The organism is Streptomyces yongxingensis (assembly GCF_055597465.1).
In genome coordinates this window covers 10043362-10158704 of sequence record NZ_CM145717.1, presented here as the reverse complement: position 1 = coordinate 10158704, position 115343 = coordinate 10043362, and the positions used below count along the sequence as shown (strand labels likewise).

Sequence of the window (115343 nt, the reverse complement as noted above, 5' to 3'; positions counted from 1 at the left end):
AGCGGAATGGCGCGGCGCTGCTCGGGCGTGCTCGGGGACACCGAGCCCGTGGTCCGGCTGCGCGGCCGGTGCCCGCTGTGCGCCTCGGTCTCGCTGCGGGCCTTTCCGCTGCGCCGGGCGGTGCTGTGCATCAACCCCGGCTGCCGTTGCCCGCACACCGGGTGCGGCTGCCATGCGGACCGGGCGCATCGGCACTCCTGGCCGGAGGGCGAGTGGGCGGAGCTGGCGGCCGGCGGCGCGCTCGCCCTGGAGGAGATCACCGCCGCCCTGGACGGAGGTTCCCCCGTCGTGGCGGTGAGCCGATGAGGAGCACGCAGGCACCCGAGTATCCGTTGCTGACCGCCGCCGTGGCCGCCGTGGAGGTGGGCGTCACCCCGGCCACCATCCGCAAGTGGGTGCAGCTGAAGCATCTGCGGCCCGCGGGGCGGCAGGGCAAGGCGTTCCTCTATCGGCTGGAGGATGTGTTCGCGGCCGAGCGGGCCACACGACGACGCACGTGACCTGCGGGGCCCATGGTCATCTCGACATAAGTGACGACAAGTGGTTGTCAATGGGCATCCGGTGCATCACACTTGGTGCCAGCGGCGGAGCTGTGCCCCCCTGAAGGGGCCACGGCCCCGCCGCTTTTCGCTGTGCGCAGCCTGACCACAGCAAGGAGTGCGCGCATGACCGAACCCTTGGTGATCTTTCCCGACGTCGAACGCCTCGTCGTCGAGCATCTGAAGAACCGCCCCGAGCTGGCCGGGGTGCTCGTGGACAACCGGACCCCGCCGGGCTTCCACGGGACCCAGAAGGCCGTGCTGGTCTCCCGGGCCGGCGGCGTCTGGGTGGAGGACATCCATCTGGACCAGCCGCTGGTCGACCTCGAGGTGTACGGCCCGGACAAGCCCACGGCCCACACCGTCGCCACGGCCGCCCGTACGGCGCTGTTCACGGTGCGCGGCACCACGTTCGGCACCGCCTGTGTCACCGATGTCTCCGAGGTGGACGGCCCCCGGTGGCTGCCCGACTACCTTCACGCCGCGGCCAGCCGCTACCTGTCCACGGTCCGGCTCTCCATCCGCCCGGCGTAGGCCACGTCACCGCCGACCGCTCGCCCTCATCACCACGCCACAAGGAGCAATCGCATGCCCGGAATGAACCCCAATGAGATCCGTGTCGCGGGGACCGGCCGCATCCTGACCGCCCCGCTCGGCACCACCGTCCCGCCCGATGTCTCCACGGCGTGGGACGCGGGCTGGAAGGACCTCGGTTACACCACCACCGACGGCATCAAGTTCAACAAGAAGGACAAGATCGACCCGGTCGACACCTGGCAGTCGGTCAGCCCGGCCCGCTTCGTCTACTCCGACCGCGACCTCACCGTGAAGTTCCAGCTGCTCCAGCTCAACGAGGACACCCTGCCGTTCTTCTTCGGCGGCGACGCGGTTGCGGAGACGGAGGCCGGTTCGAAGGTGTACCGCTACGAACTCGCCGCCGAGCCGAAGAAGGACGAGCGGATGCTGGGCGTGGAGTTCGCGGACGGCGATGTCATCAAGTACCGGTTCGTCCTCCGCCGTGGCCAGGTCACCGAGACCGAGGAGCTCCAGCTCACCCGCACGGCCGCGGTCCGGCTCGGGGTCACCTTCACGGCGCTGGCCGTGGACAACGCCACCCCGCTGGCCACCTGGCTGATGAACGACCCGGCGTTCGCCCGATCCTGATCCCTCCCGCCACATCGATCACGAAGGAGTCGCCGCCATGGCCGCGTTCAATGTCAACGCCGCCCGCGCCCAGCGCCTGGAAGCGCTGGGCCTGACCTGGGACTTCGAGGTGGATGGGGAGACGTTCTCCCTGCCCACCGAGATCCCCCGCAGCTCGGCGCACGCACTGGCCGAGCTGAAGGACAACGACCTGGACGGGCTGCTCGCCCTCCTCATGGGCGAGGAGAGCTACCGGCGGCTGTGCGAGCACGAGGTGAGCGTGCAGGACATCGCCGCGATCCTCGAGGCGTACGGCCAGGACACCGGGCTCGGCGTGGGGGAAGGCTGAGCCTCGGCGCGCTCGTGGAGGAGCACGCCGAGGCGCTGGAGGCCGATCTGCTGCGGTACTACGGCGTCGACCTGCTCGACTGGCACCGCGAGGCGCTGTCCTCGCGGCGCCTGGCGGTCCTGGTGCGCCACCTTCCGCCGGACTCGGCGTTCGTACGGGCGCGGGAGGGCGAGGCCGCGGAGTGGGGGCTGACGGACCACCTGCTGGCGGCGGTCGTGGACCACTTGGCGATCGCCAACTGGATGTTCGCGTCGGCCAACCGCGACGAGTACGCGGACCCGCCGGAGGCGCCGGTACCGGTGCCGAGGCCGGGTACGGGGTCGGGGACCGGGGGCGCCGACCCGGCCGACGGCCCGCCCGCCGACCAAGCCACCGCCCCGGCCACCGCCGGCCACGCGCCGACGGCGGCGGAGTTGGCGCGGTTCTTCGGGTGACCCCGCGCAGGAGGGTACGTGAGCGATTTCCAAGACCGCACCGAGACGGCCATTACCCAACTGAAGCGCCGCATGGCGGCCACCAACGCCACGCTCGCGCAGATGCAGAAGGAGCAGGACAATTTCATACAGACCTACAAGCCGAAGATCGAGCCGGGTCTCGGCAAGTCCGATCTGGCCGGCGTCCTGGGGGCCGTGGCCGCGGCGAGCATCGGGTTCTCCCTGCTGAAGGTCGATGAGACCGGGGTGTTCGTGGCCGGCCGCCAGGTCGTGACGTGGCGCCATATGCGTACACCCGACGAGCGGTTGCAGGTCGCCGAGCGGAAGCTGGAACAGCGCACCGACCGTCTGCAAGGCGCCGTGAACCGCTTCCAGGAGCAGTTGGAGCGTGTCGAACAACGCCGCCGAGATCTGGAGGAGACCCGGCAGCGCCGCGCCCAGCCCGGCGGCGACAGCCGCGCGCTGTACGGCGAGCAACGCTTCCGCGAAGAGGCGCTGAGCCGGGAGTTGCGCACGCTGGAGAGGGCGGAGCGCCGCGCCCAGCAGGCCCGGGGGAGGGTCGAAGGCAGCCGGCAGCGAGTCGTGTCGGCAGCGCATCGCATCGCTCAGGCCGAGCAGGAGGCGAGAAACGCGCGCCGGGAGACCGTCAGCCATATGAACGCCCTGGACCAGGGGATGCGGACGCTGGAAACGCGGACAGCGAGCCTTCGGCGTGAGCTCGGCTCCTGAAGCCGCCGCTGTCGCTACATCGAGGAGGATGCCATGTCGCTCGTGGCCGCGCTGCGGTCGTCCGTCGGCGCCCTGCGGAACTTCACGACCTCGGCCCGCCAGGCCGACACCACCGTCGCCAGATTGCGTGGCTCCGTCACCGGAGCATCCGGCGCGGTGGGCCGCGTCAAGGGCGACATCGACAAGTCGGCCAACTCCATGCGCACCCTGCAGCGAGAGGCCAACGCCGCCGAACGCAGCGTGGCCAAGAGCGGCCGCTCCATGACCACCGCTGGCCGCAGCGCGGCGACCGGGGGCGGGCTGATGGGGCGGATGAGGACGGGGCTGCAGGGGGTGACCACGGCCCAGAAGGGGCTGAACACGGCCATGAAGTCGAACGTCTTCGGGGCCATCATGGCGCTGCTGATGCCGCTGATCATGAAGCTCGTCGACATGGCGATGCAGTCCAAGACGGTCCAGCGCATCGTCCAGGCCGCCTTCAAAATCATCGGCCAGGTCATCGGCACCACCATGCGCGTGGCGAAACAGGTGGTGCAGACGACCTGGAACGGCATCAAGACGGCGTTCACGGTCGTGCTGAAGGTCATCTGGACCGTGGTGAAGACCTACTTCACCATCTACAAGACCATCATCACCACGGTCATCCACGCCATCATGGCCGTGGTCCGGCCCCTGCTGTCCTTCTTCTCGGAGCGGATCCCGGGCGCCTTCCGCTCCGCCCGCAACGGCATCCAGCGCGCCTTCAACGGGCTGGCGGGCATCGTCCGGGGTGCCTTCAGCGCCGTGCTCGGGGCCGTGCGCGGGCCGCTCAACGGGGTGATCGGGCTGGTCAACCGGGCCATCGGCGCGCTGAACCGGGTCAAGGTCTCGGTGCCCTCATGGGTGCCCGGGATCGGCGGCCAGTCGTTCGGGGTGAACATCCCCACCATCCCCACGCTCGCCCAGGGCGGCATCGTGCTGCCCCGTCCCGGCGGCACGCTCGCGCTGCTCGCCGAGGGCGGCCAGGCCGAGGCGGTGCTGCCACTGAACCGGCTGAGCACCCTGCTCGCCCGCACCGGGCCCACGCCGGCCCTGGCGGGATCCGGCAGGCCGGGCGGCGGATTCGTCATCGAGCACTACCACGAAGCCCCGGGCGCCAGCGCCCGGCAGACCGCCGAGGATCTGATGTTCTTGATGAAGGCGAGGGGGTGACATGGCGGACGAGACCACCGCCACCGAGCCGGGGCCGCTGATCACAACCGACGGGCAGGTGCAGTGGGCCGGGCTGCTGATGGGCCCCGGCACCGACTACTGGATCGCCGCCGAAGGGCTCACCGGCTGGGAGGAGTTGCCCGCGCTGGACACCTCCGACGCGGACCGCCCGGTGGGCCACGGCGGCTGGCCCGGCTCGCAGTGGGCGCAGGCCCGTACGGTCACCGCGCAGGTGTGGTTCGCGCCCGACCCGGACGCCGGGCCGGAGGCCGTGCGGGAGGCGTTGCGCGCGCTGCGCGCCGCCACCGCCGTACGCGACGAGGAGGAGTGGCTGGCCGTACGCCTGCACGGCGAGACGCTGGCCGTACGGGCCCGGGTCACCCAGCGCGTGGTCCCCACCGACCGGCAGTTCGCGGCGAGCCGCCTGGCGAAGATGACGCTCCAGTGGAAGGCGAGCGACCCACGCCGTTACGAGGCGGTGGGGCGGCGGGAGACCGTCGGTCTCCCCCGGCCGGAGCCCGGCCTGACCTGGCCGCTCGGCTGGCCCCTGGTCTGGGGCGCCCCCGAGTCCACCGGCGATCTGAACGTGGAGAACACCGGCAGCGCCCCCGCCCACCCCGTGATCACCTTCACCGGTCCGTGTGCCACGCCACGGCTGGCCAACCGCACCACCGGCGACTGGCTGGAGTACGCCATCACCCTGGCCTCCGACGACCGGCTCGTCGTCGACACCGCCGAAGGAACCGTGGTGTTCAACGACACCGCCTCCCGCCGTCACACCGCCACACCGGGCAGCGCCCCCGAGGAGTCGTTCACGCTACCGCCCGGCACCTCGCAGCTGTCGTTCCGGGCCGAGTCCGCGGCCGGTGGGACGGCGGACGTCACCGTCGCCTGGCGCGGCGCCGACTGGTGACCGGCTGGACCGCCAACCGGCCCGAATTGACCCTCTTCCCGCATCCAGGAGCCGTTTCATGACCGTTCGTTCCGCCTGGCACCTGCCCAATGGACAGACCCGTGAGGACACCCGGCTGGCCGTCGGCCTCGGCATGGCGTCCGCCGGACCGCTGCTGACCCGGGCGGGGTGTGTGTTCGGCGGGTTGCGCCTCACCGGCACCGCCGCCACCAGCATGCAGGCCAAACTCTCCCCCGGCCAGGTGTGGGTCCCCGGCACCTCCACCGGGGCGCAGGGCGGCTACCCGGTGACCGTCGACGCCGACACCCTGCTGACCTTCGCCGACGGCCACGCCAGTCTGCCGCGTGTGGACGCGGTCGTGGTACGGGTCTACGACACCGACTACGACGGCTCGGGCAAGTACGGGGCGGCGCTGGAAGTGCTCCAGGGAACGGCGGCGAGCTCGCCCACCGCCCCGGCCGTGCCCAAGAACGCCGAACTCCTCTACGAGGTCGCCGTCCCCGCCGGGACCTCCGCCGCCAAGGGCATCACCTGGGCCTCCGCCATCACCGACCGGCGCCGCTACACCGCGGCGCTCGGCGGTATCGTCCCCGCCGCGGGCGGGGCGCCGCACAACGGGGCGTACACCGGGCAGTACCGCGACGCGGACGGCCGGCTGGAGCGCTGGGACGGCGCCCAGTGGGCGAAGCTCATTCCCGACGCCGTGCTCCGGCACACCGCGGACTGGGGCGCCACCACCTCCGCCACCTACCAGGAGATGCTCACCGACACCGTCGCCACGCTCACCGCCACCTTCACCGCCCCGGCTTCCCGGTGGGTGTCCCTCACCTTCGGCGCCTTCACGGCCGCCGACGGAGGTGCCATCGCCTACATCTCGTTCCGGCTCAGGACGCAGAGCGGCACCGAGGTGCTCGCTCCGTCCGACGACCGCGCGGCGATCCTCGACGGTGCCGGACGGGCCTCCATCTCCACCTGTTTCCCGGTGGGGAACCTCACCCCCGGAGCCGTCTACACGGCGACCGCCGCCTACCGCTCCTCGATCGCGGGGACGCGGGTGCACTTCGACAACCGCTTCGTCCGCGTGGACCCGGTGGCGTGAGGCGCCGTGGACGCCCGCTACCGCGCCGTCTTCACCGATCTGCGCACCGACCAGGCCATCGACGTACTGCCCCTGCGGGAGGTGGAGTACGACGACTACCTCGGCAAGCCCGGTTCCCTCACCGCGACCATTCCGGTGCCCGACGCCCGGATGGCCCGGCGGGTCCGGGAGCTGGTGGAGGGGCGCACCGCCGTCTATCTGGAGCGGGGTGACGAGGTCTGCTGGGGCGGCATCGTCTGGACGCTCACCCCGGCCACGGACGACCGGGGCCTCACCACGGTCGGGCTTCAGGCGGCCACCTTCGACTCCTACGCGGGCCGCCGCTACATCCGCGCGAATCTGAGCTTCACCGCGCTCGACCATCTGGAGATCGTCCGCCGGCTGTGGGACTACATGCAGGGGTCCGAGGGCGGCCACATCGGCGTGGAGTACGAGCCGACGGCCCCCACCGCGACCCGCACGGTGGCCTACAGCGACGGTGACGAGACCCTGGTGGAGGAGGCGATCGGGCAACTCGCGGCGATGGAGCCGGGTTTCGAGCACCGGATCGCGGTGTACCGGGACCCGGTGACCGGGCGGCGGGTGAAGCTGCTCCAGCTGGGCTCTCCGACGATCCGGGTGGGCAGCCAGCCGGTGATGCTGGACCTGCCGGGCGATGTGCTGTCGTACTCCTTCCCCCGCGACGCCACGCGCGGCGGGACGACCGCGCGGGCCAGGGGCGGCACCCCGGAGGGCGGGGCGGGCGGCCCGGTGATGTCCGGGGAACAGGTGGCCGAGGATCTCCTCGCGGCCGGGTTCCCCCGCCTGGACACCTCGTCCGACCACAGCAATGTCACCGACAAGGCGACGCTCGACGCGTTCGCCCGGTCCGAACTCGCCGCTCTGCGTGGCACGGTGGTCATCCCCTCGGTGCGGATCCGCCTCGGCTCGGGCACCACGCCCGCGCTGCTCGGCACGACCGTGCGGCTGCGCATCAAGGACGTGTGGTTCTCCGAGGGGCTGGACGCCCGCTACCGCGTCGTCGGCATCAAGGTCACCACCCCGGAGCGGGGACGTCCGGAGACCGCCGATCTGTATCTGGAGGAGGCAGACTGATGGCGAACCTGCCCGAGGACATCGTGGACCGGATCAGGGCCCTGGAACGTCAGGTGCACCGGCTCACCACCTACGTCAACAGCAAACCCGGCGGGACGCCGGCGGCCCTGGCGGCCACCGAACCGTCACCGCCGCAGGCTCAGGAGAGCTCCGGGGAGGAGCCGCCGCGGCCCGACGGCACGACGACGGGCCCCTGACGTCCGGACCCGGCGGGGCGGCTCAACCGCCGCCCGGGTCGGTCATCGCGACCAGCACGATCGGAGTGATGGCCGGGGCCGCCAGCAGAAACGCCAGGTCGCCGTGCGGCACCCTCCCCCGGGCCCCGGAGCGGGACCCGGGGGCCGCCCTAGGGGGCTTCTGATGGATCTCCGCGGGGGGAGGAGCGGCGTCCGGTGCGTGCTCTCGGCGTGCCGGCCGGAAGCCCTCGTACTGGGCGTACTTGGGCTTTCGGCCGGTGCGGCGAGAGCGCGTGCCGGGCGTCGCGACGCCGCGGAGATCCATCAGAAGCCCCCTAACGGGTGCCGGAACGGGCGGCGGCATCGCACCGGGCCACCACCCGATAGGCATTGGACATCTTGCCGAGCCCCGCCAGCGGTTTGAGCAGCAGGCGGTCGAGGGTGGTCGCGACCACGAGGGCGGGCACGCCCGCCAGCAGGATCGCGCAGCGCAGCAGCCATCGGAGCCGGCCGGGCGGCTTGGCGAGGGAGGGGGCGTCATCGGGTGGGGCGATCGCGTTGAGCGCCAGCCAGACGGCGCCGAGCAGGTCGACGGTGTCCGACGGCCCTCGGTGCTGTTCGTCGGTCACGGTGAAGCCCAGCGCGGTGAGCTCCTCGCGGAGGTTGGCCACCGGAACGAAGTGCAGATGCTGGGGCTGGAGCCAGGGGAGCCAGAACCGGCCGAGGAGCCGGCCGAACCAGCACTCCGGGTCGGGCACCTCGATCAGCAGGTGGCCGCCGGGCCGCAGGGCGCGGCGGGCGGCGCGGAGTTCGGCGCGGGGGTCCGTGCTGTGCTCCAGGTAGTGGAACATGCTCACCACGTCGTAGCTCCCGGCCAGCCGCTCCTCGGCCAGCTCGGGGAAGCTGCCGCGGATGGCCCGGTCGATGCGGCCCGTACGCTCGGCCAGTTCGACGCCGGCGGTGAAGTCCAGTCCGTCGAAGCGGGTACCGGGGAAGACGGTACGGGCCACCTCGGGGAAGTGGCCGTGCCCGGTGCCGACATCGAGCCAGGTCTTCGGGGGCTCGGCGGAGGGCTCCTGGAACATCGCGCGCCGCCGGTACACCTTGTCCCGGCCGGAGAAGACGTTGCCGAGCTCGATCTCCCCCATCCCGTCGTAGAAGTCGCGGTAGTAGAACTCCAGGCCGTCGTCGTTCAACCGTGGGTTCTGGAAGACATGGCGGCAGTCCCGGCATCGGTCGAGCCGGAAGTGGCCGGGTTTGCTCTGGTACCGGTCCTTGGTGCGCAGCCGCCGCACCAGCCGCGTGGAGCCGCACCACGGGCAGTCGGTGCGGCGGGGTTCGAAGAACCGCTCGGTGCCCCGCGCCAGATCCGCCTGGTAGCGGGGGCGCAGCGCGGCGACGGTCTCGGCGCGGGACGGCTTCTCCGGTGCGCGGGGTACGGCACTCTCTCGGCTCATCGTTCCCCTTCCGGGTTCACGGTGGCGTGGGTGGCGGCGCTCGCGGTGGCGTGGGTGGCGCCCGCTGTGGCGGGGGTGGCGGCGCCCGCTGTGGCAGGGGTGGTGGCACCCGCTGTGGCCAGCCGCTCCAGGTGAGCGGCGGCCGCGGTGGCACCGCCCGCCGCGCGGAAGGACGCGCCCACACGCTCGGCCGCGGCGCGGTAGCGCGGTTCGTCCAGCACGGCGTCGAGCGCCTCGCCGATGGCCGCCGCCCGCGCCCTGCCGAAGCGCACCCGGACGCCCGCGCCCGCGTCCACCACTTGGGCGGCCACCACCGGCTGGTCGTCCCGGATGGGCGCCACGACGAGTGGTACGCCGTGCCAGAGGGTTTCGCAGACGGTGTTGTGGCCCGCGTGGCACACGACCGCGTTCACCCGTCGCAGTAGGGGGAGTTGCGGGACGTAGCGGCGCACCAGGACGTCGTTGTCGCCCGGGGTGGCGGGCATGCTCTGGATGTCCCGGGCGGCCCGCGCGAGTACATCGTCGGGGTCGACGATGACCGTCTGGAAACGACCGGCACGGGCCCGTACGGCCTGCGAACACTCGGTGAGGAAGCGTGACCCGGCGTCGGTGTTCGCGGTGCCGAGCGTGACCAGGACCGCGGGACGCGCGGGATCCAACCACTCCCAGGGGAAGTCCGTCGTGGCCGGTCGCTCGGCGATCGACGGCCCCACGTAGTGGATGCGGTCGCCCGCCCGGGCCGGTCGTCCGGCCAACTCCTCGGTGGTGAACGCCAGGACGAGATCCGGTGAGAACCGGGGGTCGGCCGTGCCGTCCGGGTCGCCGATCCGGCCCCGCACCTCGTGCAGCAGCCCATCCAGCCATGCGTCGATCTTGGGCATCCCGTCCAGCGCGCCGGTGAACTCCGCCGAGGTGGTGGCGGATGTGGCCCAGCACGCCCCCAGCCGTTCGGCCACCAGTGCGCCCGCCACGGTCTGCTGGTCGGCGATCACCACATCGGGACGGAACTCCTCGATGGCCTTGGCCACGCCCGGAGCCATGGCCTCGGCGAGCGGCACCAGGAACCGCTCCCACAGGAACTTCAGCGCCGCGGGACCGCGTACGTCCGGTGGGCGGCCCGCCCCGCCCTCGCCCAGCACCGGCCCGGCGCAGCGGTAGACCGTCCTCCCCCGCCCGGTCAGCCGCTCGACGACCTCGGGCATCCCGGCCCAGGCCACCTGGTGTCCCCGTGCGGTCAGTTCGGCCGCGACGCCGAGGGTGGGGTTGACGTGGCCGACGAGCGGCGGCACGACGAAGAGAAAGCGGCGGGGTGTGCGGGGTGAGGCTTCCGGATCTCTGCTCGGTTCGCTCATCAGGCATCCGCCTCCAGGGCCGCCTCCGCCGCCGCGGCGCCGGTGGCCGCTTGGCGCCCGTGTTCACGTTCGTGTTCACGCTCGTGGATCCAGGACAGCAGCAGTTCGCGGATGCGCGTGGGCGCTTCGGCGAGGACCGAGTGGCCCTGCCCCGGCAGGACGACGGTCCGGGTGCCGGGCAGCACCGACTCCAACCACCGCTCCTGCCCGGCGAGTTCGGAATCGGCGCCGTAGACGGCCAGTACCGGGCAGGCCACCGCGCGGACCTGCTCCTCGCTCACCACCCGGCTCGCCGGTACGTCCTCGGCGATGGTGGTCGTACGGACCAGGCGGGCGGCCGACTTGGCCAGCCGTGCGGTGTGGGCGCCCCGGTGGGCGCTCACCCAGGCCAGCGACTCGGCCTCATGGACGACCAGTTCCTCCTCGACACGCCGGAGGATCCCGCTGATCTCGGTCAGCCAGCTCTCGGTGGCGGGCTTCGCCTCGATCACCGCGATACCGGCCACCCGCTCCGGATGGCGCATGGCGTAGGCGAACGCCACCGTTCCGCCGAAGCAGTTGCCCACGAGGTGGACCGGGCCGGTGATGTCCAGCCGGTCGAGCAGCCGCGCCAGATCGGTGACGAAGGTGTCCAGCCGGTAGCCGGAGCCGGGCCGCTCGCTGCGGCCGTGTCCCCGCTGGTCGTACATGACCACCTCCAGTCCGGCGGCGGCGAGGTCCGGGGCCACCGTGAAGTACCAGCTGGCGAGGGAGTCGGTGAGCAGACCGTGGATGAGCACGGCGGTGGCGGTGGGCGGACGGCCGTCGGGCGGGGACAGCCGCTGGACATGCAGTCGGACGCCGTCCGTCCCGGTATGTGGGCCGTCGTGGTCGGTGGCGTGGTCGGTGTCGATCATCGCCATGGGTCAGCGCTCCCGGGCGCCCCGAGGCACCGGACGACATACTCGACGAGCTGTCCCACGGTGAGGTCGATGATCTCGTCGAGCTCGAGGTCGGCCACGAACTCGGCGAAGTTGACCTGTCTGCCGTACCGGGCCTCCAGGCTGCCGGCCAGTGTCACCAGGTCGATGCTCTCCAGCTCGAGATCCTCGGTGAAGCGGGTCTCCATGGTGACCTCGATATCGTCGAGGCCGTATTCGTCGAGCATCGTCCGGAGCATCCCGGATATCTCCGCGAGCACGGCCGGGGCGTCGGCTGGTGCGCTGACCGGTGGGCTGACCGGTGCCTCGGCCGGTGCGTCGGCGGTGGGTGACGGGGCGGTCTGATTGGCGGTGGTCACTGATCGCTCTCCTCGTCCTGTTCCTGGTGGTCCGGGCCGGTCGTCCAGGCCACGGCGTAGTCCCGGTCCGGCAGTCCGGGCGGGTTGGCGATGGTGATGGTGTGGACCTCGTAGCGGCGCGGGCGCTGCTCGGGGGCGGTGGCCACCACCTCGACGATGAGACGGGCCGATGGCGCGTCGGGGTGGCCCGCACCGGGCGGCCGTACCTCGGCGATGGTCAGGTCCCGTGGCCGGTCCCCGAGTCCGGTTCCCTCCGCCGTGGCGACCGCCTCCTTCACGGCCCGGAAGGCGGTGGCCCAGCGGGCGCGTGAGCCACCGCTCGCGGCCGTCACGGCGGCGAGGAGTTCGCGCTCCGCCCGGCCGAAGGCCGCCGCGAGGGCGTTGTCGTCGTGGTCGGCGACCTCTTCGAGGGCGATACCGGGGCCTGCGGCGCCGTTCGCGCGGCGCGGCGCCACCAGGGCGACCCCGGTCTCGGCCCGGTGTGCCAGCGAGAGCGCCAGTTCGGGCAGGGCCCGGCCGTGCACTCCGATGGCGTACGGGCGCCCCTGGGCGTCCTCGCGGATCCCGATCTCGGCGGGGAAGACCGGCCCTTCGCCGTGGTCCCAGAGCCACCGGCGTACGGCGTCCTTGGCCGCGATCCTGCCCAGCAGCCACTGTCTGCGGCCACGTGGCGGCTGGTGTTCATAGGCGGTGCGCTCGTCGCTGCCCAGGTGGTTACGCATGATCAGGTCGCGGGAGGCCAGGTCGGGCCAGCGCTCATGGAGCAGTACCCAGCCGCCCGGCTGGGGCCGGGACAGTGTGTTGCGCTGCGGAAAACGCTCCACGGGCCGGGTCTCCGGGTGGTTGTCGAACCGGCGGTCCTGCCAGCCGGACAGCTCCGCCCACACCTCGCCGCCGATCAGCAGCTGTGCGTCGGCCTCGAGCGCGGCATCGGTCAGCGCGGTGATCCTGATCAGGCACTCCACCGGGGTGCCGGGGGGCGGATGCGGGCCGAAGAAGCGCATCAGACGCATGCCGACCGGGAAGACCACGGTCCGTTCGGTCCGGGTCGCCATGATCCAGTAGCCGAGGAGCTGTCCGACGTTGTCCAGCAGCGCCCCGGGCGCGGGGGGTGTGGTGATCGTGCCGCGCATATGCGATGCGCCGATCGCGGTGAGTTCGGTGAGCCCTTGGAAGGCCGGGCCGTGGAACATCCAGCGCTCGGCGTAGATGAGTTGTGCCGTGTGGTCGGGTGCGCGCTCGGCGCCGGGCTCGACACTCCAGGGCGTGGGGCGGGTATCGGGGTGGCGAGCGGCCACTTCCACGGTGGCGCGGGCGCCGCGGCCGAAGGTGACGGTGTAGTGGGCCGCCCCCGAGGTGGGGGTCGCGGTGACCTGGACGGTGGTGGGTGGTGACGCCGTCACCCACTGGTCGAAGCGGGCGCCGTGCACGGCGACGGCCACAGTGCCTGTCGCCAATCGCTCCGCCGTGTCCATGAGGTACTGGACGATCGTCGTGGCCGGGACCACGGGCCAGCGGTCCGACTCGTCGGGCCAGCCGGGGCGCTGGGGGAAGAAGCAGTGGTCGCGGAGGTAGGGCATGGTCTCGGTGGAGACCCGCAGATCGTGGGTGCGCGGGGTCGGTGGGCGGCTCGCCGCGATCACCGCTGTCGCGGTGGCGGCGGTCTCGCTGAGCAGGGCGTCCAGTTCGGCAGCCCACGGGGTGGACGGCGGGTGCGGTGTCGCACCGTGATACGCACTCGCCGTTGCCGGGTGCGGGTGGGGTGGTGCCCACCCGTTCCGCCCCGGGGGCACCTCCCGGCGGTAGCCGGGGGAGGAACGATTGCCGACCATGTCGCGCAGCTCGGTCAGGCGCGGCTCGCTGAGCGAGATCAGGGAGCCGCTCAGGTCCAGCCGCGCCGCGGGAAGCCCTGGTTTCGCCCGCGAGACATCGCTCCGCAGCGCCGGATCCACCTCCGCCCCCTCCGCCCACAGCGCCGTGGCCACGCGCCGAAGTTGGGACACCCCGTCCCGGTGGGGCGAGTTGGCGGCCACCACCAGGTGGTCACGCCCCTGCAGCGTGTCACCGATGAGCGACCCCAACTGCCCCGTACCGACCTGGACGAACGCACGGAACCCCGCCTCGTACAGGGCCTCGGTCAGCAGCCGGAAGCGCACCGGCTCCAGCAGGTGCCGGATGAAAAGCTCGCGCACCTCCGGCTCGGTCGCCGGATACGGTGCGGCGGTCGTCCCGGACCAGACGGGCGTCCTGGGCGGCAGGAGCAGCTCGAAGCGTTCCGTCACGGCTCGAATGGGGTCGAGGTAGGGCGCCAGCATCGGGGTGTGGAAGCCGGACTGGAAGGGCAGGACCTGTGCGATCACACCCTCGGTGCGCATCGCCCGGACGAACTCCTCGACATCGCCACGCGGCCCGCACACCATCGACTGGCTGGGCGCGTTGTCGTGCGAGAGCACGATCCGGCCGCCCGCCCGCTCGGTGAGCGCGTCGGACACCCGCCGCGCACCCGCGCCGAGGACGGCGAAGGCCAGACCGGGCACTCGCAGCGCGTCCGGGTCGAAGGCGTCGAGGAAGGCGTCGACCTCCTCGCCCGCATAGAGGCCGCCCACGACCAGCGCGGTCCACTCCCCCACGCTGTGTCCGGCCACCGCGTCCGGTACGACCCCCATCCGCCGCAGCGCCGCGTCCAGCAGCCGCCCGACGCCGAAGACGCCGACGCCATGGCGGCCGATGTCGCCCACGCGCGCCGCCGCGCCGAAGCGGTCCCCGGCGGGGCGGGAGAGTCCGAAGTACTCCGCGACACCGTCGACACGGGGGACGAACTCGGCTTCGAGACCGGGGAAGACGAAGGCGAGCTTCCCCCTCGGCCCCGCGCCCGCGCCGAGCAGCGGCGCGGACGTGAACCAGATGTCATTGCGGCCCCGCCACGGGCGGCCCTTGGCCACCATGCGCCGGGCGAGCGCGAGCCGTTTGGCGGTGGGGTCGACGATGCCCAGCCGTGTACGGGCGTCCCGCCCCGTCACCGTCGTCCGTACGGTCGTGTCGTCCGCCGCCAGCAGTTCGGCCAACCGCTCGGGGGTGTCCGCCGCCAGCGCCAGCACCCGCTCCGGTTCGACGACGAGGGTCGTGGCGCGCCGCGTCCCCGGCACCGGCGGCGGCTGCTCGAGCACCACATGGGCGTTGATCCCGCCGAATCCGAAGGCGTTGACGGCGGCGCGCCGCACGGGAGCGTCCCAGGGCTCGGCCGCGTCGAGCACCGAGAAGCGGGTGGCCGCCAGCGCCGGATGGGGGTCGTCGCAGTGCAGGGTGGGCAGCAGCCGGCCGTGGTGGACCGCGAGGGCGGCCTTCACCAGTCCCGCGACACCGGCGGCGGGCATGGTGTGGCCGATCATCGACTTCACCGAGCCGATGACGGCCGTCTCACCCAACGTGTCGCGGGAACCGAACACCTCGGCCAGCGTGGCGAGTTCGGCCGTGTCCCCGGCGGGCGTCGCGGTGCCGTGCGCCTCCAGCAGCCCGAGGGCACCCGGCTCGCGCGGATCGAGGCCCGCGGCCCGCCACGCCTGCCGTACGGCACGGGCCTGGCCGCCCGGGTCCGGGTTGACCAGACCGGTGGCACGGCCGTCGGAGGCCACGCCGGTGCCGCGGATCACCGCGTAGACGCGGTCGCCGTCGTGGAGTGCGTCGGCGAGCCGTTTGAGGACGACCACACCGGTGCCCTCGCCGATCAGCAGCCCGTCGGCCGCGCGGTGGAAGGGCCGGATTCGCTGGCTCGGCGACAGCGCGCGCAGCTGGGAGAAGACGCTCCACAGGGTGATGTCATGGCAGTGGTGCACCCCGCCCGCGAGCATCACATCGCACCGGCCCGAGGCCAGCTCCCCCACCGCCTGGTCGACGGCGACGAGCGAGGAGGCGCAGGCGGCGTCCACGGTGTACGCGGGGCCGCGCAGATCGAGCCGGTTGGCGATGCGCGAGGCCGCGAGATTGGGCACCAGGCCGATGGCCGCCTCGGGCCGGTCCGGGCCGAGGCGTTCGGTGAACGCCTCCCGTACCCGGTCGAGTTGGTCGGTCCCGAGGTCGGGCAGCAGCTCGCCGAGGGTCCGTACGAGCTGGTGAGCGGTGCGCACCCGCTGGTCGAGCCGGACCAGCCCCGGGGTGAGATAGCCACCCCGGCCCAGCACCACGCCCACCCGCTGCCGGTCGGTCAGCCGGTCCTCACCGCCCGCGTCGGCGATGGCCGCCGCCGCGACGCCCAGGGCGATCAGTTGGTCGGGTTCGGTGCCGGACACCGAGTTCGGCATGATCCCGAACCGGGCGGCCTCCACCCGGGCGAACTCGTCGACGAATCCGCCCCGCCTGCAATACACCCGGTCGGGCGCCCCCGGCGTGTCGCCACCGCCGTCCGGGGCGTAGAAACCGGGGTCCCACCGCCCGTCCGGGACGTCGCTGATCGCGTCCACGCCGCCGACCAGGTTGCGCCAGTACGTGTCCAGGTCGGGCGAGCCGGGGAGCAGCACGGACATCCCGACGATGGCCACCGGCGGCTGCCGGTGCGACCGCTCGTCCGTCACGCTCACCAGCCCGAGGCGGTGTAGACGACGGACCCCGTGGACTCCTCGCCCCAGGCCAGCTCGCGCAGCAGCGCCAACGTGCCCTCATCGGGGTCGATGAGCGAGATGCCGCGCCGGGCGTATTCGCGGCCGAGCTCCGGTGTGACCATCCCGCCGTGGGCTCCGGCCGGTGCCCAGGGGCCCCAGTGCACGGTCAGCGCCCGGCGGCCGGTGCGGTCCCGCCACCGCGCGCCGAGGGTCTCCAGCGCGTCGTTGGCCGCCGCGTAGTCCACCTGGCCGCGGTTGCCGAGCACGGCCGCGATGCTGCCGAACAACACGGCGAACGCCGGGGGTTCGGGCAGTTCGGCCAGCGCGTCCAGCAGCGTCCGGGCGCCCTCCACCTTGGTGCCGTACACCCGCTGGAAGGACTCGGCGGACTTCTCCGCGATCAGCCGGTCCTCGATCACACCGGCCCCGTAGACCACACCGTCCAGCCGTCCGTGGTCGGCGTGGATCTGCTTCACCGCCTGGAGCACCGCTTCGGCGTCGCGGACGTCCACCGAGCGGTAGCGGACACGGGCGCCGAGTTCGGACAACTCCTCGGCGGTGGTGGCCACTTCGCGCCGCGCCAGGATCCTGGCGGCCTCCCGCTGGATCTCGGCGGGCCCCAGCCCGCCCCGGGCCGCGAGCGCCGCGCGCAGGGCGGTCTCGTCGCGGGCCCCGGCGGTGGCCGGGTCCTCGGGACCGACGGGCTCCGGCGTACGGCCGAGCAGCTCGATCCGGCAGCGGGCGGCGGACGCGAGGGTGGCGGCGAACCGCGCGGTGATGCCCCGCGCCCCACCGACCAGGACCACCACCGCGTCCCGGTCCAGCCCGAGCGCGGCGGCCTCCGCCGCGCCGTCCCCGGCGGGCCCGGCACCCGAACCGGCGAGCGCGCCCAGCGGGGTCTCCACGAGGTCCAGCCGGTGGCGCCGCCCTTCCGCGGTACGCAGAACGACGGGTGTACGGTCCGGAGCGAGCAGCTCGTCGAGCAGCCCGTCGGCCACGGTCTCAGCGGACACCGCCACGTGGGCGGCCCTGGCCGCGTCAGCGGACCCGGCCGCCTCGGCAGACCCGGCCACGTCAACGGCCCCGGCCGCCTCGGCAGACCCGGCCACGTCAGCGGCCCCGGCCGCCTCGGCAAGTCCGATCGCCTCGGCGGGGAACTCCACCAGCCGGGCGACCGTGTCCGGGTACTCCCTGGCCACCGTACGGAACACCCCGCGCAGCCCGGCCGTGCGCGCGGCGAGCGGGTCGGTGCGGCGGAGCGCCAGCAGCCACTGCGGGGCGCGCCGCAGGGCGGACTGGAGCACCGTGAACGCCTCGGGCAACACCGGCGCGCCGGCGGCGGCCAGCGGTTCGAGCAGCAGCACACCGTCCACCCTGCCGTCGTCCTCGGTGAGCTGATGACCGGCGGCGAGGACGACGGCCTCGGCACCGCGCTCCCCGAGACGGGCGGCCACCGCCTCGGCCACCCCGTCAGCGTCCCCGCCGAGCAGGGCGAAGCGCCGACCGCTCAGGGCGGGCAACGCGGCGGCGCCCTCGTCCGGTGCGCCGAGGGGCACAGGCACCAGCCGCATCCGCTTGGGCGCCACGCCGGGCACTGCCACGGGCACGGGCTCCGCCACCCGCACGGCCACCGGCTCCGGTTCATCGGGCGGCCCGGCGGTCGCGAGGCTCGCGGACGCGGGCGCGAGACGAGCGGTGAGCCAGTCGGTCACGGCGGCCGTGGTACGGGCCTTGGCCAGCTCCTCCAGCTCCTCATCGCCCAGGGCGGCGGTGTCCGCGCCCGCGACACCGAGTCGCCGTGCCAACTCGCCCGCGATCTCCGCACGTTTGATGGAGTCGATGCTGAGATCGGCCTCGAGATCGAGGTCCGGTTCGATCATGTCGACCGGATAGCCGGTGTGTTCGCTGATGATTTCGGAGACCGCGCGCAGCACATCGGACCCGGTGGCGGGTGCGGACGCGGAGGGAGCCACGTCGGCGAACGGGGACGGTGCCTCCGAGGCGGCGGCCACCGGGGCGAGCTCGGCGGACAGGGGTGTGGCCGGTGCGAGCGGGGACGGTGGCGCCGCGCGCCGTTCGCCCGGCGCCGCGCCGAAGTAGGTAAGGAGCACATCGCGCTGGGCGGCGACCATCTCCCGGCTGGTCCTCAGGAACTCCGAGATCAGGGCGGCCCTGTCGCCGTATTCGCCGCCCTGTGTCCGATCCGTCCGGCTCACCGTAGCCTCCATGACACGTCGGGCCGGTGCCAGCGCACCGGGCAGGAGCTCACCGTCCGCGGTGCGGACGAGGTGTCCGTCAACCGTCCAGCCGGGCCGCTTCGGTGGCGGGGCGGATCCCGCCGCCACCGCGTCCCGGCCGTGGAACAGCCAGGCCGTACGCACCGGAACGCCCGCGACGGCCAGCCGGGCGAGGGCGACGAGAAACCCCCGCGGCCCGGCCGCGCCGGACCGCCGTCCCTCGCACGCGAGGGCGAGGTGGGGGCGGCCGTCGAGGATCTCCCCCACCAGCCGGGTGAGCACCGTCCCCGGACCGGCCTCCACGAAGATCCGTGCGCCGGCCTCGTACATGGCCTCGATCTGCGCCATGAAGCGGACCGGCGCGCCGATCTGAGCCACGAGTTCGGCGCGGATGGCATCCGGGTCCGCGCCGTGCGGGGCGGCGGTGCGGTTCGCCCAGACGGGGAATTCCGCCTCGCGCACCGGATGGCGGGCCAGCGCCTCGGCGAACCGCGCACCGGCCCCGGCCACCAGCGGACTGTGGAAGGCGCAGGCCACCGGGATCCGTTTGGCCGAGTGCCCGGCCTCCCGCAGCAGCCGCACCGCCTCCTCGACGTCCCGCTGGGGCCCGGAGATCACGGTCTGCCGTGGCGCGTTGTGGTTGGCGGCCACCACGCGCCCGTCGAGCCCGGCCGCGCGCAGCACCGGCTCGACCTCGTCGGGGGCCGCGGTCACAGCCGCCATCGTGCCGGGCTCCTCCCCGTCGGCCTCGGCGGCACCGAGGATGGCGGCTGCCCGCTCGGCGCTCAGCCGCGGCAGTGTACGGGGGTCGAGCGCGCCCGCGGCGCACAGCGCGACCAGCTCGCCGTAGCTGTGTCCGGCCGCCATGTCGGGCCGTACCCCGGCCGAGGTCAGCAGGGTGTACGCGGCGAGCCCGACGATGCCCAGTGCGGGCTGGGCCACCCGGGTGTCGGTGATCGCGGTGCGCTGGGCCGACTCCCCGGCTTCGTCGAAGGTTGCGGGGGGATAGAGCGCGTCGGCGTAGTCGCGTCCGTGGCGCAGATGGCGCTGGAGCTCTGGGAAGGTGACGAAGGCGTCGGCGAACATCCCGGGCCGCTGGCTGCCCTGCCCGGGGAAGAGAATCGCGACCTTGCCGCCCCCCGGCTCGCCCCCGGTCTCCCCTCTCTCCCCGGCCTCCCCTCTCTTCTCGGGCTCGTCCGGGGCCATGTGCAGCCCGTCCGTTCCGCGCGGCCCCGGGCCCGGTGGATCGCCCGCGAGCACCTGACGTAATCGTGCGGCCAGGTCGTCCAGGTCCGAGGCCACGACGGCCACCCGGACCGGTTCCCGGCCGGCGTCGGCCCGCCGGGAGGCGGTCAGCGCCAGGTCGCGCAGCCGCCACGGCCGACCCGCCGCGTCATTGGCCATGAGCTGGTCGAGTGTCTCCTGGACCACCCGCAGCGCCGCCGCCCGGTCGGCCCCGCGGAAGAGGAACAGCTCGGCGGGCCAGGCGTCCAGCCCCTGCGCGGGTGGCGCTCCCCGGCCGTGTGCGGCGAGCACCACATGGAAGTTGGTCCCGCCGAAGCCGAACGCGCTGACCCCGGCCACTCTTTCGGCGGGCGCGGCGGCCCATGGCCGGGGCCGGGTGTGGAAGGCGAAGGGGCTGCGGTCCGCGTCCCATGCCTCGTTGGGCCGGGTCAGATGCAGGGTCGGCGGTGTGATGCCCGTGTGCAGCGCCATCGCCGCCTTCACCAGCCCGGCGAGGCCCGCGGCGCATTTGGTGTGGCCGATCTGGGATTTCACCGAGCCCAGCGCACATGCTCCGGGTGCGGCCCCGGCCTCGGTGAACACCTCGCCCAGGACGGTGAGTTCGGTGCGGTCGCCGACGACCGTACCGGTGCCGTGCGCCTCGATCAGGCCGACGTCGGCGGGCGAGACGCGGGCATTGGCGTAGGCGCGCTCCAGTGCGGCCCGCTGGCCCTCGGGGCGCGGGGCGGTCAGCCCGAGCGAGCGGCCGTCGCTGGAGGAGCCGACGCCCTTGATGACGGCGTAGACGCGGTCGCCGTCCCGTTCGGCGTCGGCCAGCCGTTTGAGGACGACACACGCGACACCCTCGCCGAGCGCGATCCCGTCGGCCGAACTGTCGAAGGTCCGGGAGCGGCCCGTCGGGGAGAGGGCGTGCACCGAGGAGAAGAGCACATAGTCGTTGATGCCGTTGTGCAGATCGGCTCCGCCGCACAGCACGAGGTCGCTGGTGCCCGCGGTCAGCTCCTTGCAGGCCACGTCCACGGCGGCCAGCGATGACGCGCAGGCCGCGTCCACGGTGTAGTTGGCGCCGCCGAGGTCGAGCCGGTTGGCGATCCGCCCGGAGATGACGTTGGCGAGCATGCCGGGGAAGGAGTCCTCGGTGAGCCGGGGCAGTTGGTCCGCCACGGCTCGCGGCACCTCGTGGACGTAGGACGGCAGGACGGCGCGCAGCGTCTGGGCGTTGGACAGGTCGCTGCCCGCCTCGGCACCGAACACCACGGAGGTGCGGGAGCGGTCGAAGGCCCGGCCGCCATCACACCGGTCGCCGTATCCGGCGTCGTCCAGGGCCCGGCGGGCGGCCTCCAGGGCCAGCAGCTGTACCGGTTCGATGCTGCCGAGCGAGGCCGGGGGGATGCCGTAGCGCAGCGGGTCGAAGGGGATGGGTGGCAGAAAGCCACCCCATCGGGAGGCGGAGGCGCCGTCCTTGTCCCCCGTGTAGTGGACGGCGGGGTCCCAGCGGTCGGCGGGCACCTCGGTGACGGCGTCCACACCGCCCACCACATTGGCCCAGAACGAGGCGAGGTCCGGTGCCTGCGGAAACATGCATGCCATGCCGACGACGGCCACGTCCAGCGGCGCGGGTGCCTCGGCCGCCGCCGGGGCCGTGGCCACGCCCAGGCGCTCGCCCACCGCCTCCGCGCGTGCGGTGAGGAAGTCGGCGGCGGCGGGGCCCACCGCATGGTGCAGTGCGGCGATCGTGGTGGTGGCCGAGCGCATCACGGCCACCTGCCCGGCCATGAACATCCCGTCGCTGAGCTGGCCTTCCTCGTCCACCGGGGCCAACGCGCCGTCGGCTCCTCGGTCCACGCCCTTGCCGGCGATCCTCAGCCGTCCCACATTGAGCCGCTCCAGCCGCTCCCAGACCTCCCGGTCGGGCAGGCCCTCGTTCCGCAGCCGCGCCTTCACGGTGTCGAAGCTCTCGGTGAAGGGGCTGGGAACGCAGCGTGTGGCGTGGCCGGGTGCGGTCTCCAGCAGCACGGTGTGCTGGGCGGCCACCACCTGGCGCTGGAAGAGCGGCTGTACGGCGCCGTGTGCCACCGCCTCCTCGGTGAACAGATACGCGGTCCCCATCAGCGATCCGACGGCGACGCCGCGCCGGGTGAGCGGGGCGGCGAGCGCGGCCACCATCGCGGCGGAGCGTTCGTCGTGCACTCCCCCGGCGAAGAAGATCTCGATCCCCGCGCCATCGGTGCCGTCGGTCCCGTCGGCGCCATCGGTGCCCGCCGTGTGACGCGGGTCGTGTGCGGCCTCGTCGAGGAAGTCCTCGATGACGGCGATCTGGGCCTCCCACAGCGGGAAGCTGTTGCGCGGCCCCACATGGCCGCCGCATTCGGAGCCCTCGAAGACGAACCGCCGCGCCCCGGCCCGGAGGAACTGGCGCAGCAGCCCCGGCGAGGGCACATGCAGGAAGGTGGCGATGCCGTCCCGCTCCAGCGCCTTGGCCTGGGACGGCCGGCCGCCCGCGATGATCGCGTGGCTGGGGCGCGCCTCCCGTACGGCCTCGAGCTGGGCGTTCCTGATCTCCTCGGGTGCGAAGCCGAGCACACCTACGCCCCAGGGGCGTCCGTCCAGTGCGGCCGCGGCCTCCTCCAGCATGGTGCGCGCCTGCTCGCGTCCGGCCAGGGCGAGCGCGATGAACGGCAGCGCTCCCCCGGCGGCGACGGCGGAGGCGAACGCGCCCTGGTCGCTGACCCGGGTCATCGGGCCCTGTGCGAGGGGCAGCCGGGTGCCGAGACGGATGCTCAGCGGGGCGCCGGGGCGCAGCGCCGAGACGGCGGAGCCGTTCCGTACGGCCTCGTGTGCGGCCTCCCGGACGGCGTCCGTGATGCCGCGGACCGTGCGGCCCACGTCCCGCCACCGCTCGGCGAACCGCGCGGCCAGAAAGCCGTCCTGACCTACCGTCAGGTCCGGCCCGGCATGCGGGGCGCGCCCCCGGCGCCGCAGGATCCGGTGTCCGTCGAGGACGGTGGTCTCGGAGCCGTCCATGGAGCGGATGGCGGCGGCGCGGTCCTCCGGGAGCCCGGATTCGGCGAGCAGGGACAGCTGGGTGTCGAGCACGACCCCGGCCGCGCCGCCGAGTACGGACGCCGCGGCGGTGCGCGGGCCGATGCCGCCACAGGCCCACACCGGTAAGGACACCCGAGGGTCGGCGAGGAGCCGCTGGAGCAGGACGAAGGTGCCCAGCGACCCGATCCGGCCGCCGCTCTCGCTCCCCCGGGCGATCAGCCCGTGCGCACCGGCGCGGATGGCATCGAGGGCCTCGTCCAGGTCGGTGACCTCGGCCAGTACGCGGCAGCGGTCGGCAACGGCCTCCACCGGCCAGGGCGAGTCCACGCCGAGCACCACCGTATGCGGACCGGGCGCGCCACCGGGTGAGCCGCCCGTGGGAGTGCCGGTGGCCAGGGCGTCCGGCAGGTCCGCGGGGGTGAGGCGGCAGCCCGCCGCGACCCGCACGCCGTACCGGCCGTCGGCCACCCACTCACCGATGTCCTCGCACGCCTGGAGGGCTTCGCGGCCCGTTGTTCCCAGGTCGAGGACGCCGAGACCGCCCGCGCGGCTGACCGCCGCGGCGAGTCTCGCGTCCGGTTCCCCGAACGGAGTGATGCCGATGACAAGGTCGCCTGCGTCCGTGGCGGCTGACATGTTTTCTCCAACATCGCTAGCGCGGCAGGAAATGGAGACAATTCGGGCAACGCATGTCGAACGTATGGCATGGCAATCTCGCGAAACGGCGCCGACTGAAATTAGCCACGTCATTACTGAAGAGTCAACAAGCAGTCGTTCACGCCCTCGCCGCGACGGGCTGAATCTCGCCAGACGCGAGTACATCGGCCGCGCCGCCACCTTCTCTCCCCCTGTTAAAAGTTCATATATCTCGTGTGAACGAGATCGTTCGAAGGTAGGCCGGGGCGCATGAGTCAACCTTGAATGCGCCTTAACGTGCGCGGACACCGGCTCCTCATTTCGCTGTCGCGAATTTCGTATGCGGAACGGAGCGGCGGGGCGCCCGGCCTGGGGGTCAAGCGGGTGCGCCCCGCCCTCGGGGAGAGCGCCGAGGAGCTCGGTCTCAGCCTGTTTCCGGAGGAGCTCGGTCTCAGCCCGTTTCCGGAGGAGCTCGGTCTCAGCCCGTTTCCGTCACTTCCCCGGCCGCGGACGTCGTCTCGAGCACCTCCCGGACCTCGTCGGCGGCGATGTCCCGCAACTCCTCGCCGACCAGCAGCCACCGGGTGATGCCGATCGACTCCAGGAACGGCAGATCGTGGCTGGCGACCACGAGCGCGCCCTGGTAGGAGTCCAGCGCACTCGTCAGCTGTCGCACACTGGCCAGGTCGAGGTTGTTGGTCGGCTCGTCGAGCAGCAGCAGTTGCGGGGCCGGTGCGGCGAGCATGGTGGCCGCGAGGGCGGCCCGGAAGCGTTCGCCACCGGAGAGGGTGCCCGCAGGCTGCTCCGCACGCGCGCCCTTGAAGAGGAACCGCGCGAGCTGGGCCCGGATGTGGTTGTCGGTGACACCGGGCGCCCGGCCCGCCACGTTCGCCGCCACACTCAGCTCATCGTCCAGCACATCCAGCCGCTGGGGGAGGAACCGCAGCGGTACGTACGTCCTGGCCTCACCGGACAGCGGGGCGAGTTCACCGGTGAGGGTGCGCAGCAGTGTGGTCTTACCGGCTCCGTTGCGCCCGACCAGCGCGATGCGTTCGGGCCCGTGCACATGAAGGGTGGCATCGCGCAACGCGCCGTACTCGGGGCGCAGTTCGCTCAGGCTGAGCACGGTGCGGCCCGCGGGCACGGCGGTGTGCGGCAGGCTCACCCTGATCTCGGCGTCGTCCCGGACCGCGTCCGCGGCCTCCTCACGCCGTTCGCGCGCCTCGTGGAGGCGGTCTTCGTGCAGATCGCGGAGCTTGCCGGCCGACTCCTGCGCGGCCCGCTTGCGGGCACCGGCGACGATCCTCGGGGCCCGCCGCTCGATGTCCATCTTCTTGCTGTGCCGCTGACGGCGTGCCAGTTTGATATGGGTCTCCTCCAGTTCGCGCTTTTGCCGCCGCACATCCGCCTCCGCGGCCCGCAGCATGCGCGCTGCCGCCTCCTGCTGGGTGGCCAGCGCCTCCTGGTAGGCGGACCAGCCGCCGCCGTACCAGGTCACGGACCCGGCCCGCAGTTCGGCGATGCGGTCCACCCGCTCCAGCAGCTCACGGTCGTGGCTGACCACGATCAGCACACCGGAGCGCCAGGAGTCCACGGCGTCGTAGAGCCGGCGCCGCGCGAACAGGTCGAGGTTGTTGGTGGGTTCGTCGAGGAGCAGGACATCGGGGCGCTCCAGGAGCAGGGCGGCCAGGCGCAGCAACACGGTCTCCCCGCCGGACAGATGGCCGACGGTGCGGTCCAGTTCGACATCGCCGAGCCCGAGTGAGCCCAGTGTCGCCAGGGCCCGCTCCTCGACGTCCCAGTCGTCGCCGATGGTCTCGAAGTGGGCCTCGTCGACATCCCCGGCCTCGATGGCGCGCAGGGCGGCGCGCCGCTCGGCGATGCCCAGGGCCTGGTCCACGCGGAGGGCGGTGTCGAGGGTGATGTTCTGCGGAAGGTAGGCGAGGCTGCCGCCGACGGTGACCGACCCCTGGGTGGGGCGCAACCGGCCGGCGACCAGCCGCAGCAACGTGGACTTGCCACTGCCGTTGGTGCCCACGAGGCCGGTGCGGCCCCGTCCGATGCCGAGCGAGAGCCCGTCGAAGACGGGCGTGCCGTCCGGCCACTGGAAGGACACGGCCGAGCAGGTCACGGAGGCGCTGGGGGCGGGGGATGCTGCCATGGTGTTCTCGCATTCGTAAGCGCTGTGAACAAGGGGCTACGTATGCGAGCACCACGCGGCGACCAAGCCGGGGAAATCGGGTGCGGGCCCTCCGAAGGGTGAGGGACGGCGTATGCACCGAGGTCGCATCCACGCGGGTCACGGGCGGCAAGAAGGCCGGCTACGGCGTGACGGGCTACGGCTTGTGCCGTACCGCGCGATGATCGCGAACCTCAGATACGCAACGTCCACCTCTATCGGAGACAACAGGACGGGGGAAGTGTACCCCAGCAGTGGTGTGTGATGTCGTGGACGCGGCCGGGCGGGGCCGTGCTGCCACCTTCCTGCCAACCTTTCCCACTCCCCCGCCGCCGCGTACGACCGCCGTTACGATCACCCGCGTGACCTGGCGGCGCATCCGTACCGAGGCGCGCCGCCCGTTCCGGATCGCATTGGATCATCGGATCAAGGGGCGTGAGAAGTGAACAGCCGGTTAAGCATCGCGGCCGTGTCGGCCGTCTCCCTGGTGGCGCTCCTGGGCGGTACGACGGTGGCGACGGCGCAGGAGTCCGACCCGGCGCCGAAGTCCTGTGACGGTGTCCGGCTGACCGGCGAGCTCCCCGCTCCGGCGCCCGGTCAGGCCGTTTCGGGGCAGATCACCATTGGCGCCGACTGCAAGCCGGAGCGGGTCTCCGTCCAGCACGGCCCGGCGTCGGCCCGCTCGGCCCGCGCCGCGACCGCCGCGACCGCCGCGGCCCCCAGCGCCACGGCCACCACCACCGCCGCCGGCCATCAGCTGCGTGGCTGGAACGAGATGTACGACTGCTGCAACATCCGGATGACGGGCCTGTACACCGCCTCCTCATGGGACACGGCGAACGGCCGCATCACCACGGGCGGCACCACGGCCACCCAGGAGGTGAACCGCGAGCCGTGGGACGCCGGGTGGTCGCTCACCTCGCAGACCGCGAAGGACGACTGCGTCACGGACTGCGCCGAGGTCAACTCCGAGGCGCACGCCGACTTCGCGTACCAGGGTGTCTTCGACCCGACCGGCGACTGGTACAACAACACCCACCACTCGTACGTCCAGTTGAAGGCGGACGGGACGGCGAGCTGCCGCTTCGATGTGGAGCTGCGGCACACCTTCGTGGGGTGGAACTGGCGGTACGGCTGCGAGTGACCGCACGGCGGTGGATGGCACACGGCGTGACCGCCGCCGTGTGCGCTCCGGGTGGCCGGATCCCGGGCGAACACCGCCCGGGACCCGTCAGGCGCGGGGCGGGGTCACGATGCCGCAGCGCACCCGAGCAGTATCCGGGCCAGCTCACGCGGCTGGGAGAACATCGGCCAGTGGCCGGTGTCCATCTCGACCAGCCGCCATTGCTCGCTCTTCAGCAGTTCGGCCACATCGCCCATCGGCTCATCGCCGTCGAGCAGACACTTGATGTACGTGGCCGGAAGCCCGCTGAGCGGGCGCGCCAGCACGGCGGGCTCGGAGAGTGTGGCGCCCGGATGCGGCGTGGCACCGGCCACGATCCGCGCGATCTGCTCGTCGGTGAGCCCCTGGCCCTCGCAGTCGGCCTCGGTCAGGGGTGCCCAGAAGCCGTCGTTCGCGGCCATCGACGCCTCCACCATGGCCCGGCCGCTGGGCAAGGCCGACAGGAACGACTCACCGTCCACCGGAACGTTGGAGTCCACGAACACCACATGGGCCAGCCGGTCGCCGATGCGCTCGGCCGCCTGACCGACCGGGATGCCCGAATAGCTGTGCCCCACCAGGACCACATCGCGCAGCTCGAGACGCTCGATCTCGCCGACGATGTCCTGGACGTGGGTCTGCTGCCCGGCCTGCACACCCTGCTTATCGGCGAGCCCGGACAGCGTGAGGGCATGAGCGCCGTGTCCGGCCGCCCGTAGCTCCGGCACCACCTCGCCCCATGCCCACGACCCCAGCCACGCGCCCGCCACCAGTACGAATTCCGTCATGGCGGCAAGGTAGCGCGTGGGTCTGACAACGGGCTCAAAGGACGTCGAGGGGCACGGGCCCCGTGGGCACCAGGGCATGAGGTCGTACACCACACCGCGCCGGGGGGCGGGCCGAATGTGCCGACCCGCCCCTGAATGACTCCCTGAAGAGAACCGGGAAATTCCGGCGCCGAGGACTTACGCGGTTTCAGGCCGCCGCGCGGTGGCGATCAGATAGCCCAGCTCGGGCATTTCCATGTTCTCGCCCTCGGCGGGCTTCAACTTGTTGAAGACCTCCGGGTCGACCTTGGACGCCAGTTGCTCCATGTTCTGGGCCATGGCCTCACCGAGCCGCCGGACCGACTGCTTGGTGGTGCTTTCACTGACGTCGAGCAGCTCCGTACAGCGCAGCCCGGCCTCGCGCAGCATCCCCGGGTACGTCTCGAAAGACGCGGGCGGCTGGGTGAGGTACCGCTGGAGAATGTTCTCGATGACCGGCCGCCGCTCCTCGGATATCTCCTCGCGCTCGTAGTTGTCGGTGAGCGCCAGCCGGCCGCCCGGGCGCAGAACGCGGGCGGCCTCCGCGAGCGCCGCCGTCCGGTCGGGCATCTGCATCACGGATTCCAGCATCCAGACGGCGTCGAAGGAGCCGTCGTCGAAGGCCAGGTCCATCGCGTCGCCGTACTGGAAGGTGACCTTGCCGCTTACCCCGGCGGCCTCGGCCAGCTCATTGGCCTTCTCGACCTGCTTACGGCTGACGCTGACGCCCACCACCTCGGCACCCGTCTTCCGCGCGAGCCTGATCGCGGGCCCGCCGAAGCCGCAGCCGATGTCCAGGACCCGGGAGCCGGCGCCGATGCGCAGCCGCGCGATCATCATGTCGGTGAGCCGGTCGGCGGCGTCCTCCAGGGTGGTGGCGTCCTCCTGGCTGTTCCAGTAGCCGACATGGATGTTCGGGCCGTACAGCGAGGCGTCGAACATGCCCACCAGCTGGTCGTAGAACTCACCGACCCGCTCACCGACCGCGCTGACATTGGACGACGTCATGATGTTTCCTCCCGCAGTAATGGAAAGGTCTTCGGCGACATCAGAATTCCGCGAGCGCCTTCCCCGTTTTTTCTTCCGCGCTTCGAATGAACGCGAGCCTATCAGGATGTCAGGCAATGCGAATCACACGTTCTCCGCAAGCCAGTTGAGGACCGCTTCGGCGGCCACGCCGGCGAAATCCTCCATCATGGTGAAGTGGTCACCGGGAACGTCGATACGGGTGAGCGTGGCGCCCCATGCCGATTCTTCGTCGTTCCCCTCTCCGGACCCCGGAAAGGATTCCTCCGCTTTCACCGTGAGAATCGGCGCGGCGATCGGCGTCGGCCCCCAGTCGGAGAAGAGGCGCAGATAGCCGCCCATCGCGGTCAGCCTGCCCTCGTCCACCACGCCGAACATCTTTTCCCGGTCGAACATCTTGCCGGACAGATTCGTCTGGATCCACGGCAACGCCTCGCTGCGCGGCAGATAGGTGTCCAGCAGGACGACCGCCGAGGGAGCACTGCCACGGGCCTCCAGCCACCCGGCGACCGCCTGGGCGATCCAGCCGCCGGACGAGCGTCCGACGAGCACGAACGGCTTCTCCCCGACACAGCGCAGCACCGCCTCCGCCTGCATCTCCACGACGGCGTCGACGCTCGCCGGAAGCAGCTCCCCCTTGCCGAAGCCGGGCTCGGGCAGCACGGAGACATCCCGGCGCCCCCGGAACCCGGCCGCGAAGCGGGCGTACTCACGGGGTCCGGAGATGGCGACCAGCGACGGGAAGCACACCAGCCCCGGCGCCGTGCTGCCCTTGGAGAGCCGTACCAGCTTGGGCGGGGTGGTCAGCTCCGCCGCCGTACGGAACGACGGGCGCAGTCGGGCCGCGGCCATGAGCAACTGGGTGCCCGCCACGTACTGTTCATCGGCGCATGCCTGCCGGTACAGCGCCTCGATCGTCGAGCCGGTCGCGGTGTTGGCCGCGCCGGCGGTCGTGGCCGCGCCGGCGGTCGTGGCCGCGCCGGCGGTCGTGGCCTGATGTGCGGTTGCCGTGGCCGACGCTTCGCCCTGGGGTGCGGAGCCCGGGGCGCCGGCGACCAGTTGGGTGCGCAAGTGGGCGGCCAGCGCCGCGGGTGTGGTGTGGTCGAAGAGCAGCGTGGCGGGCAGGTTGAGACCGGTGGCGAGGTTGAGCCGGTTGCGGATCTCCACCGCGGTGAGCGAGGTGATCCCCAGCTCGAGGAAGGCGTGGTCGTCCTCCACCAGGTCCGGTGTGTCATGGCCGAGCACGGTGGCGGCATGCGTGCGCACCAGCTCGGTCAGGATCTGGGTCTGCTCCCTGGCCGGCAACCCGTTCAGACGCTGCCCGACCGGCTCCACTCCCCCGGCGCCGGTGGCGGAACCGGATGCGGCGTTGTGGGCGGTGCGGCGGGCCGGGACCCGGACCAGCCCGCGCAGCAGATGCGGGACACCGAGGGAGGCGGCCTGCACTCGTAGGGCGGCGATGTCGAGCCGCATGGGGACGAGGAGCGGGTGTGCGTCCGTGGCGCTTTCCGGGTGCACGTCAGTGGCGCTCTCCGGCCGGCCGCCGCCGCTCGCGTCGGCGCCCTCGCCCAGGCCGGGCTGCCCGGCCCGGGAACGCGCCCGCGCCGTCGCCGCGTCGAAGAGCGCCAGGCCCTCCTCGGACGACAGCGCGGTCACTCCCGCCCGGTTGAGCCGCTCGACGTCGCTGTCGTCCATGTGCCCCGTCATGGCGCTGCGTTCGGCCCACAGCCCCCAGGCCAGGGAGACCGCCGGCAGCCCCCGCGCCCTGCGCCGCTGCGCCAGCGCGTCCAGGAACGCGTTGGCCGCGGCGTAGTTGGCCTGGCCACTGCCACCGAACACGCCCGCCGCCGAGGAGAAGAGCACGAACGCGGACAGCGGCAGGTCCTCCGTCAGCTCATGGAGGTTGATGGCGGCATCGGCCTTGGGCCGCAGCACCGTGTCGACGCGCTCCGGGGTCAGCGACCCGATCACCCCGTCATCGAGGACACCGGCCGCGTGCACCACTCCGGTCAGCGGATGCTCGGCCGGTACGGAGGCCAGCAGCCGCGCCAGCGCGGCGCGGTCGGCCGTGTCGCAAGCGGCCAGGGACACCGAAGCCCCCGACGCGGTCAGCTCGTCCACCAGCTCGGCGGCGCCGGTGGCCTCGCCACCCCGGCGGCTGGTCAGCAGCAGATGGCGTACGCCGTGCTCGGCCACCAGGTGACGGGCCACCAAGGAGCCCAGCACACCCGTCGCACCGGTGATGAGGACCGTTCCCTCCGGGTCCCACAGCGCGGTGGCCGCGGCCTCCCCGTCCCGCTCCCCGGCCGACGTGGACGCGGTCGCGCGGGCCGCCGGGACCCGGGCGAGCCGTGGCACCAGCACCGCGCCGCCGCGCACCGCCATCTGCGGCTCGTCGCCCGACAGGGCCTGCGGCAGGGCGGCGAACGACGCCTCCTGGTCGTCCAGATCGAGCAGCAGGAACCGATCGGGATTCTCCGACTGCGCCGACCTCACCAGTCCCCACACCGCGGCGCAGGCCGGATCGGCGAGCGGCTCTCCGGGCCGGACGCCGACCGCCCCACGGGTGACCAGCACCAGCCGGGACCGTCCGAACCGCTCATCGGCCAGCCACGACTGCACCAGCGCGAGCGCCCGGTGCGCCGCGGCGCGGACCGTCTCGGCATCCGGCAACGCGAGCGCCGCCACGTCCGTCGCGTCGCCAGTGGCGAGTGTGTGGGACGCGGGGTACGAGACCGGAGAGAGGGGGGACGGTGAGGACAGGGAGGACAGGGAGGCGAACACCAGATCCGGCGCCGTTCGCCCCGCCTCGATGGCCTCTCCCAGAGCGGACAGATTCGCATGCGTCTCCGCCAGGGCACCGGCCGTGCCCGCCGACTTCAGCGCCGCCGACAGCCCGGTGTCGCCCTCGGCGAGCACGGCCCAGCGGCCGGCAGGGCCGGACGACGGGGACACCGCCCCGGGTGCCGTCCACTCCAGGTGGAAAAGCGATTCGTGGAAGGCGCCATGCGTCGCACCGAGCTGGTCGCGGGCGACCGCGCGGGTGACGAGCGAAGCCACCGAGGCCACCGGCTGCCCCGACTCGTCGAGCGCGGTCAGCGACACCGCGTCCGCCCCGGCCGGGGCCAGCCGCACCCGCAGCGCGGACGCGCCGGTGGCATGCAGCGCCACTCCGCTCCAGGCGAAGGGAAGCCGGACCCGTCCGGTGCCGGATCCCTCGTCCCGGCGCACGTTGCCATCGGGCTCGGGGAGGCGGACGAATCCGCCGAACGCCATCGCGTGCAACGCGGCGTCCAGCAGGGCCGGGTGGAGGCCGAAGCGCTCGGCGTCCTGCCGTGCCTCCTCGGCCAGGCGGACCTCGGCGAAGACCTCGTCGCCCTTGCGCCAGACGGCGCGCAGCCCCTGGAAGGACGGCCCGTAGCCCAGCCCGGTCCGTGCGAACCGTTCGTAGAGCCCGCCGACATCCACCGCCTCCGCACCGGCCGGAGGCCATGCCTCTGGCTCGGTGGCGCGATCGGCAGCCGCCGGGGTGCCGCCGCTGCCGAGCACACCGGTGGCGTGCTGCGTCCAGGGGCCGTCCTCCGTCTGTGCGTACACACCGACCGGGCGCCGCCCCGCCTCGTCGGGACCGCCGACGGCGACCTGCAACCGGACCGTGCCCCGCTCGGGCAGCACCAGCGGTGCTCCCAGGGTCAGTTCGTCCACCCGGTCGCAGCCGACCGCGTCACCGGCCCGCATCAGCAACTCCACGAAGGCCGTGCCGGGCAGCAGCGTGACATCCGCCACCGCGTGGTCGGCGAGCCAGGGGTGGGTACGGAGCGAGAGCCGACCGGTGAGCAGGAAACCGTCCGAGTCGGGCAGCGGCACGGCGGCGCCCAGCAACGGGTGCTCGGCCGAGTCCAGCCCCACCGAAGACACATCACCTGCGGTCTCGAGGGCCTCCGACTCCAGCCAGAAGTGGGTGCGCTGGAAGGCATACGTCGGCAGATCCACACGCCGCGCGCCCGTCCCCGCGAACATCCCCGCCCAGTCGACGGACGCACCGCCGACATACGCCTCGGCCACGGACGTCAGGAAGCGCTCCAGACCACCTTCGTCGCGGCGCAGCGAACCGACGACGGTGACACGGGCGCCGTGCTCCTCGGCCGTCTGCTCCACGCCCATCGTCAGGACGGGGTGGGCGCTGGCCTCGATGAACACCTGAAGACCGTCGGCCAGCAGGGCACGGACGGCCTCCTCGAAACGCACCGTCTGACGCAGATTGCGATACCAGTACCCGGCGTCCAGCCCCGTGGTGTCCAGCACACCCGTGGTGACCGTGGAGTAGAACGGTACCGACGAAGCCCGGGGAGTGATATCCGCCAGCTCTCGCAGCAACTCCTCCTCGATGTCCTCCACATGCGCGCAGTGCGAGGCGTAGTCCACCGGAACACGCCGCGCCCGGATCCCCTCGCCCTCGCATACGGCCAGCAGCTCCTCCAACGCATCCGCGTCACCGGAGACCACCACCGCCGATGGCCCGTTCACGGCCGCCACCGACAACCGCTCACCCCACCGCCCCAGCCGCTCCCGTACGGCCTCCACGGGCAACGACACCGACACCATCCCGCCGAGCCCCGACAACGCCCGCAACGCCTTGCTCCGCAACGCCACCACCCGCGCCGCATCCTCCAACGACAACGCACCCGCCACACACGCCGCCGCGATCTCACCCTGCGAGTGGCCAACGACCGCCGAAGGCTCGACCCCGTACGAACGCCACAGCTCCGCCAGCGACACCATCACCGCGAACAGAGCAGGCTGCACCACATCCACCCGCTCCAACGCCTCCGCAGCACCCTCACCACCCCGCAACACGTCCGCGAGCGACCAGTCCACGAACGGCGCCAACGCCGCCGCACACTCACCCACCCGCTCCGCGAACACCGGCGAAGACTCCAGCAACCCCGCCGCCATCCCCACCCACTGCGACCCCTGACCAGGGAAGACAAAGGCCGCACGGGCATCGGAGCCGACCACGGCCCCTCGCACCACACCCGCCGCCTCGCGGCCCTCGGCCAGTGCGGTCAGGCCGCTGACGAGCGCGGTACGGTCACCGCCCAGCACCACCGCCCGCCGCTCGAACGCCGCGCGCGTGGCGACCAGCGACAGACCGATGTCCGTCACCGCCGGGCCGGTCTCCTCGGCCACCAGCGAGAGCAGTCGCCCGCCCTGCTCACGCACACCGGCATCGGACTTCGCCGACAGCACCCATGGCACCACAGCGGGCGCCGACTCCTCGGTCTCCTCGGCGGCTTCGCCCTCGGTCGACGGCGCCTGCTCGAGGATGATGTGCGCGTTGGTGCCGCTGAGGCCGAAGGAGGAGATGCCCGCCCGGCGTGGGCGGCCGGTCTCGGGCCAGGGCCTGGCCTCGGTGAGCAGCTCGACGGCTCCCGCCGTCCAGTCGATGTGCGGCGACGGTTCGTCCACGCCCAGCGTCTGCGGCAGCAGACCATGCCGCATGGCGAGCACCATCTTCATGATGCCCGCGACACCGGCCGCGGCCTGGGTGTGCCCGATGTTGGACTTGATCGAGCCCAGCCACAGGGGCTGGTCGTGCGTGCGTTCACGGCCGTATGTGGCCAACAGCGCCTGCGCCTCGATCGGATCGCCCAGTGTCGTACCCGTACCGTGCGCCTCAACCGCGTCCACCTCGGCGGCCGACAACCGCGCGTTCGCCAGCGCCGCCCGGATCACTCGCTGTTGCGAGGGGCCGTTGGGCGCGGTGAGCCCGTTGCTGGCACCGTCCTGGTTGACGGCGGAGCCACGTACCACCGCCAGCACCTGGTGGCCGTTGCGGCGCGCGTCCGACAGCCGCTCCAGCAGCAGCATGCCCACGCCCTCGCCCCAGCCGGTGCCGTCCGCGGCCGCGGCGAACGGCTTGCACCGGCCGTCCGGCGCCAGCCCGCGCTGTCGGCTGAACTCCACGAAGGTGGCGGGGGTGGACATCACCGCCACACCGCCCGCCAGCGCCAGCGAGCATTCGCCCTGCCGCAGCGCCTGCGCCGCCAGGTGCAGTGCCACCAGCGACGACGAACAGGCGGTGTCGATGGTCACGGCCGGGCCCTCGAGACCGAAGGTGTAGGCGACCCGGCCCGATGCGATGCTTCCGGACCCACCCGTGGCGAGGTAGCCCTCGGCGCCCTCGGGGACGCTCCGGAGCTGCGAGCCGTAGTCGTGGTACATCAAGCCCGCGAAGACACCGGTCGCGCTGCCCCGAAGAGTCGTCGCGTCGATTCCGGCCCGTTCGAACGCCTCCCATGACGTCTCCAGCAGCAGCCGCTGCTGCGGGTCCATCGCCAGGGCCTCACGCGGCGAGATGCCGAAGAACACCGGGTCGAACTCGCCGGCGGTGTGCAGGAAGCCGCCCTCCCGCGCATAGCTCTTGCCGTCCGCCTCCGGGTCGGGGTCGTACAGCCCCGCCACGTCCCAGCCACGGTTGACGGGGAAGCCGGAAATGGCCTCGTCGCCCGCCGCGAGCAGCCGCCACAGCTCCTCCGGGGACCGGGCGCCACCGGGGAAACGGCAGGCCATGCCGACGATCGCCACCAGGTCGTCGCCGGTGTCCGCCTTGCCGGTGGGCAGGGCGGGCCGGGCGGGACGTACGCCGTCGTCCCCGCCGGTCAGCTCCTGGTGGAGATGGCGGGCCAGGGCGATCGGGTTCGGGTAGTCGAACACCAGCGTGGCCGTGAGGCGCAGTCCGGTGGCCGTGCCCAGGCGGTTGCGCAGCTCCACCGCCGTCAGCGAGTCGAAACCGAAGTCCTTGAAGGCGCGGCCCGGCTCCACCGCGGCCGCCCCACCGTGTCCGAGCACCGTGGCCACGCACCGCCGCACCAGGTCCAGCACCAGGCGTTCGCCGTCCTCCGACGACGCCGCGGCGAGCCGCTCCCGCAGGTCACCCGCGGCACCTGTGCCCTCCGCCGCGGCCCGGCGCGCCGCAGGCCGCACCAACTCCCGCATGATGTACGGCACTTCGCCGTCGGCGCCACGCGCCGTGGCCGGGTCCAGCCGCATGGGGATGACCACGGGCAGTTCCCCGGCACAGCCCGCGTCGAACAGGGCCAGGCCCTCCTCGGGCGACAGACCGTCCACTCCGGCCCGGCCCATACGGCGCCGATCCGCCTCGGCCAGCCCGCCGGCCATTCCGCCGCGCTCGTCCCACAAACCCCAGGCGAGGGACAGGCCGGGCAGCCCCGAGGCCCGGCGGCGCCGTATCAGGGCGTCGAGGAAGGCGTTGGCGGCCGCGTAGTTGGCCTGTCCGGCCGTGCCGAAGGTCCCGGCGGCCGAGGAGAACACGACGAACGCCGACAGGTCCATTGCCTCGGTCAGCTCGTGCAGGGTGATGGCCGCGTCCATCTTCGGGCGCAGCACCGCGTCCACGCGCTCCGGCGTCAACGATGCGATGACGCCGTCGTCGAGGACACCGGCCGTGTGGACCACTCCACGCAGCGGATGCGTTGCGGAGATGCCCTTCACGGCGGCGGTCAGGGCGTCCCGGTCGGCCACGTCGCAGGCGGCCCAGCCGACCGAGGCGCCCGCCGCCACCAGCTCGGCCTCCAGCGCGCGGGCGCCGGGGGCGTCCGCGCCGCGACGGCTCACCAGCAGCAGATGGCGTACGCCGCGCTCGGCCACGAGGTGGCGGGCGACCAGCCCGCCGAGCGTGCCGGTGGCGCCGGTCACCAGGACCGTGCCCTCCGCGTCCCACGCCGCCGAGCGTGTGGCGGCTCCGGTGGTCGAGGTGGTCTCGGTGGTCTCGGCGGCCGGGGTGGTCCCGGTGATCCGCACTCGGCCCAGGCGGGGCGCCAGCAGCCGCCCGCCGCGCACGGCCACCTGGGGTTCGCCACTCACCACCGCCGCCGACAGCAGGGAGAGGGCCTCGGGAGTCAGTGGCCGGTGCCCGGGCTCGTGCTCCGGTTCCTGATGCCCACCGTCCAGGTCGACCAAGACGAACCGATCCGGATGCTCGGTCTGCGCGGTCCGTACCAGACCCCATACGGCGGCCGCCGCGAGATCCACCACGGCCTTGTCGTTCTGGCCGTCCTCGTCGTCCTCGACGGTCACCGCGCCATGCGTGGCGATCACCAGTCGCGATCCGGCGAACCGCTCCTCGGCCAGCCATCCCCGCACCAGCTCAAGCGCCCGATGGATCACGTCGCGTACCACGTCGGCCTCGGTCGACTCGTCGTCCTCGGCGGCGGGCGCGGACGGGACCACACACACCACCGCCGGCGGCACGGCCTCTTCGGCGCCGATCGCCTCACCGAATGCCGTCACGTCATGCCAGTCGACGCCGTCCCGCGGTGCCACCTCGGCCAGGGCGCTGTTCACCGGCGCACCGACGCCCGGCAGAACGCTCCAGTTCAGCCGGAAGAGGGATTGGTGCACCGCACCGCGCGCCGCGTTGACCTGCTCCGGGGAGACGGGGCGCGTCGCCAGCGAGTCCACCGTGGCCACCGGCGCACCGGCCCCGTCCGTCACCTCCATGGACAGCGCCATGCCATCGGGTCCCGTCGGGGTGAGGCGTACCCGCAGCAGGGCGGCGCCTGCCGCGTACACCGACACCCCGCTCCATGAGAACGGCAGCCGGATCTCCTCCGACGCGGCGGTGGCTCCCGAGGCGCCGGTGTCCTGCGACGTACCGGTGGCCGCGGCGCCCACGGCGTGGAGGGCGGCGTCCAGCAAGGCCGGGTGGAGGCCGAAACGGCGCGGGTCCTGCTCCGCCTCGTCGGGCAGCGCGACCTCGGCGAACACCTCGGTCCCGCGCCGCCACACGCCACGCAGCCCCTGGAACACCGGCCCGTACCGCAGCCCCGTTTCGGCAAGCCGCTCGTAGTGCCCGTCCAGCGCCACGGGTTCGGCGTCCCGCGGCGGCCATACGGAGGCGGAGAGGGCGGCGCGGGCAGGGGTGGACGACTCGGGCACCACACTGCCCGTCGCGTGCCGAAGCCACGGCCCTTCCCCGCCGTCCTCGCGCGAGTGCACGGTCAGCGCCCGGCGCCCCGAGTCGTCGGCGTCCGAGACCGTCACCCGCACCTGTACGCCACCGTGCTCGGGGAGGACCAGCGGTGCCTCGAGCGTCAGCTCCTCCAGCCGGGCGCATCCGACCCGGTCGCCCGCGTGCAGCGCCAGCTCGACGAACGCGGTCCCGGGCAGCATCACCGCGCCCAGCACCTCATGGTCGGCCAGCCAGGTGTGCGTACGCGCGGACAGCCGGCCGGTGAACAGGCATCCGTCGGAATCGGGCAGCGTCACCGCGGCACCGAGCAGCGGATGTTCCGCCGAACCGAGCCCCGCCGAGGCCACATCCACCGTGGCCGCGGCCGACTCCAGCCAGTACCGCTCCCGCTGGAAGGCATACGTGGGCAGCTCGACGGTCCGGGGGCGCGCCGGTGCGAGCAGTGCCGCCCAGTCCACGAAACGGCCCCGGACGTGGATCCGCGCCAGCGCTTCAAGCAATGAGGCGGCCTCGCCACGGCCGGTGCGCAGGGCCGGGGCGAAGGTGGCGTCGGGAGCGCACTCCTGCCCCATCCCGGACAGCACACCGTCCGGGCCCAGCTCCAGATGGGTCGTGGCACCCTGGTCCGCCAGGCTCTTCACGCCATCGGCGAAGCGCACGGTCTCGCGGACGTGCCGCACCCAGTACTCGGCCGAGCACAGCGCCTCGGCGTCAGCCACCAGGCCCGTCACGTTCGACACGACGGGGATACGGGGAGGCGCGTACGACAACCCCTCGGCCACCTGGCGGAACTCGGCCAGCATCGGCTCCATCAAGGGCGAGTGGAAGGCATGCGAGACGTGCAGCCGCTTGGTCTTGATGCCCTGGGCGTCAAACTGCCCAGCGATCTCCGTCACCGCCTCATCCGCGCCGGAGATCACGGTCGAGCGTGGACCGTTGACCGCGGCCACACTCACCTCGGCCTCACGACCGGCCAGGAGCGGGACTACGTCGGCCTCGGCGGCCTGCACCGACACCATCACCCCACCCGGGGGCAACGCCTGCATCAACCGCCCCCGAGCCGCCACCAACACACACGCATCCGCAAGCGACAACACCCCCGCCACATGCGCGGCCACCAGCTCACCGATCGAATGCCCCGCCACGAAATCCGGCCGCACACCCCACGACTCCACCAACCGGAACAGCGCCACCTCCACCGCGAACAACCCACACTGCGTGAAGACGGTCTCATCCAGCCCCGCCACGTCCCCACGGATCACCTCCCGCAGCGAACGCTCCAGCAGGCTGTCGAACTGCGCGCACACCTCATCGAAGGCATCCGCGAACACCGGGAACGCCTCATACAACCCCTGGCCCATCCCGACCCGCTGACTCCCCTGCCCCGAGAACAGCACCGCCAACTTGCCCTGCACCACAGAGCCCTGGACCACACCCGGCGCCGGATCGCCAATCGACAGCGCCTCCAAGCCATCGACAAGACCAGCCCGGTCAGCGGCCAGCACCACAGCACGATGCTCAAACGCACTACGCGTCGTCGCCAACGACAGCGCCACATCTACGGGCGACAGCTCCGACCGCTCCCCCGCGAACGACACCAGCCGACTCGCCTGCGCCCGCAGCGCGGGTTCGGACCGTCCCGAGACCACCCACGGCACCACCGAGGACGGCAAGGCCCGCGGCTCGTCGGGGGATTCGGCGTCAGGCAGCACCGTTGGCGCCTGCTCCAGGATGACGTGGGCGTTGGTGCCGCTGATGCCGAACGACGACACCCCGGCACGCCGCGGACGGCCCGTCTCCGGCCACTCCACCGCATCCGTCAACAACTCCACCGCACCGGCCGACCAGTCCACATGCGGCGACGGCTCATCGACATGCAACGTCTTCGGCAGCACCCCATACCGCATCGCCAGCACCATCTTCATCACACCCGCCACACCGGCGGCCGCCTGCGTATGGCCGATGTTCGACTTGATCGCGCCCAGCCAGAGCGGCCGGTCCTCGGCCGTCCGTTCCTGGCCGTACGTCGCGAGCAGCGCCTGCGCCTCGATCGGATCGCCCAGCTTCGTGCCCGTACCGTGCGCCTCCACCGCGTCCACCTCAGCGGCCGACAACCGAGCACTCTCCAACGCCGCCCGGATCACCCGCTGCTGCGACGGACCATTCGGCGCCGACAGCCCATTGCTCGCCCCGTCCTGATTCACCGCCGAACCACGCACCACCGCCAGCACCCGGTGCCCGTTCCGCCGCGCATCCGACAGCCGCTCCAGCAAGAGCACTCCCGCGCCTTCGGAGAACCCGGTGCCGTCCGCCGCGCCCGCGAAGGCCCTGCACCGCCCGTCCGCCGACAGCCCGCGCTGCCAGCTGAACTCCACGAACAGACCCGGTGTCGACATCACCGTCACACCGCCCGCGAGCGCGAGCGAGCACTCGCCCCGCCGCAGCGCCTGCGTCGCCAGGTGCAGCGCCACCAGCGACGAGGAACACGCGGTGTCCACCGTGACCGCCGGTCCCTCGAAACCGAAGGTGTAGGAGACCCGCCCCGAGACGATGCTGCCCGCGCTGGGGGCGCCGGGGCCACCGCCCGGGCCCTGCAACAGCCCGTAGTCGTGGTGCATCACACCGGCGAAGACGCCGGTCTGGGTCCCACGCAGGGTCGCCGGGTCGATACCGGCCCGCTCCAGCGCCTCCCACGAGGTCTCCAACAGCAGCCGCTGCTGCGGATCCATCGCCAGCGCCTCACGCGGCGAGATACCGAAGAACGCCGGATCGAAGTCGCCCGCGTCGTAGAGGAAGCCGCCCTCGCGGGCGTAGCTCTTCCCCGCGGCGTCCGGGTCCGGGTCGTACAGCCCCTCCACATCCCAGCCACGGTCTTCCGGGAAGGCCGAGATGGCGTCCGTGCCGCGCTCCAGGAGCTGCCACAGCTGCTCCGGCGTCCGCACCCCACCGGGGAAGCGGCAGCTCATCGCCACGATCGCGATGGGCTCGTCATGGGTGGCGAGCGCGCCCGTACCGGCGCCGCCGGACGGAGAGGTCGATGCGACGGCGCCCTGGTACGCCTCGGCCAGCTCGGAGCGCAGATGGCGGGCGATCACCACGGGCGTGGGGTAATCGAAGACAAGGGTGGCGGGCAGCCGCAGCCCGGTGGCCGTGTTCAACCGGTTCCGCAGCTCGACCGCCGTCAGCGAGTCGAACCCGAGCTCCTTGAACGCACGCCCCACCTCGATGGAGTCCGCTCCCGCGTGTCCGAGCACCTCGGCGACGTGGCTGCACACCAGGTTCAGCAGGGCTTCGTCCTGTTCGTCCGCCGACAGGGGCGCAAGCCGCCGCCACAGTTCCGACTCGCCTGCGCCACCGCTGGACGGCCGCACGGTACGACGTGTGGGAACGGACAGCACATCGCGGAGCAGGGCGGGCACCGCACCGGACGCCGCCTGGGCGCGGAGCGCCGGGAGGTCCAGGCGTATGGGCAGCAGGACGGGCTGCGCCATGGTCCCGGAAGTGTCGAACAGTTCAAGGCCCTCTTCCGACGTCAGCGGGGCGATGCCGCCGCGCCGCATGCGCCGTACGTCCTCATCGGCCAGGTGGCCCGTCATACCACTGCGCTCGGCCCAGAACCCCCAGGCCAGCGAGACGGCGGGCAGTCCGAGCGCGCGTCGGTGCGCCGCCAGGGCGTCGACGTAAGCGTTCGCCGCGGCGTAGTTGCCCTGTCCGGCGCCGCCGAACGTGCCGGCCGCTGAGGAGAACACCACGAACGCCGCCAGATCCATGCCCTGGGTCAGCTCGTGCAGGTGGAAGGCGGCATCGACCTTGGGGCGGAGCACCGTATCGACACGCTCGGGAGTCAGGGTTTCGATAACGCCGTCGTCCAGCACACCGGCCGCGTGCACCACACCACGCAACGGACGATCCGCCGGAATACCCGCCAGCACCCCCGCCAACGCCTCACGGTCGGCGACATCGCAGGCCACCACCGTCACCGACGCACCCAGCCCCGCCAGCTCGGCCTCCAACTCCACCGCACCAGCCGCCTCCCGACCCCGCCGAGAGACCAACGCCAGATGCCGCACCCCACGCTCGGCCACCAAATGCCGCGCCACCAAACCACCCAACGTGCCGGTGGCACCAGTCACCAGCACCGTACCCTCGGGACCCCACGCAAAGCCCTCTCCAGCTCCCTCAGCAGAAGCCGCAGGTGCAACGGCACGTGACAGCCGAGGCGCCAGGGCTTTCCCGGACCGCACGGCCACCTGAGGTTCCGCACACGACAGCACGGCCTGAAGCACGTCGGACGACACCGGCACGTCATCCACGTCCACCAGAACGAATCGGTCCGGATGCTCAGCCTGCGCCGACCGCACCAAACCCCACACCGCGGCAGCCGCCACATCCGGCACATCCTCATCCGGTGCGGCCGCCACCGCACCCCGCGTCACCACCACCAACCGCGAACCGGCAAACCGCTCCTCAGCCAACCACCCCTGCACCACGTGAAGGGCGCGATGGGCCATCCCCCGTGCCTCGGTCGGGTCGCCGGCGCGGGCTCCGGCGTCGGCCGTGAAGGAGACCAGAACGGTTTCGGGGGCGGCCATGCCGTCGTTCATGGCCTGGATCAGATCCGCCAGTTCCGGATATGTGGGGTCATCCGCGCCGCTCAAGGCGTCGAGGTGCGGCGCCACTGCCCCGAGCAACGCCCACCGGCCCGTGGCCGCGGAGACTTCACGCTGGGCGGGAACCTCACGCCATGTGGTGTGGAACAGCGCGTCATGCGTCACGTTCCGCGCTGCCCGGAGCTGCTCAGGGGAGACGGTACGGGTCACCAGCCTCGCCACCGAGGCCACCGGCGCCCCGGCGGTGTCCGCCACGAGGAGCGAGACCGCATCGGACCCGGCAGGAGCGAGCCGTACACGGAGGGTGTCCGCGCCCGTTGCGTACAGGGACACACCGCTCCAGACGAACGGTAGTCCGGGGCCAGGGCGGGAGGAGTCCTGTTCCGAGTCATCCCCGCCCAATGCCGCGGTGTGCAGGGCGGCGTCGAGGAGTGCCGGGTGCAGACCGAAACGTCCCGCCTCCGCCCGCTGCTCCTCCCCAAGCGCCACCTCAGCGAACACCTCATCACCACGACGCCACGCCGCCCGCACCCCCTGGAAAACCGGCCCATACTCCAAACCCACCCCAGCCAACCGCTCATACACACCACCCACATCCACCGCCACCGCACCCACCGGCGGCCACACACTCAACCCATCCCCCACCACAGGAACATCAGCCGACAACACCCCCCTCGCATGCCGCGTCCACAACCCCTCCCCCTCACCCTCCACCTGAGAAAACACACCCACCACACGCCGACCCACCCCATCCGCAGCCCCCACCGACAACTGCACCCGCACCCCACCACGCTCAGGCACCACCAACGGCGCCTCCAACGTCAACTCCTCCAACCGCCCACAACCCACCCCATCACCCGCACGCAACACCAACTCCACCAACGCCGCCCCCGGCACCACCACCACACCCCACACCGCATGATCAGCCAACCACCCATGCGAAACCAACGACAACCGCCCCGTCAACAACACCCCATCCACATCCGCCAACCCCACCACCGCACCCAACAACGGATGATCAGCCGAACCCAGACCAAGACCGGCCGCCGCCCCCTCGCTGACGGCCACACCCGCCGACTCCAGCCAGTACCGCTCCCGCTGGAAGGCATACGTCGGCAGCTCAACCCGGCGCGCACCCGTCCCCGCGAACATCCGAGCCCAGTCGACGGACGCACCGCCCACATAAGCCTCGGCCGCGGACGTCAAGAAACGGTCCAGGCCGCCTTCGTCACGGCGCAGCGAACCGACGGCGGTGACACGGGTGCCATGGTCCTCGGCCGTCTGCTCCACAGCCATCGTCAGGACGGGGTGGGCACTGGCCTCGATGAACGTATCGAAGCCGTCGGCCAGCAGAGCGCGTACGGTCTCGTCGAAGCGCACTGTCTGGCGCAGATTGCGGTACCAGTACCCGGCGTCCAGATCGGCCGTGTCGAGCACCCCACCGGTCACCGTCGAATAAAACGGCACCGACGACGACCGAGGACTGATCCCCGCCAGCTCCCGCAGCAACTCACCCTCAATGGCCTCCACATGCGCGCAGTGCGAGGCGTAATCCACCGGAACACGCCGCGCCCGAACCCCCTCGCCCTCGCATACGGCCAGCAACTCCTCCAACGCATCCGCGTCACCGGAGACCACCACCGCCGAAGGCCCGTTCACCGCCGCCACCGACAACCGCTCACCCCACGCCGCAAGCCGCTCCCGCACCTCCCCCACCGGCAACGACACCGACACCATCCCACCCAGCCCCGACAACGCCCGCAACGCCTTACTCCGCAACGCCACCACCCGCGCCGCATCCCCCAACGACAACCCACCCGCCACACACGCCGCCGCAATCTCACCCTGCGAATGACCCACCACCGCGGCGGGCTCAACACCATACGAACGCCACACCTCCGCCAACGACACCATCACCGCCCACAACACCGGCTGCACCACATCCACCCGCCCCAACGCCACCTCATCACCCAACACATCCACCAACGACCACCCCACAAACGGCCCCAACGCCGCCGCACACTCACCCATCGCCTCCGCGAACACCGGCGACGACTCCAGCAACCCCACCGCCATCCCCACCCACTGCGACCCCTGCCCCGGAAACACCAACACCGCACGACCACCACCACCCACAACCACACCCCGCACCAACCCCGGAGCACCGCCACCCTCAGCCACCGCACCCAAACCCTCAGCCAAAGCCGCACGGTCGGACCCCAACACCACCGCACGGTGCTCGAACGCACTACGCGTCGTCGCCAGCGAGAACCCGACATCGATGAGGGTCGTCTCCGGACGCGCGTCCAAGTGGGCGAGCAGCCCTTCGGCCTGGGCACGCAGGGCGCTCTCGGACTTCCCCGAGACCAGCCACGGCACGATCCCGGAAGGCAGTTGCCCTGTCTCCTCCGGCGCTTCGCCCTCGGGGTCGGCCGGAGGCTCCTGCTCCAGGATGATGTGTGCGTTGGTGCCGCTGATCCCGAAAGACGAGACACCCGCCCGACGGGGCTCGTCGCCCTCCGGCCACGGCGTGGCCTCGGTGAGCAGCCTCACCCCGCCCGCCGACCAGTCCACATGGGGCGACGGCTCATCGACGTGCAGGGTCTGCGGCAGCAGCCCGTGCCGCATCGCCTGCACCATCTTGATGACGCCGGCCACGCCCGCAGCCGCCTGCGTATGGCCGATGTTGGACTTGATGGAGCCGAGCCACAGCGGCCGCTCCTCGGACCGGTCCTGCCCGTACGTGGCCAGCAGTGCCTGCGCCTCGATCGGGTCGCCCAGCGTGGTGCCCGTGCCATGCGCCTCGACGGCGTCCACCTGCTTGGCGGAGAGTTTGGCGTCGGCCAGGGCCTGGCGGATCACCCGCTGCTGTGAGGGGCCGTTCGGCGCGGTGAGGCCGTTGCTCGCACCGTCCTGGTTGATGGCGGAGCCGCGTACCACCGCCAGCACCGGGTGCCCGTTGCGCCGCGCGTCGGACAGCCGCTCCAGCAGCAGCATGCCCACGCCCTCGCCCCAACCCGTCCCATCCGCGGCCGCCGCGAACGCCTTGCACCGGCCGTCCGGCGCCAGCCCGCGCTGTCGGCTGAACTCCACGAAGGTTCCGGGGGTGGACATCACCGTGACGCCACCCGCGAGGGCGAGTGTGCACTCCTGGCGCCGGAGGGCCTGACCGGCCCAGTGCAGCGCCACCAGGGACGAGGAGCACGCCGTGTCGACGGTGACCGCCGGGCCCTCGAGGCCCAGGGTGTAGGCCACCCGGCCGGAGGCGATGCTGCCCGCGGTGCCGTTGCCCAGGTAGCCCTCCACACCTGCGGGCAGCGAGCTCAGACCGGTGCCGTAGTCGTGGTACATCACACCGGTGAAGACACCTGTCTTGCTGCCCCGCACCGACTCCGGGTCGATACCGGCGCGCTCGAACGCCTCCCAAGCCGTCTCCAGCAGCAACCGCTGCTGGGGGTCGGTCGCGAGCGCCTCGCGCGGGGACATCCCGAAGAACGCCGGGTCGAAGTCACCCGCACCGTGCAGGAATCCGCCCTCGCGCGCATAGCTCTTGCCGACCGCGCCCGGGTCGGGGTCGTACAGCCCCTCCACGTCCCAGCCGCGGTCCTGAGGGAAGCCCGAGATGGCGTCCTCGCCGGCGGCCACCGACCGCCACAGCTCCTCGGGCGAGCGCAGCCCGCCCGGGTAGCGGCAGCTCATCGCCACGATCGCGATCGGTTCGTGGTCCGCCGACTCCGCTTCCTGGAGGCGCTGACGCGTCTGGTGGAGTTCGGCAATGACTCGCTTGAGGTAATCCCGGAGTTTGTCTTCGTTGCTCATCGCGCTTTCCCAATCACAAGGCTGTCGGCAGATTGCGGAGGGGTATTGCTTCAGATCGGTTCAGAGAATTCCGAGATCCTCGTCCACCATCTTGAAGAGTTCGCCATCCGTCGCCGATTCGAGTTGGTCGACGAGAGCAGCGCCGCTGCTCGGGACTTCCTGTGCGTCGCCGTACTTTGCCAAGAGCTCCCGCAGGCGTGACACCACGTCCGTGCGGCCGATCTCCTCCCAGGTCATCGTCGACAGACCGGCTTCGAGCTGATCGAGGCCCACGGATACGGGCACCGAGGTGGCGGCGGATCCGGCGTCCCGCGCCAGTTCGTGGTGAAGGTGCTGGGCCAGGGCGGTGGGGGTCGGGTGATCGAAGACCAGCGTCGCGGTCAGACGCAGTCCGGTCACCGTGCCGAGCCGGTTGCGCAGTTCCACCGCCGTCAGCGAATCGAAGCCGAAATCCTTGAACGCGCGGCCCGGTTCCACGGTTTCCGGGCCGCCGTGGCCCAGCACCGCGGCGACATTGCGCCGTACCGTGTCCAGCACCAGGCGTTCGCCTTCCGCATACGAGGCTCCGGCCAGGCGTGCCCGCAATGCCTCCGCCGCCCCGGCCGCTCCGGCCACTCCAGTGGATTCCGCCGTCGCCCGGCGAGCGGGCAGCCGCACCAACTCCCGCAGCACATGCGGTACTTCTGCGAGGCCGTTCTGCGCGGCGGACCTCCAAACCGTCGTGTTCAGCCGTGCGGCGGCGATGACCGGGCCACCGCTCGCACAGGCGGCGTCGAACAGGGCGAGCCCCTCGGCCGACGACAGGGCGGAGATGCCCACCTGGTCCATGCGCCGCCTGTCCACCTCGGCCAGCCCCGCGGTCATCCCGCTGCGTTCCTCCCACAGGCCCCAGGCCAGCGACAGACCGGGGAGACCGTGCGCCCGGCGCTGTGAGACCAGCGCGTCGAGGAAGGCGTTGGCGGCGGCGTAGTTGCCCTGTCCCGCGGCCCCGAACATGCCCGCCACCGAGGAGAAGACCACGAACGCCGACAGGTCGAGTCCGGCCGTCAGATCGTGCAGGGCGAGTGCCGCCTCCGCCTTCGGCCGCAGCACCGTGTCCAGCCGATCCGGAGTCAACGACGCGATCACACCGTCGTCCAGCACGGCGGCGGCGTGGACGACACCCTTCAGCGGATGTGCGGCCGGGATGTCCGACAGCACCGCGCCGAGGGCCCCCCGGTCGGCCACATCACAGGCCGCCCAGGTCACCGACGCCCCGGCCGAGGACAGCTCATCGGCCAGCTCGGCCGCGCCCTCGGCCGCCGATCCCCTGCGGTTGAGCAGTACCAGATGCCGCACACCATGGTCGGCCACCAGGTGCCGGGCCAGCAGACCGCCCAAGGTGCCGCCGGCGCCGGTGATGAGGACCGTGCCCTCGGGGTCCCAAGTCGCCGAAGCGTCCTGTTCCGCCTCCCCCTCGGCCCGGACCAGCCTCGCCGCCAGTACGCGCCCTCCTCGTACGGCCAACTGCGGCTCGCCCGAGGCGAGGGCCGCGGCCAGCGGTACGGAGCCGAGCTCCATGGGATCGTCCACGTCGAGGAGGAGCAGTCGGCCGGGGTCTTCGGCCTGCGCGGACCGCACCAGACCCCATACCGCCGCCCCTGCCAGATCGTCCACACCCTCGGTCGAGGTGGTGGCCACGGCGCCGCGCGTGGTGATGACCAGGCGGGAGTCGGCGAACCGCTCCTCGGCCAACCACTCTTGCACCCACTCCAGCGCCTGGTGCGCCGCGCCACGTGGCCCCTGGCGGGTGTCGCCACCGGTACCGGTCGCGGAGGCCAGCAGCACCCACTCCGGCAGGGGCTCGCCCTCAGCGCCGGGCCGGGCAAGTGCCGCCAGATCGGGGTGGGTTCGAACCTGCCAGCCCGCCGACCGCAGCGCCACGGCCAGCTCACCGTCCTCCTCGCCGATCACCGCACAGCGGGCGGTGGACGGTTCGTCGGCCGCGAACGGCATGGCGTTCCATCGCAGCCGGAACAGCGGTTCATGGGAGGTGCCGCGCGCGGCGTCGATCTGCTCGGCGGAGACGGGGCGCGTCGCGAGCTCTGCCACCGAGGCCACCAACCGGCCCGTCTCGTCGGCCACGGCGAGCGACAGACCGTCGGCCCCGGCCGCCGCCAGTCGTACGCGGACCGTGGTCGCGCCGGTGATGTGCGCCGACACCCCGTTCCAGGCGAACGGCAAACGGACCTGCTCCGCGTCCGAGGCCACCAGGCCACCGGGTCCCGCCATATGAAGGGCGGCGTCGAGCAGCGCGGGGTGCACATGGAAGCGCGCGGCGTCCGGCCACTGCTCCTCGGCCAGTGCCACCTCGGCGAACACCTCGGTGAACACCTCGCCTTCGCGCCGCCAGGCGGCCCGCACGCCCTGGAACGCCGGCCCGTACGCGAGCCCGCCCAGCGCGAAGCGCTCGTACACGCCGCTGATGTCGATCGCCTCGGCATCCGCGGGCGGCCACACACTCAGCTCGGCCGAGGTCGTCGCCTCCGGCCCCTCGGCCTGGGTCAGAACGCCACTGGCATGGCGCGTCCAGGGTCCGTCCTCATCAGCGGATTCCTGGCGGGAGTAGACGGTGACGGGTCGGCGGCCGTTGTCATCGGCTCCGGCCACCATCACCTGGAGCTGAACCGCACCGCGTTCGGGAAGGACCAGGGGCGCTTCCAGCACCAGGTCATCCACCTGGCCACATCCGAAACGGCCACCGGCATGCAGCGCCAGATCCACGAAGGCCGTCCCCGGTACCACCACCGAGCCCAGCACGGCGTGGTCGGCCAGCCAGGCGTGCGTACGTGCGGACAGCCGACCGGTGAACAGGCATCCGTCGGAGTCGGGCAGCCTCACGGCGGCACCGAGCAGGGGATGGTCCTCGGACCGCAGCCCCGCCGAGGCCACGTTGCCCGCCGGCCCGCCGGCCTCGAGCCAGTACCGCTTCCGCTGGAAGGCGTAGGTCGGCAGCTCCACGTGGCGTACGGGGGTCGGCGCGAGCAACGCCGTCCAGTCCACGGGGACGCCACGGACGAAGATGCGGGCCAATGCCTCCTGGAGCGTGGCGCTCTCGCCTCGTCCGCTGCGCAGGGCGGAGACGAACTCGACGTCCGGCGCGCACTCCTGCCCCATGCCGGAGAGCACCCCGTCCGGCCCCAGCTCCAGGGAGGTCGTCACACCCGCCTCCGCGAGAGCCGCCATGCCGTCGGCGAAGCGCACGGTCGCGCGGACGTGCCGCACCCAGTACTCGGCCGAGCACAGCGCCTCGACGTCAGCGATCAGGCCCGTCACGTTCGACACGACGGGAATGCGGGGAGGCGCGTACGACAGACCCTCGGCCACCTGGCGGAACTCGGCCAGCATCGGCTCCATCAAGGGCGAGTGGAAGGCATGCGAGACGTGCAGCCGCTTGGTCTTGATGCCCTGGGCGTCAAACTGTCCAGCGATCTCCGTCACCGCTGCTTCCGCGCCGGAGATCACGGTCGAGCGTGGACCGTTGACCGCGGCCACACTCACCTCGGCCTCACGACCGGCCAGGAGCGGGACTACGTCGGCCTCGGCGGCCTGCACGGACACCATCACCCCACCCGGGGGCAACGCCTGCATCAACCGCCCACGAGCGGCCACCAGCGCACACGCGTCCTTGAGCGCCAGCACACCCGCCACATGCGCGGCCACCAGCTCACCGATCGAATGACCGGCCACGAAATCCGGCCGCACACCCCACGACTCCACCAGCCGGAACAGCGCCACCTCCACCGCGAACAGCCCACACTGCGTGAAGACGGTCTCATCCAGCCCCGACGCATCCCCACGGATCACCTCCCGCAGCGAACGCTCCAGCAGGCTGTCGAACTGCGCGCACACCTCATCGAAGGCATCGGCGAACACCGGGAACGTCTCGCACAGCTCCAGCCCCATCCCGGCCCGCTGACTGCCCTGCCCCGAGAACACCACCGCCAGCTTCCCCGGCGCCGCCGAACCCCGCACCACACCCGCCGCCGGTACACCATCCACCAGCGCTTCCAGCCCGGCCGCAAACCCCTCACGGTCACCGGCCAGCACCACCGCACGATGCTCGAACACCGTCCGCGTGGTCACCAGCGACGAGGCCACGTCCACAACCGACGCCTCGGTGTCCAGCTCCCCGCGTACGGTCGACAGCAGCCGCTCCGCCTGCGCCCACAGCGCACCCTCGGACTTCGCCGACACCACCCACGGCACGACTCCCGACCCTGCGGGTCCGTCCGTCACCGGCTCGGCGACACGCCGTTCCTCGGGGGCCTGCTCCACGATCACATGCGCATTGGTCCCACTGGCGCCGAAGGAGGAGACACCCGCACGCCTCGGGTGGCCCGTCTCCGGCCATTCCGTGGCATCTGTGAGCAACCGCACCGCACCTTCGGACCAGTCAACATGCGGCGACGGCTCATCCACGTGCAGCGTCTTCGGCAGTACGCCATGTCGCATCGCCAGGACCATCTTCATCACACCCGCCACACCGGCGGCCGCCTGCGTATGGCCGATGTTCGACTTGATCGACCCGAGCCACAGCGGCCGCTCCTCGGTGCCCCGCTCGCGCCCGTAGGTCGACAGCAGCGCCTGTGCCTCGATGGGATCGCCGAGTGTCGTGCCCGTACCGTGTGCTTCGACCGCGTCCACGTCAGCAGCCGACAGCCCGGCACTCGCCAGCGCGGCCCGGATGACCCGCTGCTGCGACGGGCCGTTGGGGGCCGTCAGTCCGTTGGACGCGCCGTCCTGGTTGACGGCGGATCCGCGGACCACGGCAAGCACCCTGTGGTCGTTGCGCCGTGCGTCCGACAGCCGTTCCAGCAGCAGCACGCCGACGCCCTCGGAGAATCCCGTACCGTCCGCGGCCCCCGCGAACGCTTTGCAACGACCGTCGGCCGACAGCCCTCGCTGACGGCTGAACTCCACGAACAGGGCCGGTGTCGACATCACCGTCACGCCGCCCGCGAGCGCGAGCGAGCACTCCCCCTGGCGCAGCGACTGGGCCGCGAGATGCAGCGCGACCAGCGACGACGAGCACGCGGTGTCCACCGTCACCGCGGGGCCTTCGAAGCCGAAGGTGTAGGAGACGCGGCCCGAGGCGATGCTGCCGGCGGTGCCGTTGCCGATGTAGCCCTCGACTCCTTCCGGCACCGTGGCCGAGCCGTAGTCGTGGTGCATGATTCCGGCGAAGACGCCGGTCTGGCTGCCGCGCACCGATGCCGGGTCGATACCGGCCCGCTCCAGCGCCTCCCACGACGTCTCCAACAGCAACCGCTGCTGCGGATCCATCGCCAACGCCTCACGCGGCGAAATCCCGAAGAACTCCGGATCGAAATCACCCGCGTCATACAGGAAACCACCCTCACGCGCATACGCCGTGCCCCGGTGATCGGGGTCCGGGTGATACAGACCCTCCAGGTCCCAGCCGCGATCGTCCGGAAAGGCGGCGATGGCGTCTGTGCCGCGGGCGAGAAGCCGCCACAGATCCTCGGGGGACTTCACCCCACCGGGGAAGCGGCAGCTCATGCCCACGATGGCGATCGGCTCGTCCTGGGAGGCGGCCACCGGCACACGACGCCCTGCGTCGGCAGCCACCTCGCCGCTCCCGCCGAGCAGTTCATCACGGAGGTGGCGGGCGAGCGCCAGGGGCGAGGGGTAGTCGAAGACGAGGGTGGCGGGCAGGCGCAGTCCGGTGGCCGTGTTCAGCCGGTTCCGCAGCTCGACGGCCGTCAGCGAGTCGAACCCGAGCTCCTTGAACGCACGCCCCGGCTCGACCTGCTCCACATCGGAATAGCCGAGCACCGCGCCGACCCCACCACGCACGAGGTCCAGCAGCGTCTGCTCCTGCTCGGCCTCCGAAAGCCCAGCGAGCCGGACGAGGTCACCGTGCAGGGCTGTGTCCATGCCCGGCGCGGCGTCCACAAGGGCCCTCCGCGAGGGGGTACGCACCAGACGTCGGAGCAATGGCGGTACGGCTCCGGTCCCACCACGGAGCGCTGCCGGGGCGATCCGCACGGGAACCAGCAGCGACTGGTCCATTGCGCTCGCCGCGTCGAGGAGCGCAAGACCCTCGTCCGACGACAGCGGAATGACGCCGCCGCGCTCCATCCGGGCGACGTCGGCGTCGGCGAGGTGGCCGGTCATATCGCTGCGTTCGGCCCAGAAGCCCCAGGCCAGCGACACTCCCGCAAGCCCATGCGCGCGACGGCGCGCTGCCAGCGCGTCCAGGAACATGTTCGCCGCCGCATAGTTCCCCTGCCCCGCCGCGCCGAACGTGCCGGCGGCCGACGAGAACATCACGAACGCCGACAGATCCAGATCCCGCGTCAACTCATCCAGATGCACCGCGGCATCGACCTTCGGCCGCAACACCGCGTCGATGCGCTCCGGCGTCAACGACTCCACCACACCGTCGTCCAGCACCCCGGCCGCGTGCACCACACCACGCAACGGACGATCCGCCGGAATACCCGTCAGCACCCCCGCCAACGCCTCACGGTCGGCTACGTCGCAGGCCACCACCGTCACCGACGCACCCAGCCCCGCCAGCTCGGCCTCCAACTCCACCGCACCGGCCGCCTCCCGGCCCCGCCGAGAGACCAACACCAGATGCCGCACCCCACGCTCGGCCACCAAATGCCGCGCCACCAAACCACCCAACGTGCCGGTGGCACCGGTCACCAGCACCGTACCCTCGGCATCCCACGCAAAGCCCGCCCCGGCTCCCTCAGCAGAAGCCCCAGGAACGATGACACGCGCCAACCGGGGCACCAGCACATCCCCGGACCGCACGGCCACCTGAGGCTCCCCGCACCCCAGCACCGCCTGAAGCACGTCGGACGACACCGGCACGTCATCCACATCCACCAGAACGAATCGGTCCGGATGCTCAGCCTGCGCCGACCGCACCAAACCCCACACCGCGGCAGCCGCCACATCCGGCACATCCTCGCCCGGCACGGCCGCCACCGCACCCCGCGTCACCACCACCAACCGCGAACCGGCAAACCGCTCCTCAGCCAACCACTTCCGCACCACATCCAGAGCACGGTGCGCGAGGTGGCGCGTGGCGGACGGAAGATCCTGTGCGCCCGGGTGCGACTCGGACACACATGTCATGAGGACGACATCCGGGGAGCTTGCCAGACTGCCCAGTTCCGGGCTGCTCGCTACGTCCTGCCCTGCCGCCTCCAAGGCCGCGGTGAGGCCGAGATCGTCCGATCCGACTACTGCCCAGTGAGCCTGAGATGCCGCTCCCCGCATGCTCTCCGCGGGCACGCGATCCCATTCCACGGTGAACAGCGAGTCCCTGGCCACCTGCGGGGACGCGGTGAGCTGCTCGGCCGTCACCGGGCGTCCCACGAGCGAATCGACCGAAGCCACCGGGACTCCGTCGGCGTCCGCCACCAGCACCGAGATCCCCTCGGCGCCCGACGGCGACAGGCGCACCCGCAGCGCTGTCGCACCCGTGGCGTACAGGGAGACACCTGTCCAGGCGAACGGCAGACGCGCGGGGCCCGTCTCCTCGCCATCCGGGCCCACCCCGGCCATATGCAGGGCGGCGTCGAGGAGTGCCGGGTGCAGACCGAAACGTCCCGCCTCCGCCCGCTGCTCCTCCCCAAGCGCCACCTCAGCGAACACCTCATCACCACGACGCCACGCCGCCCGCACCCCCTGGAAAACCGGCCCATACTCCAAACCCACCCCAGCCAACCGCTCATACACACCACCCACATCCACCGCCACCGCACCCACCGGCGGCCACACACTCAACCCATCCCCCACCACAGGAACATCAGCCGACAACACCCCCCTCGCATGCCGCGTCCACAACCCCTCCCCCTCACCCTCCACCTGAGAAAACACACCCACCACACGCCGACCCACCCCATCCGGCGCCCCCACCGACAACTGCACCCGCACCCCACCACGCTCAGGCACCACCAACGGCGCCTCCAACGTCAACTCCTCCAACCGCCCACAACCCACCCCATCACCCGCACGCAACACCAACTCCACCAACGCCGCCCCCGGCACCACCACCACACCCCACACCGCATGATCAGCCAACCACCCATGCGAAACCAACGACAACCGCCCCGTCAACAACACCCCATCCACATCCGCCAACCCCACCACCGCACCCAACAACGGATGATCAGCCGAACCCAGACCGGCGGATGTCACATCGCCGACCGCCGACGAAGGAGTCTCGATCCAGTAGTGCTGGTGCTGGAAGGCATACGTCGGCAATTCCACCTGCCGAGCACCTGTCCCCCGGAAGGCCGTGGACCAGTCGACGGACGCCCCGCCGACATACGCCTCGGCCAGTGAGGTCACAAACCGCTCCAGGCCGCCTTCGTCGCGGCGCAGCGAACCGACGGCGGTGACACGTGTGCCGTGCTCCTCGGCGGTCTGCTCCACAGCCATCGTCAGGACGGGGTGGGCACTGGCCTCGATGAACGTATCGAAGCCGTCGGCCAGCAGAGCGCGTACGGCCTCCTCAAAACGCACCGTCTGACGCAGATTGCGGTACCAGTACCCGGCGTCCAGATCGGCCGTGTCGAGCACCCCACCGGTCACCGTCGAATAAAACGGCACCGACGACGACCGAGGACTGATCCCCGCCAGCTCCCGCAGCAGCTCACCCTCAATGGCCTCCACATGAGCACAATGCGAGGCGTAATCCACCGAAACACGCCGCGCCCGAACCCCCTCACCCTCACACGCAGCCAGCAGCTCCTCCAACGCATCCGCGTCACCGGAGACCACCACCGCCGAAGGCCCATTCACCGCCGCCACCGACAACCGCTCACCCCACCGCCCCAGCCGCTCCCGCACCTCCCCCACCGGCAACGACACCGACACCATCCCACCCAACCCCGACAACGCCCGCAACGCCTTACTCCGCAACGCCACCACCCGCGCCGCATCCCCCAACGACAACCCACCCGCCACACACGCCGCCGCAATCTCACCCTGCGAGTGTCCAATGACGGCCGAAGGCTCGACACCGTACGAACGCCACACCTCCGCCAGCGACACCATCACCGCCCACAACACCGGCTGCACCACATCCACCCGCTCCAGCGCCTCCGCATCGCCGAGCACATCCACCAGCGACCACTCCACGAACGGCGCCAACGCCGCCGCACACTCACCCATCGCCTCCGCGAACACCGGCGACGACTCCAACAACCCCACCGCCATCCCCACCCACTGCGACCCCTGCCCCGGAAACACCAACACCGCACGACCACCACCACCCACAACCACACCCCGCACCAACCCCGTGGCATCACGGCCCGCCGCCAGCGCGGCCACCCCATCGAGCAAACCGCCACGGTCCCCGGCCAGCACCACCGCACGATGCTCGAAGACGGTGCGTGTCGTCGCCAGCGACCACCCGACATCCCCGATCGGCAGCTCCGCCCGCTCCCCCACGTACGACGCCAGCCGACCAGCCTGCGCCCGCAACGCCGCCTCGGAGCGGGCCGTCAGCACCCACGGGACCACCGCGGGGTCGCCCGCGCTCACCCCCTCATCCGCCGCGTCATCGTCATCGCCGACCGGCGCCTGCTCCAGCACCACATGGGCGTTGGTGCCGCTGACGCCGAAGGCCGATACACCGGCCCGGCGCGGTTCGCCGCTCTCCGGCCATGCCACCTGCTCGGCCAGCAGCTCGACCGCGCCGGCCGACCAGTCCACGTGTGGCGTCGGCTCATCGACGTGCAGCGTCTTCGGCAGCGCACCGTGTTGTATGGCCAGGACCATCTTCATCACACCCGCCACACCCGCCGCCGCCTGCGTATGGCCGAGGTTGGACTTCACCGACCCCAGCAGCAGTGGCCGACCGTCCGCGCGGTCCTGCCCGTAGGTGGCCAGCAGCGCCTGCGCCTCGATCGGGTCGCCCAGCGTCGTACCCGTGCCATGCGCCTCGACCGCATCCACCTCGGCGGCCGAAAGCCGCGCGTTGGCGAGGGCCTGGAGGATGACGCGTTGCTGGGAAATGCCGTTGGGCACGGTCAGGCCGCTGCTGCTGCCGTCCTGGTTGACGGCGGAGCCCCGTACCACCGCCAGCACCGGGTGCCCGTTGCGCCGCGCGTCCGACAGCCGCTCCAGCAACAGCATGCCCACGCCCTCGCCCCAACCCGTCCCATCCGCGGCCGCCGCGAACGCCTTGCACCGGCCGTCCGGGGCGAGACCGCGCTGACGGCTGAACTCCACGAAGAGGCCGGGGGTGGACATCACGGTCACGCCACCGGCGAGGGCGAGCGGGCACTCCCCCTGCCGCAGGGACTGCACCGCGAGATGCAGTGCCACCAGCGACGATGAGCACGCGGTGTCCACCGTCACCGCGGGCCCCTCGAAGCCGAAGGTGTAGGAGAGCCGACCCGACATCACACTGGCCGCGCCGCTGGTGGCCAGGAAGCCCTCGACGCCCTTCGGGGCCTGCCGCAGCGCGACGGTGTAGTCCTGACCGTTGGTGCCCACGAAGACACCGGCCTTGCTGCCGCGCAACGACGCCGGAGTGACACCGGCCCGCTCCATGGCTTCCCACGACGTCTCCAGCAGCAGCCGCTGCTGTGGATCCATCGCCAGCGCCTCACGTGGCGAGATCCCGAAGAAGGTGGGATCGAAGGCGCCCGCGTCGGAGAGGAACGCGCCCTCCTTGACGTACGAGGTGCCGGAGCGGTCGGGGTCCGGGTCGTACAGCTCCTCCAGGTTCCAGCCTCGGTCCTCCGGGAACGCGCTCACCGCGTCCCCGCCATCGGCGAGCAGCTCCCACAGCTCCTCCGGAGACCGCACACCGCCAGGGAAACGGCAGCTCATCGCCACGATCGCGATCGGCTCCCGGGACTTCTCCTCGACATCGCGGAGACGCCGCTGCGTCTGGCGCAGATCGGCCATGACGCGCTTGAGGTACTCGACGAGCTTCTCTTCGTTTGACACTTGGCCCTGCCCCCTCGAAGAAACCAGGTGGTTCTCGTTCATGTCAGGCGTCTCCGAGTTCTCGGTCGATGACATCGAAGAGCTCGTCCACCGATGCGCTTTCCAGGTCGTCGTTGCCGTTGTCGTCCCGTACGGTGCTCCCGCCCCCGCCCACGGGTTCGCTCAGCTTGGCCAGCACCGACTGGAGCCGGACGATGGCCTTCGTCCGGGTGATGTCGTCCTGCGGCAGGGCCGTGAGGACGGATTCGAGCCGGTCGATCTCGGCGGGCAGGGACTTCTCCGTGGCTGCCTCGTCCTCGACCAGCTCCCCCTTGAGGTGGCGGGCCAGCGTCGACGGCGATCCGTAGTCGAACAGTGCGGTCGGCCGCAGCCGCAGCCCGGTGGCCGCGTTGAGCCGGTTGCGCAGTTCCACGGCGGTCAGCGAATCAAGCCCCATGTCGAAGAAGCCACGCTCGCCGTCAATGCCCTCGTGCGTGGCGTATCCGAGGACGGCCGCCGTATGCGTACGCACCAGGTCGAGCAGGGCGGGTTCGCGTTCCGCCGCCGGGAGCTCCGCGAGTGTCGTGGCGAGCGTCGGCCCGTGGGCGCCGGCGGCCTGCCCGTCCAGGGTGGCGTCGATGGCCTGCCGTGCCGTCCTGACCTCGGCGATGTCGCCGAAGAGGAGGCCGAGCCGGGTGCCGTCGACACCGGCGGTGAACCGCGGCCAGTCGATGTCGGTGATGACCGGGCAGGAGTCGGGCTGGTTGATGGCCCGCGCCATCGCGGTGACGGCCAGCTCGGGCTCCATCGCGGGCAGGCCGAACCGTTCCATGCGGCCGCTGATGGCCGCGTCCTGGGTGGCCATGCCACCGTCGGCCCACGGCCCCCAGGCCACGGAGGTGGCGGGCAGGCCCTCGGCGCGGCGGTGTTCGGCGAGCGCGTCCAGGAAGGCGTTCGCCGCCGCGTAGTTGCCCTGTCCGGCGCCGCCCACCGTCGCGGAGAACGAGGAGAACAGCACGAACGCCGAAAGGTCCAGCTCGCGCGTCAGCTCATGCAGATGCCAGGCCGCCTCGGCCTTCGCCCGCAGCACGCCTTCGAACCGGTCCACCGACAGCCCGTCCAGCACACCGTCATCCAGCACACCGGCCGTGTGCACCACAGCCGTCAACGGGAACTCCTCCGGCACCCGAGCCAACAGCCCGGCAAGTGCCTCGCGGTCGCCCACATCACATGCCGCAACCGTCACCCGAGCACCCAACTCGGCAAGCTGCGCACGCAACTTGTCCACGCCCTCGGCCGCCGGACCGCGCCGCGACACGAGCACCAGATGCTCCGCACCGGCCCGCGCCAGCCACCGCGCCACATGAGCGCCCAGCGCACCCGTACCACCGGTCACCAGCACCGTCCCCGACGGCTGCCACGCCTCCCCGCCCTCGGCACCCACCGCCGCACGGACCACACGGCGAGCGAACACACCCGACGCCCGCACCGCCAGCTCGTCCTCACCGGTGGCACCGCTGATGACGGCGGTCAGACGCTCCAGGGCCCGGCCGTCCGGCGTCTGCGGCAGGTCGACCAGGCCACCCCAGCGCTCCGGGGCCTCCAGTCCGGCGACCCGGCCCAGCCCCCACACCGCCGCCTGCTCGAGGCTCAGCGGGCTCTCCGAACCGCCCGTCGCCATCGCCCCCCGCGTCACACACCACACACGGCCGCCCACACCCACGTCCCCAATCGCCTGAAGCAGGGACAAGGTCAGCGCCAGGCCCGATGGCACCGCCGCATACCGGCCATGCCGTCCCTCGGCCAAAGCCAGCAGCGACAGCACCCCCGCGACCTCACCGGCCCGGTCCGCGCCGCCCAGAGCCTCGCGCATCCGCGCCGCCACCGCCTCACGGTCGGCGTCGGCATCCTCGAGCTCGACGACCACGGGCAGCGCGCCCCGCGTGGCCAAGGCCGCCACGCAGTCCGCGACCCACGCGTCCTCGGCCAGCCCGGCGTCCACCGCCACCAGCCACGATCCCGTCAGCGACGCGGTCGCCACCTCGGAGACCGGCGACCAGGCGATCCGGTAGCGCCACGCGTCGACCTGCGACCGCTCACGGCTGCGACGCCGCCACGACGACAGGACCGGCAGCACTGCCGCCAGCGACTCACCCGTGACGGCCTCGCTCTCGATGGCCAGCGTCTCCGCGAGCGCCGACAGGTCCTCGCGTTCCACCGCGTCCCAGAAGCCGGCGTCGGCGGACTCGCGGTGAGCGTCTGCCGTGCCGGGCCGGGCTTCCGGCGCCGCCCCTGTCGCAACCCAGTAGCGCGTGCGCTGGAAGGCGTACGTCGGCAGCTCCACCCGCCGGGCCGGCCGTCCGGCGATGGCCGCGAGCACGGCCGTCCAGTCCACCGGCACACCTCGGACATGGGCCCCGGCGGCGAGCGTCAGTGCGGTCTCGACCTCGTCGCGACCGGAGCGCGCGGCGGGCAGGAAGACGGCGACATCTGCTGTCTCCTCCGGCAGGCACTGCTCGCCCATCGTGGACAGCACCTCGTCAGGGCCCAGCTCCAGGAAGGTGGTGACGCCCGCGCCCGCCAGACTCCGCACTCCGTCCGCGAACCGCACGGTATCGCGGACGTGCCGCACCCAGTACTCGGCGGAGCACAACGTCTCGGAGTCAGCGATCGAGCCCGTCACGTTGGACACGACGGGGATGCGGGGAGGCGCGTACGACAACCCGTCGGCCACCTGGCGGAACTCGGCCAGCATCGGCTCCATCAGGGCCGAGTGGAAGGCGTGGGAGACGCGCAGCCGCTTGGTCTTGATGCCCTCGGCCTCCAGCAGCCCGGCAATCTCCACCACGACTTCTTCCGCGCCGGAGATCACGGTCGAGCGCGGACCGTTGACCGCCGCCACACTCACCTCGGCCTCACGACCGGCCAGCAGCGGCAGCACATCCGCCTCAGCGGCCTGCACCGACACCATCACCCCACCCGACGGCAACGCCTGCATCAACCGCCCACGAGCCGCCACCAACACACACGCGTCCTCCAGCGACAACACACCCGCCACATGCGCGGCCACCAGCTCACCGATCGAATGCCCCGCCACGAAATCCGGCCGCACACCCCACGACTCCACCAACCGGAACAGCGCCACCTCCACCGCGAACAACCCACACTGGGTATACGCCGTCTCATCCAGCCCCGACACGTCCCCACGGATCACCTCCCGCAGCGAACGCTCCAGCACGCCCTCAAAGTGCCCACACACCTCATCGAAGGCATCCGCGAATACCGGGAACGCCCCATACAGCCCCAGCCCCATCCCGAGCCGCTGACTCCCCTGCCCCGAGAACAGCACCGCCAACTTGCCCTGCACCACAGAGCCCTGGACCACGCCCGGCGCCGGATCGCCAATCGACAGCGCCTCCAAGCCTTCGACAAGACCAGCCCGGTCAGCGGCCAGCACCACAGCACGATGCTCAAACGCACTACGCGTCGTGACCAGCGACAACGCCACATCGGCCATCGACGGCTCCGCCCCGGCCCGACCGCGCGCGTACGGCAGCAGCCGCTCCGCCTGGGCCCGCAGCGCACCCTCGGACTTCGCCGACACCACCCACGGCACCAGCACCGACTCATCAGGCGCGTCGGTCACCGGCCCGGCGACGGGCCGCTCCTCGGGGGCGTGTTCCAGGATGACGTGCGCGTTGGTGCCACTGATCCCGAACGACGACACACCCGCACGCCGCGGACGGCCCGTCTCCGGCCACTCCACCGCATCCGTCAACAACTCCACCGCACCCGCCGACCAATCCACATGCGGCGACGGCTCATCGACATGCAACGTCTTCGGCAGCACCCCATACCGCATCGCCAGCACCATCTTCATCACACCCGCCACACCGGCGGCCGCCTGCGCATGACCGATGTTCGACTTGATCGCACCCAGCCACAACGGCCGGTCCTCCGCGCCACGCTCCTGCCCGTACGTCGCGAGCAACGCCTGAGCCTCAATCGGATCGCCCAGCTTCGTGCCCGTACCGTGCGCCTCCACCGCGTCCACCTCAGCAGCCGACAACCGAGCACTCTCCAACGCCGCCCGGATCACCCGCTGCTGCGACGGACCATTCGGCGCCGTCAACCCGTTCGACGCACCGTCCTGGTTGATGGCGCTGCCGCGCACCACCGCGAGCACCTGGTGACCGTTCCGCCGTGCGTCCGACAGCCGCTCCAGCAGGAGCATCCCGACACCCTCGGCCCAGCCGGTGCCGTCCGCGGCTCCCGCGAAGGGCTTGCAGCGCCCGTCCGGGGCCAGCCCGCGCTGGCGGCTGAACTCGACGAACGCGAGCGGGCTGGCCATGACCGTGGCGCCACCCGCGAGGGCCAGCGAGCACTCGCCCTGCCGCAGCGCCTGGGCGGCCCAGTGCAGCGCCACCAGGGACGACGAGCAGGCCGTGTCCACGGTCACCGCGGGTCCCTCGAAGCCGAAGGTGTAGGAGATGCGCCCCGAGGCGACGCTCCCGGCGTTGCCCGTCATGAGGTAGCCCTCGGTGGCCTCGCCGGCCTGCTGCACCGCATCGGTGTAGTCGTGGTAGGTCAGTCCGCAGAAGACGCCGGTCTGGCTGCCGCGCACCGACGCCGGGTCGATACCGGCCCGCTCCAGCGCCTCCCACGACGTCTCCAACAGCAACCGCTGCTGCGGATCCATCGCCACCGCCTCACGCGGCGAAATCCCGAAGAACTCTGGATCGAAATCACCCGCGTCATACAGGAAACCACCCTCACGCGCATACGCCGTGCCCCGGTGATCGGGGTCCGGGTGATACAGACCCTCCAGGTCCCAGCCGCGATCGTCGGGCAGCCCCGAGATCGCGTCCCCGCCGCTGATGAGCAGTTGCCACAGCTCTTCGGGCGTCCGCACACCGCCCGGGAAGCGGCAGCCCATTCCGACGATGGCGATCGGCTCATCGTCGGTCGTGGCCTCGCGCGCTGACGGCGTGTCCTGCGTCCGGTCGAGGGGCGGAGTTTCGACTTCGGCCTGGGCGGAGCCCATCACCTCGCCGAGGATGTGGCGGGCGACCGCGGTCGGTGTCGGATAGTCGAAGACCAGCGTGGCCGGAAGCCGCAGACCGGTGGCGGCGTTGAGACGGTTGCGCAGCTCGACCGCGGTGAGCGAGTCGAAGCCGATGTCGCTGAACGCACGGTCGGGAGCGATCGCGTCCGACTCGGGATGGCCGAGCACGGCTCCCGCGTGATCGGTCACCAGCTCCAGCACGACGTCCTCCCGCTCGGACCGGGGCAGACCCGTGAGACGGCGTACGAGGGCGGTGGCGCCGCCCTGGTCGTCGGCGGCGGCGTCGATCACCCGTCGGGCCGGGGCGCCGATGAGGTGGCGCAGCAGAGCGGGAGTGGCTCCGGGCCGGGCGTGTGCGCGGAGCACCGCGACGTCCATGCGCGTCGGCACCAGCAGGGCGTCATCGGTCGTGCGTGCCGCGTCGAAGAGCGCGAGCCCCTCATCGGCGGTCAGGGGGGTCATACCGAACCGTGCCATCCGGGCCATGTCGACCTCGCCCAGGTGGCCGGTCATGTCACTGCGTTCGGCCCAGAAGCCCCAGGCCAACGAGACCCCCGCAAGCCCACGCGCCCGACGGCGCGCCGCCAGAGCGTCCAGGAACATGTTCGCCGCCGCATAGTTCCCCTGCCCCGCCGCGCCGAACGTGGCAGCGGCCGACGAGAACATCACGAACGCCGACAGATCCAGATCCCGCGTCAACTCATCCAGATGCACCGCGGCATCGACCTTCGGCCGCAACACCACGTCGATGCGCTCCGGCGTCAACGACTCCACCAGACCGTCATCCAGCACACCGGCCGCGTGCACCACACCACGCAACGGACGATCCGCCGGAATGCGCGCCAGCACGCCCGCCAACGCCTCACGGTCGGCGACATCGCACGCCTCGAACACCACGCGTGCGCCGATGTCGGCGAGCTCGGCTTCCAGCTCCGCCGCACCCGCCGCGTCGCGGCCGCGACGCGACACCAGCACCACGCCGCGCACGCCATGGCGGGCGACCACGTGACGCGCCACCAAACCGCCCAGCACACCACTGGCACCCGTGATCAGCACCGAACCGTCGGGCTCCCACACCACCTCTCGCCGAGGCGCCACGGGGACCAGGGCCCGGGTCAGCCTGGGAGCGCACACACCACCCCCACGCACGGCGATCTGAGGTTCTCCGGTGGCCACCGCCGCGCCGATCGCCTCGGCGGCCCACTCCAGGTTCTCCAGATCCACCAGGACGAATCGGTCCGGATGCTCGGCCTGCGCCGAGCGCACCAGACCCCAGACCGCGGCAGCCGCCGCGTCCGGCACGTCCTCACCCGGTACGGCCGCCACCGCACCCCGCGTCACCACCACCAGCCGCGAGTCGGCGCACCGCTCCTCGGCCAGCCACACCTGGAGCGCGTCCAGGGCGCGATGCGTCGCCTGGTGCGCCCGCTCTGCCACGGTCACGAGGTCGTCTTCCGCCGCGACGGACTCGGTTGCCGAGGCGGTGAGGAACGGCAGGAGTACGAGGTCGGGTACGGCCACGGCCGATGCGCCGGACCGGAGCAGCGCGCCCATGTCGTCGTACTCGTCGATCCGGCCACCGCTGGATTCGAGCGCGGTGCGCAGTTCGGCGCCCTCAGGGCCGACGATCGCCCAGTGGGCGCGGTGCGGCTCGACATCGGCGGAGCCTGCCGGGACACTCATCCACTCCACCCGGAACAGCGACTCATGGGGCCTCCGGCCCCCGGTGAGCTGCTCCGATGTGAAGGTGCGGGTCGCCACCGCGTCCACGTCGGCCACCGCATGGCCCGATTCGTCGGCCAGCAGGATCGCCATGCCGTCCGGCCGTTCGGTGGAGAGCCGTACCCGCAGGGTCGTCGCGCCGGTGGCGTACAAGGACATCCCGGTCCACCGGTACGGGAGCCGGACGCGGCCGTCGTCGTCGGCCGTGGGATCGGCCACGGCGTGCAGGGCCGCGTCGAGCAGCACGGGATGCAGGCCGAAGCGATCGGCCTCCGAGCGCATGTCCTCCGCCAACGCCACCTCGGCGAAGACCTCCGCACCGCGACGCCACGCATGGCGCAGGGCGCGGAACGCCGGACCGTACTCGAGACCGCTGTGCGCGGCCGCACTCGGATACCGGTCGGCGAGGTCGATCGGCGAGGCATCCGCCGGCGGCCACTGGCCGAGCCCGGTCTCCGCCGGCGCCGTGGGCCCCTCCGTGGTCAGCACACCGGTGGCATGGTGGGTCCAGGGCAGGTCGGCGGGCCCGTCCTCGAAGCGGGAGTAGAGGTTCACGGTGCGTCGTCCGGAGTCGTCCGGGCCGCTCACCGTCAGTTGCAGTTGGACGGCGCCGCTCTCGGGAACGGCGAGGGGCGTTTCCTGCGTCAGCTCCTCCAGGTGGCCGCAGCCGACCGCGTCCCCGGCTCGCAGCGCCAACTCGACCAGGGCGGACCCGGGGAGCAGCGCGGTGCCGTGAACAGTGTGGTCGGCCAGCCACGGGTGTGTCCGGAGGGAGAGCCGACCGGTGAACAGCTGCCCGCCGGACTCGGGCAGCGCGACCGCCGCGCCGAGCAGGGGATGGTCGGCGGAGACCAGCCCGGCCGACGACACATCGCCCGTCACGGCTGAGGGCTCGATCCAGAAGCGCTGACGCTGGAATGCGTACGTCGGCAGATCGACGCGCCCCGCGCCGGTGCCCGCGAACATCCCCGCCCAGTCGACGGACGCGCCGCCCACGTACGCCTCGGCCAGGGAGGCGAGGAACCGGTCGAGACCGCCTTCGTCACGGCGCAAGGATCCAACGGCGGTGACACGGGCGCCGTGCTCCTCGGCGGTCTGCTCCACGCCCATCGTCAGAACGGGGTGGGCGCTGGCCTCGATGAACATATCGAAGCCGTCGGCCAGCAGGGCGCGTACGGTCTCGTCGAAGCGCACTGTCCGGCGCAGATTGCGGTACCAGTACGCGGCGTCCAGATCGACCGTATCGAGCACGCCCCCGGTCACCGTCGAATAGAACGGCACCGACGACGGCCGAGGACTGATCCCCGCCAGCTCCCGCAGCACCTCGCCCTCGATGGACTCCACATGAGCGCAGTGGGAGGCGTAGTCCACGGGGATACGACGCGCCCGGACCCCGTCCGCCTCACACACCGCCAGCAACTCGTCCAACGCGTCGGCGTCACCGGAGACCACGACCGCCGACGGGCCGTTCACCGCCGCCACCGACAACCGCTCACCCCACCGGCCCAGCCGCTCCCGTACGGCCTCCACCGGCAGCGACACCGACACCATCCCACCCAGCCCCGACAACGCCCGCAACGCCTTGCTCCGCAACGTCACCACCCGCGCCGCATCCTCCAACGACAACCCACCCGCCACACACGCCGCCGCGATCTCACCCTGCGAGTGGCCAACAACCGCCGAAGGCTCGACCCCGTACGAACGCCACACCTCCGCCAACGACACCATCACCGCCCACAACACCGGCTGCACCACATCCACCCGCTCCAGTGCCGCGGGGTCGCTGAGCACCTCCACCAACGACCACTGCACAAACGGCGCCAACGCCGCCGCGCACTCAGCCAACCGCTCCGCGAACACCGGCGACGACTCCAGCAACCCCGCCGCCATCCCCACCCACTGCGACCCCTGACCAGGGAAGACCACCACCGCACGACCATCAGCACCCGCCACACCCCGGATCAGCCCCGGGAGGTCCCGGCCCTCCGCGAGTGCCGCCAGACCATCTGCCAGACCGTTCCGGTCCGCGGCCAGCACCACCGCACGGTGCTCGAACGCACTACGCGTGGTCGCCAACGACAGGCCGATGTCATCGGCCGAGAGCTCCGCCCGCTCGCGCACATGCGCCAGCAGCCGGTCCGCCTGTGTCCGCACCGCGGCCTCGGACTTGCCCGAGACCAGCCAGGGTGTGACGGGCAACCGCACCAGGCCGCCGGCGGGCTCGTCCACGGCGAGCCGCTCGGCCACCTGCTGCGGCGGGGGCGCCTGCTCGAGGATGACGTGCGCGTTGGTGCCGCTGACGCCGAAGGAGGACACGCCCGCCCGCCGCGGCCGACCGGTCTCGGGCCACGGCGTGGCGCCGGTCAGCAGCTGGACGGTGCCGGGCGACCAGTCCACGTACGGGGAGGGCTCGTCCACGTTCGGCATCCCGGGCAGCAGACCGTGCCGCATGGCCAGCACCATCTTGATCAGGCCCGCCACACCGGCGGCCGCCTGCGTATGCCCGATGTTGGACTTGACCGAGCCCAGCCACAGGGGCTGGTCGCCGGTGTGCTCCCGGCCGTACGTGGCCAGCAGCGCCTGCGCCTCGATCGGATCGCCCAGCGTCGTACCCGTCCCGTGCGCCTCCACGGCATCGACCTGCCCGGCCGTGAGCCCGGAGTTGGCCAGCGCCTGGCGGATCACCCGCTGCTGGGACGGGCCGTTGGGCGCGGTGAGGCCGTTGCTCGCACCGTCCTGGTTGACGGCGGAGCCACGCACCACCGCGAGGATCTGGTGGCCGTTGCGGCGCGCGTCCGACAGCCGCTCCAGCAGCAGCATGCCCACACCCTCGCCCCAGCCGGTGCCATCCGCGGCCGCCGCGAACGGCTTGCACCGGCCGTCCGGCGCCAGGCCCCGCTGGCGGCTGAACTCCACGAAGCCACGCGGGGACACCATCACCGAGACGCCACCGGCGAGGGCGAGGGAGCACTCGCCCTGTCGCAGCGCCTGTGCCGCCAGGTGCAGCGCCACCAGGGACGACGAACAGGCGGTGTCCACCGTCATCGCGGGTCCCTCGAAGCCGAAGGTGTACGAGATGCGGCCGGACACGACACTGGCCGCGTTGCCGGTGGCCACATAGCCTTCGGTGGTCTCCGGGGCCCGGTCGGCCAGGGACACGTACTCCTGCCCGTTGGTGCCCATGAACACGCCGGTGCGGCTGCCGCGCACCGTTTCCGGGTCGATTCCGGCCCGCTCCCACAGCTCCCATGACGTTTCCAGCAGCAGCCGCTGCTGGGGGTCCATCGCCAGCGCCTCACGTGGCGAGATGCCGAAGAAGGACGCGTCGAAGCCGCTCACCTCGGAGAGGAACGCACCCTCGCGTACGTAGCTCTTTCCGAGCGCGTCCGGATCCGCGTCGTACAGCCCCTCGAGGTCCCAGCCACGGTCCGTGGGGAAGGCCGAGACGGCGTCCTCTCCGGCGGCCAGCAGCCGCCACAGGTCGTCGGCGGAGCGTACATCGCCGGGGAAGCGGCAGCTCATCGAGACGATCGCGATCGGCTCGTCCGCCGCGGTGGACGCGGTCGTGGCCACGTCCGCCCTCGCGCCGTCCGTCTGCTGGTGGCTGCCGAGCAGTTCGGTGAGCAGATATCCGGCCAGCGCGGTCGGTGTGGGGTAGTCGAAGACCAGGGTGGCCGGGAGCTGAACGCCCGTGGCCTCGCTGAGCCGGTTGCGCAGGCCCACCGCGGTCAGGGAGTCGAAGCCGATCTCCATGAAGGCGCGGCCGGGCCCGATGGCGTCCACACCGCTGTGACCGAGTACGGCGGCCACATGGGCGCGCACGAGCTCCAGAAGGGTGCGCCGCCGTTCGGCCTCGGACAGGGTCCCCAAACGACGGACGAGTGCCGAGGACTCCTCGGTGTGTGCGGGGTCGGTGTCGCCGGGCCGGGCGGTCGCGGTCAGCTTCCGGACTTCCGGGACCCCGCTGAGCAGCCGGGACAGCCGCCGGGCCTCGAAGGTGTCGGCGAAACGCTCCCAGTCGGCGTCGACGACGGCGAGCGCCGCGTCCGGGTGGGTGATGGCGCGCTCCAGCGCCGCCAGGGCCAGCCGTGGATCCATCGCTGTCATGCCATTGCGCCGGATGGTGCGGCTGACCTCGGCGCTGCTGACGGCCATGCCGTGGTCGGCCCAGGGGCCCCAGGCCACCGAGGTGGCCGGAAGCCCCGCCCCGCGCCGCCACTCCGCCAACGCCTCCAAAATCGCGTTCGCCGCAGCATAGTTGGCCTGCCCAGCGGCACCCACCGTCCCCGAGAACGACGAGAACAACACAAACGCCGAAAGTTCCAGCTCCCGCGTCAACTCATGCAGATGCCACCCCGCCTCGGACTTCGCCCGCAGCACACCCTCGAACCGCTCCACCGACAGCCCGTCCAGCACCCCGTCATCCAGCACACCCGCCGCATGCACCACCGCCGTCAACGGCAACTCCTCCGGCACCCCCGCCAACACCCCCGCCAACGCACCACGATCGCCCACATCACACGCCACAACCGTCACCCGAGCACCCAACTCACGCAGCTCGGCACACAGCTCATCCACACCCACAGCCCCAGGCCCACGACGCGACACCAGCAACAGATGCTCCACACCCACCCGCGCCAACCACCGCGCCACATGGGCACCCAACGCACCCGTACCACCAGTCACCAACACCGTGCCCGACGGCTCCCAGCCCCCGACGCCATGCCCGCCGGCCGACGCCCGGACGATACGGCGCGCGAAGACTCCCGAGCCGCGCACCGCGACCTCGCTCTCGCCCGTACGACCGCTCAGCACAGCCACGAGGCGATCCGCCGCCCGCGCATCCCACACCTCGGGAAGATCCAGCAGCCCGCCCCACCGCTCGGGCACCTCCAGACCGGCGACCCGGCCCAGGCCCCACACCGCCGCCTGCTCCACCGCGCGCACGCCCTCGGAACCAGCGACCGCGACCGCACCGCGCGTCGCACACCACACCGGAGCGGCCACGCCCACATCGCCCACCGCCTGCACCAGCGACAGCGTCAATGCCACGCCCAGGGGCACCGACCGATACTGGCCGTGGCGGCCCTCGGCCAGCGCCAGCAGGGACAACACGCCCGTGGCATCGGCCGCTTCGGGCCCGGCCAGAACCTCACGCAGCCGCGCCGCCATCAGCTCACGGTCGGCGTCATCAGGCCCCAGCTCGACCATCACCGGCCGTGCACCACGCCCGGCAAGCGCGTCCGCACACGCCGACACCCACGGGTCGGTGGCCATCCCCGCGGGGACCGCCACCAGCCACGGACCCGTCACCGTCCCGGATCCGTCGGACACCGGCGACCACGACACGCGGTAGCGCCACCCGTCCACCGTGGCGCGCTCACGTCCACGGCGACGCCACGACGACAGCACCGGCAGCACCGCAGCCAGCGATTCACCGGCGCCGTTCTCGTCCGCGACCGCCAGCGTGTCCGAGAGCGCGGGCAGATCCTCACGCTCCACCGCGTCCCAGAAGTCGGCTTCCACCGCGCCCGTGGGGCCCGTCTCAGCCGTGGTGACGGACGACTCCAGCCAGAAGTGCTCCCGCTGGAAGGGGTACGTGGGCAGCTCGACGGGCCGGGGGCGCGCCGGTGCGACCAGGGCGGCCCAGTCCACGGAGCGACCCCGCACATGGATCTGGGCCAGTCCCTCCATGACCGAGGCGGTCTCTCCCCAGCCGCTGCGGAGAACGGGGGCGAAGACGGCGTCCGGCGCACACTCCTGCCCCATCCCGGAGAGGACTCCGTCGGGGCCCAACTCCAGGTAGGTGACCACGCCTTGCCCGGACAGGCACTCCACACCATCGGCGAAGCGCACGGTCTCGCGGACGTGTCGCACCCAGTACTCGGCCGAGCACAGCGCCTCGGCATCCGCGACCAGACCCGTCACATTCGACACGACGGGGACACGCGGCGGCGCATACGACAACCCCTCGGCCACCCGCCGGAACTCCGCCAGCATCGGCTCCATCAACGGCGAATGGAACGCATGCGAGACACGCAACCGCTTCGTCTTGACACCCTCGGCCTCCAACAGCCCGGCGACCTCCACCACCGCTGCTTCCGCACCGGAGATCACGGTCGAACGCGGACCGTTGACCGCCGCCACACTCACCGCAGCCTCACGACCAGCCAGCAGCGGCAGCACATCCGCCTCAGCCGCCTGCACCGACACCATCACCCCACCCGACGGCAACGCCTGCATCAACCGCCCCCGAGCCGCCACCAACACACACGCGTCCTCCAGCGACAACACCCCCGCCACATACGCCGCCACCAGCTCACCAATCGAATGCCCCGCCACGAAATCCGGCCGCACACCCCACGACTCCACCAACCGGAACAGCGCCACCTCCACCGCGAACAACCCACACTGAGCAAACCCCGTCCCATCCAGCCCCGGCACATCCCCGAACACCACATCCCGCAGCGGACGCGCCAACACCACGTCGAACAGCGCACACACCTCGTCAAACGCCTCCGCGAAGACCGGGAACACCTCATACAGCTCCCGACCCATCCCAACCCGCTGACTACCCTGCCCCGAGAACACCACCGCCAGCTTTCCCGGCACCACCGAACCCCGCACCACACCCGCCGCCGGTACACCATCCACCAGCGCTTCCAACCCGGCCGCAAACCCCTCACCGTCGCCCGCCAGCACCACCGCCCGCTCATCGAGGGCCGAACGTGTCGTGACCAGCGACAACGCCACATCGGCCACCGACGTGTCCGACGCCTCCGCCCCGGCCTCACCTCGGGCATAGGGCAACAAAAGCTCCGCCTGTGCCCGCAACGCGCCCTCGGACTTCGCCGACACCACCCACGGCACCAGCACCGACTCATCAGGCGCGTCGGTCACCGGCCCGGCGACGGGCTGCTCCTCGGGGGCGTGTTCCAGGATGACGTGCGCGTTGGTGCCACTGATCCCGAACGACGACACCCCCGCACGCCGCGGACGATCCGTCTCGGGCCACTCCACCGCATCCGTCAGCAACTCCACCGCACCCGCCGACCAATCCACATGCGGCGACGGCTCATCGACGTGCAGTGTCCTCGGCAGCACACCGTGCCGCATGGCGAGCACCATCTTCATCACACCGGCCACACCCGCGGCGGCCTGCGTATGACCGATGTTGGACTTGACCGAGCCCAGCCACAACGGCCGGTCCTGGGCGCTGCGCTCCCGCCCATAGGTCGCGAGCAGCGCCTGAGCCTCAATCGGATCGCCCAGCTTCGTGCCCGTACCATGCGCCTCCACCGCGTCCACCTCAGCGGCCGACAACCGAGCACTCTCCAACGCCGCCCGGATCACCCGCTGCTGCGACGGACCGTTCGGCGCCGTCAAACCATTCGACGCACCGTCCTGGTTGACCGCGCTGCCCCGCACCACGGCCAGCACCCGGTGCCCGTTCCGCCGCGCGTCCGACAGCCGCTCCAGCAGCAGCACACCGACGCCCTCCGCGAGCCCCATTCCGTCCGCGGCCCCCGCGAACGCCTTGCAGCGGCCGTCGAGCGCCAGGCCGCGCTGCCGGCTGAAGCCGATCAGGGCACCGGGGTTCGGCATGACGGCGACGCCCCCGGCGAGCGCCAGCGAGCACTCCCCGTTCCGCAGCGCCTGCGCCGCCAGGTGCAGTGCCACCAGGGACGAGGAGCACGCGGTGTCCACCGTCACCGCGGGGCCCTCGAAGCCGAAGGCGTACGCGACGCGTCCGGACACGACGCTGGCCGCGCTCCCCGTCATCAGGTGGCCTTCGGAGCCCTCCGGCGCCTCATGCACCCGCGGCCCGTACTCCTGGTAGTTGGAGCCGATGAAGACGCCGGTGCGGCTACCGCGCAGCGCGAGCGCGGGCAGACCGGCGCGCTCGAAGGCTTCCCACGAGGTCTCCAGCAGCAGCCGCTGCTGGGGGTCCATCGCCAGCGCCTCACGTGGCGAGATACCGAAGAACGCCGGGTCGAAGTGACCCGCGTCGTAGAGGAAACCGCCCTCCCGCACATACGTCTTGCCGGGCGCGTCCGGATCCGGGTCGTAGATGCCCTCGATGTCCCAGCCGCGGTCGGTGGGCAGCCCGCCGATCGCGTCACCGCCGGACATGATGAGCTGCCACAGCTCCTCGGGGGAGGACACCCCGCCGGGGTAGCGGCAGCTCATCGCCACGATGGCGATGGAGTCGTCGTCGGAGTCCACGGGCATGGCCCGGGCCGCCTCCGCCCCTGCCGCCGTCTGCGGGAGGGCGAGGGCGTCCGCCTCGTCGGCCGTCGTCCCCGCCAGCTCGGTGAGGATGTACTCGCTCAGGACGGCGGTACTGGGGTAGTCGAAGGCCAGTGTGGCGGGCAGACGCAGCCCGGTGGCCGCGTTCAGCCGGTTGCGCAGTTCGACGGCCGTCAGCGAGTCGAAGCCGAGGTCCTTGAACGCGCGCTCGGAATCCACCGCGTCCGGGGTGGCGTGTCCGAGGACGGAAACCACCTGCGCGCGCACCAGCTCCAGGACGGTGTGCTCACGCTCGGTGGGGGTCAGTCCGGTCAGCCGCTGCCGCAGGCCCGACGCGGCGTCGGCCGACGCGTTCGCGACCGCCCCGGCGGTGTCGGTGCCCTCCTGGACGCGTCGCATCGCGGGCAGTTCGTCCAGCAGCGGGCTGGGGCGGGCGGAGGTGAAGACCGGGATGAAGTTTTCCCAGTCGATATCGGCGATCGCCAGATGGGTCTGGTCGTGGTCGAGCGTTTGCCGCAGCGCGGCGATGCCGAGCGCCGGGTCCATGAACCGCAGTCCGCGCCGCCGCAACTGGTCCAGGTCCAGGGCCTCGGGCATGTTGTCGCCGGTGGCGTCCCACACTCCCCAGGCCACCGAGGTGGCCGTCAGGCCGTTCGCCCGCCGCCGCTCGGCGAGCGCGTCCAGGTAGGCGTTGGCGGCGGCGTACGCACCGTGGTCGCCCACGCCCCACAGCCCGGACACCGAGGAGAACAGCACGAACGCGTCCAGCGGGGTGTCGCCCAGCAGCTCGTCCAGATGGGCAGCGCCCGCCACTTTCGCGTCCATGACCTGGGCGAATTCCGCCGAGGTCGTGGCGCCCAGCCCGGCCAGGTCGATATGGGCCGCGGCGTGGATGACGGCGGTGAGCGGCCGGTCGTCGGGCACGGACGCGAGAACACGCTGGAGCGCGGCACGGTCCGCCACATCACACGCGGCGACCGTGACCTGGGTGCCCTGTTCGGCCAGTTCGGCGACCAGGTCTTCGGCGCCGGGGGCCGCGAGCCCGCGGCGGCTGGTCAGCACCAGGTGTTCGGCGCCGTTGTGCGCCAGCCACCGGGCCAGATGGGTGCCGAGGGCACCGGTGCCACCGGTGATGAGCACCGTGCCACGGGGCTTCCAGGTGCGCCGTGCGGGGGTGTTCCCGAGGGGTGCGGGCTCGAGCCGCCGCAGCATCACGCCCGAGGCGCGGATCGCGACCTGGTCCTCGGGGCCGCCGTCCGCGAGCACTCCGGCGAGCCGGGCGCCGGCCCGGGCGTCCATGGTGCGCGGCAGGTCGATCAGCCCGCCCCAGCTGTCGGGGTACTCCACTCCGGCCACCCGGCCCAGGCCCCACACCGCCGCCTGGGCGGGGCTGGTGAGCGGATCGGAGCTGCCGATGGACACCGCGCCGTGGGTGGCGCACCACAGCGGAGCGCGGACGCCGAGGTCGCCGAGGGCCTGGATCAGGGCGAGGGTCAGGGTCAGGCCGGTGGTGGCCACGGGATGGTCGGGGTACGGGCGTTCGTCCAGCGGCAGCAGTGACAGCACGCCGGACAGCGTGTCCAGCGGGTGGTCGGCGGTGGCGGCGCGCAGCCGCTCGGCCACCGTGGCGCGGTGTGCGTCGTCCGCGCCCAGTTCGACGAGGACGACATCGGCGCCGTGTGCCGCGAGCGCCTCGCGGGAGGCCGTGACCAGCGGGTCGTCCGGGCAGGCGCGGGGAGCGAGCAGCAGCCATGGCCCCGGAAGCGAGGCGGCCGGGGTGCCGCTCTTGGGGCGCCAGATCACGCGGTAGCGCCACTCGTCCACGGTCGATTCGGAGCGCCGCTGCCGACGCCACTGCGCGAGGGCGGGCAGGACGGTGCCCAACGAGGTGCGCTGCTCGGTGGATTGGACCTGGAGCGTGGCGGCCAGCGCCTCGGTGTCCTCGCGCTCCACGGCCTGCCAGAAGTGCGTGTCCGCACCGTCCTCGGCCGGGGTGCCCTCGGTGGGGCGCGCGGAGGTGGCCGAGGCGAGCCAGTAGCGCTGGTGCTGGAAGGCGTAGGTGGGCAGGTCGACGGGGTGCGCGCCGGTTCCGGCGAACACCGTCCGCCAGTCGATGGCGATGCCGCCGACGTGCGCCTCCGCCAGGGAGGTCAGGAACCGGTCCGGGCCGCCTTCGTCACGGCGCAGCGAGCCGACGGCCGCCACGGGGGTGCCGTGGTCATCGGCCGTCTGCTCGATGCCCATGGTGAGCACCGGATGCGCGCTGGCCTCCACGAACGTCTGGAAGCCCTCGTCGAGGAGCACCCGTACGGTCTCGTCGAAACGCACCGTCGCGCGCAGATTGCGGTACCAGTAGCCGGCGTTCAGCTCGGTGGTGTCCAGCACACCACCGGTCACCGTGGAGTAGAACGGCACCGAGGAGGAGCGCGGAGCGATCCCGGCGAGGGTGCGCCGGATCTCGTCCTCGAGGCTCTCGACGTGGGCGGAGTGCGAGGCGTAGTCCACGGGGACGCGGCGCGCCCGGATCTCCTCCGCCTCGCACGCCGCCAGCAGCTCGTCCAGCGCATCGGCGTCACCGGAGACCACGACCGCCGAGGGGCCGTTCACCGCCGCCACCGACAGCCGCTCGCCCCATGCCGCGAGCCGCTCCCGTACGCGCTCGACGGGCAGCGAGACCGACGCCATGCCACCGCGCCCGGACAGCGCCCGCAGGGCCTGGCTGCGCAGGGCTACGACGCGCGCGGCATCCTCCAGCGACAACGCACCCGCCACACACGCCGCCGCGATCTCACCCTGCGAGTGGCCGATGACCGCCGAAGGCTCCACCCCGTACGAGCGCCACAGCTCCGCCAGCGACACCATCACCGCGAACAGGGCGGGCTGTACGACGTCCACCCGCTCCAGCGCCGCGGGGTCGCTGAGCACATCCACCAGCGACCAGTCCACATGTGGCGCCAGCGCCGCCGCGCACTCGTCGATCCGCCGGGCGAACACCGGCGAGGAATCCAGCAGCCCGGCCGCCATGCCCACCCACTGCGACCCCTGGCCGGGGAAGACGAAGGCGACCCCGGCGCTGTGCTTGGCGACGCCTTCGACCAGCCCGGAGGCGCCCCGGCCCGCGAGGTGGTCGGCCAGGATCCGTACGCCCTCCGCACGGCCCGGGGCCAGCACGACCGCGCGGTGGTCGAAGGCGGTCCGCGTGGTGGCGAGGGACAGTCCGATGTCCTCGGCCGGAACCTCCGGGTGCCGCTCCACATGGTCCAGCAGCCGCGTGGCCTGGGCGCGCAGCGCCGCCTCGGACTTGCTGGACAGCGGCCAGGGGACGAGCGGCAGCGCCGTCCGGGGCGCCTCCGCCTCCTCCGTCCCCGCCACGTCGTCGCCGGACGTGGTGTCAGTGGCGGTGGCGGACGGTGGCAGCGGCGCCTGTTCGATGATGGCGTGGGCGTTGGTGCCGCTGATGCCGAACGAGGACACACCGGCCCGGCGCGGCTCCTCACCTTCGGGCCATGCCGTGGCCTCGGTGAGGAGTTCGACGGTGCCCGCCGTCCAGTCCACGTGTGGGGACGGCTCGTCGATGTGCAAGGTGCGGGGCAGCACGCCGTGCCGCATCGCCAGCACCATCTTCATCACACCGGCCACACCGGCAGCCGCCTGCGTATGTCCGATGTTCGACTTGACCGACCCCAGCAGCAGCGGGTGGTCCGCGGCGCGCTCACGGCCGTAGGTGGCCAGCAGCGCCTGTGCCTCGATCGGGTCGCCCAGCTTCGTACCCGTCCCGTGCGCCTCGACGGCGTCGACCTGCCCGGCCGTGAGCCCGGCGTTGGCCAGCGCCTGGCGGATCACCCGCTGCTGGGACGGGCCGTTGGGGGCGGAGAGGGCGCTGCTCGCACCGTCCTGGTTGGTCGCCGTGCCCCGGACGACGGCCAGCACCGGGTGCCCGTTGCGGTGTGCGTCGGAGAGCCGCTCCAGGAACAGCATGCCCGCGCCCTCCGCGGGCCCGAAACCATCGGCCGCCGCCGCGAAAGGCTTGCACCGGCCGTCGGGCGCGAGTCCGCGCTGCCGGCTGAAGCCGATGAAGGTGCCGGGCGTGGCCATGATGGTGACGCCACCGGCCAGGGCGAGGGAGCACTCCCCCTGGCGCAGGGCCTGTACGGCCAGGTGCAGGGCGACCAGCGACGAGGAACACGCGGTGTCCACCGTCACGGCCGGGCCCTCCAGGCCCAGGGTGTAGGCCACGCGCCCGGACACGACGCTGATGGCGCTGCCGGTCACCAGGTGGCCCTCGACACCGTCGGTGGCCTCGTGCACCCGCGGCCCGTAGTCGGGGGCCACGGCGCCGACGAACACTCCGGACCGGCTGCCCCTGAGCGAGGCGGGATCGATGCCCGCCCGTTCGATGGCCTCCCACGAGGTCTCCAGCAGCAACCGCTGCTGCGGATCCATCGCCAGCGCCTCACGCGGTGAGATCCCGAAGAAGTCGGCGTCGAAGTCGCCGACGTCGTGCAGGAATCCGCCCTCGCGCGCGTAGGAGGTGCCGGGCCGGTCGGGGTCCGCGTCGTAGAGCGAGCCGAGGTCCCAGCCGCGGTCGTCGGGGAACGGTGTGATGGCGTCCTCGGCCCCGCTCAGCAGCCGCCAGAACTCCTCGGGGGAGCGCACCCCGCCGGGGAAGCGGCAGCTCATCCCGACGATCGCGATCGGCTCGCGGGCCGCGGACTCCACGTCCTGCAGGCGCTGCCGTGTCTGGTGCAGATCAGCCGTCACCCGCCGGAGGTAACCGAGCAGCTTTTCTTGTTCCGACATCAGAACCTCTCGGGGTCGGGCTTCGGGAGCGGGGTGGTCGGCGGGCAGGTGGGGTGGCTTCGTGGGTGCGCCGTGGTGGCGGTCGCCGCTCGGATCACGGCCCGAACTCCTGGTCGATGAAGGCGAAGAGCTCGTCGGCCGCCGCCGTCTCCAGGTGCTCGGCGACGTCGTCCGCCTCGCCGGAACCGGTGGCGGGGCCACCGGCCGGGCCGTCCGGCGCCGGGCCGCCGCGGTCCCCGTCCCAGTGGGACAGCAGACGCTTCAGCCGGTCGGCCACCATCGCGCGGGTGGCGTCGTCGGCCGCCGCGTCGGTGCCGAGCAACGCGGCTTCCAGCCGGTCGAGTTCGGCGGCCACGTCCGACGGGTCGCCCGCCGCCGCGGGGGCGATCTCCTCCCCCAGGTGTCCCGCCAGCGCGGCGGGGGTCGGGTAGTCGAAGATGAGGGTCGCGGGCAGCCTCAGCCCGGTGACCGCGTTCAGCCGGTTGCGCAGCTCGACCGCGGTGAGCGAGTCGAAGCCGAGTTCCAGGAAGCCGCGGTCGGCGACCACCGCCGACGCCGTCCCATGGCCCAGGACCGTGGCGGCGTGTTCCTGGACCAGACGCAGCAGCGTCCGCTGCCGCTCCCCCTGGCCGAGCCCGGCCAGCCGCCGCGCCAGTGGCGCCTCCCGCGAGCCGGGGTCTTCCTGGACCGAGGCGCGCCTGGGCGTGACGGGCCATCGTACCAGTCCGTGGAGCAACGGGGGTACGGGCGTGGTGTCGGCGGCGGCCGCCAAGTGGCCGAGGTCGAGCCGGGCGGGCACCACCACGCCCTCGGCCAGCCGGCCGGCCGTGTCGAAGAGCCGCAGGCCCTCCTCTGAGAGGAACGGCACCAGTCCGACCCGTGTCATCCGCGAGAGGTCCGCCTGGCCGAGGTGTCCGGTCATTCCGGTGCGCTCGGCCCACAGGCCCCAGGCGAGTGACACTCCGGGCAGGCCCATCGCCCGGCGCCGCTGGGCCAGTCCGTCCAGGAACGTGTTGGCGGCGGCGTAGTTGGCCTGGCCCGCAGATCCCAGGACACCGGCGGTCGACGAGAACAGGGCGAACATGGCCACATCGAAACGGCGCGTCAGCTCGTGCAGATGCCACGCCCCGTCGACCTTGGCGCGCAGCACCGCGTCGAGCCGCTCCGGTGTCAGCGAGGTCACCGTTCCGTCGTCCAGGATGCCCGCGGCGTGCACCACACCGGTCAGGCCGTGTCCGTCGGGGAGGTCCGCCAGCAGATCGGCCAGCGCGTCGCGGTCGGCGACATCGCAGGCGGCGACGGTGACCGAGGCACCCAGGGCCGTCAGCTCCGCCTCGAGCGCCGCCATGCTCTCGGCCGCACGGCCACGGCGGCTGACCAGCAGCAGCCGGTGGATGCCGTGCTCCGCCACCAGATGCCGGGCGATCAGTCCGCCCAGGACGCCACCGGCGCCGGTGATCAGTACGGTCCCCTCCGGGGCCGGCGCGGCCGGAACGCTCAGCACCAGCTTGCCCACATGGCGCGCCTGGCTCATGAACCGGAACGCCTCGGGAGCCCTGCGCACATCCCACACCCGTGCGGGCAGCGGCTCCAGCACACCACGCTCGAAGAGGGACACGACCTCCGCGAGCATTTCCCCGAGGCGCTCGGGGCCCGCCTCCCCCAGGTCGAACGCCCGGTACAGCACGCCCGGATGAGCCGCGGCCACCGCGTCGGCGGACCGCACATCCGTCTTGCCCATCTCGATGAACCGCCCGCCCTCGGCGAGCAGCCGCAGCGACGCGTCCACGAACTCACCGGACAGGGAGTCCAGGACCACATCCACACCGCGACCGGCCGAGGAGTCCCTGAACCGCTCCTCGAACTCCAGCGTGCGCGACGACGCGATATGCGCCTCGTCCAGTCCGAGGCCGCGCAGGACGTCCCATTTGGCCTCGCTCGCGGTCGCGAACACCTCGACGCCCCAGGCCCGCGCCAGCCGCACCGCCGCCATTCCCACGCCACCGGCGGCGGAATGGACCAGCAGCGATTCGCCACGCCGTACGCCCGCCAGCTCGCGCAGCGCGTACAAGGCCGTCACGAAAACCACGGGGACGGACGCGGCCTCGGTGAAGGACCAGCCGTCCGGGATCCGCACCAGGGTGCGGTGGTCCACCACGGCCAACGGCCCGAAACCACCGGACCACAGCCCCATCACCCGGTCGCCGACGGCGAAGGCCGTCACACCGGGGCCGGTGGCCACGACCACACCGGCTCCCTCGCCGCCCATCATGGCCTCGTCCGGATACATGTCCAGGGAGATCAGGACATCGCGGAAGTTCAGACCCGTGGCGCGCACGGCGACCCGCACCTCGTGCTCGCCGAGCTCTCGGGTGGCGTCCGTGGCCGTGGCCAGCGTCAGCCCCTCCAGCGTGCCCGCTCCGGACGCCTCCAGTCGCCATGCCTCCGCGCCATCCGGTGGCGTCAGCACACCCTTCGCGGCACCGGGGGCCAGGCGCGGCACCAGGACCTCGGCACCGCGCACCGCGAGCTGCGGCTCCCCGGTGGACACCGCCTGGTGCACCACGTCGAGCGATGGCCCGGTGCCGTCCACGTCCAGCAGGACGAAACGGTCCGGATGCTCGGCCCGCGCCGACCGCACCAGCCCCCATACCGGGGCCGCGGCCAGGTCGCGCGGGTCCTCACCGTCCTCGGTGGCCAGCGCGCCCCGGGTGACGAACACCAACCGGGCCGCGGCGAACCCGTCCTCCGCCAGCCAAGCCCGCACCATGTCCAGGGTCCGGTGGGCCACGTCCCGCGTCGCCGGGACGACGCCCTCGCCGGGGGCGGAGGACACGGTCACGAACACCAGGTCCGGCATGGGAGCGCCGGATCGCACATGTGCTGCGAGAGCGGCCAGGTCGGCGTGTTCCTCCACCGATCCGTCGGCCGCCTTCAACGCCCTGGTCAGGCCGAAGGGGTCCGGTCCTGCCACGGCGCACCGGTCGGTGGCGGGGGCCGGGTCCGGGGCGGTGGTGGACGTCGGATCGGTGGCGGGCGCCGCGATCCACTCCACCCGGTATAGCGACTCGTCGGCGGTGGCGGACGACGCGAGCTGTGCCTCCGAAACCGGCCGGGTGACCAGCGCCTCCGCCGTCGCCACCGGTGTTCCGGCGGCGTCGGCCACCAGGACGGACATCCCATCGGTGCCCGCACGGGCCAGCCGTACCCGCAGCGAGGTCGCGCCAGTGGCGTGCAGCGACACACCGCTCCACACGAACGGCAGCCGGATCCCGTCCTTCTCCGGATGCGAGGCGGCGCACACCAGCCAGGCGTGCAGCGCCGTGTCGAGCAGGGCGGGATGCAGCCCGAACCGGGCCGCGTCGGCGCGCGACTCCTCCGGCAGCGCCACCTCGGCGAAGACCTCGTCGCCCTTGCGCCAGACGGCGCGCAGACCTCGGAACACCGGTCCGTACGCCAGCCCGGTGGCCGCCACATCCTCGTAGAAGCCCGCGGTCTCGACCGCCTCGGCGCCCGCCGGCGGCCATGCCTTCAGGTCCGCCGGGCCCGTCGTCCCGTTGACGGCCGTGGAGTTCAGGGCCAGCACGCCCTTCGCGTGGCACGTCCACGACGCGTTCGGGACGTTGTCACGACGGGCATGCACGGTGAACTCGCGCTGTCCGTCCGGCCGGGGCCCGCCCACGGCCAGCTGTACCTGGACCGCACCTTCGTCGGGCAGCACCAGGGGCGCCTCCAGCGTCAGCTCCTCCAACCGGTCACAACCGACCGCGTCACCGGCCCGCGATGCCAGCTCGACAAACGCCGTACCGGGCAGGATGGCCCGGCCCAGCACCGCGTGGTCGGCGAGCCAGGGGTGGGTACGGAGCGAGAGCCGACCGGTGAGCAGGAAACCGTCCGAGTCGGGCAGCGGCACGGCGGCACCCAGCAACGGGTGCTCGGCCGAGTCCAGCCCCACCGAAGACACATCACCTGCGGTCTCGAGGGCCTCCGACTCCAGCCAGAAGTGGGTGCGCTGGAAGGCATACGTCGGCAGATCCACACGCCGCGCGCCCGTCCGCGCGAACATCCCCGCCCAGTCGACGGACGCACCGCCGACATACGCCTCGGCCGCGGACGTCAGGAAGCGCTCCAGACCACCTTCGTCGCGGCGCAGCGAACCGACGACGGTGACACGGGCGCCGTGCTCCTCGGCGGTCTGCTCCACACCCATCGTCAGGACGGGGTGGGCGCTGGCCTCGATGAACACCTGGAAGCCATCCGCCAGCAGGGCGCGTACGGTCTCGTCGAAGCGCACCGTCTGACGCAGATTGCGGTACCAGTACCCGGCGTCCAGATCGGCCGTGTCGAGCACCCCACCGGTCACCGTCGAATAGAACGGAACCGACGACGGCCGAGGACTGATCCCCGCGAGGGCCTGCCGAAGCTCACCCTCAATGGCCTCCACATGAGCACAATGCGAGGCGTAGTCCACCGGAACACGCCGCGCCCGAACCCCCTCGCCCTCGCATACGGCCAGCAGCTCCTCCAACGCATCCGCGTCACCGGAGACCACCACCGCCGAAGGCCCATTCACCGCCGCCACCGACAACCGCTCACCCCACGCCGCAAGCCGCTCCCGCACCTCCCCCACCGGCAACGACACCGACACCATCCCACCCAACCCCGACAACGCCCGCAACGCCTTACTCCGCAACGCCACCACCCGCGCCGCATCCCCCAACGACAACCCACCCGCCACACACGCCGCCGCAATCTCACCCTGCGAGTGGCCAACGACCGCCGCGGGCTCAACACCGTACGAACGCCACACCTCCGCCAACGACACCATCACCGCCCACAACACCGGCTGCACCACATCCACCCGCTCCAGCGCCTCCGCATCGCCGAGCACATCCACCAGCGACCACTCCACAAACGGCCCCAACGCCGCCGCACACTCACCCATCGCCTCCGCGAACACCGGCGACGACTCCAGCAACCCCACCGCCATCCCCACCCACTGCGACCCCTGACCAGGGAAGACAAGCACCGCGTGGTCCCGGGCGGTCGCCATCCCCCGCACCACACCGGGGGCCACGTTCCCCTCGGCCAACCCGCCCAGGCCGTTCAGGAGACCGTCCCCGTCCCCCGCCAGCACCACCGCACGGTGTTCGAAGACACTGCGCGTGGTCGCCAACGACAGTCCGATATCGGCGGGTGAGACCTCTCCGCGCTCGCGCACATGCGTCAGCAGCCGTTCAGCCTGTGCCTCGACCGCGGCGTCCGACCGTCCGGAAATCACCCATGGCGTGATCTCCGGCAGTTCCCCGACCGGGGTATCGCCATCGGCATCATGACCGGGGGCGTCGTCGTGCGGGGCCGCTTCCAGCACGGCGTGGGCGTTGGTTCCGCTCATCCCGAAGGAGGAGACCGCCGCGCGGCGCGGCCGTCCGGTCTCCGGCCAGGGCGTATCGTCCGTTAGCAGGCGCAACCCACCCGCGGACCAGTCCACATGCGGTGACGGCTCATCCAGGTGCAGGGTGCGCGGCAGCACGCCGTGCCGCATGCCGAGCACCATCTTGATCACACCGGCCACGCCCGCCGCCGCCTGTGTGTGCCCGATGTTCGACTTCACCGAGCCCAGCAGCAGCGGCCGTTCTTCGGGACGGCCCCTGCCGTACGTGGCGAGCAGGGCCTGCGCCTCGATGGGGTCGCCCAGCTTGGTGCCGGTGCCATGTGCCTCGACCGCGTCCACCTCGGCCGCCGACAGCCGGGCGTTCTCCAACGCGGCGCGGATAACCCGCTGTTGCGAGGGTCCGTTGGGCGCGGTGAGGCCGTTGCTCGCACCGTCCTGATTGATGGCGGTGCCCCGTACGAGGGCGAGCACACGGTGTCCGTTCCGGCGGGCGTCCGACAGGCGCTCCAGCAGCAGCACACCGACGCCCTCCGCCGGGCCGAAGCCATCGGCGGCGGCGGAGAAGGGCTTGCAGCGCCCGTCCGGTGCCAGCCCCCGCTGGCGGCTGAAGCCGACGAAGGTCCAGGGGGTGGACATGATCGCCGTGCCACCGGCCAGGGCCAGGGAGCACTCGCCCTGCCGCAGCGACTGCGCGGCCAGGTGCAGCGCCACCAGCGACGACGAGCACGCCGTGTCGACGGCGACGGCCGGCCCTTCGAAGCCGAACGCATAGGCGAGCCGACCGGAGGTGACGCTGAGGGCGTTACCGGTGAGCAGATAGCCCTCGACACCGCTCGACGGCCGGATCGGGCCCGCGCCGTATCCATGTGATCCGGCGCCCACGAACACACCGGTCTGGCTGCCGCGCAGGGAGGCCGGGTCGATGCCCGCGCGTTCGAAGGTTTCCCAGGACGTCTCCAGCAGCAGTCGGTGCTGCGGGTCCATCGCCACCGCCTCACGCGGTGAGATGCCGAAGAACGCCGCGTCGAATTCGCCCGCCCCGTCGACGAAGCCACCGTGGCGCGTGTAGGTCTTCCCGGGGACGTCGGGGTCGGCGTCGTAGAGCCCGTCGAGCTCCCAGCCACGGTCTTCGGGAAAGCCGGATATCGCGTCACGGCCCTCGGTCAGCAGGTCCCACAGCTCCTCCGGGGACCGGACGCCACCGGGCAGACGACACCCCATGGCGACGATGGCGATCGGATCGTCGTGCGGTTCGGCCCGGGTGACGGGCGCGGGTGCCGAGGGGGCATCGCCCTCCCGGAGGCCGAGCAGTTCCGTGCGGAGGTATTCCGCGAGCGCGGCGGGGGTCGGGTAGTCGAAGACGACCGTGGCGGGCAGCCGCTCGCCCGTGGCCGCGTTCAGCCGGTTCCGCAGCTCCACCGCCGTGAGGGAGTCGAAACCGTGCTCCTTGAAGGAGATCTCCGGCTCGACCGCGTCCGGTGTGCTGTGGCCGAGGACGGTGGCGGCCTGGTCCTGGACCAGGCGCAGCACCGTCCGCTCCCGCTCCGCGTCGCCCACCCCGAGCAGACGCCGCCGTAGCGACACCTCCTCCGCTCCGGGCGCCGCCTGGGCCAGTGCGCGGCGGACCACGGTGGCCCGTTCCGGTCGGCCGTCGCCGGGCTCCGCTGTCGCGGCCGCGAACTGCTCCTCCGTCACCGGCCGCGCCACCAGCGCGTCCACCGTGGCCACCGGTGTTCCGGCCGGGTCGGCTACCAGCGCGGACAGGGTGTCCGTGCCCTTGCGGGTGAGCCGTACGCGGAGCATCGACGCCCCGGTCGCGTGCAACGACACACCGCTCCAGAGGAACGGCAGGCGGATGCCGTCCGTATCGCCCGAGAGGGGCGCCAGGCCCGTCTGCAAGGCGGTGTCCAGCAGGGCCGGGTGGATGCCGAACCGGGGCACCTCACCACGGGCGTCCTCGGGCAGCACCACTTCGGCGAAGAGCTCGTCACCGCGGCGCCATACCGCGCGAACGCCGCGGAAGACGGGCCCGTACGCCACCCCGGAGTCGGCCAACCGCTCGTAGAAGTCGGCGGTGTCGACGGCTTCCGCGCCGGTCGGTGGCCATACGCTGAGGTCAGCGAGGGGGCTGGGGCTGGTGGCGCGGCTGTGGACCAGCGTTCCCGAGGCATACCGGATCCACGGCCGGTCGGCGGTGTCCTCCGGCCGCGCGTACACCCGTACGGCACGTCCGCCGTCCTCATCGGGCCCGCCGACGGTCAACTGAAGCTGTACGGCGCCCTGTTCGGGAAGCACCAGAGGCGCCTCCAGCGTCAGCTCCTCCACGCGGTCGCATCCGGCCGCGACACCGGCTCGGAGCGCCAACTCCACGAACGCGGACGCGGGCAGCAGGGCCCGGCCGAGCACGGTGTGTTCGGCCAGCCAGGGATGCGTACGGAGCGAGAGGCGGCCCGTCAGCAGCCACCCGTCCGAGTCGGGCAGCGCGGTCGCCGCACCGAGGAGGGGATGGTCGGCGGAGGTCAGTCCGGCCGAGGACACGTCGCCCGCCACGGCTGAGGGCTCGACCCAGTAGCGCTGGTGCTGGAATGCGTACGTCGGCAGATCGACGCGTCGGGCGCCCGTGCCCGCGAACATGGCCGCCCAGTCGACGGACGCGCCGCCGACGTATGCCTCGGCGAGGGAGGTGGCGAACCGGTCGAGACCGCCTTCGTCACGGCGCAGGGACCCGACGGCGGTGATGTGCGTGCCGTGGTCCTGGGCCGTCTGCTCCACGCCCATCGTCAGGACGGGGTGGGCACTGGCCTCGATGAACGTATCGAAGCCGGCGGCGAGCAGGGCGCGGACGGTCTCGTCGAAGCGCACCGTCTGGCGCAGATTGCGGTACCAGTACCCGGCGTCGAGTTCCTGGGTCTCCAGCACGCCTGCCGTGACCGTGGAGTAGAACGGCACCGACGACGAGCGCGGAGCGATCCCCGCGAGGGTCTGCTGAAGCTCGTCCTCGATGGCCTCGACATGAGCGCAGTGCGAGGCGTAGTCGACGGGGATACGACGCGCCCGGATCTCGTCGGCCTCGCACGCCGTCAGCAGCTCGTCCAACGCGTCCGCGTCGCCGGAGACCACGACCGCCGAGGGCCCGTTCACCGCCGCCACCGACAGCCGCTCATCCCACCGGTCCAGCCGCTCCCGTACGGCCTCCACCGGCAACGACACCGACACCATCCCACCGAGTCCCGACAGCGCGCGCAGCGCCTTGCTCCGCAACGCCACCACCCGCGCCGCGTCCTCCAACGACAACGCGCCCGCCACACACGCCGCCGCGATCTCACCCTGGGAGTGACCAATGACGGCCGCGGGCTCGACACCGTACGAGCGCCACAGCTCAGCCAGCGACACCATCACCGCCCACAACACCGGCTGCACCACATCAACCCGCTCCAGCGCCTCCGCATCGCCGAGCACATCCACCAGCGACCACTGCACAAACGGCGCCAACACCGCAGCGCACTCAGCCAACCGCTCCGCGAACACCGGCGACGACTCCAGCAACCCCGCCGCCATCCCCACCCACTGCGCCCCCTGACCAGGGAAGACAAAGGCGACGCGGTCCGAGGAGCCAGTAGCCGCCCCGCGCACCACACCCGTGGCCTCGCGGCCCTCGGCCAGCGCGGTCAGGCCACTGAGGAGCGCGGTACGGTCACCGCCGAGCACCACTGCCCGCCGCTCGAACACGGCACGTGTGGTGACCAGCGACAGACCGACATCCACCGACGCCGGACCGGCCTCATCGCCCACCGTGGACAGCAAGCGCGCGGCCTGGTCGCGGAGTCCCGCCTCGGACCGCGCCGATACCACCCATGGCACCACGCCGCTCGGTTCAGAGGTGGCGTCCGTGGCGGCATCGGGCACCATCGGCCCCTGCTCCAGGATCACATGGGCGTTGGTGCCGCTCACGCCGAAGGAGGAGACACCCGCCCGACGGGGCCGACCGGTCTCGGGCCACGCCATCGGGGCGGTCAGAAGCTCCACCGCACCCGCTGACCAGTCCACATGCGGGGACGGCTCATCGACGTGCAGGGTCCGCGGAAGCACGCCGTCGCGCATGGCCAGCACCGACTTGATGACCCCGGCCACACCGGCCGCGGCCTGGGTGTGGCCGATGTTGGACTTGATCGAGCCGAGCCACAGCGGCCGCTCTTCGGGCCGCTCCTGCCCGTACGTGGCCAGCAGCGCCTGCGCCTCGATCGGATCGCCCAGCGTCGTACCCGTGCCGTGCGCCTCGACCATATCGACGTCGGCGGCCGACAGCCTGGCGTTCGCCAGGGCGGCGCGGATCACCCGCTGCTGCGACGGGCCGCTCGGAGCGGTGAGGCCGTTGCTCGCGCCGTCCTGGTTGACGGCGGAGCCGCGTACCACCGCCAACACCTGATGGCCGTTGCGGCGCGCGTCGGACAGCCGCTCCAGCAGCAGCAAGCCCACACCTTCGCCCCAGCCGGTGCCGTCCGCGGCCGCCGCGAACGCCTTGCACCGACCATCGGCCGCCAGACCGCGCTGTCGGCTGAACTCCACGAAGAGTTCGGGAGTGGACATCACGGTGACACCGCCGGCGAGCGCGAGCGAGCATTCGCCTTGGCGCAGGGACTGCGCCGCCAGATGCAGGGCGACCAGCGACGACGAACAGGCGGTGTCCACCGTGACCGCCGGGCCCTCGAAGCCGAAGGTGTAGGAGATGCGGCCGGAGACGACGCTGGCGGCGCTGCTGGTGACCAGGTGGCCCTCGATGTGCTCCGCTGCCGCCTGGCGCAGGCTGGTCCCGTAGTCCTGGCCGTTGCTGCCCACGAAGACCCCGGTCCGGCTGCCCCGGAGCAGCGTGGGATCGATCCCGGCCCGCTCGAACGCCTCCCAGGATGTCTCCAGCAGCAGCCGCTGCTGCGGGTCCATCGCCACCGCCTCACGCGGCGAGATGCCGAAGAACTTCGGGTCGAAGTCGCCCGCTGCCTCGAGGAATCCGCCCTCGCGGACGTAGCTCTTGCCGTGCTCCTCCGGGTCGGGCCCGTAGAGCGTGTCCAGGTCCCATCCGCGGTCGGCGGGGAACTCGGTGAGCGCCTCGCGCCCGGCGAGCAGAAGCTGCCACAGGTCTTCCGGTGTCCGCACCTCGCCGGGGAAGCGGCAGCTCATGGCCACGATGGCGATGGGCTCGTCGTCGGTGGCCACGGCGACGGGCAGCGCGGCGTCCGCGCCGTTTCGCAGCCCCAGCACCTCGGTGCGCAGCAGTTCGACCAGCGCCGTCACGGTGGGGTGGTCGAAGAGCAGGGTGCTCGGCAGGCTCAGCCCGGTGGCCGCGTTCAGCCGGTTGCGCAGGGTCACCGCCGCGAGGGAGTCGAAGCCCAGCTCCTTGAAGGCCCGGTCGGCGTCGATGGCCTCGGGACGGCGGTGTCCCAGGACGGCTGCCACATGGGACCGCACGAACTCCAGGAGGACACGGTCTTGTTCCGCCGTCCCCAGTCCGGCGAGTCGGCGCCGAAGCGACTCGTCAGTGGTGATGGCATCGTCGGCGGTGTCGGGTGAGCCGTGTGCCGTGAGCTCGTGCAGGAGTCGGCGCGAACGGGGGTCCGCCATCGTCCGGGCCAGGGGGTCCCACTCGACGTCGGCGACGATCAGAGACGCTGCCGCATGGTTGACGCTCTGCTCCAGGGCGGCGACGGCCGACTCGGGGTCCATCGCGGGGAGGCCATGGCGCCGCCAACGGTCCGCGACGGCCTCTGCCATGCCCTGGTCGGCCCAGGGGCCCCAGGCCACGGAGGTGGCCGGAAGCCCCGCACCGCGCCGCCACTCCGCCAACGCGTCCAAAGTCGCGTTCGCCGCCGCATAGTTGGCCTGCCCAGCGGCACCCACCGTCCCCGAGAACGACGAGAACAACACAAACGCCGAAAGGTCCAGCTCCCTCGTCAACTCATGCAGATGCCACCCCGCCTCGGACTTCGCCCGCAGCACACCCTCGAACCGCTCCACCGACAGCCCGTCCAGCACCCCGTCATCCAGCACACCCGCCGCATGCACCACCGCCGTCAACGGCAACTCCTCCGGCACCCCCGCCAACACCCCCGCCAACGCACCACGATCGCCCACATCACACGCCACAACCGTCACCCGAGCACCCAACTCACGCAGCTCGACACACAGCTCATCCACACCCACAGCCCCAGGCCCACGACGCGACACCAGCAACAGATGCTCCACACCCACCCGCGCCAACCACCGCGCCACATGGGCACCCAACGCACCCGTACCACCAGTCACCAGCACCGTGCCCGACGGCTCCCAGCCCCCGACGCCATGTGCACCCTGGACCGCACGCACCACACGGCGGCCGAACACACCCGACGCCCGCACCGCCACCTCGGTCTCGCCCGCGCGGCCACTCACCACGCCCACCAGGCGGTCCGCCGCCCGCGCATCCCACACCTCGGGCAGGTCGAGCAGGCCACCCCAGCGCTCCGGCGCCTCCAATCCGGCGACCCGGCCCAGCCCCCACACCGCCGCCTGCTCCACACTCGACGGGCCCTCCGAACTGCCCACCGCCACCGCACCCCGCGTCACACACCACACACGGCCGCCCACGCCCGCATCCCCGATCCCCTGAAGCAGGGACAAGGTCAGCGCCAGGCCCAACGGCACCGACCCGTACTCGCCGTGCCGCCCCTCCGCCAGCGCCAGCAGCGACACCACGCCCGCGGCGTCGGAGACCTCGGCCTCATCCAGGGCCCGGCGCAGCCGGTCCGCCATCACCGCACGGTCGGCGTCGTCCTGCCCCAGCTCGACCACGACAGGCAGGGCACCGCGCCCAGCCAACGCGGCCACACAGTCCGCAACCCACTCATCCCCGGCCGACCCCGCCGGGACCGTCACCAGCCACGTGCCTGTCAGCGCAGCACCCACCACGTCCGAAACGGGCGCCCACGACACCTGATAGCGCCGACGATCAGCCACCTGCGTCATCGCCGGGGCCGTGCCGGTACGGACCGGCTCCAGCCAGAAGCGCTCCCGCTGGAACGCATACGTCGGCAACTCCACGCGGCGGGGGTGGGCCGGCGCCAACAGGGCTGACCAGTCGACCTGCCGCCCTCGTACATAGATCTCGGCGAGCGCCTCCTGCAGCGAAGGGCTCTCGCCCCGGCCATCGCGCAGCGCCGATACGAAGACCGCGTCGGACACGCACTCCTGCCCCACCCCGGACAGCACCCCGTCCGGGCCCAGCTCCAGGAAGGTGGTGGCTCCCGCGTCCGCCAGACTCCGTACCCCGTCCGCGAAGCGCACGGCTTCACGCACATGCCGCACCCAGTACTCGGCCGAGCACAGCGCCTCGGCATCCGCGACCAGACCCGTCACATTCGACACAACGGGGACACGCGGCGGCGCATACGACAACCCCTCGGCCACCCGCCGGAACTCCGCCAGCATCGGCTCCATCAACGGCGAATGGAACGCATGCGAGACGCGCAACCGCTTCGTCTTGATGCCCTGAGCGTCAAACTGTCCAGCGATCTCCGTCACCGCTTCTTCCGCGCCGGAGATCACGGTCGAACGCGGACCGTTGACCGCCGCCACACTCACCTCGGCCTCACGACCGGCCAGCAGCGGCAGCACGTCCGCCTCAGCGGCCTGCACCGACACCATCACCCCACCCGACGGCAACCCCTGCATCAACCGCCCCCGAGCCGCCACCAACACACACGCGTCCTCCAGCGACAACACGCCCGCCACATGCGCGGCCACCAGCTCACCGATCGAATGCCCCGCCACGAAATCCGGCCGCACACCCCACGACTCCACCAACCGGAACAGCGCCACCTCCACCGCGAACAACCCACACTGAGCAAACCCCGTCCCATCCAGCCCCGGCACATCCCCGAACACCACATCCCGCAGCGGACGCGCCAACACCACGTCGAACAGCGCACACACCTCGTCAAACGCCTCCGCGAAGACCGGGAACACCTCATACAGCTCCCGACCCATCCCAACCCGCTGACTACCCTGCCCCGAGAACACCACCGCCAGCTTCCCCGGCACCACCGAACCCCGCACCACACCCGCCGCCGGTACACCATCCACCAGCGCCCGCAGCCCTGCCGCAAACCCCTCACCGTCGCCCGCCAGCACCACCGCACGATGCTCGAACACCGACCGCGCGGTCACCAGCGACGAGGCCACATCCACGACCGACGCCTCGGTGTCCATGCCGCCACGCACCGCTGACAGCAACCGCTCCGCCTGCGCCCGCAACGCACCCTCGGACTTCGCCGACACCACCCACGGCACCGACGCCGGGACCTCCCGTCCCTCGTCCACCGGCTGGGCAACGCCCACCTCTGCGGGAGCCTGCTCCACGATGACATGGGCATTCGTCCCGCTGATGCCGAATGACGACACACCCGCACGCCACGACCGGCCCGTCTCCGGCCACTCCACCGCATCCGTCAGCAACTCCACCGCACCCGCCGACCAGTCCACATGCGGTGACGGCTCATCGACGTGCAGCGACTTCGGGAGCACCCCATGCCGCATCGCCAACACCATCTTCATCACGCCCGCGACACCCGCCGCCGCCTGCGTATGACCGATGTTCGACTTCACCGACCCCAACCACAGCGGCCGGTCCTCGGCGCTCCGCTCCCGCCCATAGGTCGCGAGCAGCGCCTCGGCCTCGATCGGGTCGCCCAGGGCCGTGCCCGTGCCATGCGCTTCGACCGCGTCCACGTCGGCGGGCGACAGTCCGGCGTTCGCCAACGCGGCCCGGATCACCCGCTGTTGCGAGGGTCCGTTCGGCGCGGTCAGGCCGTTTGACGCACCGTCCTGGTTGATGGCGCTGCCCCGCACCACCGCGAGTACCTGGTGGCCATTCCGCCGCGCGTCCGACAGCCGCTCCAGCAGCAGCATTCCGGCACCCTCGGCCCAGCCCGTGCCGTCCGCCGCCGACGCGAACGGCTTGCACCGACCGTCCGGAGCCAGCCCCTGCTGCCTGCTGAACTCCACGAACAACCCCGGCGTAGGCATCACCGTCACACCACCGGCGAGTGCGAGGGCGCACTCGCCCTGGCGCAGCGACTGGACCGCCAGATGCAGGGCCACCAAGGAGGACGAGCAGGCGGTGTCCACCGTCATCGCCGGGCCCTCGAAGCCCATGGTGTAGGAGATGCGGCCGGAGGCGGCGCTGACGGTATTGCCGGTCAGCAGGTATCCCTGAAGCTCATCCGAGGCGTCGTGCATCCGAGGTCCGTAGTCCTGGGACATCGCGCCAACGAAGACACCGGTCCGGCTCTTCTCCCGCCCGGCCGGGTCGATTCCCGCGCGTTCGAAGACCTCCCAGGAGGTCTCCAGCAAGAGCCGCTGCTGCGGGTCCATCGCCAGCGCCTCGCGCGGCGAGATCCCAAAGAAGTCCGCGTCGAAGTCTCCGGCGTCGTAGAGGAATCCGCCTTCGCGGGTGTACGTCGTCCCGGCTCGTCCGGGGTCGGCGTCATACAGCCCGGACAGATCCCAGCCCCGGTCCGCCGGGAACGCCCCGATGGCGTCGCCACCGGAGGCGATCAGCTGCCACAGCTCCTCGGGCGACCGCACACCACCGGGGTAGCGGCAGCTCATGCCCACGATCGCGATCGGCTCGTCCGGGGCCACGCCGACCGGCACCGACGTGGTCTCCTCGCGCCCGCCGTCACCCAGGAGCCTGTCCCGCAGATGGCGTACGAGGGCCCGGGGCGTGGGGTGGTCGAACAGCAGCGTGGTCGACAGTCGCAGTCCGGTCGTGGTGTTCAGACGATTGCGGAAGTCGACGGCGCCGAGCGAATCGAAGCCCAGCTCCTTGAAGGTCCGACCCAGATCGACGGCTTCCGGCCCTTCGTACCCCAGCGCGGTGGCGACCTGGTCACGCACCAGGTCCGCCAGCATCTCGCCCCGCTGGGCGTCGTCCAGCGGGGAGAGACGTGTCCGTAGGAGCGACGCCGCGTCGGTCGCCGATGTGTGGTCCGCGCTGTCGCCCGGGTCGGTCGCATCGGCCTCGGTGAGCGGGCTCGGCTGCGGCAGGGCCTGGACGTCCAGCCAGTACCGCTTGCGCTGGAAGGCATACATCGGCAGCTCGACCCGACGCGCACCCGTCCCCGCGAACATCCCCGCCCAGTCAACGGACGCACCGCCCACATACGCCTCGGCCACGGACGTCAGGAAGCGCTCCAGGCCGCCCTCGTCACGGCGCAGCGAACCGACGGCCGCCACGTCAGAGCCATGCTGCTCGGCGGTCTGCTCCACCCCCACTGTGAGTACGGGGTGGGCGCTGGCCTCGATGAACACCTGGAAGCCGTCGGCCAGCAGGGCGCGTACGGTCTCGTCGAAGTGCACGGTCTGACGCAGATTGCGGTACCAGTACCCGGCGTCCAGATCGGCCGTGTCGAGCACCCCACCGGTCACCGTCGAATAAAACGGCACCGACGACGACCGAGGACTGATCCCCGCCAGCTCTCGCAGCAACTCACCCTCAATGGCCTCCACATGCGCGCAGTGCGAGGCGTAATCCACCGGAACACGCCGCGCCCGAACCCCCTCGCCCTCGCATACGGCCAGCAGCTCCTCCAACGCATCCGCGTCACCGGAGACCACCACCGCCGAAGGCCCATTCACCGCCGCCACCGACAACCGCTCACCCCACCGCCCCAGCCGCTCCCGCACCGAGTCCACCGGCAACGACACCGACACCATCCCACCCAACCCCGACAACGCCCGCAACGCCTTACTCCGCAACGCCACCACCCGCGCCGCATCCCCCAACGACAACCCACCCGCCACACACGCCGCCGCAATCTCACCCTGCGAATGACCCACCACCGCAGCAGGCTCAACACCGTACGAACGCCACACCTCAGCCAACGACACCATCACCGCCCACAACACCGGCTGCACCACATCCACCCGCCCCAACGCCACCTCATCACCCAACACATCCACCAACGACCACCCCACAAACGGCCCCAACGCCGCCGCACACTCACCCATCGCCTCCGCGAACACCGGCGACGACTCCAACAACCCCACCGCCATCCCCACCCACTGCGACCCCTGCCCCGGAAACACCAACACCGCACGACCACCACCACCCACAACCACACCCCGCACCAACCCCGGAGCACCGCCACCCTCAGCCACTCCACCCAAACCCTCAGCCAAAGCCGCACGGTCGGACCCCAACACCACCGCACGATGCTCGAACGCACTACGCGTCGTCGCCAGCGAGAACCCGACATCCTCCGCCGACAGCTCCGCCCGCTCCCCCACGTACGACGCCAGCCGACCAGCCTGCGCCCGCAACGCCGCCTCGGAGCGTCCCGACACCACCCACGGGATCCGGCCCGGAGCACCCTTCCCCTCAGTTCCCGCCTCGTCCCGGGCCACCACCAATTCCGGTGCCCCGGACAGCACCACATGGCAGTTCGTCCCGCCCACTCCGAACGAGCTCACCCCGGCCGTCAGCGCCTCCCGCGTACCCCCCTCGGCAGTCCACGGTTCGGATGCCGTCTGCACGCGCAGCTTCAGCCGGTCCAGCGGAATGTCCGGGTTGGGTGTCCGGAAGTTGAGGCTGGGGAAGAGCTCGCCGTACTTGAGCCCCAGAGCCGTCTTGATGAAGCCGACGACACCCGCCGCGCCCTCCAGATGGCCCACATTGGTCTTGGCCGATCCCACCAGCAGTGGGGCGTCGGTGGGCCGCCGTGCCGCGCCCAGGACCGCGCCCAGCGCCGCGGCCTCGATCGGGTCGCCGACCCTCGTACCGGTGCCGTGCAACTCCACGTACTGGACACGGGCCGGGTCGACTCCGGCCTGCCGGTAGGCCCGGCGCAGGAGGTCCTCCTGGGCCGCCTGGTGGGGGGTGGTGAGGTGGTCCCCGCCACCGTCGTTGTTGAGCGCGCTGCCGCGGATGACGCAGTACACGGGGTCCCCGTCGGCGAGGGCGTCCGCGAGGGGCTTGAGGACGACGGCGCCGCCGCCCTCGCCGCGTACGAAACCGTTGGCGCGGGCGTCGAAGGTGTAGGTGACGCCGTCCGGTGACAGCCCGCCGAACCGGGCCGCGCTGACCCCGCTTTCGGGGGCGAGGTTGAGGTGGACGCCACCGGCGATGGCGATGGATGTCTCGCCGCGGCGGATACTTTCGCAGGCCAGGTGGATGGCCACCAGCGAGGACGCCTGTCCGGCGTCGAGGGTGAGGCTGGGGCCGCGCAGGCCGAGGTGGTAGGAGACGCGGTTGGCGATGATGCCGCGGTGGAGTCCGGTGAAGCTGTGCCGGTCGATGGCCTCCGGACCGCCACGCCGGACCAGGGTGGCGTAGTCGTCCGCGATCACACCGATGTACACGCCGGTGCGGCTGTCGCGGAGCCGGTCCGGAACCATTCCGGCGTCTTCGAGGGCCTCCCAGGTCAGTTCCAGGGTCAGTCGCTGCTGGGGGTCCATGGCCGCGGCCTCGCGTGGCGAGATGCCGAAGAAGGCGGCGTCGAAGTGGTCGATCCGGTCCCGGTCCAGGAATCCGCCCCGGCGGGGGGCGGCAGTGTCCGCGTCCCACCGTCCTTCGGGGGCCTCCGTGATGGCGTCGGCGCCGTCGCGGAGCAGTTGCCGGAAGGTGGCGGGGTCGGGTGCTCCGGGGAGGCGGCAGGACAGTCCGACGACCGCGATCGGCGCGTCCGTCGTGCTCGGCGAGGTGCCGTCGGAACCCTTCATGAGCGTGACTCCCTGGATCCAGGAACGTAGGACGCCGGGCGCACACCAGCGCAACGCGAAGGTCTGCGCCGCGTCCGGGCAGGACAGCGGGACAGGAGAACGAGATGGCGAAGCGGGCGGGGAACGGACGGGGCATGGGCGGGCGGGGCCCTTCCGCGTGGCGGATGCCACGCGGGGCGCCCATGTCCCGTGGCCGGGTGGCCCGTAGTCCGTGGTTCGCGGACCGTGTTCCCCGGGCTTCGTGGATGGCTTGTGGGTCTGGCGGGGCCTAGTAGATGCCTTCCGGCGCCGATCGCACGACCTGCAGTGGCTTGACGTTGGCGACGCCGTCACACGGCCACTCCGGGCCCGTGTCGTACCGCACCGCGAGGTCGCGCTCCAGCACATTGGGCAGGAAGAGGTCGTCGTGCAGCACCGTCAGCCGGACCTGGCCCTGTTCGCCGTATCCGACCACCTTGGACCAGTCGTCCTTGTCGACGACCGCCATGGTCACCTGCGGGTAGTTCGGCAGGTACGGCATGAGGGCGCCGTCGTCCTCCACGGGCAGGCCCACGGTGTTGCCGAAGGTGTTGGCGTAGGTGACGACCACCAGTCCGCCGCCCAGTGCCTTGTGGAAGGACCTGCGCATGGCGGGGGTGGCGTGTGTCCCGCTGAGCCGTACGCCCTTCAGCCGTGCCACCAGCTCGGGCCTCGCCTTGATCAGTGCCTGCAGCAGGGCCGGGGTGGTGACGAGGTAGTCGACCGGCTGGTGCTCCAGGACCGCGGCGATCTGCTCGGTGATGTGGGCCGTGTACTCCTGCGCGTCCTTCAGTCTGCCGTCGCGGAGCAGCCGCTTGACCCAGCGGGGGTCGAAGTCGATGCCGTACACCCGGCCGTCGTACAGGTCGGCCAGGTCCACGGCGCCGTGTCCGATGAGGTGCGGTCCGGTGGGGGTGGCCTGGAGCCAGGTGCGGCCCGGTTCGAATCCCTCGCGCTCGATCACCCAGCGCCGCCAGGCGGCGCGGTGCTCGAGCATCGGCTCGGTGTAGAACACGCGGCAGGGGTTGCCGGTGGTGCCTCCGGAGTCCCAGATCCGGCCGGTCAGGGGCCGGGGCACGGCCTGGGGCACGAGCTCGGCCGGGTCCAGGGTGCGCAGGTCGCCCAGCGGCATCGGACCGAACGCGGTCAGCTCGTCGTAACGGGTGATGTCCCGTGGGTCGATGGCGAGTTCGGCGGCGCGCTTGAGCCAGTACGGGGTGCCGGTGTCGGGGTCGAAGTGGCGGCGGACGACCCGGCGGGTCCAGGCGTCGATGTCCTGCGACAGCCACTGGTCGATCTGCTCGGTCACGTCCTTCACTGGGTCACCCCGACTTCCGTGGAGGGGAGTTCGATGCCGAAGTCGTAGACCGCGGTCATCGCCTCGAAGACATGGTCCGGAGATTCCACGTGGACCACCGGGAACGCCGCGTTCTGGAAGGTGCCGAACGCGGCGGGGCCGAGCACCAGGCCCAGTTCGGTGCCGCCGTCCTCCAGTCCGCCGATCATGTGCGGGACGCTCACGGGGGCGGTGGGGTTGCGGCGGAAGAGATCGCGGATCTCCTCGGCGGTGGTGAGGGCCTTGCGCTCCATGCACGAGTGCACGGGCACCCGTGGGTCATGGAAGGTCATGGCCTCCAGCGTGGGCTCGAGGAAGTCGCTGATGTGCTGCTGCAGCGGCGAGTGGAAGGCCGCGCCGTGGTCGTCGGACACGTGCAGCGCGCCGGCCGGGAACCCCGCGCCGAACTCCTGGAGCGCGGAGCGGTAGCCGCCCAGCAGCACCATGCGCTCCTGGCCCGTGCCGACCTTCCCCAGGTCGGCGGAGAGATACACATCGCGGACGTCGGCGAGCAGGTCGTCCGGGGCGGTGTCGTAGGGGATCCGCAGCATGGCGACGGCCTGCGGGCCGTTCTCCGCGGCGGGCGGGGGTACTTCCCGCAGTCGCATCAGAAGGGTGAAGAGATCCTGACGCTCGACGGCTCCGGCGAGAGTGGCGCCGACCAGTGCGCCGAAACTCAGTCCGCATACGGCGGCCGGTGTTATGCCGTATTCCTCGGCGAGAACATCCGCAATTCCTAATACGGCGGCAGCCTGACGAATGGCGCCGATCCCTTGTCGGTGCTCCTGTCCGGGTTGCCGTTCTTCTTCGAATATCCGCTGGACGTCGATACCCGTCCACTCGGCGATTCGTTGATAGGTGTGCTGCACACTCGGAAAGAGTTCATACAGCTCTGCGCCGGCTCCCGGCTGATCGTTCATACCGCCGTCGAGGACATACGCAAGCGTCACCCCGAAACCCCCGTTTCCGCCCGTTCGCACCGGGCCAAAGCGTGCCGCATCGCCGCGGCACCCCATGAACTGCTCCCCCGAGATCCCCGTTCCGCTAGCGGGTCTCAAGAATCGCCCAGCTGTTCGCGTGGGCTCATCAAACCTCTCGCCGCCAAGGCGTGTCAAGCAAGATCGACATGCCTTGCACCACCTTTGCCCAACCCCGGTCGGCCTCATTGCGCAACCGCTTTTAGGCGTCCTCGCGAGGGCCGCCGAACTCCTCCCAGACCTGGTCAAGGGCCTTGACGAACATCTCCACCTCGGAGGTGGAATGCACGGCTCCGGGTGCCACCCGCAGGATCTCCTCGCCGGCCCGTACGCTGGGCGCGTTGATCGCCTGCACATAGATGCCGTGCCGCTCCAGCAGCGCCGTGGACATCCGCTTGCACAGGGCCTCGTTCCGCACCAGCACGGACACGATGTGGGTGAGGTCGGAGATGAACGGGATCCGGCGCTCCTTCAGCAGCCGGTGCATCAACTGTGCGTTTGCCCACAGCCGTTCCCTTTCGGCCTCCGAGGAGCGCAGATGGCGGACGGCGGCGAGGGCGGCGGCGGCCACGGCCGGCGGCATCGCGGTGGTGAAGATGAAGGAGCGGGAGAACATCCGCACCGCCTCGATCACCTCCGCCGGGCCCGCGATGTATCCGCCGTTGGTGCCAAAACCCTTGGCCAGCGTGCCCATGATGACGGTGAACCGGTCGGCCAGCCCCTCGCGTGCCGCGATGCCCGCGCCCTGCGGGCCGTACATGCCCACCGCGTGCACCTCGTCGAGGAAGGTCATGGCACCATGGCGCTTGGCGATGTCGGCGATCTCCGCGAGTGGCGCGATGTCGCCGTTCATCGAGTAGACCGACTCGGCGACGATCAACTTGGGCGCGTCGGGGTCGGCGGCGGCGAGCAGCTCCTCGAGGTGCGCGGTGTCGTTGTGCCGGAAGATCCGCTTCTGGGCACCGCTGTGGCGCAGGCCGTCGATGATGGAGGCGTGGTTGAGCGCGTCGGAGAAGACGACGCACCCCTCCATGCGGCCCGCGATGACGGACAGCGCGCCGTCGTTGGCGGTGTAGCCGGAGGTGAACAGCAGCGCGTCGTCCTTGCCGTGGAGCGCGCTGAGCTCCTTCTCCAGAGCTACGTGGTAGTGGTTGGTGCCGCCGATGTTGCGCGAGCCGCCCGCGCCCGCCCCGTACTGGTCGACGGCTTCCTTCATGGCTTCCAGGACGGCGGGGTGCTGGCCCATGCCGAGGTAGTCGTTGCTGCACCAGACGCTGATCCGGGGGGTGTCCTCGACGCCGCTGACGCTGGCGGCGGGGAACTGACCGGCGAGCCGTCCGATCTCCAGGAACTCTCGCTTTCCACCGTCAGAACCCTCGGTGAGGCGCGAAAACAGGTCCAGATATTGGTTCGTCACGTCCACTCACTTCGCTTTTAGGCTACTTGCGGATCGCGCAGAAAGCGGGATGAGCCGTAACGACCCCCCGCCGGCGCCAATCTACATGCGGTCGGCCGTCAATCGGTATGCCGAAAGGCAACCTCCGCACACCCGACCCGGTTTCACGGCAAGAAACTGACGGGTGGATGGAAGAAGGTTGCCATGCCGGGGGCGGGGTGTCATCCTTCAGCGGGAAACGGCACCTTGAACTCATCGGCACACGGCGAACTGGAGTTTCGATGTCTCCGACCGACAATTACGTCCGACGGGTCCTCGAGGCTCTATCGGCCGATTCGGAGCGGGTTGCCCTGCTCCGCGACGATGAGCGGTTCACCGCCGGTGAGTTCACCCGGACCGTGGTCGCGGCGGCGGAATTGCTGCGCCGCCAGATAGCGGAAGAAGAAATTCCGGTCGTGGCCGTGCTGACGGTCGCCAACACCCCGGCCACCATCATTCTGCGCTATGCGGCGAACCTCATCGGTGCCACGGTGGTCCATCTGCACTCCACCAACGCGGTGGATCCCACCGATCAGCTGGCCACCCGCGAGCGGCACGAGATCCTGAAGAAGACCGGCGCCACCTTCCTCGCCGTGGACGAGGAGAACCTGGGCCTGGCCCGGGAGCTGTGCGAGCGTCTGCCGGAGCCGCCCCGGCTCGCCGCGCTGGGCTCCCTCGGCCCCGATGTGCTGGACCTGACCACCGGCGACGCGGACGCCTTCGACCTGACGGTGGTGGAGACCGACCCCGAGCGCCCGGCCGTGGTCCTGTTCACCAGTGGCACCAGCGGCACCCCGAAGGGTGTGACCCTTCCCTTCCGCGTCCGAACTCTCTATCTGCGGGCGGGACTTGAGGCGCCCGGCCCGATCACCTATCTGTCCACACTGCCGGTGAGCCACTCCAACGGCTCCGGCGCCGACCTCGCCCTCGCCTCCGGTGGCACGGTGGTCCTGCACGAGGGCTTCGACGCGAGCGCGGTGCTCGACGCGGTGGAGCGCCACCAGGTGTCCGCGCTCACCCTCACCCCTCCGCAGCTGTACATGCTGGTGGACCACCCGGCCATCAAGGACACCGATCTGTCGAGCATCCAGATCATCTCCTACGGCGGCTGCCCCGCCGCCCCGGCCCGGCTGGCCGAGGCGGTCGAGGTGTTCGGCCCGGTGCTGCTCCAGTTCTACGGCACCACCGAGACCAGCGGGATCAGCCTGCTCGCCCCGCCGGACCACTTCGACCCCGAACTGCGGCTCACCACCGGCCGGCTGACCGCCGAGGTGCGCATCCGCGACCTGGAGGACCAGCGCGATCTGCCGGTGGGCGAGATCGGCGAGATCTGCGTACGGTCGCCGTTCAACATGCTCGGCTACTGGCGCGAGCCGGAGCTGACCGCGGAGACCGTACGCGACGGCTGGGTGTACACCGGCGACCTCGGCTCCCTCGACGAGCGCGGCTATGTGCGGCTGCACGGCCGGGTGGGCGAGGTGATGAAGACCAACGGGATCAAGGTCCATCCCACCGCCGTCGAGAACGCGCTGCTGACCCACCCCGATGTGGCCCAGGCCGCGGTGTACGGAGTGGCCGACGGGGACCGGGTGGAGCACATCCACGCCGCCGTGGTGCTCCGGCCCGGTGGCGCCGCCGACTTCACCTCGCTGCTCGAGCATGTGTCCGGTGAGCTCTCGCCGAAGCATGTGCCGGCCGCCATCACCTTCCACGACGACCTTCCGCTGACCGGTGCGGGCAAGCCGGACAAGCAGCGGCTGGCCGCCCAGCGGGCCGGGGCATGACGCTCACCGCGGCGGCGGTGCTCGCCGAGTCCGCACTGCGGCGCCCGGACCACCCCGCGCTCGTCTTCGGCTCGCGGCGCATCGCCTACCGCGAGCTGTGGGATTCCACCCGGCGGTACGCCGCCGTACTGCGCGACCAGGGCATCGGCCCCGGCGACCGGGTGGCGCTGCTGCTGCCGAACACCCCGCACTTCCCGATGGTGTACTTCGGGGTGCTGGCGCTCGGCGCGGTGGCCGTCCCGGTGCACGGTCTGCTGCGCGCCGATGAGATCGTCCATGTGCTCCGCGACTCGGAGTCGAAGGTGCTGGTGTGCGGGGCGCCGATGCTCACCGAGGGTGCCAAGGGCGCGGAGGTGGCCGGGGTTCCGGTGCTCACCGTGCTGGAGGAGCACGACGGCGGCCGTCCGCGCCTGGACGCCCTCGCCGAAGACGCCGAGCCCATCGAGCGCTGCGCCCCGCGCGAGCCCGGCGACCTCGCCGTGGTCCTGTACACCTCGGGGACCACCGGCCGTCCCAAGGGTGCGATGATCACCCACTTCAACCTGGTGATGAACGTGAGCACCACGATGCGCTCGCCGTTCGACCTCGGCCCCGACGATGTGCTGCTCGGCTGTCTGCCCCTGTTCCACACCTTCGGGCAGACCTGCGGGATGAGCACCACCTTCCTGGCGGGCGGCACGATGGTGCTGATGAGCCGGTTCGACGGCCCCCGGGCGCTGGACCTGATGGTCACCGAGGGGTGCACCGTCTTCATGGGCGTGCCCACGATGTATCTGGCCCTGCTCGACGCCGCCGCCGAGGACCCCCGCCGCCCAGCCCTCGACCGCGCCTTCTCCGGGGGCTCGGCGCTTCCGGTGAAGGTGCTCGAGGACTTCCAGGAGGTCTTCGGCTGCCCGATCTACGAGGGGTACGGGCTGACCGAGGCATCACCGGTGGTCGCCTACAACCAGAAGGCATGGCCGTGTAAACCGGGGACGGTGGGGCGCCCGATCTGGGGCGTCGAGGCGGAGATCGCCGCGGCCGATGTGGAGGACCGCGTCGAGCTGCTGCCGACGGGCGCGGTCGGTGAGATCGTCATCCGGGGCCACAATGTGATGGCCGGTTACCTCAACCGCCCGGAGGCCACGGCCGAGGTGCTGGTCGACGGGTGGTTCCGCTCGGGCGACCTCGGCACCAAGGACGCGGAGGGCTATCTCACCCTCGTGGACCGCAAGAAGGACCTGGTGGTGCGCGGCGGCTACAACGTCTACCCGCGCGAGGTGGAGGACGTGCTGATGCGCCACCCGGCCATCGCCCAAGTGGCCGTCATCGGACTGCCCGACGAGGTGTACGGCGAGGAGGTGTGCGCCGTGGTGCGGCCACGCCCCGGGACCGTTCCGGACGCGGCACTCGGCTCCGGGATCGTGGCGTGGGCCAGGGAGCGGCTCGCCGGGCACAAGTACCCTCGCCGGGTGGAGTTCATCGACTCCTTCCCCCTGGGCCCCAGCGGCAAGGTGCTCAAACGCGAACTCGTCAGCCGCTTCACAACCGGCCGGTAGCCAACCGACCGGTAAAGAATTGTCGCCTCAGGGGAGTTCCTGGCGGATACCTTTACCCGCACCCGCGCCCTCCACCACTATGGGCACTCGTCTCACTGTCGGTGACGCGAGGAGTGGTGAGGGTGACCGACCCGCACGGAACCGAACCCGATGCCACCACCGGGCAGCGGCCGTACGCCCAACTGTCCGACACGGAGCTCACCGAGCGGATACGCTCCGGGGCGCCCACCGCCCTCCCCGCCACCCAGGAGCTGAGGGAGCGCCACCTTCCGGCGGTGCTGTCCTACGCCCGGCTCTGCGGCAGGACGCAGGCCGACGCCGACCAACTCGCCGACCTGTCCTTCGGCCTCGCCGCGCAGGAGACCTGTCGCGGTATCGATCCCTGGGGGCCGTGGCGCCACCATCTGCTGCTCCTCGTCCAGCGGGTGGCCGCCACCTGGGCGGAGGGCAGCCGTGAGGAGCGGCTGGATCCCGCGTTCGCCGAGTGGCTCGGCCACTACGGTATCGCCACCGGCGGTGAGGCCGGACGTCCGAGGCCGAGGGAACGTTCGGCCATGCTCGGCGGCTTCCTCACCCTCTCGGCGCGCACCCGCGATGTCCTGTGGTACAGCGTCGTGGAGGAGGAGCCCGACACGGTGGTGGCCACCTTCGCGGGGGTGGCGCCGCACACCGTCCCCACGCTCCGCGAAACGGCTCGGAGTGCGCTGCGCGAGGCGTGGCTGCGGACCCATCTGGAGCGTGGCGGCGAGCAGACGTGTCAGGGGTTCCGGGGCCTCATCGAGGCGGCCGTACGGCCGGAGAACCCCCGGCGCTGCGACGACCTGGACCGCCATCTGTCCGGCTGCCTTTCGTGTGCCGGGGTGTACGGCGACCTGATACGGATGGACGAGGATCCCCGGCCCGTGATCGCCGATGGGCTCCTGGGGTGGGGCGGAACGTCCTATGTCACGGCGGACTCGGTCGGCGGTGTGCCGTCCGTGGGTTCGGCGGCGCCGTCGCCCGCGGAGCCGCCGCGGCCGGAGCCTCCCTCGGTCCCCGCTCCCCCGCCGTCGTATTCCCCGGTGGGGCCCACCGGTGTCGCGGGAGTCGCGGCGAATGCGCCGATGGACGGCGGGTCCGTGGGACGTTGGCGCCCACGGGCCTGGACGGGCTCCCGACCGGGCACGACGGCCGCGCTGGTCGCGGTGGTGGCCGTGGCGGCGGTGGCCCTCACCGTCGCCCTCCTGGTGTCCGACGGGGACGACATGGCCCCGGCCGGTCGCGCGAACACCCCTGCGCCCACGGCCACCCCGGCGGCTCCTTCGTCGGAGCCGACGACGAATCCACCGGCTCCGACGAAGAGGCCACAGCGCCCGCCGAACCCCGGTGGCATGACCGAACCGTCCACGACCGCTCCCGCCTCCCCTCCCCCGGGCACCGCCCCGGCGCCCGTCGCCCCGATTCCGGACGACAGCTACACGGCGGTGATCAACGCCGCCTCCGGGCTCTGTCTGGACATCCGCGATCAGCAGTTGGAGAAGCGCACGGACGCGATTCTGGCCCCGTGCAGCGGGACCGACACCCAGCGGTGGCGGCTGGACTCCGAGGGGCTGCTGCACACCGAGGCCGACCCCGACTTCTGTCTGGACTCGCGCGGGGACACCGACCGGGGTGTCGGCATCTGGCCGTGCTCCTCCGCCGACGGCGACAACGGCGAGAACCTGCGGTTCGCGGTCGACCGCGACGGGGTGATCCGCCCTCATATCGCACCGGACTTCGCCGTCACCCCGGACGGCGACGGCCCCGACAGCGAGGTCGAGCTGCGCTCGGCCGAGGACCGCGACGACCAGCGGTGGAACGCCGGCCTCGGGGATGCCTCGGCCGATGTGTCGGTGTCGGACGCCACCCCGGCGCGGTGACCGTCAGCGGGTCATCCGGCGTCCAGGCCGAAGAAGGTGATGGCCCGTGCGGCCATCCCGGCGCTCGGGAGGGAGTGTCCGATGCCCTGAACGCTGATCGCCTCAACGGGGGCCTGGCTGCCCGTGGCGCCGTAGCGGGTACGGGTCCAGGAGGACTGCGGATGGTCCGTGAAGGCGGGGGTCTGGCTCACCCCGAGCACATGGGTCCACTGCTTGATCTCCTCGCCGAAGTTCGGATAGCGCAGGGTGCCGTCCGCGGTGCCGTGCCACAACTGCATCCTCGGCCTGGCGCCCTGGTATCCGGGGTAGGCCCCGCGCACGAGATCGCCCCACGCCTGCGGTGTCTTGGTGATGGTGCCGTTCGCGCAGGCGGTGTTCCAGCCGGATCCGTCGGTGGTGGCGAAACAGCCGAAGGGCACGCCCGAGAACGCCGCGCCCGCCTTGAACACATCCGGGTAGTCGCCCAGCAGGACGTTGGTCATCATGGCGCCCGACGAGGCGCCGGTGACGTACACCCGGTTGGGGTCGGCGTTGTGGCGCTGCTGGGCGTAGCGGACCATCGAGACGATGCCCACCGGGTCACTGCCGCCGTCGTGCCGCAGCGCCTGCGGGGAGGAGACGTCGAAGCAGGCGCCGCTTCTGGTGGCGGAGGGATAGATGACGATGAAGCCGTACCGGTCGGCCAGGGAGGCGAACTCGGTACCGGAGTAGAACGCGGGCCCCGAGCCCGTGCAGTAGTGCACCGCCACGAGGACGGCGGGCCGTGCCGCGACGTTGTTCGGCACGTACTCGTACATGCGGAGGTTGCTCGGATTGTTTCCGAAGCCCGTGACCTCGGTGAGCGAGGCCGCTGCCGCGGGTGACGGTGCCAGCAGGAACAGCGAGGCGAGCAGCGGCAGTACGCCGCCGAGTAACGCCGCGGCCATCGACCTCGGTGTCCTTCGGCGGCGTCCGGGCGTGCGCGTGGTCGCCGCCGAGGCGGGGATGTGGTTCATGTGACGGTCCTTCCTGGGCTGTGACGGTGAACGGGGCGGCTCATGCCGCCCGTGCGGCCGACCCGTTGCCATGCGCCCCGGACCCGGTGGTGGTGAACGAGGGGTTGCCGATGCTGCCCGGCACCGACTGCAGCGCCCGCCACCAGACGTCGGCCATCTTGTTGTAGCCAGTGGCGTTGGGGTGCACTCCGTCGGCCAGGTCCGCGGGCGTCAATGCGCTGTACATGTCAACCAGATGAACGTGCTTCCCCGCGTTGACCTTGCTCTGCACGATGCCGGGGATCGCCGCGTTGTATGCCCGCACGACCGAGTCGCTGAAGCCCAGCGGGGTGATGGTGGCGACGAAGAGCTCCGCGTTCGGCGCTTGGGCGGTGATGTGGTCGATCAGGGTGGAGAGCCTGGCGGGCGCCCCGGCGGGGTTGCTGCCATAGATGTCATTGGTCCCGATGTGCAGCAGGATCGTGTGCGGGTTCTGGGTGCGCAGCCAGTTCACGACGTTGTCGTCGATCTGCTGGATCGTCCAGCCGGAGTGGCCCTCGTGGTCGTGATCACCGAGGCCCGACGGGCCGTTGAAGAGCGAGCCCACGAAGTCGACCTTGTAACGGCCCGCCGTGAACTTCTGCCACAGTCCGACGCGGTAACCGCCCGGGACGTTGAACCCGTCGGTGATCGAGTCGCCCAGCGGCATGACCTTCACGCCGCCGTTGGACTCGGCGTGGGCCGTGCCGACGCCGAGCGGGACGAGAACGGCGAGGAACGCGAGTAAGGAGATCAGGGCGGCGAGCGGATGTCTGGTGCGTGCCATGCGCTTTCCTTTCGGCGGTCCATGAGGTTCAGTTGGGCGGCCACGGGGCGGGTACGGGCGCCCTGGTGCCGTGGAACACATCAATGGGAGACATGGGAGCGCTCCCATATTGGTGTAGGGCAGCGCTCCACCACCGTCAAGCCCTCTCTCGCCCTCGTCCTCAATCCGCCCGCGGATGAACGGTGAGCTGTCGGCGGAAGCACACCCGGTGCTGCCCCGGGCCGTCGTAATCGCCGTGTACGGGAAGGCCGTTGACCTCACGGTCGCCCTCCTCGAGCGTGAACCCCATCGCCCGGTGGAAGGCCACGGACCCGGTGTTCAGCGGCGAGGTGATGGCCTGCACCTCACGGCGGCCCGCCTCGGCGGCGCGCTCGAAGAACGCCGTGTAGAGCCTGCGGCCCACGCCCTGTCCGCGCAGCTCGGGGGCCACCCCGACGAAGTGGATGTACGCCCCGTGGTCGTTGTCCGCGGAGTGGAAACCCACGAGGAACGCCTTGACCCCGTCGCCGTCCTCCAGCACCAGGCTGGTGCCGGAGAAGAACTGCAGAAACAGCCTGGGCAACAGCAGGGACAGCTCACGGGCCTGGTCGGGGGTGCGTGAGTCGCCCCACCAGTTCCGTACGCACTCGACGATCGTCCCGTGGTCGGAGACATGGGCCCGGCGCAGTGTCATCTCGCTCATGGCGCACCAGGCTAAGGGGTGTCCGACGGATCGTGACGCCTGCGGCGGGCTGTTCCCCCCGGCCCCTTCCCGACTACTGGGGCTACGCCCCGGCCCCCGGGTCCAGCGAACCCCCGGCCACGCGGCGGACACCCCATGGTCCGGCCGGCCCCGCGCGGGTTGAACCACGCTTCCGCGACGGCTCACTTCAGCCGGCCGCCGACAGCGCCTTCAGCAACGCGTCCGTGGCGTCCGCGGCCGCGCCGTGCGCGGGCGTGCCCAGGAACTCGCGCCGCCGCCGCTCGGCCAGCGCGCGTCCCGAGGTCAGACACCATCGCCACCACCGTTCCAGTTCGTCGGGGTGGAGCTGTCCGGCGCCGAGCGTGGCGGGCCAGTCGACGGCCCGCGCCTGGGCGCTCAGCTTCGCCCCGCCCTCGACGGGGTCCACCGCCAGCGCCGGAACACCCGACCGCAGCGCCACGACCAGGCCGTGCAGCCGGTCGGTGACCACGACGTCGAGCCGCCGCACCACGGACTCGAACTGCTCCGGAGTGGCGCACAGGCGCCAGTCGTGGGTGTCCAGACGGGTGGTGAGCTCCAGCCGCGCGCAGTCCTTGGAGGCGAGCCAGCGGGTCAGGCCCGCCGCCACCTCGTCATGGCGCCGTGCCTGCCCGTACTCGCCCTGCCCATGGGTGAGGATCACGCCCACGACCGGTGTGGCGGTGACGGCGGGAGCACCGGCGGCGAGGTCGCGCACCGGCGGCACATCACCGGGCGTGTCGCGCGGGATGACATGGTGGAAACCGCTGACCGCCGGGGACGAGGCGTCGATCACGGAGGTGCCGACGGCGATGCGGACACACGTCCGGAACCGGGTGTGCAACTCCTCGATCTGGGAGCCGTGCAGCGGTCCGCACAGGAACACCAGATGGGAGTAGGAGTTCTCGGCCGCTTCGGGCAGATGCAGCGCGTCGGCCCGGTAGCCCGGACTCCAGGCCACGTCGTACGGGATCCCGGCGTGGTCCAGGACGGCGCGCACCCGGTGCAGGGCCAGCACATCGCCCGCGGTGGCCTCGCCGTGCAGGAAGCTGAACCAGCCGGTGAGCAGGACTTTCCGTGCGCTCCTCGTCATGCCGCCCTTCTCTCTTCCGGATCCGAGTGCGAACGGTCGCCTTCCATCATCACCGCGCCGGGGCGGCGGCGCGGTGATGACAGGCCGGAGGGGGGCGGATCTCAGAAGGCCGTCATGACGTGCTTGACGCGGGTGTAGTCCTCGAAGCCGTACGCGGAGAGGTCCTTGCCGTAGCCGGACTTCTTGTAGCCGCCGTGCGGCATCTCGGCGGCGAGGATCATATGGGTGTTGATCCAGACGCAGCCGAAGTCCAGGGCCTTGGACATCCGCATCGCGCGGGCGTGGTCCTTGGTCCACACCGAGGAGGCCAGCGCGTACTCCACGCCGTTGGCGTACGCGACGGCCTCGGCCTCGTCGCGGAAGGACTGCACGGTGATGACCGGGCCGAAGACCTCGTTCTGGATGATCTCGTCGTCCTGCTCGAGGCCGGAGACCACGGTGGGCGCGTAGAAGAAGCCCTTGTCGCCGACCCGGTGGCCGCCCGTCTCAACGGTGGCGTGGGCGGGCAGCCGGTCGATGAAGCCGGTGACCTGGGCCAGTTGGCCGGCGTTGTTCAACGGGCCGTACAGCACGTCCTCGTCGTCGATGCCACCGCCGGTCCTGATCGCGGCGGCGGCCTTGGCGAGCGCGCTCACGAACGCGTCGTGGATCGACTCGTGGACGAGGATACGCGTGGCCGCGGTGCAGTCCTGTCCGGCGTTGAAGAATCCGGCGAGGGAGATGCCCTCCACGGCCGCCGCGATATCGGCGTCCTCGAAGACCACCGCCGGAGCCTTGCCGCCCAGTTCGAGGTGGACCCGCTTGATGTCCTTCGCCGCCGAGGCGGCGACCTGCATGCCCGCGCGCACCGAGCCGGTGATGGCCGCCATCGCCGGGGTGGGGTGCTCGACCATCAGCCGGCCGGTCTCGCGGTCGCCGCACACCACGTTGAAGACGCCGGCCGGAAGGCCCATCTCCTCGAGGATGTCGCCGATGATGCCCGCGAGCAGAACGGTGGAGGCGGGGGTGGTGTCCGACGGCTTGAGGACGACGGTGTTGCCCGCGGCGAGGGCCGGGGCGAACTTCCAGACGCCCATCATCAACGGGTAGTTCCACGGCGCGACCTGGGCGCACACCCCGATCGGCTCACGCCGGACGATCGAGGTCAGACCCTCCATGTACTCGCCCGCCGACCGGCCCTCCAGCAGACGCGCGGCTCCGGCGAAGAACCGGATCTGGTCGACGATCGGGGCGATCTCCTCGGTGAGGGTGAGGGCGCGCGGCTTTCCGGTGTTGCGGCACTCCGCGTCCGCGATCTCCTCCGCCCGCGCCTCGACCGCGTCCGCGATCTTCAGCAGCAGCTTCTGCCGGGTGGACGGGGTGGCATCGCGCCAGGCGGGGAAGGCCGCCGCGGCGGCGGCCATCGCGGCGTCGACGTCGGCGGCGCCGGACCGGGGCGAGGTGGCGTACACCTCGCCGGTGACGGGGTCGGTGACCTCCAGGCGGCGGCCGTCGGCCGCGTCGGTGTACTCGCCGTCGATGTGGTTGCGCAGTACGAGAAGCTCGCTCATCGTTCCGTTTCCGTGATCGTGGCCGTGGCCGCCGTCGTGGGAGTGGCCGTGGCCGTCGTCGTGCCGGTCGCTGCCGAGAGGTGTTCGTGCACGGCCAGCCAGTGGCCGTGGGTCTGACGGCGGAAGACAATGGTCTCGCGCTCGTGGGTGGTCTCCGCACCGGCCGTGGTGCTCACCGTGGTCTCCACCCGGTGGGTGAACACCGCGGTGTCACCGAGGTGTTGGACCAGCCGGTCGGTGGAGGTGCAGGACAGGACGCGGAAGTCGTCCTCCGCGGCCCAGCGGTCCCACAGGGCCCGGTAGTCCGCGGTGGAGGTGAGGCGTTCGGGGGTGGTGTGGAAGACGAATGTGGCGTTGGGCGCGAACGCCGCGAAGTAGTCGTCGAGGCGGCCTTCGCCGAACGCCGCCACCAGGGCGTCGGCGGCCCGCAGAACCTCGTCGTGCATGGGGTGGTACTCCTTGCGTGTGGTTCAGCCGACGCGGGCCACGGCCCGTACCGGGGCGCCGTCGGCGGCGGGGAGCCGCAGCGGCAGCAGGGAGACCTCGATGGGCTCTCCCGCCGTCTGTGCGTCGAGCAGGGGGTCGAGACCGGTGAGGTTCTCGGCGATGACGGCGTGGGCGCCGCACAGGATCCGGTGGGCGGGAAGGTCGTCGGCGGGGGTGGCATCGACGCTCAGCGCGTCGATGCCGACGGTGCGGATCCCGGCGTCCACCAGGAGTTCGGCGGCCTGCGGGGTCAGATACGGATGAGCGAGGTAGTCGTCGTGGCCCCAGTGCCGCGACCAGCCGGTGGCCACCAGCACGATGACCCCGGCCCGCAGCCGGCCCTCGAACAGGGACGGTCCAAGTGGTGTCCGGGGCTCCGCGCCACGGGCGTCCACCACCACCGCCCCGCCCCAGAAGCGCTCCAGGGGCAGCCGGTCCAGGGTGGGCAGCGCGTCGTCGATGTGGAACGGGGCGTCGACATGGGTGCCGGACTGCGACCCCATGTCCAGGTGCAGCACGTTCACCCCGTCGGCGGCGACGCTCAGCGCGGGGGCGATGGCCACCCGCGGATCGCCGGGGTAGACCGGCATGCCCGTGGCTACGGGTACGGAGAGGTCGATGAGGCGCACGGTGGCTTCACGCCCCTTCCGCCACCGCGGGCACGGGCGCGCCGGTCTCCGTGGTGATCGGCGCTACGGGCGCGTCCGAGGCGCGGACCAGCCGCGGCCCCTCCGGCCCGTACACCTCGCGCGGCTCGGGGAAGAGCCACAGCAGCGCCAGATAGAGGAGCGAGGCGGTGGCGAGGCCCACCGGCAGCGAGATGTCCGCGCCGTCGGCCAGATCGCCGCACACCCCGACGAACTGGCCGGGGACGTTGACGAACAGCAGGGCGAGCACCGCCGCGGTCAGCCAGGCGCCCATGCCACGCCAGTTCCAGCCGTGGTGGAACCAGTAGCGGCCGCCGCGCTGGCGCCGGTTGAACACCTGGAGCGAATCGGGGTCGTACCAGCCGCGCCGGGTCACATAGCCGAGCACCATGATGACCATCCAGGGGGCGGTACAGGTGATGATCAGCGTGGCGAAGGTGGAGATGGACTGGGACAGATTGGCGGCGAACCGGCCGAGGAAGATGAACCCGATCGAGAGCACCCCGACGAACAGGGTGGCCTGCACCCGGCTGAACCGGGTGAACACACTGGAGAAGTCCAGACCGGTGCCGTAGAGCGAGGTGGTGCCGGTGGACATGCCGCCGATGAGGGCGAGCAGGCACACCGGCAGGAAGTACCAGCCGGGCGAGATGGCCAGCAGTCCGCCGACGTAGTTCGGCGCGCCCGCGTCCATGTACGGCGCGGCCTTCTTGGCGATGATCGAGGCGGTGGCCAGGCCGAAGAAGAACGGCAGGACGGTGGCGATCTGCGAGGCGAACGCCGCCGTGACGACCTTGCGGCGCGAGGTGTCGGCGGGGATGTAGCGCGCCCAGTCGCCGAGGAAGGCGCCGAAGGACACCGGGTTGGACAGCACGATCAGCGCCGAGCCGATGAACGCGGGCCAGAACCCGGCCGTGGACGTCGAGGGGAACGCCCCCTGGTAGCCGGGGTCGAAGTCACCCGCGAAGGCGAAGAAGCCGAGGACGAACAGCGTCGAGGCCGCCACCACCGCGATCTTGTTGACGAAGAGCATGAACCGGAAGCCGTACACGCACACCGTCAGCACCAGCAGCGCGAAGACGCCGTAGGCGAGGGCGAACACGGCGTCGTTCTGCGGTACGCCCATCAGCCGGTGGGCGCCGCCGACCAGCGCGTCGCCGGAGGACCACACCGAGATGGAGAAGAACGCGATGGCGGTGAGCAGCGACAGGAACGAGCCGACGATCCGCCCGTGCACTCCCAGGTGCGCCGAGGACGAGACCGCGTTGTTGGTGCCGTTGCACGGGCCGAACACCGCGAGCGGGGCGAGGATCAGGGAGCCGCCCACCACGCCGAGCACGGTGGCCGCCAGGCCCTGCCGGAAGGAGAGCCCGAAGAGGATCGGAAAGGCGCCGAGCACGCAGGTGGCGAAGGTGTTGGCGCCGCCGAACGCGACGCGGAACAGGTCGAAGGGGGTCGCGCTGCGGTCCGCGTCGGGGATGCGCTCGACCCCGTAAGCCTCGACCTCGGTCAGTGCCGGGGAGTCACTCATCCGGCTTCTCCCGCTTCCCTTGGAGTGCGAGCAGGCTGATCAGGTCGTAGGCGACGTGGGAGGCCGCGACCGAGGTGATCTCGGCGTGGTCGTAGGCGGGCGCCACCTCCACCACGTCCGCGCCCACCAGACGGCATCCGGCCAGTCCGCGCAGGATCTCCAGGAGCTCGCGCGAGGTCAGGCCGCCGGCCTCGGGGGTACCGGTGCCGGGGGCGTGGGCCGGGTCGAGGCAGTCGATGTCGATGGAGATGTACAGCGGCCGGTCGCCGATGCGCTGCCGCAGCTGGTCGGCCACCTCGTCGGCGCCGCGCCGGTAGACATCGGCGGAGGTGACGATGCCGAAGCCCAGCTTCTCGTCCTCGGTGAGGTCCTGCTTGCCGTACAGCGGGCCGCGGGTGCCGACGTGCGAGAGCGCGGAGGTGTCGACGATGCCCTCCTCCACGGCCCGGCGGAACGGGGTGCCGTGGGTGTGCTCGGCGCCGAAGTAGGTGTCCCAGGTGTCCAGGTGGGCGTCGAAGTGGAGCACCGCGACCGGGCCGTGCCGCCGCGCGGCGGCGCGCAGCAGCGGAAGTGCGATGGTGTGGTCGCCGCCGATGGTGACCAGGCGGGTTCCCTCGGCCTGGAGGCTGCCCGCGGCGTCCTGGATGGTCTCGATGGCCTCGCCGATGTCGAAGGGGTTGACGGCGATGTCACCGGCGTCGGCCACCTGCTGGGTGGCGAACGGGGACACGTCCAGGCCCGGGTGGTAGGGGCGCAGCAGCCGGCTGGCCTCGCGGACCGCGGCGGGCCCGAAGCGGGCGCCGGGGCGGTAGGAGACACCGCCGTCGAACGGGACGCCCACCACCGCCACGTCGGCCCCCGCGACCTCGTCGAGGCGGGGCAGCCTGGCGAAGGTGGCCGGGCCGGCGAAGCGCGGGACCCGGGAGGAGTCGACGGGCCCTCGGGGTTCGGTCATGGTGTCGCAGTCCCTTCTTGACGTGCGTCGGTGGGGTCCGGTCGAGCGAGTCTGCACAGCGGAGGAACCGCGCGACAATCGTTGCTGAGACAAAGAGTTAGGCTCAGTTTGTGGTGAACAACAAAGAGCAGGGCGTGACAGTCGACGACCTGCTGTCGTATCCGGCCCTGCAACTGCGGTTGATCGCGGGTGGCGCGGGGCTGCACCGCTCGGTGTCCTGGGCGCATGTGAGCGAGCTGGACGACCCCACACCCTGGCTGCTCGGATCCGAAATGATCATGACGACGGGGATAGCGATGCCCCGCTCGGCGGCCGGGCAGCGCGCCTATCTGGAGCGGCTGGACGACGCCGGGGTGGCCGCCCTGGCGGTCTCCGCCCAGCTGCGGATGCCCCCGCTGCGCCGGGCGTTCTTCGACGCCGCCGAGGAGCGGGGGATGCCGGTCCTGGAGATCCCGCTCGCGGTGCCGTTCATGGCGGTGGCGCAGGAGGTGGCCGCCGCCGTCCAGGAGGACGCCCGCCACCGGCTGGGCGCCCAGCTCCAGGTGTTCGGCGCGCTGCGCTGGCTGACCTCGGAGAACCTGGACACCGCGACGCTGTTCGGCCGGCTGGAGAAGCTGTCCGGTTACGACATCTACCTGTGCACCACCCAGGGGCGGCCGCTGTTGCCGGGTGTGCCCGCGCCCGACGCGTCGGTGATCCCCGGCTCGGCGGACGCCCCGCCGACCATTCCCGGTGGCTTCGCCCTCCCGGTCCCCTCCCCCGGCGGCCCGGCGGGCTTCCTCATCGCCTTCGAACGGGAGGGCGCGCGCCCGGCGGGGCTCGCCGTGGTCCAGCACATCGCCACGGTGGCCGCCCTCCAGCTCGCCATGGTCCGCACCGAACGGGAGACGCTGCGCCGCGAGGGCGCGGAGATCCTCGCCGAGCTGCTGCAGGGCGCACTCGAACCCGCGGTGGCGCGGCGCCATCTGCTGCGCCACTCCATCGAGGGCGAGACCGTGCTGGCGGTGGTCAGGGGCGTCACGGAGGATGCCGTGCTGCGGGCGCTGGAGGATCAGCCGTGTCTGCTGCTCAAGCGCGGCGAGGACCGCTATCTGCTCGGTTCGCCCGGCCTGGGTGAGGCGGTCGAGTCCCTGCCGGGTGTGGCCGCCGGGATGAGCCGCCCGTTCAGCGCCGGCTCCCCGCTGCGGATCGCCCAGCGCGAGGCGCTGTGGGCGGCCTCCCACGCCGTCGCGTCCGGCCGTGCCCTCGTGCGGTACGGCGACGATGTCACCGGCCGCTGGCTGCCCGACGACCCGGCCGCGCTCACCGATCTGGTGGAGCATGTGCTGGGCGAGGCGCTGCGCTACGACACCGGCCACGGCTCACGGCTGCTGACGTCGGTGCGCACCTGGATGGAGCGCGACCGCCGTACGGACGAGGCGGCCGCAGCGCTCCATGTGCACCCCAATACGCTCGCCTACCGGCTGCGCCGCTTCCATGAGCTGACCGGCCGCGATCTGTCCACGACCGGCGCGTTCGCCGAGGTCTGGCTGGCGATCCGGGCGGCGAGCCGGCTCGGTCTGCTCGACTGACCGTGGCTCCTCGGGGCGTTCGGCGCTCAGTGCGGGCGCCGGCCCCGGCAGGTGATGAGCGGGGCGGTGGTGACGTCCATGCCCTCGCCGCGCAGATGGTCCAGATGGCGCTCGATCTCCTCCTCGGTGGCCAGGCCACCCGCCACCAGTCGCCCGCGCAGCTGACGCACGGTGGCCGCCTCCAGCTCCCGGCAGGCCGGGGAGGTCAGCGGGAAGCAGCCCTCGGCGCGTACGTCGTGCAGCCCGGCGCCGCGCAGCAGGGCGGGCAGGGTGCGGCCGAAGGCGAGGTCCACACCGCGCTCGGCGAGCAGCGCGCGGAATCCGCGGCGGATCCGGTTGGCCAGCTCCTCGGCAGGGCCGCGTTCATCGGGGCAGGCCAGGGGCTGGAGCGCCGGGTCGGCGTCCTCCACCACCAGCCATCCGCCCGGCCGCACGGCCCCGGCCATCCGCCGCAGCGCCTCGGCCCGGTCGGGCAGGTGTACCAGCACCAGCCGGACGTGGACGAGGTCGAAGCCGTCGCCCGGTGGCTCGTCGCGGGCAACGTCATGGCGCCGCACCTCGATCGGTCCGGTGGCCGGGCCGGACAGCTCCGTGAGCCAGGAGGTGTCGATGTCGGTCACCAGCACCTGCCCGGTGGGCCCGACCCGCTCGGCGAGGGCGGTGGGCACCGAGGGCCCGCCCGCTCCCACCTCCCAGCAGCGCCATCCGGCGGCCAGGCCGAGCTGGTCGAGGTGGTCCAGGGTCCAGGGGTCGAAGAGGTCGGCCAGCGCGTCGAAGCGCCGGCCGGCCTCGCGCTGCCGGTTGTCCAGCAGATAGCCGGTCTCGGATGTCATGCGCCCCATCCTCCCGCGCCGGACGCCGTCAGCGTGTCGAGGGCGGTGACGGCGACATGGAGCTGGGTGCGCTGCACACCGGACTCCAGGTCGCGGCCGAGGAGCCGTTCAATGGTGTGCAGCCGCTGGT

At 71.8% G+C, this 115343-nt stretch carries 43 protein-coding genes and 2 pseudogenes (2 of these 45 only partly in view); 17 read left to right on the top strand and 28 right to left on the bottom strand.

Features of this window, described 5'->3' with window-relative positions; all coding sequences use genetic code 11:
* The 12 genes from ACZ6TD_RS43030 to ACZ6TD_RS42975 all read left to right on the top strand — a co-directional run.
* Window positions 1–306, top strand: the 3' portion of a protein-coding gene (locus ACZ6TD_RS43030; RefSeq protein ID WP_471346983.1) for a hypothetical protein. The gene continues 363 nt to the left of window position 1, outside the view; the window shows 306 of its 669 coding nt (coding positions 364–669); its start codon lies beyond the left edge, outside the window; the stop codon is at window positions 304–306.
* On the top strand, window positions 303–500 hold the full coding sequence (locus ACZ6TD_RS43025; protein WP_471346982.1) for a hypothetical protein: 198 nt from the start codon (window positions 303–305) through the stop codon (window positions 498–500). Before ACZ6TD_RS43030 ends, ACZ6TD_RS43025 begins: the two co-directional genes overlap by 4 nt.
* Window positions 501–665: 165 nt before the next feature.
* Complete coding sequence (locus ACZ6TD_RS43020) at window positions 666–1073, top strand: hypothetical protein (protein ID WP_471346980.1); 408 nt, start codon at window positions 666–668, stop codon at window positions 1071–1073.
* 54 nt (window positions 1074–1127) lie between these two features.
* The gene (locus ACZ6TD_RS43015) at window positions 1128–1703 is read left to right on the top strand and encodes a phage tail tube protein (protein WP_471346979.1); all 576 of its coding nucleotides are present in this window, start codon (window positions 1128–1130) and stop codon (window positions 1701–1703) included.
* Window positions 1704–1740: 37 nt separating this feature from the next.
* The gene (locus tag ACZ6TD_RS43010; protein WP_470014270.1) at window positions 1741–2031 is read left to right on the top strand and encodes a hypothetical protein; all 291 of its coding nucleotides are present in this window, start codon (window positions 1741–1743) and stop codon (window positions 2029–2031) included.
* A 14-nt stretch (window positions 2032–2045) separates the two neighbouring features.
* Window positions 2046–2465, top strand: a complete 420-nt coding sequence (locus ACZ6TD_RS43005; RefSeq protein WP_471346977.1) for a hypothetical protein — start codon at window positions 2046–2048, stop codon at window positions 2463–2465.
* An 18-nt stretch (window positions 2466–2483) separates the two neighbouring features.
* Window positions 2484–3194 (top strand): hypothetical protein, encoded by a 711-nt coding sequence (locus ACZ6TD_RS43000; protein ID WP_471346975.1) that lies wholly within the window; start codon window positions 2484–2486, stop codon window positions 3192–3194.
* Window positions 3195–3227: 33 nt separating this feature from the next.
* Window positions 3228–4385, top strand: a complete 1158-nt coding sequence (locus ACZ6TD_RS42995) for a phage tail family protein (RefSeq protein ID WP_471346973.1) — start codon at window positions 3228–3230, stop codon at window positions 4383–4385.
* Window position 4386: 1 nt separating this feature from the next.
* A complete protein-coding gene (locus ACZ6TD_RS42990; RefSeq protein ID WP_471346972.1) occupies window positions 4387–5298 on the top strand; it encodes a phage distal tail protein in 912 nt (303 codons plus the stop codon).
* A gap of 58 nt (window positions 5299–5356) precedes the next feature.
* Complete coding sequence (locus ACZ6TD_RS42985; RefSeq protein ID WP_471346970.1) at window positions 5357–6397, top strand: hypothetical protein; 1041 nt, start codon at window positions 5357–5359, stop codon at window positions 6395–6397.
* Window positions 6398–6403: 6 nt separating this feature from the next.
* Window positions 6404–7492, top strand: coding sequence for a hypothetical protein (locus ACZ6TD_RS42980; protein WP_471346968.1), 1089 nt, complete (start codon window positions 6404–6406; stop codon window positions 7490–7492).
* Window positions 7492–7689, top strand: coding sequence for a hypothetical protein (locus ACZ6TD_RS42975; RefSeq protein ID WP_471346966.1), 198 nt, complete (start codon window positions 7492–7494; stop codon window positions 7687–7689). Before ACZ6TD_RS42980 ends, ACZ6TD_RS42975 begins: the two co-directional genes overlap by 1 nt.
* Before the next feature lie 314 nt (window positions 7690–8003).
* Here ACZ6TD_RS42975 and ACZ6TD_RS42970 read toward each other — a convergent pair whose 3' ends face one another.
* From ACZ6TD_RS42970 to ACZ6TD_RS42935, 8 genes and pseudogenes are all read right to left on the bottom strand, one after another.
* Window positions 8004–9125, bottom strand: coding sequence for a class I SAM-dependent methyltransferase (locus tag ACZ6TD_RS42970; protein WP_471346964.1), 1122 nt, complete (start codon window positions 9123–9125; stop codon window positions 8004–8006).
* Entirely contained in the window at window positions 9122–10477 is a 1356-nt protein-coding gene (locus ACZ6TD_RS42965; protein WP_471346963.1) for a glycosyltransferase, read from the bottom strand. Before ACZ6TD_RS42965 ends, ACZ6TD_RS42970 begins: the two co-directional genes overlap by 4 nt.
* A complete protein-coding gene (locus tag ACZ6TD_RS42960; protein ID WP_471346962.1) occupies window positions 10477–11379 on the bottom strand; it encodes an alpha/beta fold hydrolase in 903 nt (300 codons plus the stop codon). Before ACZ6TD_RS42960 ends, ACZ6TD_RS42965 begins: the two co-directional genes overlap by 1 nt.
* Complete coding sequence (locus tag ACZ6TD_RS42955; RefSeq protein ID WP_471358568.1) at window positions 11370–11636, bottom strand: acyl carrier protein; 267 nt, start codon at window positions 11634–11636, stop codon at window positions 11370–11372. Before ACZ6TD_RS42955 ends, ACZ6TD_RS42960 begins: the two co-directional genes overlap by 10 nt.
* 116 nt (window positions 11637–11752) lie before the next feature.
* On the bottom strand, window positions 11753–16276 hold the full coding sequence (locus tag ACZ6TD_RS42950; RefSeq protein ID WP_471358564.1) for a beta-ketoacyl synthase N-terminal-like domain-containing protein: 4524 nt from the start codon (window positions 16274–16276) through the stop codon (window positions 11753–11755).
* A 50-nt stretch (window positions 16277–16326) separates the two neighbouring features.
* Complete coding sequence (locus tag ACZ6TD_RS42945) at window positions 16327–23514, bottom strand: SDR family NAD(P)-dependent oxidoreductase (RefSeq protein ID WP_471346961.1); 7188 nt, start codon at window positions 23512–23514, stop codon at window positions 16327–16329.
* Between the two features lie 478 nt (window positions 23515–23992).
* A complete protein-coding gene (locus ACZ6TD_RS42940; protein WP_471358560.1) occupies window positions 23993–24940 on the bottom strand; it encodes an ATP-binding cassette domain-containing protein in 948 nt (315 codons plus the stop codon).
* 171 nt (window positions 24941–25111) lie between these two features.
* A pseudogene (locus ACZ6TD_RS42935) lies at window positions 25112–25675 on the bottom strand (ATP-binding cassette domain-containing protein); the annotation flags it as partial.
* A gap of 460 nt (window positions 25676–26135) precedes the next feature.
* On the opposite strand from ACZ6TD_RS42935, the gene ACZ6TD_RS42930 reads away from it, so the two are divergent.
* Window positions 26136–26837, top strand: coding sequence for a hypothetical protein (locus ACZ6TD_RS42930; protein WP_471346960.1), 702 nt, complete (start codon window positions 26136–26138; stop codon window positions 26835–26837).
* A gap of 104 nt (window positions 26838–26941) precedes the next feature.
* Here the strand turns inward: ACZ6TD_RS42930 and ACZ6TD_RS42925 are convergent, their stop codons facing one another.
* The 9 genes and pseudogenes from ACZ6TD_RS42925 to hemA all read right to left on the bottom strand — a co-directional run bounded on the left by ACZ6TD_RS42925 (window position 26942) and on the right by hemA (window position 98815).
* Complete coding sequence (locus tag ACZ6TD_RS42925; protein ID WP_471346958.1) at window positions 26942–27643, bottom strand: alpha/beta fold hydrolase; 702 nt, start codon at window positions 27641–27643, stop codon at window positions 26942–26944.
* 177 nt (window positions 27644–27820) lie between these two features.
* Window positions 27821–28669 (bottom strand): SAM-dependent methyltransferase, encoded by an 849-nt coding sequence (locus tag ACZ6TD_RS42920; RefSeq protein ID WP_471346956.1) that lies wholly within the window; start codon window positions 28667–28669, stop codon window positions 27821–27823.
* 237 nt (window positions 28670–28906) lie between these two features.
* Window positions 28907–46072 (bottom strand): annotated as a pseudogene (locus ACZ6TD_RS42915) (type I polyketide synthase); the annotation flags it as partial.
* A gap of 99 nt (window positions 46073–46171) precedes the next feature.
* On the bottom strand, window positions 46172–57100 hold the full coding sequence (locus ACZ6TD_RS42910) for a type I polyketide synthase (RefSeq protein WP_471346954.1): 10929 nt from the start codon (window positions 57098–57100) through the stop codon (window positions 46172–46174).
* A gap of 43 nt (window positions 57101–57143) precedes the next feature.
* A complete protein-coding gene (locus ACZ6TD_RS42905) occupies window positions 57144–76919 on the bottom strand; it encodes a type I polyketide synthase (RefSeq protein WP_471358557.1) in 19776 nt (6591 codons plus the stop codon).
* 91 nt (window positions 76920–77010) lie between these two features.
* A complete protein-coding gene (locus ACZ6TD_RS42900) occupies window positions 77011–95061 on the bottom strand; it encodes an SDR family NAD(P)-dependent oxidoreductase (RefSeq protein ID WP_471346952.1) in 18051 nt (6016 codons plus the stop codon).
* Window positions 95062–95329: 268 nt separating this feature from the next.
* Window positions 95330–96397 (bottom strand): arylcarboxylate reductase, encoded by a 1068-nt coding sequence (locus ACZ6TD_RS42895; RefSeq protein WP_471346950.1) that lies wholly within the window; start codon window positions 96395–96397, stop codon window positions 95330–95332.
* Window positions 96394–97023: a hypothetical protein gene (locus ACZ6TD_RS42890; RefSeq protein ID WP_471346949.1), complete on the bottom strand. Its 630-nt coding sequence runs from the start codon at window positions 97021–97023 to the stop codon at window positions 96394–96396. The genes ACZ6TD_RS42895 and ACZ6TD_RS42890 overlap by 4 nt, the downstream gene beginning before the upstream one ends.
* A 571-nt stretch (window positions 97024–97594) precedes the next feature.
* On the bottom strand, window positions 97595–98815 hold the full coding sequence (hemA, locus tag ACZ6TD_RS42885; protein WP_471346947.1) for a 5-aminolevulinate synthase: 1221 nt from the start codon (window positions 98813–98815) through the stop codon (window positions 97595–97597).
* A gap of 254 nt (window positions 98816–99069) precedes the next feature.
* Between hemA and ACZ6TD_RS42880 the strand changes: the two genes are divergently transcribed.
* The 3 genes from ACZ6TD_RS42880 to ACZ6TD_RS42870 all read left to right on the top strand — a co-directional run bounded on the left by ACZ6TD_RS42880 (window position 99070) and on the right by ACZ6TD_RS42870 (window position 104047).
* Window positions 99070–100611: a class I adenylate-forming enzyme family protein gene (locus ACZ6TD_RS42880; protein ID WP_471346945.1), complete on the top strand. Its 1542-nt coding sequence runs from the start codon at window positions 99070–99072 to the stop codon at window positions 100609–100611.
* Complete coding sequence (locus tag ACZ6TD_RS42875; RefSeq protein ID WP_471346943.1) at window positions 100608–102149, top strand: long-chain-fatty-acid--CoA ligase; 1542 nt, start codon at window positions 100608–100610, stop codon at window positions 102147–102149. Before ACZ6TD_RS42880 ends, ACZ6TD_RS42875 begins: the two co-directional genes overlap by 4 nt.
* A 122-nt stretch (window positions 102150–102271) precedes the next feature.
* Window positions 102272–104047, top strand: coding sequence for a ricin-type beta-trefoil lectin domain protein (locus ACZ6TD_RS42870; protein WP_471346941.1), 1776 nt, complete (start codon window positions 102272–102274; stop codon window positions 104045–104047).
* 11 nt (window positions 104048–104058) lie between these two features.
* Here the strand turns inward: ACZ6TD_RS42870 and ACZ6TD_RS42865 are convergent, their stop codons facing one another.
* The 9 genes from ACZ6TD_RS42865 to speB form a co-directional block, all read right to left on the bottom strand.
* Window positions 104059–105042, bottom strand: coding sequence for an extracellular catalytic domain type 1 short-chain-length polyhydroxyalkanoate depolymerase (locus ACZ6TD_RS42865; RefSeq protein ID WP_471346939.1), 984 nt, complete (start codon window positions 105040–105042; stop codon window positions 104059–104061).
* A 40-nt stretch (window positions 105043–105082) separates the two neighbouring features.
* A complete protein-coding gene (locus tag ACZ6TD_RS42860; RefSeq protein ID WP_137976417.1) occupies window positions 105083–105847 on the bottom strand; it encodes an SGNH/GDSL hydrolase family protein in 765 nt (254 codons plus the stop codon).
* 160 nt (window positions 105848–106007) lie between these two features.
* Window positions 106008–106529, bottom strand: coding sequence for a GNAT family N-acetyltransferase (locus ACZ6TD_RS42855; protein ID WP_471346938.1), 522 nt, complete (start codon window positions 106527–106529; stop codon window positions 106008–106010).
* Between the two features lie 187 nt (window positions 106530–106716).
* On the bottom strand, window positions 106717–107640 hold the full coding sequence (locus ACZ6TD_RS42850) for a polysaccharide pyruvyl transferase family protein (RefSeq protein WP_471346936.1): 924 nt from the start codon (window positions 107638–107640) through the stop codon (window positions 106717–106719).
* Window positions 107641–107741: 101 nt separating this feature from the next.
* On the bottom strand, window positions 107742–109190 hold the full coding sequence (locus ACZ6TD_RS42845) for a gamma-aminobutyraldehyde dehydrogenase (protein WP_471346934.1): 1449 nt from the start codon (window positions 109188–109190) through the stop codon (window positions 107742–107744).
* A complete protein-coding gene (locus ACZ6TD_RS42840; protein WP_471346932.1) occupies window positions 109187–109636 on the bottom strand; it encodes a YybH family protein in 450 nt (149 codons plus the stop codon). Before ACZ6TD_RS42840 ends, ACZ6TD_RS42845 begins: the two co-directional genes overlap by 4 nt.
* 24 nt (window positions 109637–109660) lie before the next feature.
* Complete coding sequence (locus ACZ6TD_RS42835) at window positions 109661–110305, bottom strand: cyclase family protein (protein WP_471346930.1); 645 nt, start codon at window positions 110303–110305, stop codon at window positions 109661–109663.
* Window positions 110306–110312: 7 nt separating this feature from the next.
* Window positions 110313–111854: a purine-cytosine permease family protein gene (locus tag ACZ6TD_RS42830; RefSeq protein ID WP_471346929.1), complete on the bottom strand. Its 1542-nt coding sequence runs from the start codon at window positions 111852–111854 to the stop codon at window positions 110313–110315.
* The gene (gene speB, locus ACZ6TD_RS42825) at window positions 111847–112809 is read right to left on the bottom strand and encodes an agmatinase (protein WP_471346927.1); all 963 of its coding nucleotides are present in this window, start codon (window positions 112807–112809) and stop codon (window positions 111847–111849) included. Before speB ends, ACZ6TD_RS42830 begins: the two co-directional genes overlap by 8 nt.
* A 110-nt stretch (window positions 112810–112919) precedes the next feature.
* Between speB and ACZ6TD_RS42820 the strand changes: the two genes are divergently transcribed.
* The gene (locus ACZ6TD_RS42820) at window positions 112920–114380 is read left to right on the top strand and encodes a PucR family transcriptional regulator (protein ID WP_471346925.1); all 1461 of its coding nucleotides are present in this window, start codon (window positions 112920–112922) and stop codon (window positions 114378–114380) included.
* Between the two features lie 26 nt (window positions 114381–114406).
* On the opposite strand, the gene ACZ6TD_RS42815 is transcribed toward ACZ6TD_RS42820, so the two are convergent.
* Both ACZ6TD_RS42815 and ACZ6TD_RS42810 read right to left on the bottom strand, forming a co-directional pair.
* Window positions 114407–115213, bottom strand: coding sequence for a methyltransferase (locus ACZ6TD_RS42815; RefSeq protein ID WP_471346923.1), 807 nt, complete (start codon window positions 115211–115213; stop codon window positions 114407–114409).
* Window positions 115210–115343, bottom strand: the final stretch of a protein-coding gene (locus tag ACZ6TD_RS42810) for a PucR family transcriptional regulator (RefSeq protein ID WP_471346921.1). 1471 nt of this gene lie beyond the right edge of the window; the window shows 134 of its 1605 coding nt (coding positions 1472–1605); its start codon lies off the right edge, out of view; the stop codon is at window positions 115210–115212. Before ACZ6TD_RS42810 ends, ACZ6TD_RS42815 begins: the two co-directional genes overlap by 4 nt.

Excerpts from the sequence above, each read along its gene's own strand:
- ACZ6TD_RS42965 (WP_471346963.1), bottom strand. The coding sequence starts at position 10,477 with ATGAGCGAACCGAGCAGAGATCCGGAAGCCTCACCCCGCACACCCCGC.
- ACZ6TD_RS42940 (WP_471358560.1), bottom strand. The coding sequence starts at position 24,940 with ATGCTGCGGGCCGCGGAGGCGGATGTGCGGCGGCAAAAGCGCGAACTG.
- ACZ6TD_RS42845 (WP_471346934.1), bottom strand. The coding sequence starts at position 109,190 with ATGAGCGAGCTTCTCGTACTGCGCAACCACATCGACGGCGAGTACACC.
- ACZ6TD_RS43020 (WP_471346980.1), top strand. The coding sequence starts at position 666 with ATGACCGAACCCTTGGTGATCTTTCCCGACGTCGAACGCCTCGTCGTC.
- ACZ6TD_RS42815 (WP_471346923.1), bottom strand. The coding sequence starts at position 115,213 with ATGACATCCGAGACCGGCTATCTGCTGGACAACCGGCAGCGCGAGGCC.
- ACZ6TD_RS43025 (WP_471346982.1), top strand. The coding sequence starts at position 303 with ATGAGGAGCACGCAGGCACCCGAGTATCCGTTGCTGACCGCCGCCGTG.
- ACZ6TD_RS42995 (WP_471346973.1), top strand. The coding sequence starts at position 3,228 with ATGTCGCTCGTGGCCGCGCTGCGGTCGTCCGTCGGCGCCCTGCGGAAC.
- ACZ6TD_RS42970 (WP_471346964.1), bottom strand. The coding sequence starts at position 9,125 with ATGAGCCGAGAGAGTGCCGTACCCCGCGCACCGGAGAAGCCGTCCCGC.
- ACZ6TD_RS42950 (WP_471358564.1), bottom strand. The coding sequence starts at position 16,276 with ATGTCCGTGCTGCTCCCCGGCTCGCCCGACCTGGACACGTACTGGCGC.
- ACZ6TD_RS42880 (WP_471346945.1), top strand. The coding sequence starts at position 99,070 with ATGTCTCCGACCGACAATTACGTCCGACGGGTCCTCGAGGCTCTATCG.
- ACZ6TD_RS43015 (WP_471346979.1), top strand. The coding sequence starts at position 1,128 with ATGCCCGGAATGAACCCCAATGAGATCCGTGTCGCGGGGACCGGCCGC.
- ACZ6TD_RS42920 (WP_471346956.1), bottom strand. The coding sequence starts at position 28,669 with ATGACGTCGTCCAATGTCAGCGCGGTCGGTGAGCGGGTCGGTGAGTTC.
- ACZ6TD_RS42900 (WP_471346952.1), bottom strand. The coding sequence starts at position 95,061 with ATGAAGGGTTCCGACGGCACCTCGCCGAGCACGACGGACGCGCCGATC.
- speB (WP_471346927.1), bottom strand. The coding sequence starts at position 112,809 with ATGACCGAACCCCGAGGGCCCGTCGACTCCTCCCGGGTCCCGCGCTTC.
- ACZ6TD_RS42975 (WP_471346966.1), top strand. The coding sequence starts at position 7,492 with ATGGCGAACCTGCCCGAGGACATCGTGGACCGGATCAGGGCCCTGGAA.
- ACZ6TD_RS42875 (WP_471346943.1), top strand. The coding sequence starts at position 100,608 with ATGACGCTCACCGCGGCGGCGGTGCTCGCCGAGTCCGCACTGCGGCGC.
- ACZ6TD_RS42945 (WP_471346961.1), bottom strand. The coding sequence starts at position 23,514 with ATGTCAGCCGCCACGGACGCAGGCGACCTTGTCATCGGCATCACTCCG.
- ACZ6TD_RS42985 (WP_471346970.1), top strand. The coding sequence starts at position 5,357 with ATGACCGTTCGTTCCGCCTGGCACCTGCCCAATGGACAGACCCGTGAG.
- ACZ6TD_RS43010 (WP_470014270.1), top strand. The coding sequence starts at position 1,741 with ATGGCCGCGTTCAATGTCAACGCCGCCCGCGCCCAGCGCCTGGAAGCG.
- ACZ6TD_RS42955 (WP_471358568.1), bottom strand. The coding sequence starts at position 11,636 with ATGCTCCGGACGATGCTCGACGAATACGGCCTCGACGATATCGAGGTC.
- ACZ6TD_RS42855 (WP_471346938.1), bottom strand. The coding sequence starts at position 106,529 with ATGAGCGAGATGACACTGCGCCGGGCCCATGTCTCCGACCACGGGACG.
- ACZ6TD_RS42865 (WP_471346939.1), bottom strand. The coding sequence starts at position 105,042 with ATGAACCACATCCCCGCCTCGGCGGCGACCACGCGCACGCCCGGACGC.
- ACZ6TD_RS42925 (WP_471346958.1), bottom strand. The coding sequence starts at position 27,643 with ATGACGGAATTCGTACTGGTGGCGGGCGCGTGGCTGGGGTCGTGGGCA.
- ACZ6TD_RS42840 (WP_471346932.1), bottom strand. The coding sequence starts at position 109,636 with ATGCACGACGAGGTTCTGCGGGCCGCCGACGCCCTGGTGGCGGCGTTC.
- ACZ6TD_RS42960 (WP_471346962.1), bottom strand. The coding sequence starts at position 11,379 with ATGGCGATGATCGACACCGACCACGCCACCGACCACGACGGCCCACAT.
- ACZ6TD_RS42830 (WP_471346929.1), bottom strand. The coding sequence starts at position 111,854 with ATGAGTGACTCCCCGGCACTGACCGAGGTCGAGGCTTACGGGGTCGAG.
- ACZ6TD_RS42990 (WP_471346972.1), top strand. The coding sequence starts at position 4,387 with ATGGCGGACGAGACCACCGCCACCGAGCCGGGGCCGCTGATCACAACC.
- ACZ6TD_RS42850 (WP_471346936.1), bottom strand. The coding sequence starts at position 107,640 with ATGACGAGGAGCGCACGGAAAGTCCTGCTCACCGGCTGGTTCAGCTTC.
- ACZ6TD_RS42860 (WP_137976417.1), bottom strand. The coding sequence starts at position 105,847 with ATGGCACGCACCAGACATCCGCTCGCCGCCCTGATCTCCTTACTCGCG.
- ACZ6TD_RS42890 (WP_471346949.1), bottom strand. The coding sequence starts at position 97,023 with ATGCGACTGCGGGAAGTACCCCCGCCCGCCGCGGAGAACGGCCCGCAG.